This is a genomic window from Nocardioides sp. (assembly GCF_030019515.1).
In the GTDB taxonomy this organism is placed as follows: Bacteria; Actinomycetota; Actinomycetes; order Propionibacteriales; family Nocardioidaceae; genus Nocardioides.
In genome coordinates this window covers 1-113067 of record NZ_JASEEQ010000011.1, presented here as the reverse complement: position 1 = coordinate 113067, position 113067 = coordinate 1, and the positions used below count along the sequence as shown (strand labels likewise).

The window sequence follows — 113067 nt, the reverse complement described above, 5'->3', positions numbered from 1 at the left end:
GATCTCGGTGCCGTTCGGGCACACGTCCGACGGGCTGCCGGTGGGCCTGCAGCTGGTCGCCGCCCACGGCCGGGACCGGTTCCTCCTCGAGGTCGCCGCGGCTCTCGAGGCCCGCTGAGCCGACTCGCCCTCCGGCCGGGCCGGCCGCGACCGCGCGTGGACCCGCCCGGGAGATCCGGGACCGGTCGGCGGCGGGGCAGGTCGGCGGCCGGGCCGGTCTGGTCCACCTCGCCTCGCTGTCCACAGGCAGGTGGAGAACCTGTGGGTATCGGGTCCTCTGGCTGTGGAGGACCGGGACCTGATCTGTGGAGCAACCAGGGTCTTTCGGTAGAACCAGGAGAATGTTCCGCAACCCTCTTGCGCGGTGCCGGACCCGGGGCATAGAACTCTCTCACGCACTCCGGAGACGGGGAGCGGGACAGCTCGGAGACGAGGGTCCGAACGACGCGAGGCGGCTTGCCGGCTCGTGGCGCAGCGGCTGGGTGACGAGGTCGCTGGGACCGGAGTGGAAGAGCGTGTCGACCGGAAGCGTCACCGGTACCGGTCACCCGAAGGGCCCCTTGCGACTCATACTCGCGAGGGGCCCTTCACCATTTCCGGGATCGCTCCGGGCATGGCTCCGGCATGGCTCTGGCATCGTTCCGACGCGCCCGCGACGTCGACCCCTGCCGCCGGCCCGAGCAGCGACGCCGACGCCCCGGCCGCCAGCCGTCGACGTACCTGACGCTTCTGCTCGGTCGCCGGCGATCCCGCGACCGATGTGTCAGGTGCGCCGGAGGCCGCGACGGTGCCGCCTGTCACCGCCTGTCGCCGCCTGTCACCGCCTGTCACAGCGCCGCCGGGCCCGAGGAGAATCTCGCTCAACTGTGGGAATCTCGCGACGATCTGTGGATGACCAGGAGGTGATCTGTGGATGAACCGGGCAGTTTCGGTGGAACCAGAAGAATGTTCCGCGAACCTCTTGCGCGGCCGTGTCGGGAGGGCATAGAACTCTCTCACGCACTCCCGCAAGGGAGAGCGGGACAGCTCGGAGACGAGGGTCCGTACGGCGTGACCACCAGCTTGCTGGAGGTCGGGCCGCGGTGGCTGGGTGACGAAGCCGCCGGGACTCAGACCAGAAGAGCTGCCGACCGGGAGCGTCACCAGTACCGGTCGCCCGAAGGGCCCTTGGAACTCATACTTTCGAGGGCCCTTCACCTATTTCCGGCGCCTTGCGATCCGGCCGTCGGTGTCGGCGTCGGCGGCGGCGCCTGGCATCGGCGTCGGCGTCGGGCTCGGCATCGGTGTCGGCTGCCGGTCCGGGGATCGCGGTGGGTGGGCAACGAGCCGGGGGCGGATCGGTTGCCGGGCCACCGCCGGCCCGCCGAGACGGTAGGACCCGGAGTCGGCCGACCGGCCGGTAACCGCGACACTGGTCGGGTGGTCATGTACGCCGTCCTGCACACGGTCGTCACGCCGGTCGCGAAGGCCGTCTGGCGGCCCCGGGTCGTCGGCCTGGAGAACGTCCCCCGCACCGGCCCGGTGATCCTGGCCAGCAACCACCGCAGCTTCGCCGACTCCCTGGTGATCCCGATCGTGGCGCCGCGCAAGGTGGTCTTCCTCGCGAAGTCCGACTACTTCGCCGGCGGGGGAGTCAAGGGCACCCTGCAGAAGGCGTGGTTCGAGGGCATGGGCATGCTGCCGGTCGACCGCGACGACACCAAGGCGGCGCTGGCCAGCCTGGACACCGCGCTGGAGGTCCTCGGCCGCGGCGAGGCGTTCGGCATCTACCCCGAGGGCACCCGCTCGCGCGACGGCCGCCTGTACCGCGGCCGCACCGGTGTCGCCCACCTGGCCCTGACCGCCGGCGCGCCCGTCGTACCGGTCGGCCTGACCGGCACCGAGCGGCTCCAGCCCGTCGGCGCCCGGCTGCCGCGGATCGTCCCGGTCACGGTGCGCTTCGGACGTCCGATCGAGGTCGACGGCAGGTACGACGGCGTGCCGGCGGGCCGCGCCCGCCGCGAGGTCACCGACGAGATCATGGCCGCCATCCAGGAGCTGTCCGGCCAGGAGCAGGCCGGGATCTACAACGACCGGGCACCCGACGCCTGAGCCGACGCGCTGGCAGAGATTGCCGGAGAGCGGCGACCCCGTCGGCAATCTCTGCCGTGGCCGGTGCCGACGTGGACCGGTTGAATCGTCGCGTGCCCACCCACCAGCTCGTCGTCGCGGACGCGCGACTCCGCCATCCACCGGGCGGCCGTGACGGCCGCTGGCAGATCGGGGTCGACGGCGGCCGGATCACGGCGCTCACCCAGGACGCCCTGTCCGGCGCCGAGGAGATCGACGCGGCCGGCGCGCTCGTCACCGAGAGCTTCGTCAACGGCCACATGCACCTGGACAAGGTGCACACCCTCGACCGGATCGGCGACGCCGCGCTCACGGCGTACACCGCCGGTGACATGGGCTCCGCGATGCACTCCATCGAGCTCGCCTCGGCGGTCAAGGCGGGCTACGACCGCGGCTGGATCGAGCCCAACGCCCGGCGGGCGGTCCTCGAGGCCGTGCGGTACGGCGTGCGCCACGTGCTGGCGTTCGCGGACGTCGACCCGAAGGCCCGACTCGAGGGCGTCATCCCGCTGCTGGCGCTGCGCGAGGAGTTCCGCGGCGTGGTCGACCTCCAGGTCGTGGCCTTCCCCCAGGACGGGCTGCTGCGCGACCCGGGCGCCGAGGAGCTGGTGCGCGAGGCCGTCGAGCTCGGCGCCGACGTCGTCGGCGGCATCCCCTGGATCGAGCACACCGACGCGGAGGCCCGCGAGCACGTGCAGCGGATGTGCGCCCTCGCCGCCGCGCACGGCCGCCGGGTCGCGATGCTCGTCGACGACGCGGGTGACGCGAGTCTGCGCACCACCGAGATGCTCGCGACCGCGATGATCGAGCACGGCCTGGTCGGCCGCGGCGTCGCCAACCACGCGCGGGCCGTCGGGCTCTACGCCCGCCCGTCCCTCGAGCGCCTCGCCGGCCTCGCCCGGCGAGCCGGCCTCGGCTTCGTCAGCGACCCGCACACCGGCCCGCTGCACCTGCCGGTCCGGGAGCTGACCGCGATGGGCGTGCCCGTCGCACTCGGCCAGGACGACATCGAGGACGCCTACTACCCCTTCGGCCGGCACAACCTGGCCGAGATCGCCTTCCTCGCCGCGCACGCGCTCGAGGCGGTCGACACCGCCGGCATCGACCTGGTGTACGACGGCGTGACCACCACCGCGGCCCGGGTCCTCGGCGTGACCGGGCACCGGCTCGAGGTCGGCGGCAACGCGGACCTGGTCGTCCACCACCACCCGACCCTGCGCGAGGTCGTCGGCCACCACGCGGCCCCGGCGTACGTCGTCGCCTCGGGCCGGCTGGTTGCCAGCTCGACCGCCACCACCACGTTCCACCTGACCGACCACCTGGCCGACCTGGAAGGGGACCAGCCATGACCCGGAGCATCCGGATCGGCATCGACACGGGCGGCACGTTCACCGACGTCGTCGCGTTCGACGAGGACTCGGGGGAGCTGGTCACCACCAAGACCCCGTCCACGCCGAGCAACCCCGCCGACGGCTTCCTCGCCGGCGTCGACAAGGTGCTGGCCCTGCTCGGCGCGACCGGCGCCGACATCGGCGCCGTCAGCCACGGCACCACCGTGGCCACCAACCAGCTGCTCGAGGGCAAGGTCGACCGGCTCGGGTTCATCACCACCGCGGGCTACGAGGCGATGCTCGAGATCGCCCGCCAGTCGGTGCCCGACGGCTACGGCAACTCCTACTTCTGGGTCAAGCCCGAGCGGATCGTCCCGCGCAACCTGGTGAAGGGCGTCGGCGGCCGGCTCGACTTCACCGGCGCGGAGGTGCGCCCCTTCGACGAGGACGGCGCCCGCGCGGCGGCGCGGTGGTTCCGCGCCCAGGGCGTCAACACCCTCGGCGTCTGCTTCCTGCACGCCTACGCCAACCCCGAGCACGAGGAGCGGATGCGCGCGGTGCTCGCCGAGGAGCACCCCGACGCCGTGGTCTCCCTGTCCAGCCAGGTGCTGCGCGAGTACCGCGAGTACGAGCGCGCGATGACCACGCTCGTCGACGCGGCCGTCAAGCCGCGGCTCTCGGCGTACGTCTCCAACATCAAGGCGCGCCTGACCGAGATGGACGACCGGGCCATCCCGTTCTACGTGATGAAGTCCAACGGCGGCGTGCTCTCGGCCGACGAGGTCGTGCACCAGCCGATCACCACCGTGCTCAGCGGTCCCGCGGCCGGCGCGCTCGGCGCCGCGCTGATCGCGAAGGTCGCCGGGTTCGACCGGGTCCTCACCTCCGACGGCGGCGGTACGTCGACCGACGTCAGCGTGGTGATCGACGGCGAGCCGACACTGACCACCGAGGGCACCGTGGGGGCGTTCCCCTCCAAGATCCCGATGATCGACGTGGTCACCGTGGGCGCGGGCGGCGGCTCGATCGCCTGGCTCTCGCCCGAGGGCACGCTCAAGGTCGGCCCGCAGTCGGCGGGCGCCGACCCGGGCCCGCTGTGCTACGGCAAGGGCGGCACCGAGGTGACGATCACCGACGCGCACGTCGTCCTCGGCCGGATCCCCCCGCACCTGCTCGGCGGCGAGATCCCGCTGGACGTCGAGGCGGCGCGGGCGGGCGTCGAGCAGCTCGCCTCGAAGCTCGGCCTCAGCCCGGAGGCCTGCGCCACCGGGATCCTGGAGATCTCCGCGTGGAACCAGGCCAACGCGCTGCGCCAGGTGACCGTCAAGCGCGGCCTGGACGTCCGCGACTTCACCCTGACCACGTTCGGCGGCTCGGGCTCGCTGCTGCTGTGCCGGCTGATGGACGTCCTCGGGATCCCCACGGTGCTGGTCCCGCCCAACCCCGGCAACGTCTCGGCGTTCGGCCTGCTCACCGTCGACGTGAAGAACGACTACGTGCAGACCCACGTGACCCTCGACGACCACCTCGACCCGGCCGCCGTCACCGGGATCTACGACGAGCTCACCGCGCGCGCCGCCGAGGCGCTCGCCAAGGAGGGCTTCGACCCGGCCGAGCACCAGTTCGCGCGCACCGCCGACCTGCGCTACTTCGGGCAGGCCTTCGAGGTGCGGGTGCCGGTGCGGCCCGGCGCGCTGGACCCGCAGGCCGTCGCCGACGCGTTCCACGCCGAGCACCGCGCGCTCTACGGCTACGACTTCTCCGGCGACGCCTCACAGCAGGTCGAGTGGGTCAACCTCCGGGTCTCCGGGATCGGCCCGATCCAGCGGCCCGAGATCAAGCGGCACCCGGTGGGCGGTGGCTTCGAGGCTCGCTCCGACCGCACCTCGACCCCCGTGCGGCCGGTGTGCTTCGACGCCGCCGACGGGTACGTCGACACGCCGGTGCTCTGGCGCCCGGACCTCGTCCCCGGGACGGTGCTGGCCGGCCCGGCGATCATCGAGGAGTTCGGCTCCACGGTTCCGGTGCACCCCGGCTTCGACGTACGCGTCGACGAGTTCTTGAACCTGATCGTGACGAGGAGCTCCCAGGAAGTGAGCAAGGCATGAGCCGCCGCGCCCCCACCCAGTTCCCCTTCGGCCACCTGACGGCGGACGCCGGCGCGAGCGCCGACCCCGTGCTCGTCGAGATCGTCCAGGGCTCGCTCGCGAGCGTCGAGATGGAGGTCGAGACCGCCATCGGCCGCACCAGCCGGAGCCCGATGATCCGCGACGCCCACGACTTCCGTGCGGGCATCCACGACCGGCTGCTGCGCAAGCTGACCGGCCGGTCCTACTCCGCCCTGGTGCACCCGGTGGCGCGCGACTTCCCGATCGAGGAGATGCGCGAGGGGGACGTGTTCTTCCACAACGACGTGTACCGCTCCGAGGGCGGGATCGGGCACCTGCCCGACCTGTGCGTCACCGTGCCGGTCTTCTCGGCCGGACGCGTCGTGGCGTTCGTCCAGGCCTTCGGGCACCACGACGACATCGGCGGCGCCGTCCCCGGCTCGATGCCCTCCCACGCGACCAGCGTGTTCGAGGAGGGCCTGATGGTCCCGCCGATCCGGCTCTGGGACGCGGGCGTCCCGAACCGCTCGGCGCTGGCGATCATGACCCGCAACTCCCGGATGCCCGAGTCGCTCGCGGCCGACCTGGACGCCGAGTGCTCGGCCTGCCTGATGGGCGCCCGCCGGCTCGGCGAGCTCTTCGACCGGTACGGCGTCGACGCGGTCGAGTCCTGCTTCGACGCGATCATCAGCCGCACCACCGAGACCTACCGGCGCGAGATCCTCGGCAAGATCCCGGTCGGCACCTGGGTCTGGGAGGACTACGCCGAGCACGACGGCGTCGACGAGCCGCAGCTGCACACCCAGCGGATCACCCTGACCCGTACGCCCGCCGACGACCCCGACGGCGAGCGGCTGATCCTTGACTTCGACGGCACCTCGCCGCAGGCGAAGGGCCCGATCAACCACTGCGGCGACTACAGCGACGGCGTGTTCCTCAAGAAGTGGCTCGCGCCGATCCTGCGCAACCTCGCCGACACCCCGGAGCGGATGGCCGAGCTCGACGTCAACGAGGGCATCGTGCCGCTCATCGAGATGCGCTTCCCCGAGCCCGGGACCCTGCTGACGCCGGTGTTCCCGGCGCCGACCAACGCCCGGACGTTCGTGATCCTCCGGCTCCTCGGGGTGCTCGCCGGCGTGGTCGCGAAGGCCGTGGACGGCCGGATGCCGGCCGACCAGGAGACGATCCGCTACACCGGCGTGTACGGCGAGGACCTCGAGGGCCGCCCGTACCTGATGCGCGAGGTGCTCGGCGGCGGCTCCGGCGGCCGCTACTACGCGGACGGCGAGGACACGATCCACGTCGTGCCGGACTCCCGCAACCTGCCGACCGAGTTCACCGAGGCGCGCTTCCCGTTCCGGGTCGAGTCGCTCTCGTTGGCGATGGACAGCGGCGGGGCCGGGCAGTTCCGTGGCGGCCTGGGCTACGAGAAGCACCTGCGGATGCTCAAGGACGGCCACTTCATGTCGATCGCCGACCGGTCGATCCTCGCCTGCTGGGGCGTCAAGGGCGGCCAGGCCGGCCAGCCGTTCCAGGTCACCATCGACCCGGGCGGGCCGAACGAGCGCGCGGTCGACGCCCTCGCCGACTCCGAGCCGGTCGCCGCCGGCGAGGTGATCCGGATCCGCACCACCGGGGGCGGTGGCTGGGGCGACCCGCTGCGGCGCGACCCGGCCCTCGTGGTCCGCGACGTCGTGTGGCGCAAGGTGTCCCCGGAGGCCGCGCTCGCCGAGTACGGCGTGGTGCTGACCGGCTCGCTGGCCGACGACTCGCTGGGCCACGACGAGGCCGCGACCGCCGCCGAGCGCGCCGGCCGGCCCGCGGCGAGCGAGGCGTTCTTCGACCGCGGACCCGGCTACGCCACGCTGGCCGCGGGCGCGCCGTACGCCGAGGTCGACCTGGTCTGACGCCGGCCCGGCCGGCACGGTCGGACCTGCCGCCGGGCGGGCCCGGCCGGTTCTCATCCGCGCGCCCTTGCCCGCCGCACCACGCCGGCGCACCATGGAAGGACGGCACCCCGAAGAGGTGAGGCCGATGGGCACGACCGATGTCCTGAGCAGGTCACTCCAGCACACGCACTCCCGGCTGGCCGAGCGGCTCGAGGCCGCACGCGCCATGGCGGCTCCGCCGGGGGAGCCCCGCCGCGACCGGCAGCGCATCGACGCGTTCCTGGGCGAGGCCAGCAAGCACCTGCACGCGGTGGACGCCGTGCTGGTGCCGCAGGCGCGCCGCGTGCTCGCCGACGGCGGCCCGCGGGCCCACGACTACGTGCACGCGGTCAAGGAGCTCGAGGTGGTGCTCGCGCACGTCAAGGCGCACGAGTACGGCTCGGTGTACGAGTCCTCGTTCTCCTGGTCCGCCGTGTGGTCGGACGTCGACCAGGCGATGGCCGAGCAGCACCGGCGCGAGCAGGACCTCGGCGAGCGCCTCACCGACGCCCTCGACGACGGCGCCCTGGACCGGTTGGCCAACCGGCTCCGGAGCGCCGAGCGGGCGGCCCCGAGCAGACCGCATCCCTACACTCCCCACACCGGTCTGCTCGGGTTCGTCGCCCGCCGCGTGATGCACGTGGCCGACCGCTTCTGGGACGCCGTCGAGGGCCGGATGGTCCCCGAGCCGGAGCCGCCGCCGAAGCCGCCGCCCGGACGGATCGCCCAGTACTTCCTGGGCGACCCGCACTTCGACCCGCGCTTCGAGGAGGACCGTCTCCGCCGGCTCTAGCCGATCGGCCGTGAGCTGTGGCTAGGGTCGGCGCATGACCCGGATCGCGGTGCTCGGCGGGCACGGCAAGACCGGCCGCGCGGTGGCGGCGGCGCTGGTCGCGCGCGGCGCCGAGCCGGTGGGGCTGGGCCGCGCCGACTGGCCCGACCTGGCCGCGGCGGTCGCCGGGTGCGACGCGGCCTACCTGGTCGCGCCGAACCTGCACCCCGACGAGCCCGGGTACGTCGCCACCGCGCTGGACGCCCTGCGCGCCGCCGGCGTCCCGCGGATCGGCTACCACTCCGTGGCGTCGCCGTACTGCCCGGAGCTGCCGCACCACCTCGGCAAGGCCCGGGCCGAGGACCTGGTCCGCCGCTCCGGGTTCGCGTGGACGGTCCTGCAGCCCGGCGCCTACCTGCAGAACCTCGACCTCACCGGGCCGGTACGGGTGCCGTACGACGTGCACGCGGTCTTCGGGTTCGCCGACCTGGCCGACGTCGGCGCCGCGGCCGCCACCGTGCTGCTCGAGGACGGCCACGTCGGGGCGACCTACGAGCTGGCCTCGCGGACCGCGACGGTCGCCGAGCTCGCCGCGGAGGCGGGAGTCGTCGCCGAGCAGGTCGAGGACCCCGGCACGCACCCGTGGCTCAGCGCGATGTTCGGCTACTACGACCGGCACGGGCTGCCCGTCGGCACGCTGCCCCTGCGGGCGCTCCTCGGGACAGGCGCTGCCGGGTCGGGTGGCTGAGGACGCGCCATGGCGCGTGCTCGGGCACCCGACCCGTCCTGCCGTCAGGAGAACAGGCTGTCCCCGCCGCTCTTCTGGGTGGGCAGCTTCGGCACCAGCCAGCCGAGGAACGCGTCCTGGCTGCGGGTCTGGAGGTAGATCCGGCCGGGACCGGTGAGGTCGCAGACCAGCCCCTCGCCGGAGAAGAACGTCGACTTCCAGTTGCCGACCTTGCGCACGTTGTACTGGACGCCGTCGGTCCAGGCGACCATGTGACCCGTGTCGACCGTGTAGGTCTGGCCGGGCTGCAGGTCGATCGCGTGGATCGCGCCGTAGCTGGAGAGCACCAGCTCGCCCTGGCCCTCGATCCGCAGCATGAACAGGCCCTCGCTGGAGAAGAAGGTCTTGCCGCCGCCCCACTTGGTGTCGACCTGGATGTTCGCGGACGCCGCGAGGAACGACCCGGACTGCACGTACAGCACGCCGTTGAGCGGCCAGGCGACCACGTCGCCGGGCAGGGCGGGCGCGACGTACAGCTCGGCGCCGTCCGCCTGCGCCGTGAAGGTGTTCATGAAGAACGACTCGCCGCCCAGGACCGAGCGCTTGAGGCCCTTCAGCACGCCGCCCTGGGTGGAGGTCTCCATCGCGACGCCGGGGGACATCGCGAGCATCGCGCCGGACTCGGCGCGGACGGCCTCGCCGGCGGCGAGGGTGAGCTTGGCGGTCGCGTAGGCGGGGCTGTACATGACTTCGGATTGCATCGGACTACTTCCTCTACGGTCCCGAGCCGGGTCGACATCTCGGGCGAAGCGTAGTGGCCGCCGGCCCGGTCCGAGCAGGGTTCGGCGCGCGTGGGGAACTGTGCCGGGACGGACTGGACCGGCGGCTGACTGACCGACTGCGCCGGGACGGCGCCACGGACGCCCGCTGCCGACGTGGCGGCGACGCGGGGCAGGATGGGCCACATGCGCCCTCCGCTCGCCGAGACGCTCGACCTCCAGCCGCACCCCGAGGGCGGCTGGTACCGCCAGACCTGGTCCGCCCCGGAGACCGTGACGCTCCCGGACGGCCGGGTGCGACCGACGGCGACGCTGATCTACTTCCTGCTGCCGGCGGGGGAGTCCTCCGCCTGGCACCGGGTCGCGTCCGACGAGCTGTGGCTCGCGCACCGGGGCGGCGTCGCCCTCGAGCTCGGCGGCGTCGGCCCGGCGCCGGTGCTGGAGTCGACCGCGGTCGTGGACCCCGAGCGGCCGCAGGCGCTGGTGCCGGCCGGCACCTGGCAGCGCACCGTCCCGGCCGATGAGGACGCCCTCGTCAGCTGCCTGGTCTCCCCGGGCTTCGACTTCGACGACTTCGAGCTGGCGTGAGCGGCGCGCCGGCCCGACCCGTCACGCTCGTCACGGGCGGCACCCGCGGCATCGGCGCCGCCACCGCGCTCCGGCTGGCCCGCGACGGCCACGACCTCGTGCTCGGCTACGCCCACGACGTCCGGTCGGCCGAGGAGGCCCGGCTCGCGGCCGAGGACGCGGGGGCGCGGTGCCTCCTGGTGCGCGCCGACCTCACCGAGCCGGACGGCGTCGAGGAGCTGTTCGCCCGGGCCGCCGAGCACGGCCGGCTGACCGGCGTGGTCAACAACGCCGGCGCCACCCTGCACCTCGGGCCGCTGGCGCAGACCCCGGTCGACGTCGTGCGGGCGACCGTCGACCTCAACCTCACCGCCGCGCTCCTCGTCGCACGCGCCACGGTGCGCGTGCTGGGGACGTCGTACGGCGGCGCCGGAGGCGTGCTCGTCAACGTCAGCTCCGGGGCGGCGACGCTCGGCGCGCCGGGGGAGTACGTCCAGTACGCCGCGGCGAAGGCCGGGGTCGACGCGCTGACGGTCGGGCTGGCCCAGGAGGTCGCGGGCGAGGGGATCCGCGTCGTCGGAGTGGCGCCCGGCATCGTGCGGACCACGATCCACGCCGACGCCGGCGAGCCCGGGAGGGTCGACCGGGTCGGGCCGCTGGCGCCGCTCGGGCGGGCGGGCGAGCCGGGCGAGGTCGCCGACGCGATCGCCTGGCTGATGAGCGAGGAGGCGTCGTACGTCACGGGCACGACGCTGCGGGTGGCCGGCGGGCGCTGAGCCGGCCCCCGGCCGGGCGACGTGACCGTCGCCGTTTGGTCACCAACGACATGTTCTGCGGCGAGATCCTGGTGGTTTGGTCACCAACCGCGTGGCCTTCCGGCCGCCGGGGGGTGGCCCATGGGCCGGCCGACGCGCGCTGGACGGCTGGCAACAGTTGCCAGCGATCGGGGCCGCTCCTCGTCGCCGGCCACGGTGCCCGGCGCCCACCGGGTCACTAGGTTCGACGCCATGAGGGTCCTGCTCGCACTCGGTGGCAACGCGATGACGAACGCCGACGGTCGAGCCCGGCCCGAGGACCAGATCGCGGCCGCGGGGGTCGCCATGGCCGCGGTCGCCGACCTGCTCGGGGCCGACGTCGAGGTGGTCATCACCCACGGCAACGGGCCCCAGGTCGGCAACCTGCTGGTCAAGAACGAGGTCGCCGCGACCGTCGTACCACCGGTGCCGCTGGACTGGTGCGGCGCGCAGACCCAGGCGACCCTCGGGTTCGTCCTCATGAACGCGCTGGAGGCCGCGCTCGCCTCGCGCGGCGTCGAACGACGTACCGCGACGCTGGTGACCCGCGCGCTCGTCGACGCCGACGACGCCGGCTTCACCCGGCCGACCAAGCCGATCGGCCGGTTCCTCCCCGCCGACGAGGCCGCGGTGCTCATCGAGCACGGCGAGACCTGGGAGGACCGCGGGGAGAAGGGCTGGCGCCGCGTGGTCGCCTCGCCCGAGCCGATCGAGATCCTCGACGCGCCGGCGGTGCAGGCGCTGGTCGAGGCCGGGTTCGTCGTGGTCGCCAACGGCGGCGGCGGCATCCCCACCGTGCGCGATCCCGACGGCACGCTGCGCGGCGTCGAGGCCGTGATCGACAAGGACCTGGGTGCGGCCCTGCTCGCCCGCACCGTGGACGCGGACGTCCTGGTGATCGGCACCGACGTGTCCCATGCTGTGCTGCGGTACGGCGCGCCCGATGCCGAGCCGCTCGGCACCGTGACCGTGTCCGAGCTGCGGGCCTTCGCCGCCGAGGGGCACTTCGCCAGCGGCTCGATGGGCCCAAAGGTCGACGCCGCCTGCCGCTTCGTGGAGGCCGGCGGCTCCCGGGCCGTGATCACCGACCTGAGCCACATCGCCCCGGCCATCACCGGCGACGCGGGAACCGTCGTCGTGCCGGACTAGGACGCTGATGAACGATCCGCGCGGCTGCGCGACGACCGCTCGCTCTCGCCCGTCCTGTTCCACAGCGTTCTAGCCCAACCCGCCCGCAACCAGGAGGACACCACCCATGCCCGACGCCATCGAGGTACGCAAGGTCCCGATCCACTCCGTCGCCGATGCCAGCGAGCTCGCGAAGCTCATCGACGACGGCGTGATGAAGGCCGAGCGGGTGATCGCGATCATCGGCAAGACCGAGGGCAACGGCGGGGTGAACGACTACACCCGGATCATCGCCGACCGGGCCTTCCGCGAGGTGCTCGTCGAGAAGGGCGCCCCGGCCGAGCAGGTCAAGCAGGTCCCGATCGTGTGGTCCGGCGGCACCGACGGCGTGATCAGCCCGCACGCGACGATCTTCGCGACGGTCCCGCCCGAGGACCTGACCGGCGACCTGGCGCCCTCCGACGAGCCGCGGCTGACCGTCGGCTTCGCGATGAGCGAGCGGCTCGCCCCCGAGGACATCGGACGCACCCCGATGATCACCAAGGTCGCCGCCGCGGTGAAGGTCGCCATGGAGCGCGCCGGCATCACCGACCCGGCCGACGTCCACTACGTCCAGACCAAGACGCCGCTGCTGACGATCCACACGATCCGCGACGCCAAGTCTCGCGGGAAGACCGTGTGGACCGAGCACACCCACGAGTCGATGGACCTCTCCAACGGCTGCACGGCGCTGGGCATCGCGGTCGCCCTGGGCGAGATCGAGATGCCGCGCGACGAGGACGTCATGCACGACCGCTCCCTGTTCTCCTCGGTGGCCTCGTGCTCCTCGGGCGTCGAGCTCGACCAGGCGCAGGTGGTCGTGGTCGGCAACGCGCCCGGGGTCGGTGGTCGCTACCGGATCGGTCACTCGGTCATGAAGGACGCGCTGGACCAGGACGGCATCTGGGAGGCCATCGAGAACGCCGGCCTCGAGCTGCCCGAGCGGCCGCGCACCGCCGACCTCGACGGCCGGCTGGTCAACGTGTTCCTCAAGTGCGAGGCATCCCAGGACGGCCTGGTCCGCGGCCGCCGCAACGCGATGCTCGACGACTCCGACGTGCACTGGCACCGGCAGATCAAGTCCTGCGTCGGCGGCGTCACCGCGGCGGTCACCGGCGACCCCGCCGTGTTCGTCTCGGTCTCCGCGGCCCACCAGGGCCCCGACGGCGGCGGCCCGGTCGCCGCGATCGTCGACCTGGGGTAGGTCGAGGCGCCGCATTATTCCCCGGTTCACCGGGGACTCTTCCGCTTGTCGGCCGTTGCAACGGCCGACAAGCGCAAGAACTGGCGCAGAAGCACCCGGCCTGACCGTGGTGGGACCGAACCGGATCCGGCTCAGCCTCGATCCACCGATGGGGGCGCGCAGCAGGCGGAAGTCGGTGGATCGAGGCCGTGCCCGCGGACCGTGCCCGGGGCAGTTCGCCGGGACGTCTGCGGCCGGGAGTCGCGGCTGCGTCCCCGTCGCCCGAACTGCCCACCGTTCGGACCGGAGCTCCCGGAGCTGTCACACGAAGCTGAACAGGCGCACGCCGGGCTGGTACGGCGTGCCCGCGCCCGGCCAGCGGTGCACGCCGACCCGGAACCCGGCGTCGTCGGGTCGCACGAAGTCGACCTCCTCGAACCCCGCCTCGGCGAAGAGCCGACGGACCAGCTCGCTCGGGTCGCCGTCGAAGTCGGTGGGGTCCTGCGGCACCCGGCAGCCGCGCGTCCAGATGACATGCGCCCCCGTCGCCAGCAGTGCCGGCAGCTGCGCCACGGTGGTGGCGACGTCGGCGTCGGTGACGTTGCCGAACACCCCGCAGGTCATCAGCACGTCCGCAGGCACGGCTCCCGCGTACGCCGACGTCGTGCCGGCGTCGGCGGTCCGGACCTCGACCCGGTCGAGGGCCAGGTCGCGTGCTGTCGCCCTCGCCGCGTCCGCAAGGTCCGGGTCGAGCTCGACCAGCACTGCGTCGACGTCCCCACCCGTCGACGCGAGCACCGGCAGGGTGTCGCGGCCGTCACCCGAGCACATGCTGACCAGCCGGACCCGGCCGGGCGCGGCGCCGAGCAGGGCGCCCAGTCGGTCCCGTACGACCGACAGGCGCCGCGACAGGTCGGAGGCGGGGTCGGCGTACTCCTCGTGCCAGGCGTGCCAGTCGTGGGTCACGAGTCGAGCCACTCCCGGATCGAGGCGTCGTGCTGCCCCAGGGTCGGGGGAGCGAGGTGGGCCGACCGGCCGCCCGACCACGGGTCGTCGTCGAAGCGGATCGGTGACCCGGGCAGCCGCAGCTCGCCCTGGGTGGCGTGCTCGACCGTGAGCAGCAGCCCCTGCGACAGGGTCTGCTCCCACGAGTAGACGTCGTCCATCGAGCGCACCTTGCCCGACGGGACCCCCGCCGCCGCGAGCGCCGCGAGCCAGTGCTCCGCGGGCTCGGCCGCGAACAGCTCCTCGATCCGGGTGATCAGCGCGTCCCGGTTGGCGACCCGCTCGGCGTTCGTGGCGAACGACGGCTCCGCCGCGTCCCAGCCGAACGCCGCGCACAGGGCGCGCCACAGGCCCTCCGAGCCGCACGCGATCTGCACCGGCGCGGTCGCGGTCGCGAACATGCCGTACGGCGCGATCGACGGGTGGTGGTCACCCGCCAGGCCGGGCACCTCCCCGGCGACCGTCCACCGGGTCCCCTGGAACGCGTGCACGCCGATCATCCCCGCGAGCAGCGAGGTCCGCACCACCCGGCCGCGGCCCGTGCGGGCCCGCTCGTGCAGAGCGGCGAGCACCCCGAACGCGCCGTTCATGCCGGCGATCAGGTCCGCGATCGGCACCCCGACCTTGGTCGGCTGCGCGGTGCCGGTGATCGACATCAGCCCGCCCTCGCCCTGCGCGATCTGGTCGTAGCCGGCGCGCGTCGCCTCCGGCCCGTCGTGCCCGAAGCCGGTGATGCTCAGCACCACGAGCCCGGGGTTCAGCTCGTGCAGCCGCGAGACCGGGAAGCCCAGCCGGTCCAGCACTCCGACGCGGTAGTTCTCCATCAGCACGTCGGCCCGCGCGACCAGCCGCGCCAGCAGGTCCTTGCCCTCCTCGGACTTCAGGTCGAGGACCAGCGACTCCTTGTTGCGGTTCGCCGAGAGGAAGTACGTCGACTCCCGCTCGTCGTCGGCCCCGATGAACGGCGGCCCCCAGCCCCGGGTGTCGTCGCCCGCCGGCGGCTCGATCTTGATCACCCGGGCGCCCATGTCGCCGAGCATCATCGCGGCGTGCGGGCCGGCGAGGGCCCGGGTCAGGTCGAGGACGACGAGGTCGGAGAGGGGGCCTTCGCTTGTCATGCGAGGACGCTATCGACCGCCGGTGGGGCCGCCTACGGCCAGATCTGCCAAGGCCCGGGATCGGTCGTGGTCTCGCCTCGCCGGTCGCGGCCCCCGTTCCTCGCCCGCGCGACTACTCGACGTGGCGCCTGGGTCCGGCCCGTCCTCGCGAGCTCGGACCCGGACGCACGTCACGACTGCCACATCCACTCCATCTCGGCGACGACCAGGTCGCGCGTGGCCGGCCCGGCCAGCAGCTGCACGGCGTGCAGCGCCAGGTCGACGCCCGCGGAGACCCCGGCCGAGGTCAGGATCGTCTCCGCGCTGCGCACGAACCGCTGCCCGCGGACCACCGTGGTGGTCGGCGAGATCGCCGCCAGCTCGTCGTACGCGTCGTGGTGGGTGGTCGCCGGCCGCCGCTCCAGCAGTCCGGCCGCGCCGAGCACCAGTGCGCCGGTGCACACCGACAGCAGGAGCTCCACCTCGGCCGCGCGCTCCTTGACCCACGCCAGCAGCCGGTCGTCCGCGAGCAGCCGCCGGGTGCCGGCGCCGCCCGGCACCACCAGCAGGTCCGGCGGCGGGGCGTCCTGGAGCGAGTACGTCGGCACCACGGTGAACCCGCCCCGCCCGACGGCCGGCACGCCGGTCAGGCCGACCGAGAACACCGAGAACGGCGCACCCTCGCCCAGCTCGCCGGCGACGTTGAACACCTCGTACGGGCCGGCGTAGTCGAGCACCTCCATGTCGTCGAAGGCGAGGATGGCCACAGTCCGGGGACTCACGGGGCCATTGTCGTGCGCTGTCGGCGCGGGGTGATCGAATGGCCACATGACGGCCACCGCGACCTCCTACCGCCTCGTGCGCACGGACGTCGCCGCGGCCGTCCCCGAGCTCGACGAGCACCAGCGCCGCGTCGTCGACCATCCCGGCGGGCCGCTGCTCGTGCTCGCCGGCCCCGGCACCGGCAAGACCACGACGCTGGTCGAGGCGATCGTCGACCGGATCGAGCAGCGCGGGGCGAGGCCCGACGAGATCCTCGCGCTGACGTTCTCCCGCAAGGCCGCCGAGCAGCTCCGCGACCGGGTCACCGCCCGGTTGGGCCGCACCATGTCGACGACGCTGAGCTCGACGTTCCACTCCTTCGCCTACGGGCTGATCCGCCGCTACTCGCCGGCCGAGCTCTACGAGGCGCCGCTGCGCCTCCTGTCCGCTCCCGAGCAGGACGTCGTGCTGCGCGAGCTGCTCACCGACCACCCCGAGTCGGTCGCCTGGCCGGAGTCGCTCGCCCGGGCCCTCGGCACGCGCGGCTTCGCCCGCGAGGTGCACGCCGTGCTGTCCCGTGCGCGCGAGAAGGGCCTCGACGGCGTCGCGCTCCGGGTGCTCGGCGAGGACGAGGGCCTGCCCGAGTACGTCGCCGCGGGCCTCTTCCTCGACCAGTACCTCACCAACCTCGACTCCCAGGGCGCCACCGACTACGCCGACCTGATCCGCCGCGCCACGATCGAGGCCGAGGCCCACCGCGACGAGCTGCGGGCGCGGATCCGGGCCGTGTTCGTCGACGAGTACCAGGACACCGACCCCGGGCAGGTCGCCCTGCTGCGCGCCCTCGCCGGCGACGGCCGGGACCTGGTGGTCGTCGGCGATCCGCACCAGTCGATCTACGGCTTCCGGGGCGCGGAGGTGCGCGGCATCCTGGAGTTCCCGAGCGAGTTCCCGCGCGCCGACGGCGCGCCGGCCGACGTGATGGCGCTGCGCACCACGCGCCGGTTCGGCCCGCGGCTGCTGGTCGCCTCGCAGCGGGTGGCCGGCCGGCTGGCGCTGCCGGGGAGCATCCCGGCGGAGGCGCGCGCGGCGTTCCTGGCGCCCGAGGCGGAGCCGATCGCCCCCCAGGACAAGGGGAGCGAGGGGCGGGTGCTGGTCCGCACCTTCGACACCGAGCGCGCCGAGGCCGAGCACCTCGCCGACCTGCTGCGCCGTGCCCACCTCGAGGACGGCGTCCCGTGGGACCAGATGGCGGTGCTCGTCCGCTCCGGCCGTACGTCGATCCCGCCGTTGCGTCGGGCGCTCGGCGCCGCCGGGGTGCCGGTCGAGGTCGCCAGCGACGAGGTGCCGCTCGTGCGCGACCCGGCCGTGCTGCCGCTGCTCGACGCCCTGCGTGCGGTGGTCACCCTGGACACCCGACCGGCCGAGACGGACGTGGAGCACGTCGACCACCTCGACGCCGCCCGGGCCGAGGGGCTGCTGCTGGGTCCGCTCGGCGGGCTCGACGCCGGCGACCTGCGCCGCCTCGCCCGGCGGCTGCGCACCCGCGAGAAGGAGCAGAGCAAGGCCGAGGCCCGCACCCCGCGGACCTCGCGGGACCTGGTCCGCCGGGTGGTCGCCGAGCCCGGGTTCCTCGACGGGCTGGAGGGCCCCGAGGTCGTCCGCGCCCGGGCCCTCGCCCAGCTCCTGCTCGACGCCCGCGAGGAGCTGCGCGGCGGCGCCTCGGCCGAGGAGCTGCTCTGGACGCTGTGGTCCCGCACCGGCTGGCCGGCCCGGCTGCGCCGGTCCGTCGACCTCGGCGGCGGGGCCGCTCGCCGCGCCCACCGCGACCTCGACTCGGTCTGCGCGCTCTTCGACGTCGCCGCCCGCGCCGAGGAGCAGCGCGACCACGTCGGTGTCCGGGCCTTCCTCGCGACGCTCGTGCAGCAGCAGATCCCCGCCGACACCCTGGCCGAGCGGGGTGCCCGCGGCGCCGCCGTACGCCTCCTCACCGCCCACCGCGCCAAGGGCCTCGAGTGGCGGCTGGTCGTCGTCGCCCACGTCCAGCAGGACGGCTGGCCCGACCTGCGGAGGCGTTCGACGCTGCTCCAGGCCGACCGGATCGGCGAGCACGGCGTGGTGCCGCCGGTGACGACGCGCGAGCTGCTGATGGAGGAGCGGCGGCTCTTCTACGTCGCCTGCACCCGCGCCCGGCAGCGGCTGGTCATCACCGCGGTCGCCTCGCCCGACGACGAGGGCGAGCAGCCGTCCCGGTTCCTCGACGAGCTCGGGGTGAGCGTCGAGCGCGTCGTCGGCCGGCCACCGCGGCCGCTGTCGCTCGCGGGGCTGGTCGCCGAGCTGCGCCGCACCCTCGCCGACCCCGACACCTCCGAGCCCCTCCGCGAGGCCGCCGCGCGCCGGCTCGCCCGGCTGGCTCCCGAGGTCCGGATCGCCGACCCGTCGAGCTGGTGGGGCACCCGCGCCGCCACCCGCTCGGTCGAGCCGATCCGCGACCCCGACCAGCCGGTGCCCGTCTCGGCGAGCGTGCTCGACGCGGTCGCGGTCTGCCCGACCCAGTGGTTCCTCGAGCGCGAGGCCGGCGGCGTCGCCCGGGCCCACCAGTCCGCCAACCTCGGCGAGCTGATCCACGCGCTCGCCCAGCGGGTCGCGGCCGGCGAGCTGGAGCCCGCCGTCGAGGTGCTGATGGAGCACGTCGACGCGGTCTGGGACCGGCTCGACTTCCGCACGCCGTGGTCGAAGGCGCGCGAGCACGACCGGGTGCGCGCGGCGGTCGGCCGGTTCCTCCAGTGGCACCTCGACAACCCGCGCGAGCTGCTCGCGACCGAGTACCCGTTCACCACCGTCGTGACGCTCGACGACGGAGAGCAGGTCAAGATCAGCGGCTACGCCGACCGGATCGAGCTCGACGCCGACGGCAGCGTCGTCGTGGTCGACCTCAAGTCCGGCCGGGCCAAGCCGAGCAACAAGGCGGTCGAGAGCCACGTCCAGCTCGGCCTCTACCAGTACGCCGTCGACCACGACGCCGTCGCCGAGCTCGCGCCGGGCGCCCACGCCGGCGGGGCCGAGCTCGTCCAGCTCGGCCTGACCGACGGGGGCGAGACCGCCGCCGTCCAGGCGCAGGCCGCCCAGGCCGACGACGGACCGGCGCGCGACGACCTCCGCCTCCGGCTCGCGCACGCCGCGTCCCTGATGCGCGCGGAGACGTTCCCGGCGGTCGCCGGCCAGCACTGCCGCGACTGCAGCTTCGTGGCGATCTGCCCGATCAAGAGCGCGGGGTCGGTGACCGCCCGGTGAGCCGCCGGATCAGCACGCCCGACGAGCTCGCGGCCGTGATGCGCACGTCGTACGCCCCCAGCGAGCAGCAGTGGGCGGCGATCTCGGCGCCGCTCGCGCCCGCGGTCGTCATCGCCGGCGCCGGCTCGGGCAAGACCACCCTGATGGCGGCCCGCGTGGTCTACCTGGTCGTCACCGGCCAGGTGCGGCCCGACGAGGTGCTCGGCCTGACGTTCACCACCAAGGCCGCGAGCGAGCTGCGCCAGCGGATCCGTCAGGCCCTCAAGGCCGCGGGAGCGCTGGAGGAGCCCGAAGACGCCCCGGGTGATGGGCAGAGCGACGTCCTCGAGCCGACGGTCGCCACCTACAACGCGTACGCCGCCGGCCTGCTCACCGACCACGGCCTGCGGATCGGCCACGAGCCGGACACCCGGGTCATCACCGACGCCGCCCGCTACCAGTTGGGCGCCCGTGCCGTCGACCGCTACACCGGCGACGTGCGGTACCTCTCCGACCACCCGGAGACCGTGATCCAGAACCTCCTCGCCCTCGACAGCGCGATGAGCGAGCACCTCGTCGGGCCGGACGCCGTGCGCGAGGTCGACGCCGAGGCGTGCCGCGGGTTCCAGGCCGCGCTCGCGGAGGAGGCCGGCGGCAAGAACCGCGTTACCTACCGCGACGCGATGGAGAAGGCGATCTCCGCGATCGACCGGCGCGGCGAGCTGCTCGGCCTGGTCGAGGCCTACCGGCGGCTCAAGCACGATCTCGGCCTGATGGACTTCTCCGACCAGATCGAGCTCGGCGCCCGGCTCGCCAGCGAGCAGCCCGACGTGGGCGAGCTGGAGCGCTCGCGGTTCAAGGTGGTGCTGCTCGACGAGTACCAGGACACCTCGGTCGCCCAGGCGGTGATGCTGTCCCGGCTGTTCGGCGGCGGTCACCCGGTGACCGCGGTCGGCGACCCCAACCAGGCGATCTACGGCTGGCGCGGCGCGTCGGTGTCCAACATCCTCAACTTCGCCGACACCTTCCCGGCCGCGGGCGGCGGCCCGGTCCCGACGTACCCCCTCACCGTCAACCGCCGCTCCGACGCCCGCATCCTCGAGGTCGCGAACCGGCTCGCGGCGCCGCTGTACGAGAAGTACGGCCAGGTGGAGCCGCTGGTCGCCAAGCCCGAGGCCGAGACCGGCACCGTCACCACCCAGGTGTTCGCGACGCACGCCGACGAGCTGGCCTGGCTGGTCGACGCGGTGAAGCAGGCGCACGCGGGGCTTCCCGACGACGGGGGCTGGGCCCACATCGGCGTCCTCACCCGCGACAACGCGCACGCCGAGGACGTCTTCGACGCCCTCACCAGCGCCGGCATCCCCGTCGAGATCGTCGGCCTCTCCGGCCTGCTGCGGCTGCCGGAGGTCGCCGAGGTCGTCGCGACGCTGACGCTGCTGCACGACGTCACGGCGAACGCCGCGCTGCTCACCCTGCTCACCGGGCCGCGCTGGGCGATCGGCCCGCGCGACCTGCGGCTGCTCAGCCGCCGCGCGTTCGCGATCGCCGGACGCCACGGGCGCGGGGCCGATGCCGCGTCGATCACCGACCAGCTCCTCGAGATCGCCGACGGCATCGACCCGGCCGAGATCCCGTCGCTCGACGACGCGCTCGCCGACCCGGGGGAGCACGCGTACTCGCCCGAGGCGCTGGAGCGCTTCGGCCTGCTCTCCGCCGAGCTCCGCGTGCTGCGCACGTACGTCGGGGAGCCGCTGCTCGACATCGTCCGCCGGATCATCGACACCAGCGGCACCGACGTCGAGCTCGCGTCCGCGGTCAGCCCGGCGGCCGCGGCCCGGCGCGACAACCTCGACCTGTTCGTGAAGGCGGTCGCCGAGTTCCAGGCGGTCGACGGCGACGTGACCCTGCCGGCACTGCTCGCCTACCTCACCGCCGAGGACGACCAGGGCAACGGCCTCGACGTCGCGACCCCGACCGAGGCCGACTCGGTCAAGCTGCTCACCGTGCACCGCTCGAAGGGCCTGGAGTGGGACTCGGTCTTCCTCGTCGGCGTCTGCGAGACCCGGTTCCCGTCCAACCGGTCCCGGACGCTGTGGACCTCCTCGCCGGCGATCCTCCCGGCACCGCTGCGCGGTGACGCCGGCGACCTGCCGCAGCTGGCCGGTCACGACAAGGCCGCGCTCGACGCGTACCGCGCCGCCACCCGGGACCACGACGCCGAGGAGGAGCTGCGGCTCGGGTACGTCGCCTTCACCCGGGCGGCCCGCCGGCTGTCGGTCACGTCGTACCTGTGGAGCCCGCGGGCCACGCCGTTCGGCCCCTCGGCGTACCAGGAGGTGATCCGCGACCAGCTCCACGACTGGGCGGAGCCGCCGGCCTGGCTGGCCAGGCCGGAGAAGGGCGACCCGAACCCCTACGACGCCGTCGACCCCTCCCGCCCGTGGCCGATGACGGGCACCGGCCGGGAGGCGGCGCTGCGGATCGAGGCTGCCCGCCGGGTCCGTGCGGTCGACGTCGAGGCGGCCGACCTCGGTCTCGACATGATCGAGACCGCGCGGGTGGCCGAGTGGGACGCGGAGCTGGAGCGACTGCTCGCCGAGGCGCGCCGCGACCGCAGCACCGCGCTCGCGGTGCGGCTGCCGTCGAGCCTGTCCGCCACCGCGCTCGGCCGGCTCCGCGAGGACCCCGAGTCGTTCGCCCGCGAGCTGGCCCGGCCGATGCCGCGGCCGCCGTCGTCGGCCGCGCGGTTCGGCACCCGCTTCCACGCCTGGGTGGAGGCGCGGTTCGGCCAGCAGGACCTCTTCGACTACGACGACCTGCCCGGTCGCGCCGACGCCGGCATCGACGACGACTCCGACCTCAAGGACCTGATCGCGACGTTCGAGGCCGGCCCCTTCGCGACCCGGACGCCGCACCAGGTGGAGGCGCCGTTCGCGCTGGTTCTCGGTCATCCGGGCGGAGGCGGTCAGGTGGTGCGCGGGCGCATCGACGCGGTCTACGCCGAGTCCACCGCCGACGGCGACGGGTTCCTGGTCGTGGACTGGAAGACCAACCGGGCCGCCACCGCCGACCCGCTGCAGCTCGCGCTGTACCGGCTCGCCTGGGCCGAGCTGCACGGCCTCCCGCTCGAGCGGGTCCGTGCGGCGTTCTACTACGTCCGCACCGGCGAGGTGGTCGAGCCCGCGGACCTGCCGGACCGTCCCGCGCTCGAGGCGCTGCTCGACGGGGCGTCCTGACCGGCGGGTGGATCTCCACAGGCGCGCCGGCGGCGGTTTCGCGCGGCGCCCGGACGGGGAATGATCGTCGCCGTGACCCGGTCTCGGACGGTGATCGCCGCCCTGTGTGTCGTGTCGGTGCTGGCGCTCGGCGCCTGCTCCGGCGACGACCCCGAGCCCCGCTTCGCCCCGCCGTCGACCTCGGCGCCCACCTCGCCGTCCACCACGGCCGTCTCCGGGCCGGTCGAGCCGACGATGCCGGCCGCCGCGAAGGGGAGCGATGCGGCCGCGGCTGAGGCGTTCGTGAGGTTCTACTGGGAGATGGTCAACTACGCCCAGGCCACCGGGGACGTAGCCGGGTTGAAAGCGCTCGCGACGCGCTGCATCAACTGCGACAACGGCATCGACTTCATCACGAACGCCTACGACAAGGGTGGCCAGATTCGCGGGGGCGACGGAACGGTCAGTCGTTTGGAGACGCACTTTGTGAAGCGGACGGACGGCTGGTGGGCGATTACGGAGTGTCATGTCGCGCTCACCGAGCAGGTCGTCGATCTCCCCGGCGACGCCCACGACGAGCACTACGGGGGCGGATCCAGCGACATCCGCCTCTACCTCCAACCGATCGCCGATGGCTGGACAATCCGGTCGGTGGCGACGCAATGAAGGCGGTGGTGATCGCTGCTCTGGTGGCTGTGCTCGTGTTGGTCGGTGGACCCGCTTCGGCAACTCATGGACACGGCGGAGTCCAATCCGGGCCCAGCGGCTACATCGGGTCCTGGACCGCTGGCCAGGACGGCTCAGTTCAACCTGCGTCCTCGCATCACGCCACCCAGATCGCTCAGGTGGTCCACGAGACGTCATGCGCGATGCACGGTAGCCAGACCTGCTCAGGCGACCCCGACGTCTGCGATGACGGGACAGTGATGGTCTACACGTCGTACGTTCTCGAGAGCGGCGAGATCGTCGAGGGCGGCACGAACTGTCCAGAGGACGCGGTTGCCGCGCCGCCGGTCGTGACGCCGGGTCTGGTGCTGCGGGCGTTGCGGCGGATCCCGTTGCCGGCCTCGGAGCTGGTGGTGCAGCCGCCGGGTGGCCGGACGTTGGTGAACTTCGAGACGAACTTCTACACCGAGCGGGGGGAGCTGACCCGGGTGGTGCGGTTGTTGGGGCGGCGGGTGGAGCTGCGGATCTGGCCGGAGTCGTTCACCTGGCGCTACGGGGACGGGGCGAGTGAGCGGACCAGTAGTGCGGGGTCGCCGTATCCGGATCTGGAGATCACGCACCGGTACCTGGCGAAGGGCCGGGTGGCGGTGAGTGTGGATACGACGTATGCGGCCGACTTCCGGGTCGGGGCCGGTGCGTGGCGTGGGGTGGACGGGACGGTGACGATCCCCGGGGCGGCCGAGGGGCTGCGGGTGGTGACGGCTCGGCCGGTGCTGGTCGGCGGCTGAGCCAGGCGGACCCGCGACGGACCCGACCGACCCGGCCCGCCCGGTGCCGAGAGCAAAGTGCGGTTGCTGGGATGAGCCAGGTCGATCCGATCAACCGCGCTTTGCCCGCCGCCCCTGCCAGCTGCCCCCGCCGACTGCGGCCGCCCGCGCCCCGCCGAGCGCGGCCGCCGCCCGCGCCCCTGCCGACCGACTGCCGACCGCCCCCGACTGCTCGCAACCGGCCGCGGTGGCGCGGTCAGGCGGTCGAGACGTCCTCAGCGACCCGCGCCCGGTCGAGCCAGGTGGCGACGCCGCGGGCGGCCGCCCGGCCGGCCCGGTTGGCGCCGATCGTGCTCGCCGAGGGCCCGTAGCCGACCAGCTGGACCCGCGGATCGGCGAGCACCGTCGTACCGGCGTGGTCGAGCTGGATCCCGCCGTGGGTCGAGCGCAGGCGCAGCGGAGCGAGGTGGCCGATCGCCGGCCGGAAGCCGGTGGCCCAGACGATCGCGTCGGCCGGCCACCGGCTGCCGTCGGGCATCCGGACCCCGTCCGCCTCGATGCGGACGAACATCGGGTGACGCTCGTAGGCGCCGAGCCGCTCCGCCGCGAGCTCCTGCTCACGCAGCACCAGCCCGGTCACGCTGACCACACTGGTCGGCGGCAGCCCGCGGCGCACCCGGTCCTCCACCAGCGCGACGGCCTCGCGACCCCGGTCGGGCGTGAAGTCGTCGCTGCGCCAGACCGGCTCGCGCCGGGTCACCCAGAGGGTGCCGGCGGCAACCGGCGCGACCTCGCCGAGCAGCTGGACCGCCGACGCTCCGCCGCCGACGACGACCACCCGCCGGCCCCGGAAGTGCTCGGGCCCGGGGTAGTCGCGCGTGTGCAGCTGCTCGCCGCGGAAGTCGCCGATGCCCGGGTAGTAGGGCAGGTGCGGCTGGGTCCAGGTGCCGGTGGCGTTGACGATCGTGCGGGCCGTCCAGGTGCGGTCCCCGGCGTGCACCACGAGCAGGTCGCCGGTCGACTCGACCCGGTCGACCCGCACCGGGCGCAGCACCGGCAGCCGGTGCGCGCGCTCGTAGGCGTCGAAGTACGCCGGCACCACGGCGTTGGCCTGGCCGGCCCCGTCGGCGGGAGCGTCCGAGTCCGGCAGCGCCGCGATCCCGTGCACGTCGCGCATGGTCAGCGAGTCCCAGCGGTGCTGCCAGGCCCCGCCGGGCTCCGGGTCCGCGTCGAGGACGACGTGGTCGATCCCGCGCCGGGTGAGGTGGTACGACGCGGAGAGGCCGGCCTGGCCCGCACCGATCACCGCCGAGTCGAGGATGTCCATGTCCTCTGAACGCGCCGGCCCGGTCGGTTAGTCCTGGGCCAGCCCGGCGGCGAGGGCGATCTCCACCATGGTCCCGAACGTCTGCTCGCGCTCCTGCGCGGAGGTCTCCTCGCCGGTCACGATGTGGTCGCTGACCGTGCAGATCGTGAGTGCGCGTCGGCCGTGCTTGGCGGCGAGCGTGTAGAGGGCGCTCGCCTCCATCTCGACTGCGAGCACGCCGAACTCGACCATCCGGGCCGCGAGCTCGGGCCGGGCCGGGTAGAAGGAGTCGCTGCTGAAGATCAGCCCGACGTGCACCCCTTCGGCCAGCTGCTTCGCCGTGGCTGCGTCGTGGGCGCCGCGGAGCAGGCCGAAGTCGGCGACCGGGGCGTAGTCGAGCCCCTCGAACCGGATCCGGTTCATCGCGGAGTCCGTGCAGGCTCCGGACGCGATGACGATGTCGCGGACGGCGAGCCGCTCGCTCAACGCGCCGCACGAGCCGACCCGGATGATCGACCGCACGTCGTACTCCCGGAACAGCTCGTTGACGTAGATCGCCATCGACGGCTGGCCCATCCCGGAGCCCTGCACCGAGACGCGCTGTCCCTGCCAGGTGCCGGTGTAGCCGTACATCCCGCGCACCTCGGTGTAGCAGCGCGCGTCGTCCAGGAACGTGTCCGCGATCCACCGCGCCCGCAGCGGGTCTCCGGGCATCAGGACGAGAGGGGCGATGTCGCCCGGCCGGGCGCCGACGTGGGTGCTCACGTGGGACAAGGCTAGGGCTAACCTCGCCCGGGTGACATATCCGCACGAGCGGCTCTCGGCCAACCCCCACGACCGCACCGCGCTGCACCGCGGGGACGACGAGTGGCTCGAGCAGCGGTGGGCCGATCTGCGGTCACGGGTCCTGGTCGTCTCCGGCACCCGGGTCCGTCCTCGGGACGGGCGGATCGAGTGGGTCTCCCCGGCCGACGCGCCGGACGGGCTGCGGGTGCTGCTCGGGGAGCACGACGGCCGGGCGTGGTTCGCGGTGGTGACGGACGCGACGCTCTCGAGGGCCGGCGACCCGGCGGAGTGGACATCGCTGCGGGGGTTGCTCCCGTACCTGGCCGGGAGCGGGGCCGAGACCGATGCGGTGACCGGCGCACCGCTGGTCCTCCACGCGCTCGGCCTGGCCGAGTGGCTCTTCGTGAACCGCTTCTGCCCGCGCTGCGGCGAGCCGCTGCGGCCCCGGTCGTCCGGCCACGAGCTGGCCTGCGACAACGGGCACACCCAGTTCCCGCGCACCGACCCCGCCGTGATCATGGTCGTCACGTCCGGCGAGCCGGGGGCCGAGGACGAGCGCTGCCTGCTCGGCCGGCAGGCGGCCTGGCCGCAGGGGCGCTACTCCACGCTCGCGGGCTTCTGCGAGCCGGGGGAGACCCTCGAGGACGCCGTACGCCGGGAGGTCCTCGAGGAGGTCGGCGTCCGGGTCGGTCCGGTGGAGTACTTCGGCAACCAGCCCTGGCCGCTGCCCGCCAGCCTGATGCTCGGCTTCGTGGGCCGGGCGCTGACGACCGAGGTGCGCGTCGACGAGCACGAGATCGAGGACGCCCGCTGGTTCACCCGCGCCGAGATGAAGGCGCTCGCCGAGGCCGGCACCCTGGTGCTCCCCGGAGGCGTCTCGATCAGCCGGTCCCTGGTCGAGCACTGGTACGGCGGCCCGCTCCCGGGACATTGGTGACCGCGTCTCGCGCGTCGACTTCGTCGCCGCGCGGGCCGCGGGATCGGTCTCGTGGTCGGTCGTCCGACGCCGTGGTCACGGTGGGCGTGCGGCTACGGCGCGGTCGGACAGCTGACCGGCGAGACCCGCAGCGGGGCGTTAGACGGAGAGCGCGGCGAGCTTCTCCTTGACCTGGGCCACGGACGGGTTGGTCTGGGCGCTGCCGTCGGCGTAGACGAGGGTGGGGACCGTCTGGTTGCCGTTGTTGGCGGTCTCGACGATCTTGGCGGCCTCGGGGCTCTGCTCGATGTCGACGATCTCGTAGGTGATGCCCTCACGGTCGAGCTGGCTCTTGAGCCGGTGGCAGTAGCCGCACCACGGGGTGGTGTACATCGTGAAGGAGCTCATCTGGGACTGTCGCCTCCGGCGTCTAGGGTTTGACGTGCACCCGATCCAACGCCTCGCCCTCAGGAGATGTTCCCCCGCATGGCCACGCCCGCCGACCTGCTGACCGCGCTCGATCCCGAGCAGCGCCAGGTCGCCGAGGCGCTGCGCGGGCCGGTCCGGGTGCTCGCCGGCGCGGGCACCGGCAAGACCCGCGCGATCACCCACCGGATCGCGTACGGCGTGGCCTCCGGGGTCTATGCCCCCACCGAGGTGCTCGCCGTCACGTTCACCACCCGGGCGGCAGGCGAGATGCGCAGCCGGCTGCGGACCCTGGGCGCCGGCCCCGTCCAGGCCCGCACCTTCCACTCCGCCGCGCTGCGCCAGCTGCGCTACTTCTGGCCGACCGCGTACGGCACCGAGCTGCCGACCCTCATCGAGTCGAAGATCGGCCTGCTCGCGACCGCGGCCCGGCGCCAGCGGCTCAACGCGGACCAGGCGCTGCTGCGCGACCTGGCCTCGGAGATCGAGTGGGCCAAGGTCAGCAACGTGCACCCCGACGAGTACCCCGCCGTCGCGGCCCAGCGCGGGCGCAGCGTGTCGGGCCACGACCCCGACACCGTCGGCCGGGTCTTCGGCAACTACGAGGAGGTCAAGCGCGGCCAGGGCCGGATGGACATGGAGGACGTCCTGCTGCTGACCGCCGGCCTGCTCGCCGAGGACGAGCGGGTGGCCGCGCAGGTGCGCCGCCAGTACAAGTGGTTCGTCGTCGACGAGTTCCAGGACGTCTCGCCGATCCAGTCCGCGTTGCTCGACCTGTGGCTCGGCGGCCGCGACGAGCTGTGCGTCGTGGGCGACCCCGCGCAGACCATCTACTCCTTCGCCGGGGCGAACGCCGCCTACCTGCGCGACTTCCCGTCCCACCATCCCGGCACCACCTCCATCGAGCTGGTCCGCAACTACCGCTCCACCCCCGAGGTCGTCGCGGCCGCCAACGCGCTGCTCGGCGGCTCCGCGAGCGCCGGTGTCCAGCTCCGGGCGCAGCGGCCCTCGGGCCCGCCGGTCACCTACACCCCGCGCCCCGACGAGGTCGACGAGGCGGAGTCGGTCGCCGCGCAGGTGCTCCGGCTGCGCGACGCCGGTCGCTCGCTCGGGCAGGTGGCCGTGCTGTTCCGGATCAACGCCCAGTCCGAGGCGTTCGAGGAGGCCCTGGCCGCGCGCGGCCTGCCGTACGTCGTGCGCGGCGCCGCCCGGTTCTTCGACCGCGCCGAGGTCCGCGAGGCGGTCACCCGGCTGCGCGGAGCGGCCCGCTCCGGGGAGGCGGCGCGGGCCGCCGACAGCGGCGACGGCGACTGGGTCGACGTGGTGCGGGCGATCCTGGCCGGGATGGGCTGGAGTCCGGAGGCGCCCACGACCCGCGGCCAGACCCGCGACCGGTGGGAGTCCTGGCAGGCGCTGGTCGACCAGGCGGCCCAGTTCGCCGCCGAGACCGCACCCGGCGGCGAGCCCGCCGACCTCGGCGCGTTCGTCGACCACCTCGACCGGCGCGCCGCCGAGCAGCACGCCCCGGTCGCCGACGGGGTCACCCTCGCGACCTTCCACGCCGCCAAGGGCCTCGAGTGGGACTCGGTGTTCCTGTGCGGCCTCCAGGACGGCACCCTCCCCATCACCTACGCCGACACCCCGGCCGCGGTCGAGGAGGAGCGCCGGCTGCTCTACGTCGGGATGACCCGGGCCCGGGTGGACCTCACGCTCTCCTGGGCGCTCTCGCGCAACCCCGGCGGCCGGGGCTCCCGCAAGCCCTCGCGGTTCCTCGAGCCGCTGCTGCCCGACGAGGTGCGCGCCGCCCGCGAACGGCCGCGCGGCCGCAAGGTGGCCAACTGCCGCGAGTGCGGCCGCCCGCTGGCCACCGGCCAGGAGCTCAAGCGCGGCCGCTGCACGGACTGCCCGGCGTCGTACGACGAGGAGCTCTTCGAGCGACTGCGCGAGTGGCGCCGCGAGCGCGCCGGCGAGGAGAGCGTGCCCGCGTTCGTGGTGTTCACCGACGCGACCCTCCAGCTGATCGCCGAGCACAAGCCACGCACCCCCGAGGCGCTGCTGCGGATCAACGGGATCGGCCGGTCCAAGCTCGAGCGCTACGGCGACGAGGTGCTGACGGTCGTCGGCTGAGAGGCGGGCAGCCGAGCCGGTCGAGGGGCCGGTCGAGGGGCCGGCAGACGGGGTCGGCAGCGTCTCCGCGGCAACTCCTCCAGATATTTCGCGAAATGCCCACTAAATGGTTTGCCCATTACGGCGGGGAGGCGCTAGTTTTCTCAGCAGCACTGGAACGCGCACACGATCCCGGCAAGATCGGCGCCCGACTCACCGAAGGAGGTGGCCTCGTGAACAGCATCAAGTCCTGGAAGACGGCTCAGAGCCCGTCGCCCTTCGCCATGCCCATTTCCGGCCACACCTTCGGCGTGACCACGCGTGCCACCGATGTCTGCACCGCCGCAGCGACGCTCGTCGTGCGCGATCGGGCAGCCGTCATCGGCAGCACCACGGGCACCACTGAGGACGCGGCTCTCAACCAGTCCTACTTCCCGGGGACCCCTGCCTGGAGACCACCGACCTGTTGACACCCAACAGCATCGGCAGCCTCCAGGCCGCGGAACCCGAACCCCGGGATCCGCGGCCTTCTTGTTTCTCAAGACGGAACAAGAGTCCGGCCAGCACCGCACACCCAACGCGATCAGGTCAGAAGAAGGAGGTGAAACATGACCATCAGTGAACTCGTCCGCACCGATGGGGCTGCCGAGGTGACCCTGGGCCAGCTGCACGACCAGGCCCTCCAGGTCGACGACGAGCTGCTTCCGTGCCGGGCCAACAACCCCGAGCTCTGGTTCGCGGAGTCGCCCAGCGACGTCGAGCACGCCAAGACGCTGTGCCAGGACTGCCCGGTCCGGGCGATGTGCCTTGACGGCGCGCTCGAACGCCGCGAGCCCTGGGGAGTCTGGGGAGGCCAGCTCTTCCTCCAGGGCGTGGTGATCCCACGCAAGCGGCCCCGGGGCCGGCCCCGCAAGAACGAGGTGGCGGCCTGAACGGCTCGCCACCGCCGCTGCGCCCGCAGCAACCGTCCATCTTCGACAACGACGTCAAGGAACCCGACATGATCCACAGCCACGACATCCTGGTACGAGCGCACGTCGACGCTCGCTTGGGTGAGGCGCAGCAGTGCCGACAGGGCCGCCAGCTGGCCCGCGTGCTCCACTCCGGCCGCAGGGCCGAGCAGCTCGCTCAGCAGGCCCGTCTCGCCATCGCCCGCACGCTCTGAGCGTGTAGCCACCGAACACGAAAGTCCGACTTTCCCATGAAGAACACCCAGACCACTGACCCGAACGGAACCATCGAGATGAATCTTCTCCACGAAAACCTGGCCAGAGCACAAATGTCCGAGCGCCTGGGAGAGGCGCAGCAGCTCCGGCGCGGCCACCAGCTGGCTCGCGCACGTCGGCTCAGCCGCAAGGCCGAGCAGGCTGCGCAGCAGGCGCGGCTCGCCCTCGCTCGCGCACTCTAGGAGCCAGCGAGACCCACCCCTTCCCTGATCGCGGGTGATGAGAGCAGAGAGCCGGGTACGACGCACGTCGTACCCGGCTCTCGCCCTCTCCGGGACTACCCTGGGCGTCGTGATCACCTGCGACTTCTGCGGGCGCCAGGAGGCCGACGAGGCCACGACGCTGACCTGGAGCACCGCGGTCGAGAACGGCCGCAAGCGGGTGTACTGCGAGGAGTGCTCCCGGGCCAACCTGCGCGCCATGGAGGGCAAGCTCGACAGCGAGTACTGGTGACCTGACGGGCTCCCTCGGTCCAGGCTCAGCCCACCAGTCCCTGCGCCCACGAGCAGCCGCAGTGCGGGTGTCGGGCCCAGGCGCGCCGTACCGGGCTGAGGTCGGGGGCCACGGCGACCGTCGCCGACCAGGTCGACGGCGACCGCCCGGCGAGGTAGGAGAGCACGTCCCGCACCGCCCACGCGGCAGCGAGGGTCCGCAGCGTCGGGTCGTCCGGGCCGCCCGGCCGCCCGCCCAGCTGCTCCACGACCACGGCCCGCCGCGGGTCGTGCTCGCCACGGTGGGCGTCGACGCAGCGCAGGCAGGCCGTCGCGCCGGGCACCACGAACGGCCCCACGGTGTAGCCGAGCGGTGACCCGGCGACCAGGAGGTGCGGTCGGCCGTCGCGGACGTGGACGTCGACCTCGCTGCGGCGGACCTCCCCGTCGGCCAGCACCAGCGCCACGGCGCCGTCGCCGGAGGCCACCGGGCAGCCGGCCGCACGCAGCAGGCGAGCCGCCTCGGCGGCCGCCGGCCCATGGCCGTGCACGCCCACCGCCGCGGTCGGCTGCGCCACGGGCTCGTTCTCGGTGAGCATGCCCGCGCGTGCGAGGGCGAGCAGCACCCGGTGCGCCTCGGGGCCGTCAGGTGCCGGGGGCCGTCCGGCCTCCAGGTCGTCGAGGAGATGCTGCACCTCCGGCCGGTCGGGGACCACCAGGCGCCACGGCGGGTCGATGCCGATCTGCAGGTGGTGGTCGTCACGACGGACGGCGTGGAGGCCGGGGCGCAGGAGGGTCATGGACAGCGTCTACCCGGCCCGGGTCGATCCGCCGCGGTCCCTCCACAGGCCGGTCAGCGCGGCCCGGGACGCCGACGGCGGCGCCGCCCGGTCTCGAGGACCGGGGCGACGCCGCCGCCGTCAGAAGAGTCGGGGCGCTACGCGCGGAAGTGTCGCGTCACGCCTTGCCGAGGATGCGGTTGAGGTTGGTGCCGCACACCGGGCAGACGGCCTTCGCCATCCGGGTGCCCTTGTCGTTCACCTTGACCTCGCCCTCGGCCTCGCGCTTCTCCTTGCACTTCACGCAGTAGAACTCGCCGCTCCAGGTCTCCGCCATGACGGCCTCCTTGCCTATGAATAACTGGTCGTCGCGACGGGGCAGAGGGGAAGACCCGCCGGAAGTCCGACGGCGGATGCCGCCGAACCGACACAGACCCTACGGCACCGGCGGTGAGATGCGCGTCAGGCGCACCGTGAGCGGTGAATCCGGTCACGGCGCGGCGCGGCGCCGATCAGTACGTTGTGCCCCATGTCTGCCCCTACTCCCGCCCCCACGCCGGCCCCCACGTCGGCCTCCACATCGGCCTCCTCGTCGGCCCCCACGGCCGCGCCCCCGGAGCTCACGCACCTGCGCCTCGAGCGGCCCGCCGAGGGCGTCGCCGTCCTCACCCTCGACAACCCCGACCAGCGCAACGCGATGTCGGACGCGATGACCGCCTCGTGGGTCGCGGCGGTCGATGCGCTCGCGGCCGACCCGTCCGTGCGGGTCGTCGTCGTCACCGGGTCGGGGTCGGCGTTCTGCTCCGGCGGGAACACCTCGTGGATCGCCAGCGAGCCGGACGCGACCGTGGACCAGCTCCGCACCCGGATGGTCGCGTTCTACCGGGCCTGGCTCTCGATCCGGCGCCTCGAGGTGCCGACGATCGCGGCGGTCAACGGCCCCGCGATCGGTGCCGGCCTGTGCCTCGCGCTCGCCTGCGACCTGCGGTACGCCGCCGCCGGGGCGCGGCTCGGCGCACCGTTCGTCAAGCTCGGCATGCACGCCGGGATGGCCGGCACCTACCTGCTGCCGAACGTGGTGGGGGAGGCCCACGCGCGCGACCTGCTGCTCACCGGCCGCGTCGTCGACGCCGACGAGGGGCTACGCCTGGGCCTGGTGTCGCGGGTGATCGAGCCCGACTCGTTCCTCGACGAGGTGCTGTCGACCGCCGAGGGGATCGCCGCCACCGCTCCGATCGCCAGTCGGCTCACCAAGCTGGCGTTGGTCGACGGCGGTCACGCCGACTTCGAGAGCTGCCTGCAGTGGGAGGCGATGGCCCAGCCGATCACGCTGGCGACCGCAGACCTCCAGGAGGGGATCCGCGCCGCGCGGGAGAAGCGGGCGCCGGTCTTCACCGGCCGGTGACCCGCGCGGCACCTGGAGCGCACGACGCCCACGTCGACGTCCCGGGAGCCTTTCCCTGCGAGAAGACGTGAGGAGGCCCCCGACCACCTCAGGACACTTGCCTTCCCCTTGCGAGCGTCCGTCCGCGGCCGAGGGCCTCATCTGCCACCCACGCTAGGAGGCGCGACGCACGAGGGTCAACGCCGCGCCACCCCACCCTGTGGACAGCCCTGTGGACAAAGCTGTGGAGAAGCTGCTCGGCCGGTGGAGGACCCCGGTCCCGCCCGGGATCAACCTGTGGACAGCGCCGGCCGGCGACGTCCGCACGGACGACGTACCCCACCCTGACCAGGGACAATGGCTGTCCACCGGGTGTGGAGGAAAGAAACCCGGACCGAACCCAGGAGAGACGAGGGCCAGCGGCGTGCCGGACCAGACCGACGACGGCGGCTACCACGAGGGGCCGGTCGCGGCGCTGCGCCGGATCGCGTTCCTGCTCGAGCGCGGCCGGGAGGACACCTACAAGGTCAAGGCGTTCCGCGGCGCCGCCGCGGCGATCCTGCCGCTGTCGGCCGAGGAGGTCGCCGCGGCGGTGGCGGAGGACTCCCTGACGTCGCTGCCCGGGGTCGGGGCGAGCACCGCGCGGGTGATCGCCGACGCCGTGCAAGGGGTGCTGCCGGCGCGGCTGGCCGAGCTCGAGCGCGAGCACGGCGGCGACCTGACCACCGGCGGTCAGGGACTGCGCGGCGCCCTGCGCGGCGACCTGCACTCGCATTCCGACTGGTCCGACGGCGGCTCCCCGATCGAGGAGATGGCGTTCACCGCCATCGAGCTCGGGCACGACTACCTCGTGCTCACCGACCACTCGCCGCGGCTCACCGTCGCCCACGGCCTCAGCGCGGAGCGGCTGACCCGTCAGCTGGGCGTCGTCGAGGCGGTCAACCGCCACCTGTCCGCCGTGGACGACTCCTTCACGCTGCTCAAGGGGATCGAGGTCGACATCCTGGACGACGGGTCGCTCGACCAGGACGACGACCTGCTCGCGCAGCTCGACGTGCGGGTCGCCAGCGTGCACTCCAAGCTCAAGATGGATCCCGCCGACATGACCCGGCGGATGATCGGCGCGATCCGCAATCCGCGCACGAACGTGCTCGGTCACTGCACCGGCCGGCTGGTGACCGGCAACCGCGGCACCCGCCCCGGTTCCCGGTTCGACGCCGCCGCCGTCTTCGAGGCGTGCGCCGAGCACGACGTCGCGGTCGAGATCAACTCCCGGCCCGAGCGGCGCGATCCGCCGACCGCGCTGCTGGAGCTGGCCCGCGACACCGGCTGCGTGTTCTCCATCGACAGCGACGCCCATGCCCCGGGTCAGCTGGACTTCCTGGTCTACGGGTGCGAGCGGGCCGAGGCCGCCGGCATCGATCCCGACCGGATCGTCAACACCTGGCCGCGGGACCGGCTGCTGGCGTGGGCGAGGAAGTAGCGTTCGGCCATGGGACGGCCCGAGGTGGAGGTACGGCGCTCGAAGCGGCGCCGCCGTACCGTCTCGGCCTACCGCGACGGTGACCGGATCGTCGTGATGATCCCCGCGTCCCTCTCGCGGCGCGAGGAGGCGGAGTGGGTGGAGAAGATGCTCACCCGGCTGGAGCGGTCCGAGCGCCGGCGGCGGCCCAGCGACGACGACCTGATGCGCCGGGCGCAGGACCTCAGCGACCGCTACCTCGGTGGCCTCGCGTCCCCGGAGTCGGTGCGCTGGGTCGACAACCAGCAGACCCGTTGGGGATCGTGCACCCCCGGTGATCGCACCATCCGCCTCTCCGCGCGGCTGCAGGGGATGCCGTCGTGGGTCGTGGACTACGTGCTCGTCCACGAGCTCGCGCACCTGCTCGAGCCCGGGCACGACGCCGGCTTCTGGGCGTGGGTGGACCGCTACCCGCGCGCCGAGCGCGCCAAGGGCTACCTCGCCGGCTGGTCGACTGCCGCCCGGCTCGACCCGCCGCCCGACGAGGAAGTGGACTAGGGGGACCGCTCGCCGATCGAGCTGCGAGGTGCGCTAGCGACGGGCCTCGAAGCCACCGTCCGCGACGCGCGCCCGCGCGAGCTCCACCAGCTCGACCAGGTCGGCCTGCGGGTCGGGGAGCGCGTCGAGCGGCCACCAGCGCAGGTCCAGCGACTCCTCGCTGATGGCGTGCACGGCGCCGGGAGGAGCGACCGCGACGAAGCGGACGTCGAGGTGGTGCACCGGCCGCGCTGGCCCGTTCGTGCCGCAGAACGGTACGGCGTGCTCGCTGAGCTGCACCGGCGCCGGGTCGAGCCGCAGCCCGGCCAGGCCGGACTCCTCGGTGGCCTCGCGCAGCGCGGCACCGACCAGCGTGGCGTCGCCGGGCTCGCAGTGGCCCCCGAGCTGGAACCACGCGCGGGCCTTGGCGTGCAGGGTGAGGAGCGCCGTCCCGTGGTCGGCGTCCAGCACCAGCGTGCTCGCGGTGAGGTGGTCGGGGCGGCAGGTCCGGTCCAGGCCGTCGGGGTGGGCGGCCAGATGCTCGACGTACCGCTGCCGCAGCGCCTCCTGGGCGCGCCCGGGCGCCCGCCAGCCGGTCAAGGCCGCCAGCGCGTCGGCGTGCAGGTCCAGGTGGGGCGTCACTCCCCGAGCAGCTTCTTCAGCTCGGCGTCGAAGTCCTCGTCGCTGAGCTGGGGCGGAGCGGTGGCGTCCTCGCGGAAGCCGAGCGGGTCGTCGAGGTCGGCCGCGGTCGGCAGCAGGTCCGGGTGCATCCACACGCCGTCGCGGGCCTCGACGCCCTGCCGGGTGCGCAGCGAGCCCCACAGCGTCGACGCGTCCCGCAGCCTGCGTGGGCGCAGCTCCAGCCCGACCAGGCTCGCGAACGTCTCCTCGGCCGGCCCGCCCGCCGCACGGCGTCGGCGGAACGCCTCCTGCAGCCTGGCCGCCGGCGGCATCCGCTCGGCGGTCGCCTGGCCGACGACCTCGTCGACCCAGCCCTCCACCAGGGCCAGGGTCACCTCGAGGCGCTGGAGAGCGGACTCCTGGGCCGGCGAGCGCGGCAGGTCGAACATGCCGCTCTCGAGGAGCTGCTGCATCGACGCCGGGTCGGTCGGGTCGATGCCGCGCATCTGCTCCTCGATCCGCGACTGGATGCCCTCGGCGTTGATCTGGATGCCGCGGGCGTAGTCGGCCACGGCGCCGATCAGGTGGTCGCGCAGCCACGGCACGTGGACGAAGAGCCGCTGATGGGCGGCCTCGCGCAGCGCGAGGTAGAGGAGCACGTCGTCCTCGCTCACGTCCAGGCCGTCCGCGAACGCCGCGACGTTCGCGGGCACCAGCGCGGCCTTGCCGGGCGCTGCCAGCGGCAGCCCGATGTCGGAGACGCTGAGCACCTCGGCGGCCAGGGCCCCCAGCCCGGAGCCGACCTGGGAGGCGAGCATGCCGCCGACGGCCTGGCCCAGGATCCCGAGCAGCGGCCCGGACATGGCGCGAGCCTCCTCGGGCAGCGCACCGCCGAGTGCCTGCACCGACGACTCCGCGATCGGCTCGACGAGCACCTTCCACACGTCGGTGGTGCCGACCACCCACTCCGCGCGGCTCCAGGCCGCGGTGGAGGTGACGCCGGACGGGAAGGTGGTGGTGTCGTCGAGCCAGTGGTCGGCGAGCCGGACGGCGTCCGCGACCGCGTCGCGCTGCTTCTGGCTCGGCGTCGGGTCGGGGGACTGCGCGACGGCCTTGCGGGCGATGTCCAGCGCGAAGTCCCAGTTGACCGGGCCCTCGTGCGGCTGCATGAGGAACTGGATCTGGTTGAAGAGCTGGCCCAGGTCGGGCAAGCCGGCCGCGCCGGGTCCACCGGCGCCGGCCGCCCCGCCGAGGGCACCGAAGAGCTGCTCGAACGGCGTGCCCTTGAAGGGGTTCTGGCCGCGGTCCGGTCCCGGCTCGTTGCCGTCGTCGGGTGTCTCGCCCGGCTTGTCGTTCATGGCTCCACGGTACGCGGCCCCCGGTCAATGCGAACCGGTCGTGTTCTATGGTCACGTCGTGAGCTCTGCCGTTCGTCTCGTGGACCTCCGCGAGACCCCGCTCGACGTCGCCGAGGTGGTCGCCGCGCTCGACGACGACGCCTCCGGTGGCCTGACCCTGTTCGTCGGGCGGGTCCGCGACCATGACGCCGGCAAGGACGTGGACGGGCTCGAGTACTCCGCCCACCCGAGCGCCCTCGACCGGCTGCGCGAGGTCTGCGAACGGGTCGCGGAGGAGTACGACGTGCACGGCGTCGCGGCCGTGCACCGCACCGGCACCCTCGGGATCGGGGACATCGCGGTCGTGGTCGCCACCTCCGCCGCCCACCGCGGCGACGCGTTCGTGGCCTCGAAGGCGCTGATCGACACGCTCAAGGCCGAGGTGCCGATCTGGAAGCACCAGCGGTTCGGCGACGGCACCGACGAGTGGGTCGGCACGCCGTAGCCGCGTCTCGCGCGTCGACTTCGTCGGCGCGGGCCGCCGCTCTGGGGGCGGCCTGACACCGAACGGTTGCGGTCGGCGAGTCGGCTGCGGGGCCAGGCTGAGCACCCACACCGGCAGGGGGCCGAGTCAGACCCGCGAGTCTCAAGGGTTTGGTTGCCGTACTCGCCTAGGCTCGGGGCGTGGAGATCCTGCTCTGGCTGGTGCCCTCGGTCGTCGTCACGGTCGTGGCGATGCTCTGGGTCGCCTGGCTCGGTCGCGAGGGCCGCGGCGAGATCGACCGCGAGGTCGCCGTGCGCCGGCTGGCCGCGGCGCTGGAGCCCGATCCGCGCCGGCGCCGCCGGCCCATGCCCGGGTACGCCGTGCCGCCGCCGGCGGACGACCGCTCCACCGGCATCGCCGTACGCCCGTCGCGGCGCGTCTCCTAGGTCGCCCGCCCCGCCTAGGTCGCATCTGACAGGCTTGCGCCATGACGCAGCGCACCCTGGCCGGGCTCCTCGCCGTGCCGCTGCTGATCGGGCTGTGGGTGACGGCCGCGCTCAAGCCGCTGCCGTTCGTCACCTACGAGCCCGGACTCACCCTGGACGTGCTCGGCACCAACCAGGAGGGCAAGGAGATCATCGAGGTCTCCGGCCACCCGGCGTACCGCGACACGGGCGAGCTGCGGATGACCACCGTGTACGTGTCCCAGCCCGAGCCGAAGGGCAGCAACAGCCTCTTCGAGCTGATGCGCGACTGGCTCAGTGACGAGGACGCCGTCTATCCGTACGACGCCGTCTACCACGAGGGCGAGACCGTTGAGCAGAACCGCCAGGAGGGCGCCCAGGAGATGACCAGCTCGCAGGACGCCGCCACCGCGGTCGCCCTCGAGGAGCTGGGCTACCACGTGACCGAGGCGGTCGTCGCGGGTGTCGCGAAGGACACCCCCGCGGACGGCGCCCTCGAGACCGGCGACGTGCTGCTCCGCGTCGGCGACACGCCCGTCTCGACCGCCGACCAGGTCGTGGACCTCGTGGGCGCGTTGGACGAGGGCGACCCGGTGCACCTGCTGATCCGGCGCGACGGTGACCGGCGGGCGCTCTCGATCACCCCGGAGCTGAACGACGGCCGACCCCAGATCGGCATCCAGGTCGGGACCCAGGCCAAGCCCGACCTGCCGGTCGAGGTCGACATCGCCATCGACCCGAGCATCGGCGGGCCCAGCGCCGGGCTGATGTTCTCCCTGGGCATCTACGACACCCTGACCCCGGGCTCGCTGAGCGGCGGCGCCACGATCGCCGGCACCGGCACCATCGACGCCGCGGGCAACGTCGGCCCGATCGGCGGCATCCAGCAGAAGATCGTCGGCGCGCGCGACGCCGGCGCCGAGCTCTTCATGGTGCCGCCCGACAACTGCGCGGAGGCGCTCGGCGCCCCGAACGGCGACATGCGACTGGTGCGCGCCGACACGATGCACGACGCGCGGGTGGCGATCGCCGCCTGGGTCAAGGACCATGACGCGGACCTGCCGAGCTGCGAGGAGAGCGAGAAGTGACGGACTTCGACCCGGAGCTCAGCGGAGCCCTCGCCGACGACCTGGACGCGGACCCGGCCCTCGCGTCCGCGGTCCTCGAGATCGAGAGCCACATCGCGGCGGACGGTTGGGACCAGCCGGCGCGGCTGTACGCCCTGGTCGACACCGCCGCACTCGTCGAGCGGGAGCCGGCGCTGGCCGCAGCGATGGGCCTGGACTCCGCATCGGCGCAAGGCTCGCTGACCCCGATCGAGCAGGACCAGCTCCGGCCCGACCAGCCCCTCGAGGTCGCGCTGGAGTCGATCGTGTGGCCGCCCGAGGTCGCCGGCTGCGCCGCGGTCGTGGAGCGGCTGGTGCTGCCACCGGACGCGGATCCGCTGATCCCCGCGGACCCGGCCTCGGCGGAGGAGTTCGCGCGCGAGCACCCCGACCGCCAGGACGTGCGGATCGTCGCGGGTGTCACGCGCGCGGGGGCGACGTACTGTGCGTTGCGACTGCGCGCGCACGACGACGACCAGTCGGTCGTGGGCGGCGCCGACCTCGTGCCGGGGCTGCTGCAGCTGCTCGGGGTGACGTTGGACGAGCCCGGGGACACCTCCGGGGATGCTTCCGGAGATGCCTCCGGTGATGAAGGAGAGAAGCAGGGATGAGCGAGCTGTTCGACGAGGCCCCCCGGGACGCCGGACCTCCGGCGCGGTCCGGGTCGCGCCGGTCACGCGCACTGATCATCACCGCCGTGGTGCTGGTGATCGGGTTCCTGGGGCTGAGCACGTTCGCGGGCATCTACACCGACCGGCTCTGGTACGTCTCGGGCGGGTACGGCGAGGTCTTCACCACACTGTTCTGGACCAAGACCGTGCTGTTCTTCGCCTTCGGCATCGGGATGGCGCTGGTCGTGGGCGTGAACATCTACCTGGCCTACCGGTTCCGGCCGTTCTTCCGCCCCAACTCCCCGGAGCAGAACGGGCTGGACCGCTACCGCGAGGCGATCAACCCGATCCGCACCTGGCTCCTGGTCGGTGTCGCGCTGGTGCTCGGCGCCTTCGCCGGCAGCTCGGCGATCGGGGAGTGGCGCGACTACCTGTTGTGGCGCAACGGGACGTCGTTCGGCAGCGAGGACGCCTACTTCCACAAGGACATCGGCTTCTACGTCTTCAACCTGCCGTGGCTGCACTACCTGGTCGACTACGCGATGGCGGTGCTCGTCATCGCGCTGATCGCGGCCGCGGTGGTGCACTACCTGTACGGCGGGATCCGGCTGCAGACCCCCCGCGACCGGCTCTCCGGGGCCGCCCAGGCGCAGATCTCGGTGCTGCTCGGCTTCTTCGTGCTCGCCAAGGCCGCCGACTACTGGCTGGACCGCTTCGACCTGGTCAGCCAGGGCGGCGGCGTGATCACCGGCATGACCTACACCGACGACCACGCGGTGCTGCCGGCCAAGAACATCCTGCTCGGCATCTCCGTCATCTGCGCGGTGCTGTTCTTCGTCAACGTGTGGCGCCGTACCTGGCTGCTGCCGTCGGTCGGACTGGCCCTGCTGGCCGTCTCGGCGATCCTGCTCGGCCTGATCTGGCCGGGCATCGTGCAGCAGTTCCAGGTCAAGCCCTCCGAGGCGGACAAGGAGGCGCCGTACATCGAGAAGAACATCGAGGCGACCCGGACGGCGTACGACGTCGCCCACGTCGACGTGGAGAAGTACGACCCCGCCACCGCGCTGGGCGCCGGCTCCGCGAGCTCGGTCGAGGAGGAGACGTCCTCGGTGCCGCTGGTCGACCCCCAGCTGGTGCGTGACGCGTTCGAGCAGAACCAGCAGGTGCGCGCCTACTACTCGGTCGCGCAGGTCCTCGACGTGGACCGCTACGACGTCGACGGCAACGACCGCGCGCTCGTGCTCGGCGTCCGCGAGCTCGACCAGAGCGGCATGAACGCCGGCGACCGGAACTGGACCAACCTGCACACGGTCTACACGCACGGCAACGGGATCATCGCGGCGTTCGCCAACCAGCGCAGCGAGGACAACAAGACCCAGATCGACAACGCCGACAACACCGGTGACCAGGCGGGCATCGTGTGGGCACAGGGCACCAACGCCGGGCAGGATGCGCTCGCTCGCGCGACCGGAGGCTTCGAGGACCGGATCTACTACGGCGAGCAGAGCCCGGAGTACTCCGTGGTCGGCAAGCCGAAGCCGGACGCCACCGACGTCGAGCTGAACCTGCAGACGGCCGGGTCCGAGGAGGGCTCCACCACGACGTACGACGGGGCGGGCGACGCCAGCGTGGGCGGGTTCTTCAACCAGCTCATGTTCGCCACCAAGTTCGGCGAGCCGAACTTCCTGCTCTCCGGGCGCGTCAACGAGAACAGCAAGGTGCTGTTCAACCGCACCCCGGCCGACCGCGTCGAGAAGGTCGCGCCCTGGCTGACGGTCGACAGCGACCCCTACCCGGCGGTCGTCGACGGCCGGATCCTGTGGATCATCGACGGCTACACCACCACCGACCGCTACCCGCTGTCGGAGAAGGAGTCCTTCCAGACGATGATCGACGACTCCTTGCAGGAGGAGACCGGGCTGCGCACGCTGCCGACCGACGAGATCAACTACATGCGCAACGCCGTGAAGGCGACCGTCGACGCATACACCGGCGACGTCACGCTGTACGCCTGGGACGAGGACGACCCGATGCTGAACGCCTGGCGCAGCGCGTTCCCGGGCACGGTCGAGGACAAGTCGCAGATCTCCGAGGACCTGCTCGACCACCTGCGCTACCCCGAGGACCTGTTCCAGGTGCAGCGCTACCAGTTCGCTCGCTACCACGTGACCGACCCGATCGACTTCTACCAGGGCAACAACCGCTGGCAGGTGCCGGAGGACCCGTACTCCAAGGGCAAGTTCCAGCCGCCGTACCGGCTCTTCGTGGACAGCAACGGCGGCACCGACCAGGTGTTCTCGTTGACCTCGGTGTACGTGCCGTACAACAAGAACAACCTCGCCTCGTTCGTCTCGGTGAACGCGGACGCGACGAGCGACCAGTACGGCCAGATGCAGGTCCTCGAGCTGCCCAACGAGCAGACGCCGGGCCCGGGCCAGGTGGCCAACCAGTTCGCCACCGACCCCGAGGTCGCCAACGAGCTCGCCCAGTTCAACCGCAGCGGCGCGAGGCCGGTGTACGGCAACCTGCTGACGCTGCCGATCAACGACGGGCTGATGTACGTCCAGCCCGTCTACGCGACCCAGGCGCTCTCGGACTCGAGCTTCCCGATCCTGCGCTACGTGCTGGTGAAGTACGGCAATGACATCGGGTTCGGCTCGACCCTGCGCGACGCGCTGGAGAACCTGCTCGGCGTCAGCACCGGCCCCAGCACACAGCCGCCGGACAACACCGGCCAGCCGGACGGCAACGAGAACCCGCCGCCGGTCACCGGCAGCGTCGCCGCGCAGATCCGGGCCCTCCTGGACCAGGCGCAGAGGGCCTTCGACGCCGCCGACGCGGCGCTGGCCGACCAGGACCTCGCCGAGTACCAGCGCCAGATCGGCATCGCCCAGGCCAAGGTCGAGGCGGCCATGGAGCTCGGCCAGAAGCGCGGCTCCTCCGGCCAGCCTTCGGGCTCGCCCTCGGCGTCCTCGTCGTCCTCACCCTCGGAGTCGCCGTCGGCCTCGCCCTCGGACTGACCGACTCCCGGCGGGTCTTGCCCGGCGGCTTGCGAGTTTCATCGGCCGGCCGACGAAGCTCGTGCCCGGACGATGCAACTGCGTCGTCCAGGCACGAGTTTCGTGGCCGACGACTGCGACGCTCCGCGCCCGGCCGCCGGACGAGCCGCAGCGACACCCGATTTGGCCAGCCCGTCGCCGGTCTGTAAGGTTGTGCTCACCGACGCGGGGTGGAGCAGCTCGGTAGCTCGCTGGGCTCATAACCCAGAGGTCGCAGGTTCAAATCCTGCCCCCGCTACAAAGTAAAAGTGCAGGTCAGAGGCGGTTTTCGGAGAGATCCGGGAACCGCCTCTTGCTTTCCCAAGGGCCGCTTGTCCGCAACTTGTCCGCAAGCGCTGCCGTGTGAGTGCCCTTCGATTCGGGAGTGGATGAGGCTGGATAGCCGTGGATGGGCCTGGAATTTGCAGCCCGATGCGATGCGTCCACCGACGTCCGCCCACGACGCGCTGGGGCTAGCGATGCCGCCCAATGGGTCATGCAGAAGTCACGGCCCACTCATTGGCAGGCAGGCAACGAGACTCGGGGACCGGCTACCCCGGCGCCATGGAACCCGGCAACCTAGGCCGCGCGAGTGGAAGTCGCGCCGCCTCGAGGGTCGTCTGCTGGCGCCTGCCACCACGACCGGCCACGACGTGGGAAAGCCACCGAACGGGGGTGTCCGGAGAACCCGGCGCGACGAATCCCCTCATCGACCCCTGTGCCGCTCAGGAAGCACGTGCACGCGCGGCTGCCACTCCGCTGCCCTTTGCTCAAGGACCCCAGCATCGTGCTGCACGAGGCTTGCCTTTGGGGTGCTGCAGTAAGCAGCGGAGGCCGATGCTGCGCTGTGGCAGGCATCGACGGTCCTCAGGCTGGCCTGACGCAAACCGTCCACGACGGGCCTGGGTGCGGGAACGATTCGGCGAGCAAGTATGTCGTGGGGGGAGACCCAGACGACGTCCCCGTCGGGAGCCTGAGTGGCCAGGCCGGCCTCGATGTCGTTGTGCGCCCGAATGGACAGCGCTCGAGCCGGTCCGGTCAGGTTGGGTGCCTCGGCCTTCTCCGCGACGACATACGCCAACTCCGAGCTTGACTCGAGTGTGTGGAGGGTCGCGTCGATGCCGGGCAGAAGGCCGGGCCTGGCGGCAATGACATCGAGGCTGGCCATGGTGGTGGAGGCGTGGGTCAGCTCGCGGTAGGCGGCACGAACTTCGGCGGCCGTGCGCATCAAGTCGGGGTCAAGACGATCACCTGGGGCAGAGAGGTCGCCCCAGCGGCTGGCGAGGTTGCTCCAGGCACGGCCGGCCTCGGCGATCGCCGGTGAGAGCCGGTCAGTGGGCTCGAGATGGCCGGCGTGCTGGGCGGCGTCGACGAGCACGATGGCGGCGCCAGCGATGAGGCCCTGGGTGCGGGTGATGAGGACCATGTTGGTCGGCCATGCGTCGGAGGCGAGGGTGCGGTGGGCCTGGATGTCCCACCCGGCGAGGGCACGGGAGATCCGGGTGTCGTCCTCGATCGGTCGGTTGGCTTCGCCCCGGAGCGCCTGGGTGAACCGTCCGTCGAGGTACCTGCCCGCGGCCGCCTCGGAGACGGCCATGCGGCGGATCCACTCGGTGGTCGGCGGTACGGCGTAGGGGGAGTGACGCCGGTTGAGCTCGATGGGCCGGTTAGTGCCGAGCGCGGCACGGTACCGGCTGTGGCCGTGCTGGTGCAGGGAGACACCGACGGCGTGGGCGCTGACGTACAGGGCGTGCATGATCCGGGCGCGAGCGGCCTCGAGGTCGCGGAAGCTCTCGGCGCGCTGGACCGGGATGTCGGCGCCGTAGCGGTGCACCAGGTCGCTGACGTGACCGAGGGTCCCGGTCATCTGAGTCATGCGCCGATCGGGCCGGCTCGCCGGTGGCCAGCTGCTGCTGCCCAAACTCCTGCCGATCGCGTCCCCAACCGAGACCAGGCGGGTGATGGGTTCATCGCGGGTGTGCGCGCCTGCCCCGAATCCCTGCCCGGGCAGGCTGCTCCACAGCGACGACGCGGCCGTGACCAGGTCGGGCCAGCCGTGGAGGAGCCGGCCGGCGTCGTCGCCGGCGACGTCCATCAGCAGGTGGCGCGCCGTGTGGTCGACGTCGTGCAGCAGCTCGCCGACGGTGCGGATGTCCCGAGAGGTGAGCGGGATCTGCGTGGTGTCGAAGAGCGCGTCGTCGACGTCGGCGAAGCCGCGCCGGCGGTCAGCATCCAAGGTCGCGTGCCTCCCGGATCAGGTCGCACAGGTCGACCACCAGCTGGGAGCTGTTGACCAGGTCGGGGCGGTGGGCCGGGAGCGGCCGGGTGAGCTCCTCCGCGGCCGTGAGCAGCTGCAGCGCGCTCTGCCCCTCGAGGTCCTCCTGGTCGACGTCGGGCAGCTGATAGTCCTCGGGGAGGAGCGAGCTGGCCTGCGCCTGCACCAGGTAGACGCCGAGACCGAGGGACTGCAGCGGTGAGTCGGGCTCGGCCCCTTCCCAGACGCGGGTGGCGGCCTGGTGGAGCAGCTGGGCGATGGAGCCGAGGCGGTCCCAGGTGTCATCGGCGGTGAGGGTGTGCACGGGGTGGTTCCTTTCGGTCGGAGTGGTCCGGGATCGGGTCTGGTCCATGAACCCATGGCGGGGCCGGTCCCTGCTCTGGCGTGGATTGGGGCTGTGGATAACTCCGTTGGTGTCGGCAGCGGGGCACAGACTGGTCTCGTTCGCCTAGGTCGCGCGGAGATCGTCGGACGATCACCCCGCGGCAAAGTCGAGAAATTCGCAAGTGATGACCGATGGAGGTGGTCGAGATGAAGGTCCCGATGACGGTGCTGAGGGTCGTGACCCTCGGGCCTGCGCTGCTGGTGAGCTTCGTCCTCGCCGTGGTGGTGTTCGCGCTGCTCCCGCCGGCGCTGGGCCTGGTGCTGTTCCTGGCCTCGGCGGCCGTGCTGGGCGCGTTGGCGCTGGGCCAGCTCGAGGTGGTGGCGATCGGGTTGCTGACTCGGTCGCGGCCGGCGACGGAGGCCGAGTTCCGGGTGATGGCGCCGGTCCTGGCTGAGCTGGGTGGTCGTGGCGTCGACGTCGACGTCGTTTCCCTGTACGTGCGTCGTGTGCAGCGTCCGCAGACGCCGGTGGCGTTGGCGTTGGCGATCGGGCACCGGGCGGTGGTCATCACGCCGGGCCTGGTGGAGGGGACCTACCGTGGCGGCGTGACCGGCGCGGAGGCTGTGGCGGTGCTTGCGCATGCTGTCGGTCGGCGCCGGGCAATCCGGCCGCGGCTGGAGGCTGCGGTGTTGGCGGCCACGACGCCTTGGCGGATGGTGGTGGCCACGTTCCGCGGTGTGGGTCGGGCGTTTGCCTGGCTGCCGTTCATGCGGGTGGCCTGGACGCTGCGCGGCGTCGTGGGCGTGATCTGCGTGGTGCAGTCGGTCGCTGAGGGCCGGACTTGGCCGGGGCTGCTGGGTGGGGCGGTCATCGCACTGACCTACCTGGTGTCGGCGGCCGGCCGCGTGATCGAGGTCCGCGGGGAGGTTGCTGCGGACCAGCTGGTGGTCGAGCTCGGGCTGGGCGGGGTGCTGGCGGGGCTGCTGCGCCGCTACGGGCATCCGATGACGCTCGAGCGGCTGCAGCGCCTCGAGGCGGCCGCGGAGCCGCCTCAGCGGCCGCGGCTGCACCTGGTCCCCGGCTGAGTCGCGCGTGGGCAGTCCACGCGCCTAGTCGTCGTCCTGGAAGCCGGACGTGGAGTGGTGGACGCAGCCGTCTCCTACGTGCGGTTTGTGGTTCATGCACGGCAGCGGGCCGAGCTTGTGCGAGCAGTCGACCCATCGCGCGGTCGACTGGCTGGGGGCGGCCGGGGTGATCGGGGCAGCCATCGCTGACACCTCCTGGCCTATCGGCGCGGGCCGCGGCGGCGGCCGAGCTGGGGGCGCTGGTAGGCGGCGGTGTCGGTGTGGTCGTGCTGCCGGCCCGATCGTTGGACCTGCGCGATCTCGGCGTCGGGGGAGGGACCGGTGTCGGCGGCCGCGGCCTGCGCGGCGGCTTCCTCGGTGGCCCGGATCTCCTCGGCGCGCTGGCGGGCCTCTTCCTCAAGTGCTGCTTCCTCGCGAGCGGCGTAGTCGCTCATGGTGACTCCCAGTGGATCCCACGGACCGGCACCGGATGCGCCAGTCCTCCTGGTCTCCTAAGTCCGACCCAGGGGTGGGGGCGATCACCTGGTGGTCAGCAGTTGCCCCAGCGTCCGGCTCCCGCCCTACCGAGCTGGGGACCCGGCGGCCGGGGCGGCGGCGCTGGTAACCGGGTCCCGGCCGTGCTCGGACATCCGGCGGCGGGCGTTGTCGGAGATCTCGGCGGCGATGGCGGCCGACTGCCGGGCGCTGGTCGCAGCGTGGTCGACGACGTCCCCGAGGAAGCGAACGTCCTCATCCGCGCGGCCGAGCTCCTTGCCGGCAGTGCGGATGCTGCGGTCCAGGGTGACCGGTTCGAGCAGCGCCGGCGTAGTGACGTCCTGGCTGGCCCGGCGCGCGCGGTCGACGTGCTGGGCGGCGAGCTGCGCCACCGGCTTGGCGAGCGTGACCATCTCGCCGACGATTGCAATGCGTGGCTTGAGCTGCGCGACGTCGCCCGCGACGACGGGATCGGAGGTGTCCGCCAGGTCGAGGAAGCCGCGGGCCTCGATGAGCGACTCCGAAGCGCGGTTGAGGTGCCCGAGTAGCTCGCGGGTCAGCTCCGGTATGTCGTTGCAGCGGGTCTGGAGTCGACCCAGGTGCTCGCCAGCCGCCTCGAGGTAGAAGTCACCGCGGTCGGTGAGTCTCGCCTTGGCTGAGTCGAGCTCGGCGTCGTCGAGCACGCGGAGCGCGGAGGTGACCGTGGTCTGGAGCTCCTCGACCACCCGTCGGGCGCGGCCCACGGCCTGCTCGGCGACGAAGACGGCGTCGGCCGCGCGCAGCGTGGTGTCGGTGGCGGTCATGCCGATTCACCGCCTCCCGCGTCGGGCGGGGGCGTGCGACTCGTTGGTGGCAGGACCACGTGCAGCCGGTCGAGCGAGGCCAGGGCCTGCTCGAGGTGGGCACGGACCTCCTGGACAGGGTCACGGTCGGGCGCACCGCTGGGTGCATCGGTGGGCTTGCTCACGGACAGCTCCTTGGTGGACTGGGGACATGTCTCAGTCACCAAAGGAAGACCGCTCCGCCCGGGCGATCACCCGGTGGGAAGAAATCTGGATCCGGGCCGGGCTTACGACCGCTGTCGCAGGGTCAGGGCTTGTCCCACGTCATCGACTCCTGGCCGTCGGCGACGCCCTGGCTGATGATGTGGGCGGTGGCGTTGCGGGCGGCGTTGAGGTGCTTGTGGACGTCGACCGCGAGGCCGCGCGCCTCCTCCAGATGGAGTCGCGCGACGCCGATCGCCATGGACGGAACGGATTCGTCGGTCATCGAGTCCATGCTGAGCACCTGGTTGGCCAGTGCTTGCTCAAGCGTGTTGGACAGTTGCGAGAACGCCTGGGGGAGCGCGGCCGCGATGTCGGCGAACTCGGCGAGCTGGTCAGACGTCTCGGCCGGGATCTGGTCCCGCTCCCACATCGTGATCCGGTTGAAGCCGTAGACGTGTTCGCGGGCCGCATTCGCGTGCCCCGTTGCATCGCGCCTGTCAGTGTCGTCCACCAGCTGCTCCTTCGGTCCGATGGGGTCAATGCGTCGAGTCTCGCTGATCGCGCCGGCCTTCGCCTGGCGCGAGCGCTCGGCTGTGGATAAACCGGGAAGTGCTTCCCTCCAGGGTCGTCGGGCGGGATCAGCTCGGCGACCTCGCCGGAGTGGCGCGACCAACGGCGCTCGGCGAATGGCATCGCCGACCTCGAGGCGGTTCTGCGTCGCCAAGCTCGCCGTGAGCTCTACGGCCGCGGCGTGTCCTGACCGCCGTCGGAAGCGGGCGGGAGTTCGCGCCGCCGACGGCCGGCACCGAGCCGGCCCGGCGCCAGGTCCGTGGCGTCCGAGGGCGCTCCGGTGGCCAGCGTCTCCCGGATGTAGCGGTCGAAGCCGGGCATGGTGAATCGGAGCTCGCCGTGCCCGACCGGCTCGATGATGCCCTTGTCGATCAGGCGTTCACGGGGAACACCCAGCGCCTGGGTGGGTCGCTCGAGCGCCGCGGCGATCTCCGCGCGCGTCACCGTCGTACTGCCGGCACCCGCCATGACGGCCATGATCTTCTTCTCCAGATCGCTCGCGGCCGCCCAACGTGCGGAGTACATGGTGGTCAGCTGGTCGTCGGCGACCGGAAGCCCGGCGTTCACGTCGTCGATGTCCAGCACAACGCCCTCACGTGATGGACGCGCCGCCTCCCAGGTGGCGTGTGCGAGAACCTGCAGCAGGTAAGGGAAGCCCTGGGCCTCCGCCACGACCGCTTGCAGGGCCTGGGAGGTCCAGTGAACTCCCAGGTCGTCCGCGGGCTCGGCCACCGCCGTCTCCGCAGCCGCGGGTTGAAGTCGTGGAAGGGTGAGGAAGGTGCTTCGCTCCCCGAAGGTTGCCGCCTTGACCAGGGCAGCGGGCGCCGAGGGCAGCCCGGCGCCGATCACGGCGAAGGGGTTGTCCTCCCGCTTCCCGGCTAGGTTCTGCATCGCATTGAGCAGGACCGCGAGGTCGTCGCGCGCAGCGGCGTGCAGCTCGTCGACGAAGACGACGAGGCCCGCGCCGCCGCGGCCGCGCACCTGCCTACTCGTCTCGTGCAGGAGGTCCTCGAGGGCTGAGATCCGGGCGCCTCGCGGCGCGTCGCCTTCGGAGCGGTCCGCCGACGCCGAGGCGCTCACCTTCACGACGCTGGGCACGCCGATCTCCACGCCGATTCGCTCCAGGCGGAGACCCCACCGTCCCTTCTCGGCGCGGGACAGGATGTCGGCAGTCTCGATCGCTTTCCCGATCCGGCTGACCAGGTCCGGCAAGAACGGGGCGCTGCGTCGACAGGAGACCCAGGCGGTGATGAATCCGTGCCCCTCAGCGTCGCGCTGTGCCTCGCGCAGGAGCGAGGTCTTCCCAACACCACGCGGGCCCTGAAAGACCAGGAGCGGACCACCCATCTCGCCGTAGGTTCCGATCCGGCTCAGGTAGCCGCGAATGCGGTTCTGCTGCTCATCCCGGCCGGCCAGCACCCGAGGCAGCTCGCCCGGAGAGTAGGGGTTCGGCAACATCAGGATCTCCCATACATCTTGTTACACGTCAGCCATGTGTAACGACCTGTATGCCCGCGGCGCGCTGCTCAACGGGTGATGCCGTTGCCGGGCGCGTCGGCCGCGCCGCCGGCGAGCGGTGCACGGGCCGTGAGACGACGGCGGGCCGCGCCGTCCGGACTCTCGGCCGCGGGACCGACCTCTTCGACGTCGCGACTGGGACCGCTATCTCGCACCGGCGGACGGGCGGCCTCGCTGAGAGATTCGGCCAGGTCCTCGACGTCGGCCTCCAGAACATGCTCAAGGAGGTCGGCGATGCTCGTCGGGGAGCCGTCGCACTCGGCCGCCAGGGAGGCGGCCAGATGGTCGAGCGCGGCGTTGCCGAGCGCAGTGAAAATGACGACACCGGGACCCGGGTTCTCAGTTGGGGCTGTGCTCATGGTCCACCTCGCTTCCTGGTCACCTAAGTCAGGCACGAGGTTGGGAGCGATCAACAGCGGCCGAAGCTCCCTCGTGCAGGGTTGGCGTACAGCGTGAACAAGCAAACTTCGTAGCGTGGTGCCTTGGGTGGTAGGGGGTGCGTGCGAGCAACCGTCGTCAGCGGGTTCGAACTGGCCGTGCTCTGTGTGCGGACCTTGACGAGGATCGACGAGGGCCTGGGAGATAGTGTTCGGCGGCGATGGTTTCCGGAGTCGATCCCTCAGCATTGCGGGCTGCCCGAGAGAAGGCGGGTCTGACCCAGCACGAGCTGGCGCGACTCGTCGGCGCAGCTGGGGGAGAGCGCGTCTCACGCTGGGAACTCGCTACCTCGGTGCCGCGGCCCGACTTCCTGGTGAAGCTCGCTCGCGCCCTCGACATCCCGGCGCTCCGGCTGATCCACCTTGATGGCGAGGTCCCCGATCTGAGGGCGCTGCGCCTGCAGGCTGGCTTGACCGTGCCCGAGCTCGTCGCCCCGACGAATCTGTCGGCACCGACGTACTACTCCTGGGAGCAAGGTCGATGGACCCGGCTGCCCGGGCCCTCCACGCTCGAGGCACTCGGGCGCGTTCTCCATGAGCCGGCCGACGTCGTCGCGGTGGCGTTCAATGAAGCGCAGCGCCTACGCCGGCGGCGGCAGGGCCGGACCAAGCCTAGGTAGCTGAGTACCTGCACGGATGATGCCGCTGGACGGGCGGGGCAGAATCGGCGCGGGAGAAACCCGGACGAATGTGGTCTCATGGATCTGCACGTTCGGCCGCGCTGACGCTCAGTTCCATCGGGGGAGCTGGGCCGCGACCTCTCCTGCAGAGGACTCTGGCGATGACTTCTCGGATTCCGCCCCTGTGGAGAAACCGGGACTCGATAAGACTGCACTAGTGTGTTCCTATGGAATTGGGTCATGGTGATCGCCCCGGCCCGTCTTGACACATAGGTGATCGAGAGACGAGAGGACTCGGACTGATGTCGCTGGACACCACCTCACAGACCGCAGCTGGAGGCCCGCCGCCGCCGAGCGGCCCGGCGCCGGCTGCCCCGAAGGAAACGGTCGGTCGCGAGCAGGCCACGGCCCGGGCGAAGAAACGTCGTCGGCCGTTGGTGTTCGCGATCTGCGCGGTACTGGTCGCCGCCGGAGCGCTTGGCGCCGCGTTTGCCTACACCTCGGTCAGCGACACCCAGGAGGTCCTCGTCGTGAACCGGGACATCGCGCGAGGAGAGACCATCGAGCCGGGGGACCTCACGGTCGTTCGCGTGAGCATCGACCCCGCGCTCACGCCGATCAGCGGCATTCAGAAGTCGAGCATCGAGGGCAGCCGCGCGGCCGTCGACTTGTGGGCCGGCACGCTGCTCTCCGAGCAACAGGTCACCGACAACCTTGTGCCGGGAGAGGGGGAGTCCCTGGTCGGCATCAGCCTCACGCCGGCTCAGATGCCCTCAGAGCCCCTGTACTCCGGCGACACCGTCCGAATCGTCACCACCCCCGGCGACCAGGGCGAGGTCACCGAGCAGACGCCCGTCACGATCGAGGCCACCGTGGTTGGTGTCAGCCGCGTGGAGGAGACGGGGGAGACCGTCGTCAACGTCTCGGTCCCGAAGGAGAAGTCGGCCGACCTCGCAGCGCGCGCCGCCACCGGCCGCGTCGCGCTCGTCCTCGACACCCGGGAGCGCTGAGCCATGGCGCTGATCGTCTTGGCCTCCGCGAGTGGATCTCCAGGCGTCACCACCACGGCGCTCGCATTCACCCTGAACTGGCACCGGCCCGTACTCCTGGTCGACGCCTCGCCGGACGGAGCCTCGGGCGTCTTCGCTGGCTACTTCCGCGGCGCCCAGGAGCCCACCGGCGGCCTGATCAACCTCGCCCTCGCGCAGCGCGACGGCACTCTGGTCGAGGCCCTCCCGCGCGAGACCCTCATCCTCGACCCGGACGCCACGGCTGAGAAGTCGGCGTGGTTTCTGCCCGGCATCCGCTCCCACGAACAGGCCCCCAGCATGCTGCCGCTCTGGGAGCCCCTCGCCGAGCAGCTGCGGGCACTGCACCGCAACGGCCAAGACGTCATCGTCGACGCCGGCCGTCTCGGCCTGGTCGGCTGGCCTCAACCGCTGATCGCCGCCTCCGACCTGACACTGCTGGTCACCCGGAACTCGCTGCCGGCGCTGGCGGGCGTCAGGTCCTGGGCCAACGCGCTGCGCGACCAGTTCGCCACCGTGGGTGGTCTCTCCCGGCTGGGTGCCCTCCTCGTCGATGAGGACGGACGCTGGCCCACGGTGCCGACGGTCGTGCCCCGAGTCCGGCCCTACGCCGCCCGCCAGATCGCCAAGGCCCTCCAGATCCCCGTGGTCGCCTCGGTCGACTGGGACCCCGAGGTCGCGGAGGTCTACTCCCACGGCGCCCGCAAGCCCCGCAAGTTCGAGTCCTCCGGCTTGCTGCGCAGCTACCGGGCCGGCTCGGCATCCATTCACTCCATCCTCGCCACCAACCAGGCTGCACTCGCCCCCACGATTGGAGGCCGCGCGTGAGCACCAACGGACACCAGCCCGCCGGCGAGCCGCTCAGCGCCGAAGAGTGGCTCGCTGCACGGCACGCCGATCGCGACCAGCGCTCCCCCTTCGCGCGTACCAGCAACGGCGCCCACGCCGCGCCGCCGCCCGCCAACCCGATCGCAGAGGACGACGACCCGAGCTCCCTGCCGATGTTCAGCGGCGCCTGGGCCAGCGACGACGACCGGCCGGGGCGGACCCGATCCGAGTTCTCCCTGCGCCCGCTCGTGCCCAGCGACCCCGTCAACGAGTCGTACGTCGACCACACCAACCCCGACCAGACCCGCGACGCCGTCCTGGACTGGGACCTGATCGCGCAGTACCGCGCCGAGATTTCCACCCGCCTGACTGCCCGACTGGACAAGGAAGGCGGCCGGATCACCGAGGAGGACCGCCGGCAGAAGGGCATCGAGGTCATCGAGGAGCTAGTCAAGGCCGAGGCCGAGAGCCTCGTCTCCACCGGCCGCCGCCCGTGGACAACAGAGGAGGAGAAGGCTCTCAAGAGGGCCCTCGAGGCCGCCCTGTTCGGCCTGGGCCGGCTCCAGCCGCTGGTCGATAAGTCCGACGTCGAGAACATCATCATCATCGCCTCGGGGCCCGACTGCTCGGTGTGGCTGGAGAAGACCGACGGCACCGTGGTCACGGCACCTCCCGTCGCCGACTCCGAGGATGAGCTGCGCGAGTTCCTCACCGATCTCGGAGCCCGCCAGAACCGCCCCTTCACCGAGGCCAGGCCCAGCCTTCACCTGCGCCTGCCGGGCGGCGCCCGCCTGGCCGCCGCCTCGTGGGTCACCGCCAACACCTCGGTCGTCATCCGGCGCCACGGCCTGCGCACGGTCTCCTTGGACGAGATGGTCTACGACCGCAAGGCGTGCGGACCCGTGCTGGCCGACTTCCTTGCCGCCTGCGTCCGGGCCGGCAAGAGCATTGTCGTCTCCGGGGTCCAGGGCAGCGGCAAGACCACCTGGGTCCGAGCGCTGTGCTCGTGTATCCCGCCCTGGGAGATGATCGGCACCTTCGAGACCGAGTTCGAGCTGTACCTGCACGAGCTCCGCGACCGGCACCGCATCGTCCACGCCTGGGAGCACCGGCCCGGCTCCGGCGAGATTGGCGTCGACGGCCGCCGGGCCGGCGAATTCACACTCCAAGAGGCCCTCCACGACTCCTTCCGGTTCACCCTCGCCCGCCAGATCGTCGGCGAGGTCCGCGGCCCCGAGGTGTGGGACATGCTCAAGGCCATGGAGTCCGGCCCGGGCTCGATCTGCACCACCCACGCCCGCAGCGCCGACCACACCATCGAGAAGCTCGTCTCCTGCGCCATGGAGAAGGGCCCCCAGGTCACCCGCGAGCTCGCGATCAGCAAGCTCGCTGCCGCCGTCGACGTCGTGGTGTACCTGCGCGCCGACGTCACCGACAACGGTGACGGAACCTCCCGGAAGCGGCGCTGGGTCGAGGAGGTCCTGGTCGTCGATCCCAGCGCCGACGCCGTCAGAGGCTACGCGACCGCGCCAGTCTTCGCCCCCAACCGGCTCGGGCCGGCCACCGCCACCGGCAAGCTGGACAACCACCTCGCCCAAGAGCTGGCCCGCCACGGATTCGACCTCGAGGCCTACACCACTGAGGCCAAGGCCTACGAGGGGGTGGCCACGACATGACCCCGCTCGTGCCCGCGGTCTGCGGCGCTCTGGTCGTCGCCGGCCTGATCGGCATGGTCTACGCCCTGCGGCCGGCACCACCCAAGCCGCCCCGGCCCGCGCGCACCGTCACCCCGTTCGGGCGGCTGGGCAGCCGCATCAACCAGCTCAGCCCACGCACCCGCAAGCTCATCGTCGCCGGCGCCGTTACCGGCCTGCTGGTCGCACTGGTGACCGGCTGGGTGATCGCGATCGTGCTCGTCCCGGCCGCCATCATCGGCATCCCGCTGCTGCTCTCCCCGCCGCCGGCGGCCGCGAGCATCGAGAAGCTCGAAGCGCTCGAGGAGTGGACGCGGTCGCTGGCGGGCAAGCTCACGGCCGGCCAGTCGCTGCGCTCGGCGCTCATCAAGTCGCTGCAGTCGGTGCCCGCGCCGATCGAGGACGAGGTCGGGCTGATGGTGTCGCGGCTGTGGAACGGCACCGGCACCACCGAGGACGTGCTGCGCGCGTTCGCTGAGGACCTCAACGACTCCACCGGCGACGTCGTCGCCAGCCAGCTCATCCTGGCCGCCAGCGGTCGCGGACAGGCCGGCCTGGCCAAGGCCCTCGATGCGCTCGCCGAGACCGTGGCCTCCGACGTGCGGGCCCGCCGCCAGATCGAGGCTGACCAAGCCAAGCCGCGCACCACCGCGCGCACCGTCACAGTGATCACCCTCGGCGTCCTCGGCCTGCTCGCCTTCACCGGTGACTACATCGAGCCCTACGGCAGCCCGCTGGGGCAGGTCATCCTCGCGGTCCTCCTCAGCGCCTACGTGGCCACGCTGCTGATGATGCGGCGGATGGCGGTCGCCAAGCCGCTCCCGCGGTTCCTCGACCTCCAGGCGCGCAACGCACAGCGTCAGAACGAAGGAGCACCGGCATGACCGGCCTCCAGCTCGCGCTCGCCAGCGGCACGCTCATCGGCCTGGCCTTCGCCATCCTCGTCTGGAGACTGGCGCCCTCCGACCCGGATCTGGTCGACGCACTGGACCGTCTCTCACCCGACCACGTCGTCCCCCGCCGCGGCGCCGGCGCCCCGGACGCCGAGGACACTGAGGCAGGCTCCCTGGTCGATCGGATTGGGGTGTGGGCGCTGCAGAACCTGCCCGGCGGTGCCTGGGCACACACTCCGCGCAAGGACCTCGCCATCTTGCAGATCAGCGAGACCCGGTTCTACGGGGAGAAGGTGGTCTGGGCGCTGCTCGGCCTGGTCATGCCGCCGCTGCTTGCCTCGTTCTTCGGCCTGATCGGTCTGCCGCTCCCGTTCGTCATCCCCACCTTCGGGTCACTGGCCCTGGCGGCGCTGTTCTGGTTCATGCCGAACTACAACGCCACAGACGATGCGAAGAAGGCCCGCATCGAGTTCAACCGCGCGCTCGGCGCCTACATCGACATGGTCGCCACCGGCGTCCGAGACGGTGCCAGCGGCCAGCAGGCCCTGCGCGCCGCGGCCGATGTCGGCGACAAGTGGGTGTTCAAGCGGATCGAGAGCGAGCTGCGCCGCGCCCGCTACATGACCCGCGCGCCCTGGGACTCCCTCCACGATCTCGCCGACGAACTCGGGGTCACCGAGCTCGACGACCTCGCCGACATCATGCAGCAATCCGGGCAAGACGGATCCCAGATCTACACCAACCTCCGCGCCCGCGCCGCAGCACTCCGCTCGGCGATGCTCAGCGCAGAGGTCGGCAAGGCCAACGCCGCCTCCGAGCGCATGTACATCCCCGCCAGCCTGCTCGGCGTCGTCTTCATGGCGATCCTCATCGCCCCCTCGATGCTCCGATTGACGACCTAACACCGACCTCAAACAACCGGGTCACCCGAACCCAACCACCAAGAAAGGAACCAACCCGATGCTCAAGCTCTTCATCACCCTCCAGGTGGCGGCACTCACCGTGCTCACCGGCCTGGAAGACCGCATCGTCAAGCACCGCGACGAGCGCGGCTCGGTCACCATCGAGCAGGTCATCTGGGCCGGCGCCGTGATCGTCATCGTCGGCATCGTCGTGGCCGCCATCAAGTTCTTCGTGACCAGCGAGTCCGCGAAGATCAAGTAGGCCCCGATGATCGCCAGCTCTCGCCGCCGCAACGAGCGCGGCTCAGTGACCATCCAGATGGTCTTCCTGATGCCGGCGCTCTTCCTGGTGATGTTCCTTGGCCTCCAGGGCACCCTGTACTACCACGCGCGCGAAGTTGCGCTCGCGGCCGCACAGGAGGGCGCACGCGAGGCGGGCAGCGAGACCGGCACCCGCGACTCAGGGTTGGCGACAGCCAACACCTTCCTCCAGGACGCCGGCGGCACCGACGTGATGACCTCGACCAGCGTTTCGGCATCCCGGACAGCCAACACCGCGACCGTCACGGTCACCGGCAAGAGCCTCAGCGTGATCCCCGGCTGGCACGTCAAGGTCACCCAGAGCGCCAGCGTCCCCGTCGAGAGGCTGACGGAATGATCCGGCGGATTCACGATTCCCGACGACGGCGCCGCGACGAGCGCGGGTCGGCCGCCATCGAGGCCGCGATCGGCATCCCGGCGTTCGGGCTCTTCGTGGCGATGATCATCATGGGCGGCCGCGTCGAGATATCCAAGCAGTCGGTCGAAGCGGCGGCCTACGACGCAGCCCGCGCGGCCTCGATCGAGCGGACCCAGGGCGAGGCAATCTCCGCCGGGAAGACGGCGGCCACCAGCAGCCTGCACGACCAGAGCGTGCACTGCACGAGCACCGACATCACGGTCAACGCCGCGGCGTTCAACGCCCCACTGGGCACCACCGCCCAGGTCACCGCCACCGTGACCTGCCGCGTCGACCTGTCGGACCTAGCCCTGCCCGGCGTACCCGGACACCGGGTCATCACCGCTACGGCCTCCAGCCCCGTCGACGCCTACCGGGAGCGCCGATGAACCGCCATCTGCTTCGCCGTCGGCCGCGTGACGAGCGTGGCGCGATCAGCGTCTGGTTCGCCACCGCGTCACTGGTGATGATCATCCTCGTCGGCATGGTCGTCGACCTCGGCGGCAAGGTCCACACCCAGCAGCACGCCCGCAGTGTGGCCGCCCAGGCCGCCCGCACCGGCGCCCAGGAGGTCCAGGGCTCCACAGCGGTGCGCGGCGAGGACCTCCGGGTCGACATCTTCGCCGCGAAATCCGCCGCCCAGGACTACCTCCGAGCAGCCGGCGTGGAGGGCACCGTCTCCGTCACCGGCGGCGACACCCTGGTGGTCCGCACTACCGACACCTACGACAGCAAGTTCCTCGGGATCATCGGTCTGAACTCGATGCCCGTGACCGGCGAGGCATCCGCGCGGCTCATCCGCGCCGAAGGAGGCATCGAGCGATGAACACCCCCACGCTTCGCCAGCGCCTCACCGGGCTCCTCGCCACGGTGGCCGTGCTCGGCATCGTCATCGGCCTGCCCGCCGCGTTCCTCGCGATCGGCGCCAACCCGATCCCCGCCCAACCTCCCACCCTCGACGGGATCAAGGACGCGCTCCTGGCCCCCGACGACGGCACGCTCGTCCTGGGGCTGTTCAAGGTCGTCGGCTGGCTCGGCTGGGCCTTCATGGTGCTGAGCCTCGCCCTGGAGGCCGTCGCCCAGTTCCGCAGGGTCGAGGCACCCAAGCTCCCCGGCCTGCGCCTCCCGCAGGCCGGCGCCCGAGGCCTCATCGGGCTGGCGGCACTCCTCTTCGTTGCCGCACCCCTCACCGTGCACACCACCACAGCCGCAGCAGAAGCCGCGCCCGCGCATGCCGCCGTTGGGCACCACGCCGCCGGCGTCACCGACCACGCCGCCCCGACCACGCACACGGCAACGGACGTCACGAAGCACGACACCAAGCGGCAGAAGACGATCAGTCACACCGTCAAGCCGGGGGAGAGCCTGTGGGCCATCGCCGACCAGCACCTCGGCGACGGGTCACGCTACAAGGAGATCGTCGAGCTCAACCACGACCTGCTCGGCGCCCGCCCGAGCTTCCTCGAGCCCGGCTGGGTCCTCGAGCTCCCAGCGCCGGCCGGAGCCAACGCCCAGGCCCACCAGTACACCGTGAAGCCCACCGACACCCTCACCGACATCGCCCAAGAGCAGCTCGGCGACGCCGACCGCTACATGGAGATCTACGACGCCTCCACCGCCCTCACCCAGCCTGGCGACGCCCACCTCACCGACCCCGACGTCATCGACGTCGGCTGGACTCTCAACATCCCCGGCGCCCACGCAGAGCCCACCGGACAGCCCGACACGCAACTGCCGCGCGAGGACAAGCCCGACAGGCCCGCGAACCCGAAGGACGAGCAGCAGCCGGTCGACCCGCCGGCCGAGAACGAGACGCCGGTCATCCCGGAGACCGCAGCACCGGAGACCGCTGCGCCCGAGGTCCAGCAGCCGCGGGCCGAAGAACCCTCGTCTCCGGCGGCCGACGTCGACCAGGCCGACGAAGCCGACGACTCCATCCTCGACGCCCCGTGGATCCTCGCCGGTCTCACCGGCGGCGGAGTCCTCCTCTCCGGCGCACTGCTAATGGCCCTCAAGACGCGTCGACGTGGCGGCTTCCGCAACCGCCCGCCGGGCCGCGCGATCGCCGCCCCGCCACCCGAGCTCGCCCCGGTCGAGATGACCCTCAACGCCACCGGCGCCGCGGCCGCCGCCACCGTGGAGTTCACCCACGAGGCCCTCCGTCGCCTCGCCGCGGCCGTTGGAGCCGTCGGTGGGACGATGCCGCCCCTGGCGGCCGTGGAGCTCGGCCACGGCGAGCTGACCCTGCACCTCAGCGCACCAGCCGAACTCCCCGCACCCTGGGCCGGCAGCCCCGACCAGACCCACTGGCACGTCGGCACCGACGTCGACGCCGAGGACCTCGGCCCTGACCCCGGGTACGTCGAGCCGCCCTACCCGCTCCTGGTGACCATCGGCGCCAGCGACACCGGCGAGACCTGGCTCCTCAACTGCGAGGAGCTCTCCACCCTCACCATCAGCGGTGACCCCACCTACGGCCGCGACTTCGCCCGCCACCTCGCCGCCCAGCTGGCCGTCAACCCGTGGTCACGTCGAGTGCAGCTCGACTGCATCGGTGTCGCTGAGGAAACCGTCGCCATGGACGAGCGCATCACCTACTACCCCACGGGAGCGGACGGAACGCCCGCAACCGCGGAGATCCTCGCGGCCGCCGTCAGCACCGTCGACCGGGCCACACGACACGACACCGACGTCTCAACCGCCCGCACCGGCAGCGTCGACGACGACGTCTGGCCGGCACGGATGCTCGTGCTCGACGCCGCGGCCGGCGACCCGGCCGAGCTAGAGCAGTTGCTGCAGCTGGTCAACGACCACGTCGGTCAGTCCGCAACCTCCATCGTCGTCGCCGGCGAACGCCCCAACACCCCGGGCGCCGTCCTGCACATGACGAACACCGGCCGCGTCGTCCTCGAGCACGCCGGCCTCAACCTTATTGCGGTCGGCCTCACCAGTGATGAGGCCCGCGGCTGCGCCCTGGTCTACGCACAGAGCGACACGCTCGAGGACGTTCCGGTTCCCGTCGACGAGACCGCCACCGAAGGCTGGGAGGCCTACACGGACCGCTCAGGCGCACTGCGTCGCGAGCACACCCTGCCCCGCAACACCCCCGAGGACGCCGTCGACGAACCGCTCACGTCCCTCCTCGAGGGCAACGACGAGGACTACATCCGCGAGAGCGCGATCGTGCAGGAGGACCTCAATGCGCTGGCTCCGAAGGTGCCTGCGCACGTCCGCACAGAAGTTGAGAGCTCCGACCCGGCTCTCGACCAGGACATCGCCGATTGGTTCTCGCCCGACTGCGACCGCCCCCGTCTCAGCCTGCTGGGGCAGGTGGCCGTGCGTGCCCACGGCCAGGCGCTGGACAGGCGCAAGCCCTACTTCACCGAACTCCTGGCGTTCATCGCGCTGCGCCGCCAGCACGGCGCCACCAGGGAGGCGATCAGTGCTGCGTTCGGCATCTCGGCCGGCAAGGCACGCGACTACACCAACACCGTGCGCGACTGGCTCGGCACCAACCCACGTACAGGCGAGCCCCACCTGCCCCACGCCGACCAGGCCCCGGCCACCAAGGTCAACGGGGTCAACGTCTACCAGGTCGACGACGGCCTCCTCATCGACCTCGACCTCTTCCTGCGACTTCGTGCCCGTGGGCAGGCCCGCGGCGGCGCCGAGGGACGTGCCGACCTGAGCACAGCCCTCGAGCTCGTTACCGGCCCCCCGTTCAGCAACAAGCGCGACGACGGATGGTCCTGGCTCGCCGACGGTGAGCGGTTCGACCTCATGACACCCGGCTGGATCTCCGACGTCGCACTGATCGTCGTCACCGAGGCCCTCGCCACCGGGGACCTGATCAAGGCCCGCTCGGCTGCCTACGTTGCCAACAAGGCCGACCCCGACGGCGAGAGCACACGGTTGTGCCTGGCCCAAGTCACCAAGGCCGAGGGCGACCAGTTCGAGGCCGAGCGGATCCTGCGCGAAGAGGTCTGCAACCGCTCAGACGACGGCGAGGCGCCCATGGAACTGTCGGAGCGTACGAAGACCATCATCAGTACACACGCCTGGCTTGCGAGCTGATCTCGGGAAGGGAGCACCAGACCAATGACCACGCTCAACCAAGAGCTCACAGGCCGGTACGTCAGCGCCGGCGCAGACAGGCCATCCCTCGATGACCAACGCGCCGGCCTCGGCAGTCTCGCCGAGCTCGTTGACGCCGCCGAAGAGCACTCGAGCACATCAGCCACGACGTCAGCCAGAGATCAGTCGTAACGCCGCCCACCAGCAGAGGAGACACCGCATGAGGAAGCCCAACTCCGTACTCGGGGGAGTGGCCCTCGCCCTGGCCCTGACACTGACGGCCTGCTCGGACGACGGGACCGACCCCGACGCCCAGGACACCCCCACCGCGACGCCGTCGACGACCGCTCCCACGTCCGCTACTCCGACGCCGCAGACGCCGGAGGACCTCGCTGAGGTTGCGCTGATGAGCTACTTCACGATCACCGAGAAGGCCGAGAAGAGCGGCAAGCTCAAGGACCTGGTGAAGCTCTCGGAGGTCGCCACGGGTGATGCGTACTTCAACGAGCGCACCAAGGTCATGGACTACAACGCCAACGGGGTGAGGCTCCGCGGGACAGTCCAGCACGAGCTCGGCGACGTGGTCACCGTGGATAGCGGAACCTTCGTGATTTCGGACTGCGAAGACCGCGCGAAGTCCAAGGTCGTCGTCCTCGCCTCGGGCAACAAAGTGCCGTTCACGGACCCCGACGGCAACCCGATGCCCGACAGGGTGAAGGTCGACTACACCGTCGTGAAGCGAGCGAAGGGCGAGTGGGTGGTCGAGGAGGCCGACGTCCGTTGGAGGGAACAGTGCTGACCGGGACCGTTCGCCTGCTGGCCGCGGGGCTGATGTTCGCCCTGGCGGCCGTCGCCGCGCCCGCGGCCGCCGAAGGAGAGAACTGCCACTACGAGCTCGTCTGTGACGACCAAGGAAACTGCGAACAGAAGCTCGTCTGTGAGGACACCGACCCTGGTGACCCAGGCGACCCCGGCGACCCCGGCGACCCTGGGACACCTGTGTGCATGTTCAACGGAAAGGATGTCCCGTGCACAACGCAGTACAACGGGCTGACCTGGTGGTACAGCGGCGGCTGCTACTTCCACCGAGCTGACCCATGGCCGCCGGAGGTCTTCGAGGACAAGAAGCCCGAGGGTGCGGTCTATCACTACTACTGCCTGCCAGGTGCCCCCGGTGGCTGGGAGTACACGTGGCTGCCCGCCGACCCACCCGGGTACGGCGGCCCAGGGGTCAACCCGCGGGACCTGGCCGAGCAGGCGATCGCCAACATGAACCTCGAGCCGATCACCATCGGCATCGTGCCGAAGCCGGGCCCGAACTCGCTCGGCATCGTCGGGATGCCGACGTGGATGTGGGTCGACAACCCCGCTGGGAACACCTTCGGCCCGATCTCTGAGTCCGTGAGTGCCGGCGGCATCACCGTGACCGCGACAGGTCAGGTCCAGAAGATCGAGTGGAGCATGGGCGACGGCACCGCGCCGGTGGTCTGCACGACCGCGGGCACCGCGTACGCCGATCACTACGGCAAGCAGGACTCGCCCACGTGCGGCCACCGCTACGAGAAGACGAGCTGGGACCAGCCCGACCACACCTTCACGGTGACGGCCAGTTCCTACTGGGTCGTCACCTGGTCCGGCGGAGGCCAGTCCGGAACCATCAGTCTCGATCCTCTCGAGCAGTCCGTCGACCTCCGGGTAGGCGAGGCCCAGGTGCTCACGCAGTGAAGAGCGCACGCGCCGCGGCAACGCTGGGACGACTTCTCGGCCGTGAACAGTGGTACGAGCGGGTTGGCTCGATGCCGGCCAGCAACAGGCACGGCCTGGCGGTGATGGCTGCCGTCTCTGGCGTCGCCTCCGACGTAGGGGTGCGCTACGAGTCGCTGGGCGATGAAGAGGGATCCGTGGTCACGTTCGGCTGCGGTGACAAGCAGCTGCTCGAGGAGTTCTGCCAGGACCTCGACGCGGTCGCCATCGGCCTCGAATGGGTGGGGCCGATCCGCGTCAGCTCGCCGCTGGTCCGTGACACCCAGGGGGCCGAAGCCATCGCAGCGGCTGCCGCCCGGCTCGCCGAGGCCGAGGTGGCACAAGCTGCAGGCCGGGAGCCGTCAGGTGCCTCGCTCGTCGTCGTCACCGAACGCCTAGGGCACGCCGCGGCCAGCGTGACGCCACCAACGACGGCGTCGCAGCGGGCACGCGAAGCCCTCGCCGCGGCGTACGAACGCATGACCGCCGAGCCGGCGCCGTTCTAGCGCTCACTGAGTCCGCGATTGGCGTACCTCGCGCGAGGAACTTTGGCGAAACGAACTTCCCGGCTGCGCTCGTCAAAGTTCGTGATCTTCCGACTCCGGCCAGACTCGGTAGTGTATGGACAGCTCACCTGCGCGAAGCTGCGCCTCCTGGGCAGGTGGAAGCGGAGCGACCGCCGCGCGAGCAACGTCCCGTAGCCTGACATCGTGCAGATGGGGTCCCTGTTCACTCCTGAGCCCGAGCAGTGGGGCCTCCGCGGTGATCCCTACCTCTCGCGGGCACTTCGAGAGGCGCTCGACGAGACGTCGATCCCATCCACGGACGAAGGTGTCGACAACCTGCTCCTCGACCGCATCAAGGACATGACGGGTGTCGACCTCCGCCAGGAACTGCAGGAGGCCTTGTATCGCGAGGAGTTCGCGCACGGAGGAATGTCGAGCGGGCAGATTCATGTTCCGACCTGGAGGGATCGATTCGTCCCTCTACTGATCGCCAGAGCGGCGGGTAGCCGCCGTGACTGAGCCACGGGCTCAGCCGGTCAGCGTCGATCTGCCGGCAACGAGGAGGCGGATCACGAGACTGCACAGGTACGTGGAGAGCAATCTCCTGTCGGAAGGTCAGTTCATCTGTTCGCACTTCCAGCAGTGCCGCAAAACGCGGCGCCAGGGCGATGCTTTCCGGGAGGGCATCATGAGTCACGTCGGCCGGCGGTTCGATCTGACTCTTGGCGGGGAGCCGCTGCGCATTGTGGTGGTGGGCCAGGAGTCCGGGCTGGCCAAAGGTCCTTCGGCTGCCATCTTCGGCCGCAAGGTCACCATGGAAACGCGGTACCGGCAGACGTTGAACGGGTCGGGGTTGGAGCGCCGCTATTACGCGCAGGACGGATACCCGGGACGCAATCCCCATATGCGAGGCACGACGACGGCGCTGAGGCTGCTCCTGGGAACGGGTCTCGGTACTGACTACGAGGGTGAGTTCGTGCGCCCCATCAAGGGGCAACCCTTCCACCTCTTCGACGGCTTTGCCCTGGTGAACCGGCTGCTCTGCTCTGCTGGGCCACCCGGCGGTAGCCAGGGGCGCCCAACAAGCACCATGGCTCGGAACTGCGGCATCCACTTCGCCGCCACATTGTCGATCCTCGAACCAACGATCGTGATCTTGCAGGGCGCCAAGGTCGCCAAGTGGGCGGCCGGTGTTCTTGCTCCGGCGCGACTACAGACGGAATACCTGTATGAGGCCATCCACGATGGTCGCCGCGTCGTCGTCTGCAGCTTCTCCCACCCTTCCGCTCACGGCTCCGTCAGATGGGGAGATCGACCGGATGCTCCGTACGTCGCGAAGGTGGTCGCCCCAACGTTGCAGGCCGCGCTCCAGCTGAGTGGGAACTCCTGATAAGCAGCAACTGGGTCATAGGCCTACGGCGGCTCGGAGCCGGTCGCGCACCGCGGCGTACGCGGCAGCGCCGTCTCGATCGGGCGCAGGGACCCGGATGAGCGGCGGGTGCCCCATCAGTGGTGTCACGAGATCGCGGAGTGCGTCGTTGAAGGCACGCTGACGCTGGCGGCCGCCCGGGCCGAACCCGATGGCGGGCTTGCTAGCCCGATAGCGATCTGCCTTGTGGGCCCGCGTCTCGCACAAACGCTTGTACCCATCGAGGTCGAATCCGAGAGGCACGTCGTTTGGGTAGAGGCTGAGGGTCACCAGACGATGCGAGGTGAAGTGTTGCTCCTCATCTGTCTCGATGAAGACCCCGCTCTCGACGTGCAGAAAGTCGCCTGGAAGGACCGTCGCTTTCTTCGCGGCCTGTTCCGGCTCGATGCCACCGAGGGTCTTGAAGATCTCGTCGAGCACAGGCAGCACCGGAGCGGCTTGTTCAGGCAGGCCCAGGTGCCCGCGCTGGTTGATCCACGGAACTCGGGCTCGCACCAGGACGATCCCATCCGCCGCGGCCGCCGCCTGGAAGGCGTTCTCACAATCACCTCTAGCCATGGTCAGCAGTCTCCTTCGTCGAGTCAGATCAGCAGGCGATGATCAACAAGTACCGCCGCTGGCACCCGACGCAGTACCGATCATCGGAGCCGCTGGCGCAGCGTCGAACGCCAACGACAGACCGATCCAAGCGGCGATCACGGCCCGCGAATCACTACCGACCGAGTATTCTTTGAACAACGATCGATTGCCCGGCTGTCCGCGCTGAACACGCCGCAGGTGCGCCTTCGGGCGACCATCGTGCAATGTTCATTGTGCCGAGAGGGGTCTGTCGCGGCGCTTGAGGCAGCGTCGCCTGGCAACACCGCGACGGTTGGCGGTGGCACGCTGGAGTCATGGACGAGACCGATCTGGCCGAGCTCGCGGAACTGCTGCGCGAGCGCAACCTCGTCGACGAACGCATCGGCCGACTGATCAACCGGCCGATGACCGCTGGTCACGCTGGGGAGTGGATCGCGTCGCGGATCTTCGACATCGAGCTCGAGCCGAGCGCGGTCGCCAAGGCCATCGACGGACGGTTCCGTTCGGGACCGCTGACGGGGAAGAGCGTGAACGTCAAGTGGTACCTCAAGCGTGAGGACATCCTGGACATGACCGAGGCGGCGGAGCTCGACTACTACCTGGTCCTGACCGGCCCGAAGGCGACCGCGAAGGATGTGCGGACCAATAGGGCGTGGAGGATCGATGCCGTCTACCTGTTCGACTCCCAGCGGCTACTGGCCGAGCAGCACGCCCGTGGAGTAAAGGTCGGAGTCGCATCCGGTGTCCGCGTGCCGCAGTGGCTGGCGGCAGAGATCTACCCGGCCGCAACGAATCCTGCTCTACCCCCTGACCGGGGATCAGCGTCGTCAGTTGGCTCTGTTCGGCGGGTGATACCCGCGGCGGCACGCCCGCCCTAGCGGTGGTCGTCTGGTGACATGAACGTGGAGATGTCGGAGCTGGGCACGCACGGCTTCTCCAGTCGGGCGGCGAGTTCCTCCTCGGTCAGCTCCCGAGAGGCCGGCGCTACGTAGTCCGGGTCGTCCCATCCACAGCGGATGCAGGTACCGGCGACCATTCGGTAAGAGCCACAACTCTCGCACCGGCTCCTCGCGCCGGTCGCCGCCCGCAGGCATATGGCGGTGATCATCGATAGGAAGTGGCTCACCGCCGTGACTCCGATGTGTGCGTCGTAGGCGATCGCGTTCTTGGCGTGGGTCAGCCAGTTGACGTAGTCCCACGTCTCACGTGTCAGCTTGGTGCTGTACGAGCGCAGCTGCTTGCTGGAAGGACCCTCGGCTTGATCAGCGATCAGCAGGTTGGTCCAGCCCACGACGTCAGCTTGCTTGGGGGCGTCGCCGCCTTCGGGTACGAGCGCGTCGTCGGCCACTTCGTCGGCGTAGGTGACCATCGCCTCGCGCAGTCTCACCCCGACCGCCTGGAAGTCCTCGGCCTCCCGGGCGCCGTCGAGGGACTCGACCGCCTGCTCCCAGAGGCGCCACGCTCGCGGGAGTAGTCCCGCGGCGTCCTCGGTGATCGGGACTTCCTCCCGGCTGGCGATGCGCACCATGAGCCCGACGTGAAAGGTGAGCGCGACGTCGCGGCTGGTGAAGTCTTCCTGCGAGTAGTAGTTGAGCGAGTTGCTGATCGCCCACCAGCGGCTGCCCCTGCAGTGCACGTCCCAGATGTCGTGCAGCACCGAGCCGACCCGCTCGACGGCGACCTTCTCCAAGTGCACCACTGGGTCGTCGGCCATCTGAGCCGCGAAGTAATCGAGGACCTGTTCTCGCTCGAGGTCGGGGGCCTTCACCGTCGGCCCCCCTGATCATCGGCAATCACCTCGCCAGTCTGACAGGGCACTCCGTCACCCGACCGGTCCGCTGGCGTCAACGACCGCTGGCCTGAATGGCTACCGGGCCGGTGTTGAAAAGTAGGTCCGCGCCGGTTGGAAAAGTTCGCTGCGTCTGACAGCAGCAAATAGGACCCCGCAAGGGGTCCGCCAGAAACTTTCTCAACTTTCGGGGGGACGCGCTCTGACCTGCGCAAACGCGCGCCCCCCTCCGCGTCCCCCCCTTGAAATCGGGCCTTGGGGGGACGGATGCGGGGACACGCGCTCGCGACCTTTCTTGCCGTAGCTCAACCACGGACGAAGGGGGCGAGGGCGATGAGTGTGGGCGACCAGCTCGATCTCGACGACAACAGCGAAGTGCTTGACCAGGCCCGCAGCAAGTGGCCGGACTGGGTGGCGGCGGACTCCCGGCTCGACGTCGTCGCGGAGTTCGACGACCTCCGCGCATGGCTGCCCTCGGTGGACCGAGACGCATCGGACGAGGTCCTCCTGGCGCTGGCGATGCTGGCCGCCCCGGACGGCGGCGACGACATCGCGGCGGCCGCCGCGCTCGCCAAGTGCCTGCTCCCGGGAGCCTGCCGGCTCGCCGGCTGGTTGAGCACGTTGCCCCCGAAGGAGGTCTTTCGCGACAGCCAACCGCTCGTAGGCGGCACCTGGTCCGCGGTCGAGCGGATCGACGAGCTCGTGGCCTCCCAGCTGTGGATCGAGGTCCGCACCTTCCCCTGGCGGCGGCTGCGCAAGGTCGCCGCGAACATCTTGATGAACACCCGGGTCGGCGTGCTGCGCGAGGTCGGCGACTTCTTCTGCGTCTCCCGCGCCGACCGGACCTGGGCCAACACCACCCTCGTCGAGTCCCTCTCCTCCGGCGAGATGCTGACCGGGCGGGTTGCCGGCGCGCTGTTCCACCGCCCCGAGATCCTCGCCGACAAGTCCGGCCCCGACCACGACGAGCCGTCGGCCACCGAGGAGCTCCTGGAGCTGCTCGCCTGGGCGTGCGAGCGCAGGGTCATCAGCGACGCCGACCGCTACCTGCTGTTGTGCCTGGTCGAGGAGGCCGACCGGGTCGAGACCCGCAACCTGACCCGCGGTTACGGCGGCCTGATCGGCAACGAGCTCTCAAGCCGGGTCGCCCCCCGAGTCGGCGTCTCCGAGGCCACCGTCCGCCGCCACGCCTCGCGCAGCATGCGTGCGCTCGCCGAGGCCGCACCGAGGAAGTTCGGCCATGACAAGTGATCGCTCCCGGCGCCCCGCGACACATAGGCGACTGGAGGTGGTGAAGCCCATGACAAACACCCAGGACGGGCCCCGGACGCCGCAGGAGATCGCCGAGCTGTTCACGATCGCAGGCCGCGAGACCGAGGCGATCCAGCAGCTCACCGGCTGCGTCGAGCAGCTGCACGAGGTACAGGCCGCCAAGCGGGAGCTGGCCAGCCTCACCCCGGCCGAGGTCCGGGCCGCCCTGGAGTTCCGCCGCGCCGGTCTCGGGGAAGCCGGGTGAGCACCCAGGCCACTACCCGGCCGGTCGCCGTCGACGAGCTCAAGCGCGCCTGGCACGCCGTGAACGCCGGCGACTTCCGCACCGGCGCCGGTACCGGAGCGGGCTCGCGCGGCCGCGGGCCCACCGGTGAGACCGCATGGTCCCCGGCGACCGGCGAGCACACCATCGCGGTGCTCGGATGCGCCGGCTCGGTCGGCTCGAGCACCGTCGCCCTGGCCGCCGGCCTCGCCGCCGCTGCGCCGGTCCGCGTCGTGGAGTGCTGCTCGGTGACCGCGTCCGGGCTCGCCGCGGCGAGCACCGCCGAGCTCGGGCTGCACCCGGCCGACTGGCGCCAGGGCAAGCGCGACCACGTCCTGATCGAGCGCGCCAGCGGGGTGTTGGCCGGCGTCGACGAAGTGCCCCTGCCGACCGAGGCGGAGCACCAGAGCCAGGTGACGATCCTCGACGTCGGCTGGGAGGCCGGCCAGCTGCTGGCCACCGACTGCTGGCTCGCCACGGCGGTCCGTGCCGCGGACCAGATCGTCCTGGTCACCACAGCGACCATGCCCGGGATGCGTCGCCTCGGGGTCGCCATCGACCTGCTGTCCAACCACTGGCAGCCCGAGCAGATCTCCCTCGCCGTGTGCGGTCCCCGCCGCAAGAAGTGGCCCCGCGGCCTCGAGCACGCCGGTGGACCGGCCGTGCGCCGCGCCCTGGACGCGGACCGGTGCGTGGAGATCCCCGCGGACCGCGAGCTCGCGGTCAGCGGCCTGGACTCCCGCCGCGTTCCCGCCGCCCTGATCTCGGCAGCACGCCAGCTGCTCGAGCCCGCCCACCTCCTCGTCGACGACACAACCGCCTGATCCAGGCCAACCAGAAAGGAAGTCCACCCGTGGACCTCATGACCGCAACTACCGTGATGGCCGCCAAGGTCTGCCCGCAGGCTCCTCCCGGTGCTGTCGGCCCCACCAACGAGATCACCGGCTACGTGCTGTGGGGCGTCATCATCCTGTTCGGCCTCGGCCTGATCATCGGCCTTGGCGCGATCATCGCTGGCCGCGTCTTCTCGATGCAGCATGCCTCGAAGGTGGGCGTCATCTCGATCGTGGTCGTGTTCATGTGCGCGATCGCCTACCTGGCGCTGCCCGGCATGCTCAACGGCATCCTCGGCCAGGGCTGCATCTGATGCGGCGCGCAGTCACGACGAAGGCCGCACCGGATGCCGGGGGCTCCGAGTGGGGCCGGGGCCGTCTGCTCGGGATCCTGGTGGCCGCGGTCGTCGTGGCTGCGCTCCTGCTCGGCGGCGTCGGGTACGCGGTCTACCTGGGGCTCGCCGGCATCGGAGACGACGCCAACGCCACGCCGGGAGCGGCCACGGGAGAGGCCGACCGCTCGACCGTGGCCCAGGGCACCGCCCACCGCGACGAGATGGCGGCCGAGCCGATGCTGACCGTCCCGGAGAGCGCCGCCTTCCCGGCCGAGACGGCTAGCGAGACCGCGCCCACCATCCAGATCCCTGCCGGGACCGGCGTGAACGGCCCCGGGTTCGTCATGACCGGGTTCCCCCACACCCCCGAGGGCGCGATCGGGCAGCTCGCCCAGATCGACACCGCGGTCCTGCAGTCGATGAGCCTGCAGACCGCCCAGGAGGTCTACAGCACCTGGGCCCTGCCCGGCGGAGTCAGCGCCGAGGACTGGTGGATCACCGCCAGCGTCCGCGCCTTCCTCACCAGCACCGACATGGGCGAGGTCAAGGACCCCAGCGCCTCGGTCACCCTCGAGCCGGCGGCCGCCCTGGTCAAAGGGACCGACGGCCCCGACTGGTCAGTCGTCTGCGTGCTGATGAAGGTCACCGCGACCTACAAGCAGGAGGCCCAGATCGCATTCGCGCACTGCGAGCGCATGCAGTGGGTCGGCGGCCGCTGGATGGTCGCCCCCGGAGCACCGCCGGCACCCGCACCCGCGACCTGGCCCGGCACCGCCCTGGCCAACCAGGCCGGCTGGCGCACCTGGTCGACCGACAACACCACCGACCCCAGCTACTCGGGAGACGAGCACTGATGAGCAACCTGATGACCGACAGCAACTCGCGCAGCAACCTCCTGCGCATCGGCGCCCTGGTGGCCATCGCCTGCCTGGTCGCCACGGCCGTCTGGCTCGGCGCCCGCGGCCGCGCCGACGGCAGCGACAAGACCACCACGGGCGACCCGTCCTCGTTGTCGACGCAGTCCTCCGGCGTCGAGCAGACCGCCCCCGAGACCGCGCCCACGGACGGCGTCGTCATCCCCGGCGGCGCCGACCAGGCCAACGGCTACCCGACCGGATTCCCCCAGACCGACCTGGGCGCCGTCGCGCTGCAGATCGAGGTCGCCAAGGCACAGGTCGGGTTCGACTACGACCAGGCCGTCACCGTCGCCGGCCTCTACGCCGACCCCGCCGATAAGGCGGTCTTCGAGGAGCGCGCCCGCGACGCCGTCGCGCTGCGCCGCCAGCAGGCCGGCGTCCCCAGGGACGGCGACGTGCCCACGCCCGCGTCGTACGCCGTGACACCGATCGCCTACAGCCTCGAGGAGCTGGGCACCGACTACTACGCGGTGAACCTATTGAGCTACGTCACGCTCACCACCGCCGAAGGCGAGGTCAAGGACGGCCTGTACGCCGGCACCCAACTCATGCGGTGGCTCGAGGTCGATGGTGTCTGGGACTGGCGGCTGGTCCAGGGCAGCTCCGAGGACATCGAGCACCTGGTCCAGGAGGGTCAGCCGCAAGCGGTCGCCCCCACCACCCCGGAGTTCAAACAGGTCGGCTGGGTGCCGATCAACGGCGCTACGCAGTGACCGCCCCGACCAACCGCCCGTCCCGCACGAGTCGCGGAAGCCTGATCCGCATCGGGATCGGCGCCCTCGCGGTTCTGCTGCTGACCACCCTCCTCGGCGCAGCCTCGACCCTGCAGCCGCCGGCCGCAGCGGCCGCCGACACCGCGACGTCGACGACGCTGACCACCGCAGCGCCCGCCGTGTCCGCCCGCGTAGAGACCGCCGGCCACCTCCCAGCGCGCAACCTCAAGCAGGGCTGCCCGGGTCCCGACGCCCTGTGCGACCTCGGCGGCGACGCGCTCGACTGCGCCGAAGACCCGATCGACTGCGGCAAGGACGCAGCTGACGGGGTGACGGACGGCGTCGACGGTGCACTCGACGGCCTCGGCGGGCTCGCCGAGGACCTGCCCAGCCCCGGCGACCTGATCCCGGACGGGCTGCCCGGCTGCGGCCTGCTGGACGCGGTCTGCGACGGGCTGGGCGGTCTCCCCGGCGTCCCCGGTCTTCCCGGCGTTCCTGGGCTCCCGAACCTCGGCGATCTCTTCGGAGGCGGGATCCCCGGCCTCGGCGACATCCCGAACCCGTTCGAGGCCATCGGCGACGTCATCGCCAAGGCCGCTGCCGACGCCTGGACCGCGGCCATGCTGGCGATCTGGAATAGCGGCCTGTTCGTGCTGCGCATCGTGCTCACGTTCAGCGAGCTGTTCTTGACCCCCGACCTGCGCGCCGACGGGCCTGGCAAGGACGTCTACGCCTTCACGCTCTGGCTGGCGCTCGCCATGGTGGTCATCTTGGCGATGATCCAGCTCGGCGCCGCGGCCTTCAAGCGCGAGGGCAAGAGCCTCGCGCACGCCTTCATCGGCGCCGGCCAGTTCGTCATCGTCTGCGCCTGCTGGTTCGGCTACTGCGGGATGATCGTGGCGGCCTGCGGTGCCCTCACCCGGGCCCTGATGAAGTCGCTGCTCAAGGTGCAGACCTGGCCCGACTGGGACCCCCTGGGCGGCCTCGGCGCCGAAGACGTCTCCGACGCGGCGGTGGCCACTGTGCTCGCCTTCCTCGGGATCTTCCTGTGGCTGGCCGCCATCGGGCACATCCTGGTCTACCTCGCCCGCGCAGCCTCGCTGCTGGTCCTGACCGCCACCGGCCCGCTGTCCGCAGCCGGGTTGGTCTCGGACTTCACCCGCTCCTGGTTCTGGAAAAGCCTGCGCTGGTTCCACGCCGCGGCGTTCACCCCCGTGCTGATGGTGATGGTGCTCGGCATCGGTGTACAGATGTCCAGCGGTGTCGCGGCCCACCTCGCCGACGGCGCGGAGAAGTCGGTCGGCACCGCACTCCCCGCGGTCATGCTGATCCTGGTCAGCGTCGTCGCACCGCTGGCGTTGTTCAAGCTGCTGGCCTTCGTCGACCCCGGCACCCCCTCGGGTGCGTCGTTCCGGCAGGGCATGGCGATCCAGGGCGGCCTGCAGGGACTGGTCGGCGGCGGCGCGTCCGGTGGCGGCTCCTCGGCGGCCTCCGCGATGGACCCCAGCGGCCGGTCGGGCGGCGAGCAGAGCGCCGAGGCGTCCACGGGCGACCGGTTCAACAAGTCCACCCAGGGCTTCCTGGGCAGCTTGGGCCCCGTCGGCCAGGCGATGTCGACCGGCATGGGCTGGATCAACAGCGCCGGCGCCAAGGCCACCTCGCTGATGTCGGATGAGTCCAACCAGGCCGGTGTCGGGCAGAGCACCTACGGGCCCGACTTCAGCGGGCTGGGCGGCAGGCAGTCCGGTGGCCAGTCCGGGGATCAGTCCGGCGGCACCCACCCCGGGTCGCAGAACAGCGGCGACCCCAGTGACACGGACCCGCCGAGCCCGCCGATGCCGCCCGCACCTCCCACTCCACCGACCCTGCCCACGGGCGGTGGCCCCGGCGGCGGCTCCGGTGGCCAGGGCGGCTCCTCCGGTGGAGCAAGTGGCGCGGGAGCCGCACCCAAGACACCGGCTGCAGGCGGCGGGGGAGCGGCTGGCGGTGCCGGTGGCGCCGGAGCAGCTGGCGGAATCCCCCCGGTCGCGGTCTAACCCGATCCGCGCAACCCCCCATACGGACCCCGACGAGATGGAAGGAACCCATCGATGACCACCTACGCCGACTACCAGCGCGACCGGATCGGCTGGTTCTTCGGACTATCCGGAGGCCAACTGATGTTCCTGGCGCTGGCGAGCCTGCCGGCGTTCTGGGCGATCAGCCGCGGAGCCTGGTTCTCCGCCCTCCTGTTCGCCATGGTCTGGCTGTTCGCGCTGGCCATCACCATCATCCCGGTCCGGGGCCGCTCGGCCACCGGCTGGGTGTTCGCCTCGACGATGTACGCCGTCGGCGGCCTGCTCGGATGGACGTCGTTTCGGGCCAGGGCCTCCCAGGGTCGCGCCGAGGACCTCGACACCCCGGACCTGCCCGGTGTGCTGCAGGGCATCCAGATCCACGACGGGCCTCCGCACGGATCGCAGCTGCAGCGGGTCGCGATCATCCAGGACCACGCGACCAAGACCTGGGCGGTCACCGCCGCGATCGTCCACCCGGGCATCGGCATGAAGGACATCGAGGAGCGCACCCGCTACGGCGAGGGTCTCGCCGGGCTGATCGACGTCGCAGGCCGCACCGAGAAGGTCGACGAGATCCTCTTCATGGTGCGCACCGTCCCCGAAGACGGCGCCGAGCGGGAGCTGTGGGTCAACAAGCACCGGCGCCCCAACGCCCCGAAGCTGTCCGAGCTCGTCAACAGCGACCTCGCCCACGGACTGACCCGGGCCTCGGTCCGCACGGAGATGTTCGTGACCATCGTCGTTCCCGAGACCCGGATCACCCGGTCGGCCAAGGAGTCCGGCGGTGGCCTTGAGGGCCGGGGCCGGGAGATCTACCTCCTCATGGCCGAGATCGAGGCCCAGCTGCGCGGGCCCATGGGGATGACCTCGGTGCGGTGGCTGACCAGCCCAGAACTCGCACTGGCGAGCCGGACCGGGTTCGCTCCGGGCGACCGGGCCGGCATCGTCGAGGCGCTGGCGATGCGGGAGAAGGACGCAGGAGTCAACGCCGACGTCCCCTGGGCGATGGCCGGACCCTCTGGCGCCGATGCCACGGTGCGGCACTACAGCCACGACGCGTGGAACTCGATCAGCGCCACCATCAAGCTGCCCAGCCGTGGCGCGGTGATGGGTGCGCTGGCGCCGATCCTCACCCCGAGCGAGTCGGGGGAGCGGCGCTCGTTCCTGGTCGCCTACCCGGTCGTGTCGCAGTCGAAGGCGGACCGGCAGTCCGGCAACGCCGAGTGGGCAGCCGACCTGGCCGAAGGGATGAACGAGAAGCTCGGCCGAAAGACCCGTGCCAAGCAGCGCGACGAGGCCTACAAGGCCCGCGGTCTGGACGCCAAGCTGGCCCGCGGCAACGCACTGACCCGGCCCTACGCCGTGTGCACGGTCACCGTGCCCAAGACGCTGCGGATCACCGAGTTCGGCCGCCGGCTGGACGCCTCGGTGCGCCGCGCGGGGTTCGCGCCGCTGCGGCTCGACCTCGCCCAGGACACCGGGTTCGCCGCCTCCACCATCCCACTGGGCACCAGCCTCACCCGGTCCGGAGACGCCTGATGTCCACCACAGCACGGGGCAACCGCCGCGGCGGGCGCGACATGGCCGCCCTGCTCTCGGACTTCGGCCACGACCTGCCGACCACCCCGGCCCCGGCCCGCGAGGCCAAGGAGCCCCGATCCTTCAAGTACGCCCCTCGGCGGGGTGCGGCACGACCCGGTCGCGGCTGGGCGCCAGCCAAGGCGCCGGCCCAGGCGTGGCGGATGACCAGCGATCAGGCACCGGTGCTCTGGCCCTTCGTGTCAGCCCCCGCACTGCCCCCGACCGGGGCTCAGATGGGCGTCGACCAGCTCTCCGGCGGCTCCTTCTACTGCGACCCGTTCGGGTGGGTGCTGCGCGACGACGTCACGGCGACCAACCCGAACATCTTCCAGTTCGCCAAGCCCGGAACCGGCAAGTCAGGCACCACCAAAGCCTTCTGCAACCGGATGATGCCGTTCGGCTACCGCACCCTGGTCCTCGGCGACCCGAAGGACGAGTACGAGTCGCTGTGCCGAGCGCACGGCGTCGAGCCGTTCGTCATCGGCCCAGGCTTGCGCACCCGGATCAGCCCGCTGGCGATGGGCCCGCTCGGACACGGCTGGGAGAAGCTCTCGGCCGAGGAAGCGCAGCGGCGCACCACGATCATCTTCAAGCGCTGGCTCGTGCTGGTCCGCGGGCTCGTCGGCAGCATGAAGATCGACGACCAACGACGCGTGCCCTTCGGGCCCGACGAGAGCGACGTCGTCCGCAACGCGCTGCAGATCCTCACCGGCTACGCCGCCGGGAACTCCACGCTGCGCGAGACGACGATCCCGCAACTGTGGGAGCTGCTGCGCAATCCCTCCGAGGACCTCGTCAAGGCCTGCGAGTTCGGAACAAGACGGCAGTTCCTCGACGAGACCAGGCTGCTGCGCAACGCGCTCGGCGAGCTGGTCACCGGCACCCTGGCCGGCCTCTTCGATGACTTCACGAACATCGAGGTCGACTGGCGGGCACCGATCCAGTCGTTCAGCCTGTCGCGTCTCGACGGCCTGGGCGACGAGGCCGTGGGCATCGCGCTGCTGTGCATGAACTCGTGGGGCCGCGGGCTTCGCGAGATCGCCGAGCCCGGCGACCTGCGCATCGTCGTGCGTGACGAGGTCTGGAAGCAGATGCGGCTGGGCGTCGCCGCAGTCATGAGCTTCGACGCCGACCTGCGGCTCTCGCGAGGCATGGCCGGCAAGGGCGGCGACATCCAGTTCGCCAACCTCCACAAGCCCTCCGACCTGCTCTCGGTCGGTGACGCCGACTCCCAAGCCACCATGATCGCCAAGGACCTGCTTGAACTGGCCGACATCAAAATCCTCGGCGGCCAGAAGCCGAAAGTGGCGCGCGAACTCGACTCCATGCTCGGCCTCGGGCCGATCGCCCAGGACCTGGTCTCCGGGTGGGCGATGCAGGACAAGGGCCGGGCGCTGTGGTGCATCGGCGACGCCACCTACAAGGTCCAGACCGTGCTCCACCCCCTCGAGAAGGAGCTCTATTACACCAACGAGGCCATCGCTCTCGCACTATGACTTTTCGTCGAAATACTGACGGTTTCGCAGGGAATTGCCACCTGCTTGCGGGGTTCTCGCAGCACCGGGGTTCATTTTCGTGGGACTCGTGGACCTTCGATTCTCAGGTCGGGGTGCTCGATGGTGCCAAGGTAGCGCGTCGCTCCGCTGATGCTGAGTCCGAAGAGGTCGCACAGGCGTCGGACGTCGCCGCCGGTGGCGTGGATCTCGTGGAGGATCCGGTCCTCGCGCAGGGCCTGGGCCCGCAAGGCAGACCCGAGCCAGGGGTAGTTGGGTCCTGCCGGGACGAGTCGGGGTGCGGTTCGCCGGTTGATGAGCAGGTGCGGGTTGGCGCTGTTGGGCCAGGTTCGGTTGCGGTGGTCGAGCCAGGCCGCCAGCCGGGTCCGCACAGGCGCTGCGAGGGGTATGTCTCGCCTGCCGAGGTGCAGGCGTCCGTCGACGATGTCGGTCAGCAGCAGGTGGCGCAGCTGGCTGAGGCTCAGGGCGTGGAATGCCACCAGCGCCACGGCGAGCGCGGTGGCGGGGTTGGGCGAGCTCAGCTCGGCCCGAATCAGGGCAGGGTCGACGGCCAGCGGGATGTTGGTCGCGACCGGCGTGGGTTTGAGTCCGCGAGTTGGGTTGGCGAAGACGAGCTTGCGGCCCTTGAGGATCTTGAACAGCGACTTGAGTCCGAGTTCGGCGAAGTGCCTCTCGGTCTGCTTGGTTGGCAGCGCAGCCACGACGTCAGCGTGGGTGACCTCGGCGAAGGACTGGTAGCCGGCCTCGGCCCAGGCCTGGACGATCGGCGCGATCCCGCGGATGTGCACTTCCACGGTCGCCGGATCGCGCGGGAGCTGGCGTGGCGATTGGCGGGAGCCACCGAGCATGATCTGCAGCCACAGCTCGAGGTGCCGGCGCATCAAGGGCGGCAGCGCGCCGGAGTTGCCATCGGAGTTGCCATCGGAGTCGGTGAACTTGGCCGTGAAGTACTTCTCCACCCGGGTAGGGACGTCCTCGATGAGAAGGCCGGCTTCGGCCAGGACGTCGATGGTGGAGGAGATGGTGCCGTCGTAGCGGCGCAGGGCCACGACGTCGCTGGCTCGGATCTTCGCGGTGGGCGTGGGTCGCACGGTCTGCAGCATCCGAAGCGTCTGCATCACTGCATTGCGCTGTCGCACGCTCCATCCGTAGCGACGGGCGTGGTCGGCGAGGATCGCGGCGCAGTAGCGGGTCAGATCGCTGTCTTCGACCAGGATGCGCTGGCGCAGGACCGCCGGATCGGGTGCCATGTCGAACAGGGCGAGCTGCTCTGGGGCCTGGTCGTCGAAGCGGGTTCCTGGCTGGTGGGGCAGCTGGTTCTTGTTCTTCAGGGACCATCTTCGCGTCCAGGTGACGTACTCGGGCTGCGGGGTGGCACGCCGCTTGAAGAGCATGTTGGCGAGGAACAGCTGCTGGCTGTGCCTGTTCGCCTCGGCGATGTCGGGTGCGCGGCCGGGCGTTTGCTCGAGGCGGGCATTCTCCAGGCACAGCCGGCACGCTCGTTGCTCGCTGATATGGCTCTCGCGGCCGCAGAAGGCGCAGGTTCCCTTGCGGTAGTGGGTCTGCCACCACTTGCACGACCAGCAGGTCCAGTTGTAGCGGGGGTAGACGCCCCAGGCCAGGCATCCCTTGCAGGAGTCGATGTGCTCGGGGCTGCTGGGATGGCACCGGCTGCACAGTCCCTGGCTGAAGTAGTCGTCGTGGCTGCCGCAGCGTCGGCACGGTGGCGCAACGAACGGACCACCGGGCAAGCAGCCGTAGCAGTAGTCGACCCGAGGACTGGTCCACGCGACTCGGTTGCCCCCACATCGGGCGCACGGCTGCGGCAGCCGCAGCGGCGCGTTCGGGCCCGGCGCTGGCACCTGGTCCTCGCGTTCGACGGAGTGTTCGTCGGGGCCTACAGCGGCGGGGTGGAACGGGGGTTGCCGAACCGCGGACTCACGTTCGGTGAGCCACCCCCACCGCCGCCATTCTCGTCCGGGTCGCCGTTGCCGTTGGCGGCTTCGGTGTTCTGGGGCCGTTGCTCGGCCACCTTCTCGGGCTCGGGTGTCATCAGGTCGTTGGGCGTGCACTCAAGGACGGCGCAGAGCACGTCGAGCTCTGCGAGCCGCATCGTCGGTGGGCTCCCTGCCCACCAGGACGACATCTTCCCGGCGCTGATCTCAAGGCCGGCCTCGGCGAGCATCCGGCGCAGCTGTGCTGACTTCCAGATCCCACGTTCAGCGGCCCGCAGACGTAACTGCCACTTCATCTTGGTCTCCTCTCTCGGCTCGTCACTTCGCTGGATCGGTGCGGGTTCAGGTGTCCAAGCCGAGTCGGGCCTCGACTCGGTGGTTGGCGTTGTTCCAGGCGCGTTCGACGTGGTCGCTGCGCACGTGCACGTATCCCGACGTCGAGGACAAGAACGCGTGGCCCAACAACTCCTGGATGGCCTTAATGTCCATGCCTGCCTCATAGAGCGAGGAGGCGCAGTAGTGCCGCAGCACGTGCGGCGACATGCGTCCCGACCAGGCTGGCAGCCAACAGTCGACCTGGCTGCTCAAGGTCCGTCGCAGCACATCAGCGCGCACTCGTCGGCACCGCTCCAAGTCGCGGTCGATCCGCTCCGATGGCAGCAGCGGTGCGTCCGGGTCGGCCCAGTCCGCCCCGAACTGGGGGCGGATCTCGGCCAGCCACCAGTCGATCAGCTCGGCCGCACCGTTGATGCCCGGCACCAGCCGCGGCCTTGGCCCGCGACCATGGGCGCCCTTGCCGAACCGGACATGGAGCTTGCCGAACCCACCCAGGTCTGGCCGCCAGTCGCGGATGTCAAGCATGACCGTCTCGTTGATCCGCAGGCCGAGTCGACGCCACAGCGATGCCGCGAAGTAGTCCCGTGCCGCAGGCAGATAGCGGCGCGCCTGCGGAACCGACCGACGCCAGCCGTCGAACAGATCCTCGACCTCCTCATCGCGCGGCGGCACCCGCACCTTGCCCAGCGAGTGGCCGGGCTGTCGGTTGTACTCGTCGATCGGCTGCTCAACGGCGACGCCAGTGGCCTGACGGATCGCGCCCTCGTAGCGAGCGATGAGGAACTCGTAGAACAACGCCAGCGTTCCCGCCTTGCCGGCGCGGGTCGACACGCTGCGGCCCAGACGACGCTGCTCGGCCAAGAACACGTCGGCGTTCTCACAGGTCGCCTCCCACAACGGGACGGTCAAGGACCGCGCGAACTCGATCACGATCGCCCGGCTGTTGCGGATGTGTCCGTCGCTCAACCCCGAGGCCGCCATCGCCAGCGCGTACTGGTCGACCAGCTCCTGCTCGAAGTCCTCAGCATCTTGCGCCGTGGTCAAAGCCGGCTCGGTCGATCCACCCGGCAGCGCGACCAGCTTCACCGGAACCTCAGTTCATGCGGGCAGAGCATGCATCGACGCTACACCCAAACCGTCAGTGAGAGCGAGTATTCGTCAATGGATGAAGTCCATGCCCCTGAACCCACGCCACCTGCACAAACGCGGTTCACGGCGCCAGAAACCCGGCCAACGAACCGTCGTGCATAGAGATCGCTCTCTAGAAGTTCCGATGAATTCTGACGATTCCAGCCGGAACATAAGCACCCTCGGGACTGATCTGTCGTGAAGAAGCTGCTGCTCGCCGGGCTGCCCCTCCTGATCATCCTCGTCGGCATGCCGATCCTGGCCACCCTGATGGTGCTCATGAGCACCACCGCGGCCGCCGAGTGCCGCACCCAGGCCAGCCAAGGAACAGCACCCACCGAGCTCGGCGACCTCGGCAACATCGACGGGCCGATCGGCGGCCCGGTCCAGGGTCAGATCGGCGTCGCCTCGGCCAACATCCCCACCCGCTCCGGCCCGGACGGCTTCCGAGCCTCGATGCCCAAGGTCCTCTCGACCAACCCGGACTTCGTGACCCTCAGCGAGCAGAGCGCTCGCAGCCTGGCCTTCATCGAGTCAGCCGGCCCCGGCTACTCGGCCTACCGCGCGCCGGCGGAGAGCGGTGCCGACGCGATTGAGTCGATGGGCAACGTCGTGCTCTGGAAGAGCGACACATGGGCCCTGAGAAGCTCCGGGCGGGTCAAGCTTGCCGACGACGACAAGACCTTCTACAAGGGGCGCCCGGTCACCTGGGACCGGCATGCCACCTGGGCGCTGCTGGAACGCAAGAGCGACGGCGCCGTGGTGTCGATCATCGCGACCCACCACATGACCAACCCGCACAAGTACCCCCGCCAGCACGGCAACCCGCCGCTGACCCGGCCCCAGCAGTACGGCGCCGGCATGGACATCCTGCTGCAGCTGCGCAACTCACTCGCGACCCACGGCCCGGTGCTCATCGGCGGCGATATGAACACCCACGCCTCCTACACCAACCTCCCGTGGGCGGCCGCGGCGAAGATGAAGGCCGCCGGTTACGGCTGGCAGAACCACGCCGTCGACTTCATCTTCTTCCCCCAGCACCAAGGCGTGCGCCTCGAGCGCGGCTGGTCCGGGACCATGGTCTCCGACCACCACTGGATCGCCGCCCGGCTGGCCATGAACGGCGCCGGCCCCGAGGACGCGCCCACCACCGACACCGAAACCGGCGACGGAGCCGTGCCCGCCGTGCACACCGCCACCGAGGGGCCACCGACGGGCGAGGTGCTGTCCCAGCTGATGCGGCTGCGGTTCGCATCCAACTACCCGGCGCTGACCGCCGAGCAGGCCCGCAACGCGATCACGATCGCCCAGGTCGCCCGCGACCTCGAGATCCCGCGGTACGGCCTGCAGGTCGCGATCGCCACCGCGATCCAGGAGTCCAAGCTTGTCAACCTCACCGGCGGCGACCGCGACTCCGGCGGCCTGTTCCAGCAGCGCCCCTCGGCCGGCTGGGGGAGCCGCGCGGAGATCACCAACCCCGTCCTGGCCGCCCGCGCCTTCTTCGGCAAGGCCCAGCACACCGCGAACCCCGGCCTCCTCGACATCCCCGGCTGGTCGAAGATGCCGCTCACCCAAGCTGCACAGGCCGTCCAGATCTCGGGCTACCCCGACGCCTACGCCCAGTGGGAAGACGTCGCCGGCGACATCGCCGACCTGCTCGGCGGCGACCTGCCCGACCTGCCCGACGACGGGTCCACCACGAACGTCGCCGACTGCCAGGAAGACACCGTCAACCCGATCACAGTCGGCACCCTCAACCTGCTCGGTGCTGGCCACACCGACGGCAAGCCCGGCGGCGGCGGTGAGAAGGCCGGCTACGAGACCTGGGACAAGCGACTCCCGGGCGCGATGCGCACGATCGAGAACACCGGCGTCACCATCGCTGGCCTTCAGGAAGTGCACCGCCCCCAGGCCACGGCACTGGCCGAGCGGTACGCGGCGAAGTGGGGCATGTACCCGGCCACCGGCAAGGCGCAGAACAGGGTCATCTGGGACCGCAACGAGTGGGAGCAGACCGACGCCCGCCTCGTCGACATCCCCTACTTCGGTGGCAAGGACGTCGGGATGCCCCTGGTCCAACTGACCGGTGCCGCCGACAGCCCGAACGCCGGTCAGGTGATCTGGGTCTGGAGTGTCCACAACCCGGCCAACACCAACGGGGACGCCGCCGCGCACCGCAAGGAGGCGCTGCGTCGTCAGCTGGCCACGATGACCGACCTCGCCGGCACCGGAACCCCCGCGGTGATCCTGGGCGACTTCAACGACGGCAAGGACGGTCAGAACGCCTCCCACTGCGCCCTCACTCCCGAGCTGAGCAACGGCTTCGGCGGGTCGGCGGAGCCGTGCAAGGTGCCCAAGAAGGACGCGCCGATCGACCACGTCTACGGCACCAACCTCACCTGGGCCAACGCCAGCGTTGACAACAGCACCCAGACCAGCAAGATCGCCGACCACCCGCTGGTGGTCGCCACCACCGCCGGCAGCAGCGCCGGCTGCGCCGTCGCGACGGAGACCAACTACAACCTCGGCCCGGTCAAGCCGCAGTTGACCCAGCTGGTCAACGTCCTCGGCCCGATGTTCGACATCAAGACCGTCGGCGGCTACCGCGAGAGCGCCACCGACCCCAACGGACACCCCGCAGGGCTGGCCGCTGACTTCATGGTCCCGCTGAATTCCGCAGGCCGGGCCCAGGGCGACCGGCTCGCGGCCTACGCCAAGGCCCACGCCAGTGAGCTCAGGATCGACTACATCATCTGGTACCAGCGGATCTGGTCCGTCGCCCGCGCATCCGAGGGCTGGCGGCCCATGGAGGACCGCGGCAGCGACTCAGAAAATCACCGCAATCACGTCCACATCAACGTCAAGCCCGGCGCCTGGCTGCAGCCCGTGGGCCTCGACGGAGCGGCGTGCGACGAGGTCGTCTACCCGGTGCCGTCACAGTACGTCGGGACCGACAACCACAACTGGCACGAGACCGGCCCCTACTGGTCCAACTGGCACACCGGGACCGACTTCTCCGCCCCATGCGGGACCACCGTCTACGCCGCCCACGCCGGCACCATCGAGATCGACACCACCGAGGGCTGGGCCGGCCCGCAGCTGGTCAAGGTCACCACCGGTGCCGGGTCACTGACCACCTGGTACGCCCACATGCAGACCGTCACCGTCAGCCGCGGCCAGACCGTCGCCGCCGGCGAACCGATCGGCCAGGTCGGCAAGGAGGGCAACGTGTCCGGTTGCCACCTGCACTTCGAGGTCCACCTGAAGAACGGCTCCATCTACGGCTCCGACAACGTCGACCCGTCGACGTGGCTCGCCCAGAACGCCTCTCGGCCGACACAGGCCGCGTGATCGCACCCGACCTTCCCCGGGACATAGGAGACCAGCCAGACACACAGAAGGAGGCGGACAGCGCGTGCAGCGTGAGCGACGACGAGACCCATACCCCTGGACCTGGGAGATCCCGACAGCGGTGATGCTGGCCACGCTGTTCGTGATCGTCATCGGCATTCAACTCGGCCGCTCGGTCGCCAACCTCCTCGCTGGCGCCGGCTGGACCTGGCCCGACGCCAATGCCGGCACCTTCCCCTCCCCGATCGGGACCGCCTTCTGGACCAGCCTGCCCGGTGTCCTCACCGGCCACGCGGATGCAGGCCTGCCCAGCCCGACCCCCGACGGCCTCGCCGGCCGTGGCCTGGTGTGGACCGGCCTCGCCCTCACCGAGATCGCCCTGCTGACGGCCACCATCTGGGTCGGCGTCTACACCTACCAGCGCTGGGGTCCCGGACGGATGCGCGGCATGGCCACCTCCGCCGAAGCCAAGAAGCTCCTGGGCGTCACCCGGCTCCGCAAGGTCGCCGGCATCGTCCGACCCGACCTCTACGGCAAGCACGCGGCCACCGAGCCGGTGCACCGCGCCGCCGGCGACGCCACCGACCGCCCGGGGCCTGCGCTCGGCCAGGGGCTCAGCCCTTGGCTGCTCGACCGCCGGCTCACGAAGGAGGAGCGATGAAGCTGAGGTTCGACCCCTGGGACGTCGGCTGGCGCATCGGCAGCGCCCACGAGCCCCGCGGCGGTGACCTGTGGGTGCCGTGGGACCGCACCGCCGGCGTCATCGGCCCCCAGGGCTCCGGCAAGACCCTCGACCTGCTCACGCCGGCCCTTCTGAGCGCGCCGGGAGCCGCGTTGGTGACGCTGACGAAGGTGGAGGACCTCCTGCTCAGCCTGACCGAGCGGTCCCGCGACGACCGACCCTGTGTCGTACTCGACCCGTTCGGCCTGGCCGAGGGCGTCGTCGACGAGCTGATCTGGGACCCGATCGCCGGCTGCGTGGATCCGAAGGTCGCCGAACGGCGCGCCAAGGCCTTCACCGCCGGCACCGTCAAGGGTGCGATCAACGGCGGCACCGGAGACGAGGCGGCCCGGTTCTACGCCGCCGAATCCGCGAAGGTCCTGCAGGGCTACTTCCATGCCGCGGCGCTGACGGGGAAGACCCTCGAGGACGTCTTGCAGTGGGTGGCCAACCCTGGCGCCGCCACCCAGCCAATGGAGATCCTGCGCCGGCACCCGCACGCCGAGGCGTTCTGGCACGGACTCCTGCACGGGGCGCTCAACGGCGACGACCGCACCGCAGGCAACACCGTGACGACCGTCCAGCAGGCCGTGTCGCTGTTCTTCCAGGCTGACATCCGGCGCCGGTGCATCCCCAGCGCCGGACACCCGGCCACCGATCTGGCCGACGTCATCCGCCGCAGCGGCACGATCTACCTGCTGGGCCGCGAAGACCCCTACGCCTCGGCCAGCCCGCTGATGACCGCGGTGGCCGAGCACGTGCTGGACACAGGCCTCCTGCTGGCCAACAACTCCCCATGGGGCGGCCGCCTGTGCCCGCCGCTGCTCTCGGTGCTCGACGAGCTGCCCTCCACCGCGCCGCTTCCGACACTGCGCACCAGGATGGCCAACGAGCGAGCACAGGGCCTCTCCTTCATCTGGGCGGCCCAGACACGACCGCAGCTGACGAGCATCTTCGGCGAACACGAGGCCCGCGCCCTGCTCGGACTCACCAACGCCCTGGTCATGTTCGGTGGTTCGAAGGATGTCTCGTTCAACCAGGAGATCTCCGACCTGCTCGGTACCGTCCGCATCGGCCGCGTCTCCCACTCCAGCGGCGGGTTCAACGGCGGCGGGCGCAGCTTCTCCGGCGACGACATCCCCATCATGAGGCCTGAGGAGGTCCGCCAGCTGCCCGAGCGGCAGGCCCTGGTGATCGCCGAGAACGGCAAGCCGATCATCGCCAAGCTGACCCGGTGTGTGGAGGGCAGGACCGGCGAACGCCTGTTGGCCGATCAGCGCGCCCTGCGTGCGCGGCTGACCAACGACCGGCGCATGGCCATCGCCCCTGAGGCCCGAGCCACCGCCGCCCTGGTCGAGGCCCGCCGACTCGGGTTCGTCGACGATGGGAGCGAACTGTGACCATCGATCCGCAGACCCGCCGGTCAAACCCGACTCCGATGGTCTACCCGTTCCCAGTCCCCGGGGATCAGGTCCGCCTGGCCTACCGCGAGCTCCACATCGCCGTCAACGGCACCGAGGATGAGCAGAAGGCTCTAGGCAACCACACCCTGCTGCCCCGCCCCTGGGAACCGGCGACCTGCCTGGACCCCGCGCTGCGGCACGACCTGTGGCAGTGGCTCGAGGAGGTCGTGATCTGGCTCAACCACGACTACACGTGGGACGTGGCCGGCCTCATCCCGAACTGCTGGCCACTGCACCCGCACCTGGTCCACGAGATCGCGGCCCTGGCCGACCAGCGCCGGCGTGCCGGCCTGGCCAAGACCAGCGACGCGCTCGAGGAGTGGCATCGCTACTGCCTGCCCGCGTTCGCCGACCGGATGCGCAACCGGCTGCGCGCTCACTGCGACGACGAGCACACGCGCTGGCCGGGCAGGCCGCGCCACAACGAGCACATCGCCGAGACCAACGCACATCGCCGTGAGGACGCCTTCGCGCTCGACGTCGACGCGCTGCCCGCCAGTCGACACACGCGCGACCAGCAGGAGCCGCCCGGGCAGCCGCGCTTTGGCCTGGTCGACCTCGACACTGGTGAGATTCGCGACGACAAGTTCGACCCAGGCGCCGAGCCGCGGACCCGGACGCAGAAAGGTCCACGTGTCTGACTCACACAAGAGCAGCGGCTGGAGCGTCGCACCCGAATCGCGGCTAGATCCGGACGCACCGAGACGCTCTTGACCGGCTTGCGCCGAGCGCATAGCGGCGGTCGGGCTCGTGGCCGACGGTCAGGACGTTGGCGTGAAGCGGTCGCCTGCTGACGCAACTTGCCGCCGGCTGGCACGCGGAACTCGCTCGCGATGTCGGTCCCGACCACTAGCGTCTGCGGCAAGACAACCACGCTCAGGGGGACCGTTCGATGACGCCGCAGGAGCAGCTCGAGCTCGAGATCCTCGAGCACATCTATGACAACGACGAGGGCCGGCTGCGCGAGCCCGCCAATCTTGGCCCACTCTACGAACGCTTCGGCGAGGAACAGGCGCTCTCGGCCTGTCAAAGCCTGCGACTGCGGGCGCTCATCGAGATGGAGAGCCGCCTCTCCGGCGGCTACCACATACTCCCCGAAGGACGGACGGCCGTGGAGGCGATGCGCGAGCGCCGCAATAACCGCGGCTTCCGCCGAGCCGAATGCCGGGAGCAGCTCCTCAGCTGGCTCGACGCTAACTCCGATGCCGACGCAGGAATCCGGCCAGGGACGGCCACCTTTGAGGGTGCAAGCGACCTGCAGCCGTTCAGTCGTCCGGAAGTCGACGCGGCCATCAAGCACCTCAAGAGCCGCGGCCTAGTTGGGACGATCGAGGCGTGGGGCGGTCCGGCGGCGATGTGGATCACCGGGGCCGGCCGCGAGGCGATAGACGCGGGCGGGGTGGCTGCGGCCGAAAGCGCACAGCAGGTCCCGCAGGCCGTGACGACCACCTTCAATATGGCCGGTAGCGGCAACGTCTTCGCGACCGCCACCGCGCCCGGCGCAACGGCGACCGCAAATGTCTCGAACTTCAACCTGCAGCACGCCAAGACCTTCGCCGCCGCGATCCGCGCCATCGAGTCCGACCTCGATCTCACGGACGACGACCGGGCAGACTTGTTGCACATCGAGACCGCCGAGCAGGGCGCCGACCCCACGCTCGCTCAGCGGGCCACCGCGCGCCTGTACGAAAGCGCTGACAAAATCGCGACTGGCACGGCCAGCGGCATCCTGCTCGCCCTCGCGAAGCAGGCACTCGGCATCGACGGGTGACCGAGACGGGCGGAGCCGTCGACACCCGTGAAAACCTAGGTCAGCCAGTGGACCACTTATTGAGCAGATCCCATTGGGAGCGCTCGGTGAAGGCACGTCGGCTAATCGGCATGACTGTGCGCGCGGTACGCGCCAGATCCGGACGGCTTGAACGGAGCGTCTCACTAGCGGATCACGGCAGAACCGGAGGCCTTCGCACGGCCTGGCGATCAACGAGATGTGCATCCGAATGCGGGGCGCATCGATCGTCGCGGTACCTGATACCGCGACGGCGGAGGGGCTGATGTTACCGAAACGGACTAAGGATCGGAGCGACCGCTACCTGTCCTAGTCACCCCCAGGTCACGGTCCGGTCGCATCTGGTCCTCAGGCCTCGGTGAGAAAGGAACGTCGGAGCACTTCGGCGGGCGAGATCCCGTCACGCTCTGCGAGCCGACGCAGCTTCTCCAGTTCTTCGGGGAGTAGTCGAACACCGACCTGATGACGACGTTGGCGGACGTCAGTTCCTCGACGGCTTCGCTTGTTGCTCGTCTTTGGCATGCCGTGAGCATGCCGCTGCCGCCATGCGCGGGTAGCCGCGACACGCCGAATGGTCGCGGATACCCGCGCTTGCGCTGCGCTGGTGGGACCGTGAAGTAAGCGCGGATACCCGCGCTGGGGGTCACCGACAGTATGAGAGACGGGGCGACATGGCACAGGCAAAGGGAGTCCTTCCCAGCAAGGAAGATGATCGGGAGGTTCTCTACAAGAATCCCCAGACCTGTGGCTACTTCGTAGCGATACGGCTGCGGCCGGACATCACTGCCGAGCAGGTACAGGGCTGGCTGGCGTCACTCGATCAAGCCGTCGACGCGTTGGTGGTCCGCGAAGAACCAATAGGTGGCGAATCAAAGGGACGGAAGCTCGCCTCAGTCGCCGTGGGGTTTGCCCCCTCGTTCTTTGACCGCCTCTCGGCCCTCGGCATCCCGCTGGAGCGCCCCGCAGGCTTCACGCCTGAAGCGAGTCCGCCAACGGCGAGGTTTGGCGGCGCTCCCGAGATGCCGGCCGACGCGCTGCTCTACGTCGCGTCGGTGATGGAGTTCCGTGTCGAAGAACTGCTCCGGGCACTCATGGCCACTCCCGTCATCGAGAGCGTGGGCCTGGAGCGTGGGTACCAGCGTGTCGACGAGACGGAGCCCTTCGGATACCGCGACGGAGTGCGCAATGTGAAGTCATCGAAGCGGACTCAGGTGGTGTATGTACACCGGGATGGCGGGCAACCAGACGAGCCGGTCTGGGCCGAGGGCGGCACGTACATGGTGACGATGAAGATCCTGCAGAATCCGTCAGCCTTCGCGAGCCTCGGCGACGATGCCACCCGTGACGCAGTGATGGGGCGAAACAAGGAGGGCACGCGTCTGGACCTGCCGCCCGGGTCCGACCCGCATGAAGAGAGCCCCGACGTCCCGGACTCACTCCCGCCGAACGCGCACGTGCGGAAGGCCGGCCCACGTGGACACCATGATGATAACGAGATATTCCGCCGGGGCATGCCGTTTGTCGAAGCCGTCAACGGCTCGGTGCAGGTGGGACTTCACTTCTGTTCGTTCCAAGCGACGCCCAATCAATTTGACGCCGTATTCAACGATTGGATGATGAACCAGCAGTTCCCGCCACGCGCTGACGGCACCGTCGCGGGACCGGATGCTCTCATGGGCGGCGGCTCGGCATCCGGGCCTCTGGTTCAGATGCAACACAGTGGGATCTTCTTCGTCCCGCCGTATAACGCGGAGGGCATCGCCTCCACGCTGAAGCCCACCGAGCCGCACAAACACAAGACGGGCAGAGTGGCCGTCAACAAGATCGTCAGGGACCCGAACGATCCCAGCAAACGGTTCGAACGGGCAGGCTTCATCTTTGAGGTTCACGACGCAGCGGGCGCGGTCATCGAGGGTTCGCAATTCACCACCGCTTCCAACGGACGGGGTGTCTGCGAGGCAGAGCTAGAGCTGGGCCAGAACTACACCCTCGTCGAGACAGGGTCCCCACACGTCAACATCACACTCGCGCGGCTGTCATTCAGCATGGACAAACCGAACCTGCTGCTGAGGGTGGAGAACGTTTTCACCGTTCCGGCACCTGGGTACGGCACGATCTGAGGTAGCGGGCGAGGTTGGGTACGCGGGTCCAGATGCCACATGTCGGGTGCGCACCCGCGCCCAACCTGCGGACAAGCGAGCGAATGCGGAATGACGTGCCCATCCAGGTCCATGCGCGCCACCGCGGCAGCGCATGGCGCAGGCAGGCAAAACGCGGCGTAGCGTGGGCGCCCCGTAGCGAGACGCTGCATGATCTGAGTCGGAGTCCAGTATCCGGCTGTCTCCTGCGAAGGTTCGAGTGACCGCGGCTGCACCGCCGAACGGTAGGAGCGTCGACAGAGGAGGAACGGACTCATGTGGGTCGATGCGGAGACGAAGGTCGACTATCTGAACTTCGGTAGCGTTGCGGACTCGGTCGTTGAGTTGATCGAACAGGCGGGCGGCAAGCCGCTTTCGATCGGCGTCTCAGGGGCGTGGGGTGTCGGGAAGTCGTCGTTGGTCACGCAGACCCGCGATGCTCTGGAGCGTCGCGACCGTGACGACGCATCGGCCAACGGCGTCTCGGACGACGACTTCAAACCGAAGTACGTCTTCGTTGAGTTCAACGCGTGGCTGTACCAGGGCTACGACGATGCGCGAGCTGCCTTGCTCGATGCCATCGCGAGCGAGCTGGTCTGCGTTGCAGACGAGCGCCAGACGGGCGGTGACAAAGCACGCGAGTTCCTCGCGCGCGTGGACTGGTTCCGCGTCGCTAGCCTGACTGCCGGATCCGCGGCTGCGTTGGCGTTCGGGCTGCCGCCTGTGGGGTTGCTGGGCCAGGTCTTCACTTTGGCCAAGCGCTTGGGCAAGGGCGGTGTCGACGGGGACCTCATTGAGGATGGCGAAAATGCTGTCGGACAGGTAGTCGACCAAGCGAAGGGCGTGATTAAGGGGGAGGACGACCCGCTGAACCCTCGCCAGCAGATCGCTGCGCTGCGCACGTCCTTTGAGGAGACGCTTGCCGCGATGGGTGTGACGCTGGTGGTGCTCATTGACGACCTGGATCGCTGCCTCCCGGAGACTGCGGTGTCCACGCTTGAGGCGATCCGCCTCTTCCTGTTCCTAGAAGGAACCGCATTTGTGATCGCCGCTGACGACAAGATGATTAAGCACGCGGTGCGCAAGCACTTCGACAATCCCGACGACGATTTGGTCACGAACTACTTCGACAAGCTCATCCAGATCCCCATCCGGGTGCCGACGCTGGGAACCCAGGAGGTCCGGGCGTACATGTTCCTGCTCTACGTAGAGGGGAGCTCGCTGACCGCTCCACAGAAGGAGACGATCCGTGCTGCGATCTGCAAGCAGTTGCGGGAGTCCTGGAAGGGTAGCCGGGTAGACCGCCAGTTCGTCTCCGGCCTTGATGTGGAACTGCAGCCGGAATTGGTCGCACAGCTCGATACCGCCGAGCGGCTGACGAGGTTGATGACGTCTTCGTCGATCGCTGGCAACCCGAGGCTCATCAAGCGGTTTCTGAACACGATCTCCGTCCGGATGGGCGTCGCGACACGCCAAGGCATCACCGTCGACGAACATGTACTGGCGAAGCTCCTGCTGTTCGAGCGACTGGCGCCTGAGAAGTTGTACGACGAGCTCGCTGCCGCGATCAACAACAGCCCGGACGGCAGACCGACGTTCCTGGCCGCGATGGAGCCTCGGCAGGACAATCCTCAGGGCGACGACGGGTCGGCCGCGACGGCAGGGCCCGACAAGCCGGACGGTGCGAAGGCTCCAGACGTTGCTGCGCGGTCCAAGGGCAGCAAATCGAAGACTCCTCCCGCGGAGGTGGCTTCGGTCGAGCCGCAGTACCTCCCTGGTTGGGACGAGGAGTTCGCCAAGGACTGGCTTGCGCTCGCACCGCCCCTGAGCGACATCGACATGCGCGGCGCGATGTACGTCAGTCGTGAACACCTGCCAGTCATCACCGATGACGCCTCAATCTCGGCAGAGGCGGCCGAGATTCTTGAAGCCCTTCTGGGCCAGCCTGGTCAGGCGGCGAGCCTGCGAGAACAGATCTCCCGCCTATCGGCAGTGGACAAGCAGCGCATCTTCGACAAATTGCTCGAGGTTGCCCGTCGGATCGAGGAGTGGGGTGCCCCGCCCGTCCTGGTGGCCCTCATCGAGATTTCAACCGACACGTCGAACCTCGAGTCGCAGCTCGCGGCCTTCATCGGCGGGCGACCGCACGGCCACATCAAGGCGGCGATCGTGCCGCGGGTCGCTGCGACCCGTTGGGGCGCCGATGTAATGGCGGCGTGGGTTGAGAGCTCGGAGATCGCCGGCCCCGTGAAGGCGGCCATCGCCTCGGAAAAGGGGAAGTAGGGCGTGGGCACCTCTCAAAGCAGCACTGGCCCAGGCGCGAACGTATCGCTAGTCCCGCCGTGGGCAGAGGACTCGGTTCCCCCCGACGACGAGCAGAGCCAGGACGGGAACCAGCCTCCTGCGCAGCAGCCCAACGTTCCGCCGCCGAGTGACCTTTCGCCGCCGCGCCGGTTCGTCTCGACCAGACGACAACTCGGCAACTTCGCGAAGTCGGGTGACATGGGTGCAATGCGTGCCGGGGTCGGGCACTACATCACCAACGGGTACGGCGGCTCCACGACCTTCGCGCGACGGATGGCCGGGACCGCCAACACCGCCTGGGGCCTGAGCCGGGCCCTCAACCCGTCCGAACCCGGGTCCCCCCTTGACCGCGCGCAGTTCGTAGGCAAGTCGGCGAACGAGATCATGGACGCGGTCGTTGAGGCGGTCCGCCCACACGACGGCACGCAAGACGTCGAGTCGGCCCGCGAGGCCGTGAGTGAAGCTCTCACCGAGCTCCTCGACGAGTTCCCTGATGCCGATCTGCTCGACCTCACACCCGAGCAGCGCGAGTACGCCTTGGAGAAGTTCGTTGCCAACGACGTCTTCAAGCGCTTTGAACTCGATGTTGGCAAGCAGGTAATGGGCAAGGCTCCAAGCGCAGCGCTGGGCCTCAAGCGCATGCAGGAGATTAAGGAGTACATGGCCGAGGTCGTCGGGGCCGCCTTCCGGGCCCAGTTGGCCAGCGGTGCCGAGTTGACCCCGGCAACCGTTGCCCAAACTGTTCAGGCTGCTCTTAAGGACAGCTGCCGTGTTTTCGAGGAGTACACCGAATGAAGGTCACGGCAGAACTCGCCACCCTGGCCCAGCAGAGCGGCAACACGACGAAGACGGCGCCATCTCCAGGTGTGAATGTGACGCTGTACGCACGACCAAGCAACGTTGGAACGATGACCGCCGGCGCGGCCATGCTCACTGCCGTCCGACGAGCCGGTCTATCTCCTGCCACCCTCGCGTGGGACTTCGCGTCCATTGCGCTGGCCGCAGTCACAGCCGACTTCGCCGAGTGGCGTTCTTCAAGTCCGGATGGGTGGACCAGGGAGTTCGAGGTCCAGGTCCCGGTTTCGGACCCGGACCTGTGGAGCACGCAGGCAGACCGGATCAAGGATGCGTTGTCGTTCCTGACCACCGACCGATGGAGCTTCACCTTCACTTCCGGATCTGTCCCGTTTGTGAAACCGAAGGGAAAGCGGCTCCAGACGCCAGCCGCTGACTGTGTCGCCCTGCTGTCCGGAGGACTGGATAGCCTCATCGGCGGTATCGACCTAGTCGAGGCCGACAAGGTGCCGTACTTCGTCAGCCACACGGTTCCCGGAGATCGAGTCAACCAGAAGGCGTTTGCAGCCAAGTTGGGTGCGAAGGTCCTGAACCTGAACCACAATGTGAACATCGGCGGGCCAAAGGAACGATCGCAGCGCGCCCGGTCGCTGATCTTCATCGCTTATGGGGTCCTCGTCGCGACCTCGCTGAAGGCGTACAGCGAGGGCGAGACCGTCGACCTATTCGTCAATGAGAACGGGTACATCGCCATCAACCCACCGCTCACGCCGATGCGCGTCGGCAGCCTGAGTACTCGTACGGTCCACCCGCGGTTCGTAGACCTCGTTCAGAAGGTCCTAGACGGTGTCGGCCTCGAAGTGGACCTGACGAACCCATACAGGTTCAAAACTAAGGGCGAGATGCTCACGGAGTGCCAAGACCAGATCCTGCTGCTTGAACTAGCTCACCAGAGCACCAGCTGCGGAAGGTATCAAAGGTACGGGTTCACCCACTGCGGGCGGTGCCTGCCGTGTCAGATCCGGCGGGCGGCTTTCGTGCGGTGGGGGAAGCCTGATGCGACGGATTACGTGTTCGGGCCGCTGGGACAGCAGGATGAGTCACATGCTGCTTTCGATGACGTGCGTTCGGTTGCGACAGCACTGAACATGGTCCAGGACCAGGGCTTCGATCGGTGGCTCGGTGCAACGCTCGCGAGCGTGCCGGTAGGTGACCGCGACGCGACGAGACAAATGCTCAAGCGGGGCATTCAGGAACTTGGTTCGCTGCACAAGAGCCTCGGGGTCACGTGACGGTGGACCTGCACTGCCACCTCGACCTGTATCGGAACGCTGTCGAAGTCGTTGCCGAGGTGCAGCGGCGCGGTATCGCGGTGCTGTCTGTGACAACAACGCCGACAGCTTTTCGTGGAACGAGCCGGCTTGCCCAAGGTTGCCCCCAGGTGAAGACCGCGCTCGGCTTGCACCCGGAGCTGGCAGGTCAGCGTGAGCATGAGCTCGGCCTGTTCGACCAGCTCGTCGCAGAGACCCGGTTCGTCGGCGAGGTCGGCCTAGACGGCAGCCGGCGATTCGCGGCGTCCCGCGAGACTCAACGTCGGGTGTTCGACCACATCTTGCGCTCATGCGCGGATGCTGGCGGCCGAGTCCTTTCCATCCACAGTAGGTCTGCCGTCGCGGCCGTCCTAGATTCGCTAGAAGCGGCCCCTGAGGCGGGCATTCCCGTTCTGCACTGGTTCACCGGGACGGCGAGGCAAGCGGAGGCCGCGGTCGAAGCCGGTTGTTGGTTCAGCGTGGGGCCGGGGATGCTACAGACGCCCAAGAGTCGTGAGATTTTGCGTCTGCTTCCCCGGACGCGGATTCTCACCGAGACGGATGGGCCGTTCGCTTCTACAGATGGCGCTCCGGCGTATCCCTGGCACGTGGAGCATGCGATCGCGGCGCTGGCCGAACTCTGGGACGTCTCCGTGAGTGATACGGCCGCGCAGCTCGAGACGAACTTCGCGGACCTGATCGCTGCTTCTGGCCCATAGTGCGCTACGCGTCGCGGACGTCTCGGCTTCGATAGTTGGCGTCATTCTGGGCCGCAATGTCGCAGGTCTGCACGCGGTTGCCTCGCATGTCCGACAGCTCTTTTGTTGTAGATCTCACGCCTGTGCTCGGGGCCTACCGGCGACGGCCGCGGCGCACTGGGTTCGAAGAGCCGAGCTCTTGTCCAGTACCCACGTAGCGCCGGAGTCTCGGGGCGTCACGGTCGGTGGATTCGGCGTCGTGTTCGCCGAGTCCAACCTGCCGAACCAGACGGTAGCGCAGTTCGCGGGCGGGGGCGTCGCCCAGGGGTGCTGCTGCGACCAGGGCGCTGGTAGCGGCGCTGACGTCGTGGCCTTGCTCGTGGGCCTGTTGCAGCATCGCCGCGGTGGCGGGCCAGTCGCCCTGCTCCACCAGGCGCGGGTCGAGTTCGCACGCGAGCGGCGCCCACCGCTCCGCCGGCGACTTGGCGGAAGCGGCCTCGAGGCGGGCGCGGATCTCGTTGCTGTTGTGCAGCTCGGTCTGGGCTGCCTTGCGGGGGTCGGCATCCCACGTCTTGACCGCGTCGCGCAGGTCCCGGCGCGCCTGCAGTTGGGCGAGCTGAAGGCGGGCGCGTACCTGGTCAATGCCGGGTGCCCAGGCGCGGCTCGGCCGCGCTGCGAGGACTCGCATCGCGGCCACCCAGGCCTGCTCGGGGGCGAGGTTGTCGAGTCGCTCGGAGAGCAGCTGGTCACCCAGCCTCTGGCCGCTGCCCAACGCCGCAGTGAGTGCCGCGGGGCCGCGGTGGGCGAGCAGGTCGGCCGGGTCCAGGCCCTCGGGGAAGCGGGCGTAGCCGGGGTCGAGACCGTGCGGGGTGAGCATCCAGAAGTCGCGCTCGGCCGCGACCTGGCCGGCGAGGTCGGCGTCGGTGGCCACGATCGGGTCGCGGCCGATTCCGCCGAGCTGGGAGGCCTGGTCGTCGGTCAGAGATGTGCCGAGCGGGGCCACGCCGAGGTAGCGGCCGGCGCTGGCCAGCGTGACCGCGATCGCGTCCATGGGGCCCTCGACGATGACCGGGACGGCGCCCTCGGCGAGGTGCTCGTCGACGACGCCGTACAGCTGAGCGCCCTTGTGGAACAGCGGGGTGTCGGCGGTGTTCAGGTACTTCGGGCCGCCCTTGTCGGCGTCGGTGAGGTCAGGTCGGCGTCGGCCGACGAACCCGAGCACCGCACCGTTGTGGACCACCGGGAACATCACTCGGTCCCGGAACCGGTCGATCAGTCGGCCGGTGCTGGCGGTGGTGGCGACCCCGGTGGCCAACATCTCGGCGCCGCTGACGCCACGGTGGCACAGGTGGTCGACCAGGTTGGTCCACCCGGCCGGCGCCTGTCCGGGACGGAAGTGCTCGTGGCCGGCGAGGTCGATCCCGAACCGGCCGGTGAGGTAGTCGCGACCCCACGAGTCGGCGAAACGGGACTCGAAGAAGACCTGCGTGATCTCGTTGATCTCGATCATGCGTTCACGAGTGACGGGGAAGGAGTACCACTCATCGGCTCGCTGGTACATGAGCCGGATGTCGGCGTCGGTCGGCTCGAGCGGGGTGCCGCCGAGGTCGCGGATGTACGCGGCCAGCGTCAGGTCGCCCTCAACGAACTGCTCCTCGTCGACGTCGTCGGCCGCCGACGGGGCGACGTCGACATGGTCGATCGCCTCGTCCGGCTCGGGCTGGTCGACCAGGTGGTCGCCGTCGGCCTCGAGGTCGTGCGGGAGCGGCCATTCGATGTCGTCGGGGTGGTCGACCAACGTGGCCGGGTCGGGCTCGACGCCGTCCCACATGTCCACCGGCGGCTCGTCGAAGTGGTAGTCGTGCTCGTGCTGGTCGGGGATCGGTTCGAGGGCGATCGATGTTCGCCACACCAGCGCCTGGCACTCGTCGACGTCGTCGGAGGGCAGGGCGGACCCGGCCGACAGCAGGGCTTCGAGCTGCCAGCCGCGCTGCAGTCCGTGGTCGACATTGGAGACCAGCGCGGGCCACCAGGCGCTCGCCTGGATGTGGGCGGCCCGCTCCTCGCCGAGCAGTTTGGGTAACTGCGCTGCCCAGCTGGTGGTGACCCCCTCGCCGTGAGAGCCGTCCCCGACCTGGGCGGCCACGGCGGGCGAGAGGTGGCGTGCCATGCGCCACCAAAGCGCCGCCGCGGCGTGCTCATCAGGAAGAGGTCCGGCCGCAGTGCCGGTCGCCGTGGCGGTGCGGAGCAGTTGGTGGGCCTGAACGCGGGCGCGCGACATGGCCGCGAGCCGTTCGGCCAGGAGCGGGGTGAACTCGTCGCCGCGGACCTGCGGGGCCAGCGAGTAGAGCAGTTGGCGCCATTCCGTGAGCGCCGGGGTGTGGTCTCCGGTGATGCGCCGGTTGAGCCGTCGCTGGTAGGTGGAGGATGCCTTCTGTAGCTGCGGCGCGCCGGTCGGGCGACGGTCGTCGACGGGGACCTGCATGGCCGCTCGCCAGACCTCGACGTCGGCCACCGTGTCGGTGTAGGGTCGGATCCCGTTCTGCGCCCAGGTCGGCAGCGACGTCTGTGCCGCGGCCCGGTCGCGGACCTCGTCGGCGAGCTGGTCGACCAGGTGCGCGCGCTGGTCGAGGTAGGCACCCCAGTGCGGGTCGTCGGCCAGGCGCTCCGGTACGCCGGGCATCCAGGGCAGTGGGCCGGTGCCGGCGTTGCGCATGCCGGAGGCGTCCAGCCGCCAGTCGAGCACCGCGGCGCGGTCCTCGGCCGAGACCAGTTCTCGGTCGCTCGCGGCCGTCCGCAGCGCCTCCACGGGGTTCTCACCCGCTGCGCCAAGCAGCAGCAGATGGGCGCGCAGCGTGGGCCAGGCAGCCTCATCGGCCAGTCCGGGGAGCAGCTGGTCGACGGTGCTGTCCAGGGCCTCGACGACATCGGGACCGACGACGTTCTCGGCGGCGACGTAGAGGCTGTCGAGGTAGCGCTGGGCTGCCTCACCGAGCCGGGTGGCGGGGTCGGCCTGATCGCGCATGAGGCTGGTCGCGGACCGCTGGGCGTCGTCGCGGGCCAGCATCGACTCGAGGATGTCGGTCGGGGTGAGCGGGCGGACCAGGGTCGGGTGGATCACCGAGTGCGGGTCGCCGTCCCCGACGACCTCGAGGTAGACGTGGTTGCCGCTCTTGCCTCGGGTGAGCATCGTGTAGAGTTGCTGGCGCGACTCGTTGCCGGTGGCCAGCCCGTGCATGGTGTCGGCGGTGACGCCCTGGGCGGTGTGCACGGTGCAGGCGTAGCCGAGCTCGGTGGAGGTCTCGACGTACTCCTGGGGGAGGCGGACGGTGCGGCCGTGTTGGGTGTGCTGCACGGTCAGGTCGCCGCCCTCGTGGAGGTCGAGGACGGTCCACCGGTCGCCGTTCTTGACCCAGTCGGTGGCCGAGGTGCGCAGCTTGCGGTCGTTGGTGCGGGTGATGATCAGCTCGCCGATGCTGGCCTCGTTGCCGTCGGCCAGGCGCCGGGCCGGGCCGGGCCTCGCGGGGTCGGCCCCCTCGAGTCGGTGGGCGCGGGCCTGCTGGTTGAGCTCGCTGACCAGCTCGCGGGTCGGGGCGAGCATGATTGCATCCAGCCCCGCTGCACGGTCGGCCTGCCAGGCCGCGAACACGTCCTCGGTTATGGTGGCCAGGTCGCCCACGTGCACCCGGTCGCGGTCGAGGTAGAACCCGAGCGCCTCGCCCTTGCCCTCGCGCAGCGCCAGCGAGGCGGCGCCTTCGGCCGGGTCGGTGAACCGGACGAGCTCGGTCAGCTGCAGCGCGCCGTGGGTGGCGCGGATGTCGCGCAGCACGCCGCCGGCGCCGATCGCGGCGAGCTGTTGGTCGTCGCCGACCAGGCGGACGCTGCCGCCGCGCTCGAGGACGTGCTGCACGGCGATGTCCAGGGAGAGCGTGTCGGCCATGCCGGCCTCGTCGATCACCACGAGCGTCTGGGGGCCGATGCCGGCGACCCAGTCAGGCACCTCGCCGCCGGTGACCTGGGACTGCTCGAGTGAGTGGGTGAGTTTGGCGAGGGTGTCGGTCTGGGTGTCGATCTGGGAGCCCATGGACTGGCGTAGGGCGTCGGCGGCCGCGGCTGATGGGGCGAGGCCGATCACACTGCCGCCGCCGTCGGTCCAGGCCTGGGCGAGCGCCCGCATCGCGGTGGTCTTGCCCGAGCCGGCGGGCGCGATCGCCAGCTGCAGCCGGGCGCCGGAGGTGGCCATCTCCTTGACCAAGGTGGCCTGGCCGGCGTTGAGGGTGACCCCGTTGGCTTCGGACTCCAGGAGAGCCAGGGCGACGTTCTGCTCTTCGACCGCGTAGCCGTCGCGGCGGCCGGCGGCCTCCACGAGGCGCTCTTCGGCGGCCAGGACCTTGCTCGAGGTGAACAGGTGGACGCCGCCGACGGTGTAGACCGAGGCGCCGTCCAGCTTGCGCAGCTCGGGCGGCTCGGAGATCTCGTCGAAGGGGCGAGTGATGCTGACCGAGCGGCCGTCGAGAACCTCGCTGACCAGCAGGCCGACGACGGTGCTGACCTGGTCGGTGGGCACGTTGGCGGCCCGCACCTGGCGCTGGGCCTCGGCGTAGACGTGCCAGTACTGCCAGGTGGCGCGGCCGCCTTCCATCGTCGTCACGATCCGATCGCTGATCTTGGCGAACCACGCCGCGTCGGCGACCGGGGCGGTCGCGGCGGCGGTCGGGTTGAGTGCGCCGTGGAGCATCTGCTGGAGGCCTCGCGGTGAGCCGAGGACCTCGACCGCCTCGCGGTTCCAGGCCTCCCGCTGCTCGGCCAGCGAGCTCGGCTCGTGCTTGGCGTCGCGGGTCTCCAGCGTGGCCCGCTGGGCCAGCTGCAGCGTCTCGATCGGTGTCGGCGGGCGTCCGTGGGATGCCTGGAACTCGGCGGCCAGCACCTTGCGGCGGGCCTCGACGCTGACGCGGCGCTTGGAGAAGCGGTGGTTGAGGTCGGGGTCGACGCCGACGATCTCGCGCACCGGCCGCTTCCGGGCGTCGGGATTCGGGCGCTCCGCAAATCGCACCCCCAGCGCGTCGCCCAGGTGCCGCTCGAGCGCAGTGTTGTAGGTCTCCGAGGCAGAGACCTTGGCCTTGTAGAGCAGCCGGCCGTCGATCGCCAGCCACTTCCCGTCGAGGGTCTGGACCTTGTTCGCGACCGCGACGTGGGTGTGCAGATCCGGGTCGCCGGCGCGGGAGTCGCGGTGGGTGAACGCCGTGGCCAGCAGGCCGCGGACGTTGACCTGGCGGATCCCGTTGGTGCCCTGGCGGGTGAACAGCGCCTTGGTCTCGATGAAGTGCAGCGCGTCCTTGATCGCCGCCTGGTGGGCGCGCTCGATGACCGCGGCGGTCTTGGGGTCGGCCAGTGCCCACAGCACCGAGACACTCTTCACCGGCGAGAAGGTGAGGTCGTATCCGGCCACGGCGTTGGTCTTGGGCCGCGAGTGCTTGGCGATCGTGGCGGCGAGCTCGCGCGCGTCGGCAGGCTCGCGGCCGTGCTCGGCCCGGAAGAAGTCACGCCCGACCTCGGTGCGAATCCGTGCCCGCTCCTGCGCGGGGACCGGCCAGTCGCCCGGCAGCCCGGCGACCTCGTTGACGGCCGCGAGGCGCTTGGCGACCTCGACCCGGAAGGCGCTGACGTCGTTCTCGTAGACCTTGTACGGGGTACCGAGACGAGCGGCCGCCTTGTAGTCGGCCTCGGTCGGGCTCGCGACGTCGGCGCGACCGACCCGCAGATCCAGCTCCTTGATCCGCTGGTCTGCGAGGGGGTGGTGGCCGGCGCCGAACAGTGCCGACATGTGGTCGGCGGTCACGATGTCGCCGGCGTTCAGGCCCTCGATGCCCGCCATGCCGGACCCGACCCACACGCCGGGAGTCTCGCCCTTCTCGGTGTAGTAGCTCGCGAGCCCGACGTGACCCTTGTCGGTGGCGTCCATCGCTGCGACCTGGCGGGTCAGGTAGTCGTACCCCGACCCGGCCGTCAGCTTGTGGAGGCTCATCGTCACGGGCACCTACGTCCGACCGGGGCCTGGGAACGATCAATTTCGCAGCGAAATTACGTCTGTTCTTTCTATTCGGCGAACCGGGAATGCACTAGGTGTGTGGCACTTGGGAGTTCGCGGAAATCTGGGGGGACGCTGGGGTGCGTCGGTGACGGCTGGGGCGTCGGGTTCGGATCGGCTGGGCTGGACGGTGTTGGGCTGGGTCGCTGGGGGAGCGGTTTTGAAGGTTTCTGGGGTTCGGTGATCGCTCGGGGACCGGGAAATGTCGTAGGTGACTGTCAGAGTCCATGTCGACACGAGTGAGGACCGGATGAGTCAGCAGACGATCAAGCAGCAGGCGCGGCGTACGGCGCGGGAGATGGCCGAGAAGCGGCGCAAGGAGCGGGAGGAGCGGGAGCGCCGGGTGATCGGCCTGGCCGAGCGGGTGATGGTCGCGATCGGTGAGCGCGATGCGGCGGTGGCTGAGACCGAGAAGCGTGCCGGTGAGGCGCTGCGGGAGTTGACCGAGCGGGAGGGCCTGTCGCTGGGCGAGGCCGTCGAGTGGTGCGGCGAGACGGTGACGGTGCGCGAGGCGACGCGGCTGCGGCGGCTCGCCAGTGGGTCCCAGGGCGACGACGGCAGCGAGCAGGGCGGCGAGCGTGACGGCGCGCAGGCGGGCGACGCTGCGGCGGTCGCCGGTGCTGGGAGTGGGGGAGCGGGTGCCGGTTCGTCGGCTGGATGACGCCGGCCTCGCTGCGGTCGCTGCGGCGATTGCCGACCCGGGCGTGCTGGCGCGGTACCGGGCGAAGGTTGCCACGGTGCCGGGGAGCGAGTGCCTGTGGTGGACCGGTGCGGTGTCCGGTCGGTCTGATCGTGAGCGCACGGACGGCGGCGGGCATGGCCGGTTCTGGTACGCGCCGGGGCGGGTGATCATCGCGCACCGGTTCGCGTTCGCGGTGATGAACGGGGTGGACGCGCTCGCGGAGGCGCGGCTGCTCGGGCATCGGTGTCACAACCCGCTGTGCCAGCGGATCGCACCGAAACATGTCGTGGTGTCGAGCGCGGCGCAGAACCGCCGGGAGTGGTCCGTGCAGCGGCGGCTGCCCTATAGCCCGCTGGCCGACCCGCGCGGGCCACGTAAGCGGGCACGGGAACTGCGCGACCTCGCGCGTGAGAACCCGCAGCTGGTGGCCGACGACCTCGCGCGGCTCCAGGAGCTGCTAGGGGACCAGCTGACCCTGTGGTGAGGCGGCTGCGGGAGGTGCCGCGCTCACCACAGGGTCACGCCTCGTGAGCGGTGGTGTGGAAGGTGAGAGAGGAGACCTGCCCGTCCTTGGGGACGCGCGCGGTGTGGTCGGGGCACAGGTGCCCGCCGTCGTGGCTGATCCACCCCTCCGGGGGGTCGGCCCAATCGGCGGTGAGGAACAGGTCGCCTTGGTCCAGCCGCACCGTGGTGGCGGCGCGACAGGCTGAACGGTGCCCGGGCTTCCCTCCGATGAAGTCGCAGGTGAAGTACGCGGACTGGTAGGCGGGCAGGGCGTGGACGCTCACGCGGGTTCCCCGTCCAGGAGCCGCCCGAGTGTCTCCCACAGGTCGAGGTAGCCGTCAGCGTCCTCGGGCGACTGCTCGCCCCACTTGGCGTGAAGGTCGCGGATGCGGTCGAGTCGGTCGAGGCGGTCGGGGAGCGCGTCACGGGCGGCGGCGATGAACTCGACGTCGGCGGCGTGGCCGGTGGTCTTGAGGCCAAGCCTGTGGTCGTGGCCGGTGTAGTAGGGCACGAGGATGTTGTCGGGCAGCAGGGCGTCGGCGGCGGTGGCGCGGATCTTGTCACCGTCCGGAGTCCAGGGGCCGGGGGTGGCGCGTGCCTCCAGGGCGCGCATGGTGGCGTCGTCGCTCATGCGGGCTGGCCCTCCCGAGCGGCGAGGTCGAGGCGTCCCGATGCGGCGGTCGCCACGGCGGTGATCCGGGCGGCCAGCGCCCGCAACTCGGCGGGCGTGCCCTGAATCGCCACCACGTCGTCACCGGCCAGCGTCAGCACCGGCTGACGATGCTCACCGGCACCCACCCAGTCCTCGCCCGGGGTGAACACCTGGACGCTGGTCTCCCGAGCGGCCAGCCACTCGATGTGCGCGCTCACGGGGTCACCTCGGCGGGCGCGGTGCCGATGAGGCGGCGGAACGCCTCCACGTCGGCCTCGAGGGAGAACAGTCGGCGCCGGTGCTTGTCGCTCTCGGCGGCGACCTCGCCCAGGACTTCCGCGAGCCCGTGGAGGAAGGCCACCACGGCATCGGCGTCGACGGCATCGCCCATCGCGACCCACGGCTTGGGCACCCGCTCGGTGGCGGCGTAGGGCATCGCGGACATGGCGGCTCGGATGCGGCGCTGGTCGCGCTCGCTGATCACCGTCGTGGTTGAAGCGGCGTCGTTGGTCATGACTGCTCCTGTTCGGTGGTGCGGTGGGTGTGCTCGGCGTGCAGGGCGTCCAGCGCCGTGGCGACGCTGGCCAGGGCCGCGTCCAGGTGGGTGCGGGCGGTCTCGGGGGTCCAGCGGCGTACGTCGCGCAGCCGGTGCTCGATGACGATCAGGTCGCAGGCCGTCTCGCTGAGCGTGTGTCGGTCCTTGGCGGCGCTGGCCTCGACGTCGGCGGGCGTGGTGGTCGGCTGGCTCATCGCAGGACGTCCTCGACTGCGCGGCGCTTGGCCTCGTCGAGCGTGCGGGTGTTGATCGCCCAGTGCTGCCCGTAGCCGCCGTCGATGTCGGCGTAGAGCCCCGGGGCGAGGTAGGTCGCGTGGTCGCCGGGCGTGATCCGGATCAGGTACGTGCGCCCGTGCGCGTGGACGCTGGCGGTGTGCGCGGTCCAGCGGCCCGGCCAGCGGTCGTCGGCGTCTGCGGTGTGCCACTCCACCGGCGTGCTGTCGGGCGTCGTCGGGGCGGCGCTGGCGTGGGTGGTCGTGTCGGTCATGGCTCCTCCTTCGGTTGGGCCGGTGGCGGGCCGGACTCGGGGTCTCAGCCCGCCACCGGAGGAACTGGCGGAACGGTCAGGCCGGGGCGAGCGCGGTCCAGGCGCGGCGCTTGATCCGGTCGGGGTCGTCGCTGGTGAGCACGCGCGTGGCGCGGGCGGTGTGCTCGTCACCCTTGGTGCGGACCGGGGCGTAGTGGTCGACGTACTCAGCCACGGCCTGGTAGCCGGCCCACGCGGTGTCGCGGATGCCGGCCTGGGTGTCGGCGTCGGCGAACAGCCAGTGCAGTCGGGAGCGGCGACGGCGCTCGGTCTCGCGGACTCGCTTGGTGGCGTTCGCCTCGGCCTTGCCGAACGTGGCGTCGATCAGGGCGTCGAACGCGGCGTCGGTCATGGTCTGCTGGATCAGCCGCTCGGCCTCGACCTGGAACGCGTCGACGTAGGTGAAGGTCAGCCCGAGCGCGTCGCGGGCGGCCTGCACGGCGGCCTTGGCGTTGCGGGTGTGCCGGATCGAGAACGACGACTCGTGGTTGCGCAGGGCCGCGCTCTGAGTGTTCGCGCAGACGACGCGGACCGGGGTGACGAGGACGCGGAACGCGCTGGTGCCGTCGTGGCTGTTGAGCGCGGCGATGTTGAGGTCGACGCGGTCGGTACCGCCGACCGTGAGCGAGTCCGGCAGCTGCATCGTGATGAACACCTGCCGCCCGCCGCGCAGCGACCCGGCGGTGTCGAAGATCGCGCCCGACTCGTCGGCCAGCAGGTTCAGGAACTCGGCGTGGTCCTCGTTCTGCAGCGGGGTGTAGCCGCCGCCTACGACGCCGAGCGCCTCGGGTGCTCCGGTGAACGGGTTGGTGCGCACCGTAGCGAAGCCGGGGACCTCGATCGGGGTGACGCCGCCCTCGCTGACCTCGGCGGTGGTGAGCGGCAACTTGCGGACGTCCCAGCCGCCCAGGTGGCCGAGCCTCATGGCCTCCTCGGCGGTGAACGCGCGGTCGCGCACGGTGGTGCCCAGGCGGTGCCAGGCGTCCTTGCGGGCGAAGACGGCTGCGGCCTGCGTGCCGTGGGTCTCGATCTCGTGTGACATGTCGGGGTCCTCCCGGGTAGCGGATCAAACGAACTGAATTCCACTCAGGGCGGTTCTCCACAGGAAGAACCGCCCTCAGGGGGAGGGGAGCCGATCAGGCGGCGCTGTCGCTGGCCTCGTCGTCGGCGTCGGCGTCGGCGTCGGCGTCGTCCTCGGTGCTCGGCTGCGGCTCCTCGCCGAGCAGGATCCGCTCGACCTCGCTGGGCTGGTAGCCCCACTCCACGAGCGCGCCGAGCACACGGGCGTCCCACGCGCTCGGGTTGCGCCACGAGTGCTTGCCGGTCGTGGCCTCCCACGCGGCGACGATCGCGGCGAGGGTGGTCATGGTCGCGGCCTTCGGCGTGCTCGCCTTGGTCGCGATCTTGTGGCACTCCTCGTACCCCGCGCCGTAGTAGCCGGTCGGGACGTCGATCCCGAGCAGCGTGAAGAGCATCGGGTGCCGGTGGTCCATGGCCTTGCTCAGCGAGTGGTGGCCGGTCACGACGGCCTCGCAGATCAGGGCCTCGGCACCCTTCGGGGCGGTCTTGCGGGCCACGAACGTGGCCAGCCACTCGCGGCGCACCGTCTCCGCGCTCGCCCAGGCCTTGTTGTTGGCGATCACGCGGCGGCGCTCCTCGCGGCGGGCCTCGGCCTCCTCCTCGCTCTCGCCGCCGTCGTCGGCGCTGGCGGTGCTGCTGGACCCGCCGCCGCGACGACGCAGGCCGGACGCGTCGAGGTCGGTGACGACCCCCACACCGGCACGTACTGCTGGTAGGGCTCGGCGGGCGCGTCGTCCTCGTGCTCCTCGTCGTACTCGTCCTCGGGGTAGACCCGCTCCTTGACGACCTGGACGTGAGCGCCGGGAACGTTGGGCCACTCCTCCTCGGGCAGCGACTCGCCGCCCTCGGTGACCAGCCGCTCGATGCGCAGCACCTCGTCGGCCTCCGCGACCTCCTCGGCGCTCAGCACCGGCAGACCCTCGGCGCGCAGCCGCTCGACCTCGGCGGCGTCGGCCTCGCGCTCGGCGGCCTCGTCGCGCAGCCGCTGGGCCTCGTGCGCGAGCGAGCGACGCCTCCGCTTGGCATTCTCCAGGCGCTCGACGGCCTCGGGGTCGTGCTCGAACTCGGCGAAGGTCGCGGCCTCCTCCAACGTCAGGTCACCGGAGTCGAGCCGGTTGCGGCTCTGGTCGGCCTTGGTGACCACCAGAGCGGCGTTCACGGTCGGGCGGTCGATGCTGGTGCGCTTGGCGATCTGCGCGGCGCTGACGCCGAGCAGGGCCAGCTGCTCGACGCCTGCGACGATCTCGGGCTCGCGCATCCCGGCGCGGTGGATGTTCTCGACCATCTGGTCCCCGATCCGGTCGGCGTCGGCGGGCTGGGGGACGACGCGGGCAGGGATCAGGCCGGTGGGGGTGCCGACCTCGGCGGCGGTGACGGTCCGGCGCTGTCCGCGCAGCAGGACGTACTGGCCGTCCTCGTTGCGGTAGACCGTGACGGCCTCCAGCACGCCGCGCTCCTTGATCGACTTGCGGAACTCCTTGTGGTCGGGGCGCAGGTCGGTTCGGACGTTCGTGCCGATGATGATCTCGGCGGGGTCGAGGTGCAGGAACTCCTCAGCCTGTACGGCCTCGGAGGCCTCGTCGGTGGCGGTGTCGGCGGGGGTCTGGATGGTGTCGGTCATGCGGCTGTCCTCCATGAGTAGAATAGAAAGAACTGACAGGACTAAGTCTCCCAGCGGGGGCCGACGCCTACCGGGCCACAGGGCGGACCTGTGGAAAGGTGGGCACCCGGCGAGGGCGGGGAAAACCCGGCCTCACCGGGCGCGGACTCCGCTGCGGCGGCGCGGCGCAGCTGCACCTCGTAGCTGGCTGGAACGGAAGGAGTCGAGCGAGGGTGGGAACGGCTGCGCAGGGCCCCGACCGGGAATGCAGCGTCGTTGGTGTTAGCCGCTGCAGCGCGACGCCGGCGGAGGAGACCAGGGGAGTGATCAGGTGACGAGCCAGACCACGATCCCGGTCGGGATCTACTGGAAACCCGGCGTGTGGGACCTCGCACGATCGGCCTACCTCGCAGACCTGGACACCGACGCCGACTCACCCGGCTCGTTCGTTGGCTGGCTCGCCCAGGCGCTCGAGCTCCACGCCCGGCGCTCACCGCAGCAGCGGGCCGAGCTCGCGGCCGCGGGCGCGAAGCATCCCGCCCTGGTCAGCGTGACCCGCAAGAGTTTTAACAAGAAGCACGACCTGCCCGCCTCGACCATCGAGGCAGTCGAAGACGCGCTCGTGGCCGACCGTCAGGAGCTCGGCCGGATGCTCGCCCGCTCGGCGTTCGCCCAGGAGGCAGTGATCCTCGCGGCCGGGGAGGCCCGCCGGCGCCTGGGCCGCGAGCTGCCGCCGCCACCGCAGAAGCTCAGCAACCGACCGCCGCGCCGCCGGCCTGCCCGGTAGCCGGCGAGGAACGACGACGCCCGCAGTTGGGTCGGCACCTGGTCCTAGCCTGCTTCCCAGCGCCCCGATCCGGTACCCGAGAGCCGGTCGGGGCGCGTCTGCGTGCCCCGGGCCCGCTGCGCCGCCAGCCGGGCTCGAGCGATGGAAAACAACTTCGCCCGATGTGATCGCTGCCGGGCCTGGATGACACCTAGGTGACTGCGGGACCCATCAACGTCTCGCAGTCACCTAGGAGGAAGCCATGTCCACCACCGTCACCTTCGCCGGCAACCTGGCCGAGGCACCGGAGCTGCACCACACCCGGGAGGACAAGCCGTTCGTCACCTGCCGCGTCCTGGTCAACCGTCGAGTCCAGAACGACCAGGGGGAGTGGGTCAGCGACGAGCCCACCGCCCACAACGTCAAGATCTTCGGCTCGGCCGCCACCCACGTACACGACAGCTGCGGATCCGGCGACCCGATCTTCGTCCACGGCCTCGAGCGCACCGAGAGCTGGCCGGACAAGGAGACCGGCGAGAAGCGCACCAAGGACGTCGTGGTCGTCGACAACCGCTTCGGCGAGGTCGGCATCTCGCTCAAGTACGTGTCCGCGCGCATCGACCGCGCCCCGCACGCGGCCCAGGCCAGCTGAGGAGGTTCACTCCGATGGATCTCGTCGTTCAGTCCCCGGACGAGCTGCTCGCCGCGGTGCCGCACGTCCTCGGCTTCAAGCCCGAGGAGTCGATCGTCCTGGTGCCCTTCCGGCCCGGACTGCCGATCACCCGCGTTGACCTGCCCCGGACCGCCACCGATCGCGAGGAGGTCTGGGACGCACTCAGCGGCCCGTACGGCCGCCACGCCCGGCCCGGTGCCCGCCTGGCCATCATCTGCATCACCGAGGACCGCCGCAGCGCCGAGCTGGCCAGCCAGCACCTGTCCAACCGGCTCCAAGACCTCGGCATCACCACCCACATCAGGCTTTGGTCCGACGGCGAGCGCTGGCGCGAGTTCAACACCGGCCAGACCGGGCTGCAGACCCCGTCGACCGCTGAGCGGATCGCGGCCGCGACCGTGATCACCGGCGCCGCCCAGCCGGCCGCCAGCCGCGAGTCCCTGGCCGCCTCGATGGTCGGCGACCGTGAGCCGATCGCCCAGCTGCTCCCCGCGGCTCGAGCGGCGGCCGCGGCCAGCACGCCCGCTGCGGAGCGTGACTGGGCACTGGACCGGCTTGAGCAGTTCCACGCCGACGGCAACCGGCTCTCCGATGTCGACGGCGCGCGGATGCTGGTGGCCCTGGAGACGATCAGCACCCGGGACGCGCTCTGGGAGGACATGAGTCGGGAGAACTCCACCTCCCACATGGCCATCTGGACCGACCTCACCCGCCGCGGCCCGGACGAGGTCCGCGCGGCGCCGGCCTCCATGCTCGGCTTTGCCGGCTGGCTGCACGGCGACGGCGCCAAGGCCTGGTGCGCGCTCGACCAGGTGCCCGTCGACCGGCCCTACTCCATGGCCGCCATCGTCGCCTCGGCCTTGCAGAACGGCATCCACCCCCGCGAGTGGGAGCGATACCAGACCCAGATGCGCGACATCGCCGCCGACTTGGACGAGTCCTTCGTCCCCAAGCCACCCGGCCAGCAGCGCGACATCCCGGGCACGCAGCCCGTCACCGACCGCCCGGCCCCGGGCCGCTGAGGAGGACCGCGATGAACCACGACGACGCCACCCCGGTGCAGCACAGTGCGACCGAGCGACAGCTGCGACGCCTGGTCGTGCCCGAGCCCGCGGCCTACGCCCCCGACAAGCGCCTGGACGTCATCCACGAACCCGACCTCGACCTGCTGTGGGGAGGCCAGGAATGAGCACCCCTCGCACCGACGTCGATGAATGGGTGCTCGCGAGCGCGGCGGAGGTCGCCCGGAATGTTGCACGCCACGGCGTGCCCATCACGTGGTCGGAGGCAGCGGAACGGCTGCGACGCACCGTCGAACTGTTGTCCGGGCCGGTTTTCGTCGTCGACGACGGTGGCACGTTCACTCCGTTGCCCCAGCAGGAAATTCCCCGGTGGCAGGAGACCGGGTTCGCAGAGTCTGTCGCCTGCGCTGCCGTTCACTACGCAGGCCAGCCCTACTACCCGGAGAACCCCCAGAGTTCGCGAGTCGAGCTCGCGATTCCCTGGGACACCGCAACTTCGCTGGTGCATCTGCTCAGCGCACTCTTGGTTGCGCGGCTCACCGGCCCCACTCCCAGCTGCAACGAGGAGCAAGTTGAAGCGGCGCAGCTGCTGAACAGGCTCAGCGCCGACGTGGCCTTCGAGTTCTCGCGTGACGACGACGCACTCCTGGGCGACGAGGAGAAGGTGGGGGAGCGCGTCTACCTCCTGATGCAATCCTGCGATGTCTGGCAGGCACTGGACCTCCTGGGCAACGGGAGGGAAGCGCTCCGGCTCGCCGGCGTAACGGACATGGAGATCTTGGACCTCACCCATTGGGAGGCCAGCTGCTGGCTGTTCGGACCCTACGAGCAGGCGTCATGAGCACCCCGCACGCCGACGTCGACGACGCCGACAGGCTGGCCCGCGTCAAGCTGAGCAGCGCCATCGAGCCCGGCGACCTGCGCGTCACCGGCCTGGTCAGCGAGCTCGGCGCCGTCAAGGTCCTGGACTACCTCGAGGCCGCCGGCGAGGTGGAGAACCACTGGGGCGTCACCATCGGCCACGAGCTCGCTCACGTCGATCCCGCCAAGGTCCTTGAGCAGGCCGCCGGTCAGGGCATCCGGTTCGTCATCCCCGGCGATGCCGAATGGCCCGACCAGCTCGCGGGCCTGCGTGGCGCCGGCGCACTGCACGATCGCGGCGGCGAACCCGTCGGACTGTGGATCAGGGGAGCGGCTGACCTCCAGCAGCTCGCAGCCAACGCCGTGGCCGTGGTTGGGTCGCGCGCCGCGACAAGCTACGGCACACACCAGGCGACGGAGCTGAGCCGGGACCTCGCGACCATGGGCCACACCGTCGTCAGCGGACTCGCGTACGGCGTGGACCAGGCAGCGCATCGCGGCGCCCTCCTCGCCGGCGGCCCGACCATCGCCGTCATGCCCTGCGGGGTCGACCGGCCCTACCCGGTCGCGCACGCCCAGCTACTCGAGGCGATCGCCGACCGCGGCCTGGTCGTCGCCGAGGCGCCACCGGGAACCGCGCCCACCCGCGCCCGGTTCCTCGCCCGAAACAGGATCGTCGCCGGCCTGGCCGAAGGCACCGTGGTCGTCGAGGGCGCCATCCGCAGCGGCGCCCTCAGCACAGCCCGGTGGTCCGAGGCCCTGCACCGACCCGTCATGGGCGTCCCAGGGCCCGTCACTAGCGCCGCCTCAGTCGGTGTGAATCAGCTGATCCGTCTCGGCCAGGCCAGCATCGTCACCACCGCTCAGGAGGTCATCACCGACCTCACCACCCACGCCTACTCGGCCGCCGCGGCGAGGGATCAGCTCGACGAGTCCTTCGTCCCCGGACCGGTGCGCGCGCCGCAGGGCCAGATCCCGAACTCGATCGCGCCGGCCGCTGCGCCTCGGCGATGAGCCCAACCGGGCCCCTGTGGATAACCCGATGTTGCCGGTGTCCGCGCCTACGCTGCTGAACTGACAAGGAGGCAACACCGATGATCAACCTGACCGACCCCCCGGCCGCGCCGGCCGTCTGCGTCGACTGGATCTGGACCGTGAGCGTTGAGCGCGTCCTGGAGGGTCCGCCGGACCTGCTCAGCTGGGCGAACTGACCAGCTGCTCGTGACAAGCGAACTGCGGCTCCGCCGCGACGTCGACGCGCTCTGCCCGACGCCGCGGCACCGCGACGTGCCCGGCAGCCTCCAGGCCGCCCGGGCGCACTGCCGCGAACAGCTCGATGAGGCCGGCTGGACCGTGGAGGAGCGGATCTTCCGCCGGCGGCCGGCGCTGCGGCTCTCTGACGCCGGGCACCCGGTCTCGCCCCTTGCCATGCGCTGGATGTCCGACCTCGAGGGCGTCAACCTGCTCGGGACGCCACCCGGCCATCCTGGCCACCAGGCCGGCGACGTCCTGCTCGTGGCACACCTCGACACCGTCCGCTGCAGTACCGGAGCCGACGACAACGCCTCGGGCGTCGCCGTGACGCTCGAGGTCGCTCGTCAGCTGCGAGGGCGCGACCACCGCGTGGTGATCGCGCTCGTCGACCTCGAGGAGCTGTGGCACCTCGGATCCCGCGAACTGGCGCGGACGCTTCCGCGCCCGGGCTTGGTGGTGTGCCTCGACGCCGTCGGCTTCTTCGACGAGCGGCCGCGGACCCAACGCCTCCCTGCCGGCCTTGGCCTCCGGTTCCCGGCACTGGCGCGCCAGCTGCGCGGGAACGAGCACCGCGGCAACTTCCTGCTGGCCGTCCACCGCAGATCGTCGGCGGCCTTCGCGGCCTGCTGGGCGCGCGCAGCCACCACAGCGGGTCTGCCGGCAGCCCAGCTGCGCGACCCGCGTTGGAATGGCCGCGGCCAGCGGATCACGCATTGGGTCAACCCGCTCCTGATGGATCTCGACCGATCCGACCACGAGCCGTTCTGGCGCCGCGGGATCCCTGCCGTGCTGCTGACCGGCACCGCGACCCTCCGCAGCCCGCACTACCACCGCGACTCCGACACCCCGGACACACTCGACTACGCCCGGCTCGCCCAGGTCGCCGACTCCCTGGCCGCCACGCTTGCAGGCGCCCCGGCCGATCTCGGTCTCACCGAGCGGCGCTAGCCGACCTGGCCGGTCCAGTTCGGGTCGACCGGGACCGGGATCAGGTCCTCGACCCGCAGCCAGTCCATCTTCACGACCGGCTTGAGCGCGGCATCGTCATGCCAGACCACCAAGGCCTCCCAGCGACGCCCCTCACGTTTCCAGTCGAGGATGAGTCCCGGGACGGCTTGAGCCGACCCGGGGTCCGGATCAGCACGAACCGCACGTCGCCGTACGGCCGCCACGCGTCGTTCTTCGGCGGGTTGGCAGACACGACGCCACTCACTCGGTGCTGAGCAGCTCGGCCGGCACCCACTCCTCGACCGTGGCTCAGCGCCCCGGCCGCAGCTGCGCCACGTAGACGACCCTGCCCTCCCAGAGGTGTCCCGCACGACGCCACTCCAGGAGCAGACCGGGGCGAGGCTGAGAGCCATCGACGGGCACGCCGATCCAGCAGTGTCGACCTGGGTGCTCAGGTCCTCCGGCCGTGCTGCTGGTTGCCGGCGGCCCCGCTGGCTCTTGGTGCTGGTCGACGCGGACGCGGTCCTTCAAGGGGATGCCCGCCCCGCGCCCGTAACCGCCTGCTGTAACCGCCTGCCATGCCCCTTAGCCTCGATCCACCGATGAACTGGGCCTGGTGAGCGCGTCGTGAAGTGAG

General features: G+C 70.9%; 111 protein-coding genes and 1 tRNA gene (1 of these 112 only partly in view). 77 read left to right on the top strand and 35 right to left on the bottom strand.

Features of this window, described 5'->3' with window-relative positions; all coding sequences use genetic code 11:
- The 7 genes from QMC84_RS15965 to QMC84_RS15935 all read left to right on the top strand — a co-directional run.
- On the top strand, positions 1-118 hold the 3' portion of the coding sequence (locus tag QMC84_RS15965) for an amidase family protein (protein ID WP_300376337.1). Its footprint begins 1289 nt before the window's first position; only the last 118 of its 1407 coding nucleotides appear in the window; its start codon lies off the left edge, out of view; it ends in the stop codon at positions 116-118.
- Positions 119-1425: 1307 nt separating this feature from the next.
- Positions 1426-2091 (top strand): lysophospholipid acyltransferase family protein, encoded by a 666-nt coding sequence (locus QMC84_RS15960; protein WP_300376440.1) that lies wholly within the window; start codon positions 1426-1428, stop codon positions 2089-2091.
- 92 nt (positions 2092-2183) lie between these two features.
- On the top strand, positions 2184-3458 hold the full coding sequence (locus QMC84_RS15955) for an amidohydrolase family protein (protein ID WP_300376335.1): 1275 nt from the start codon (positions 2184-2186) through the stop codon (positions 3456-3458).
- Complete coding sequence (locus QMC84_RS15950) at positions 3455-5548, top strand: hydantoinase/oxoprolinase family protein (RefSeq protein ID WP_300376333.1); 2094 nt, start codon at positions 3455-3457, stop codon at positions 5546-5548. The genes QMC84_RS15955 and QMC84_RS15950 overlap by 4 nt, the downstream gene beginning before the upstream one ends.
- Positions 5545-7455, top strand: a complete 1911-nt coding sequence (locus QMC84_RS15945) for a hydantoinase B/oxoprolinase family protein (RefSeq protein ID WP_300376331.1) — start codon at positions 5545-5547, stop codon at positions 7453-7455. The genes QMC84_RS15950 and QMC84_RS15945 overlap by 4 nt, the downstream gene beginning before the upstream one ends.
- Before the next feature lie 127 nt (positions 7456-7582).
- Positions 7583-8269: a hypothetical protein gene (locus QMC84_RS15940; protein ID WP_300376329.1), complete on the top strand. Its 687-nt coding sequence runs from the start codon at positions 7583-7585 to the stop codon at positions 8267-8269.
- A gap of 34 nt (positions 8270-8303) precedes the next feature.
- Complete coding sequence (locus QMC84_RS15935) at positions 8304-8996, top strand: NAD(P)H-binding protein (protein ID WP_300376327.1); 693 nt, start codon at positions 8304-8306, stop codon at positions 8994-8996.
- Positions 8997-9040: 44 nt separating this feature from the next.
- On the opposite strand, the gene QMC84_RS15930 is transcribed toward QMC84_RS15935, so the two are convergent.
- Complete coding sequence (locus QMC84_RS15930; protein ID WP_300376325.1) at positions 9041-9736, bottom strand: TIGR00266 family protein; 696 nt, start codon at positions 9734-9736, stop codon at positions 9041-9043.
- Positions 9737-9940: 204 nt separating this feature from the next.
- On the opposite strand from QMC84_RS15930, the gene QMC84_RS15925 reads away from it, so the two are divergent.
- From QMC84_RS15925 to QMC84_RS15910, 4 genes are all read left to right on the top strand, one after another.
- Positions 9941-10342, top strand: a complete 402-nt coding sequence (locus tag QMC84_RS15925; RefSeq protein ID WP_300376323.1) for a cupin domain-containing protein — start codon at positions 9941-9943, stop codon at positions 10340-10342.
- Positions 10339-11097 (top strand): SDR family oxidoreductase, encoded by a 759-nt coding sequence (locus tag QMC84_RS15920; RefSeq protein ID WP_300376321.1) that lies wholly within the window; start codon positions 10339-10341, stop codon positions 11095-11097. The genes QMC84_RS15925 and QMC84_RS15920 overlap by 4 nt, the downstream gene beginning before the upstream one ends.
- Before the next feature lie 231 nt (positions 11098-11328).
- Positions 11329-12264: a carbamate kinase gene (arcC, locus tag QMC84_RS15915; protein WP_300376319.1), complete on the top strand. Its 936-nt coding sequence runs from the start codon at positions 11329-11331 to the stop codon at positions 12262-12264.
- Between the two features lie 106 nt (positions 12265-12370).
- Positions 12371-13486 (top strand): ring-opening amidohydrolase, encoded by a 1116-nt coding sequence (locus QMC84_RS15910; RefSeq protein WP_300376317.1) that lies wholly within the window; start codon positions 12371-12373, stop codon positions 13484-13486.
- A 300-nt stretch (positions 13487-13786) separates the two neighbouring features.
- Here QMC84_RS15910 and QMC84_RS15905 read toward each other — a convergent pair whose 3' ends face one another.
- From QMC84_RS15905 to QMC84_RS15895, 3 genes are all read right to left on the bottom strand, one after another.
- Positions 13787-14431 (bottom strand): class I SAM-dependent methyltransferase, encoded by a 645-nt coding sequence (locus QMC84_RS15905; protein WP_300376315.1) that lies wholly within the window; start codon positions 14429-14431, stop codon positions 13787-13789.
- On the bottom strand, positions 14428-15588 hold the full coding sequence (locus tag QMC84_RS15900; RefSeq protein ID WP_300376313.1) for a CoA transferase: 1161 nt from the start codon (positions 15586-15588) through the stop codon (positions 14428-14430). The genes QMC84_RS15905 and QMC84_RS15900 overlap by 4 nt, the downstream gene beginning before the upstream one ends.
- A gap of 170 nt (positions 15589-15758) precedes the next feature.
- Positions 15759-16349, bottom strand: a complete 591-nt coding sequence (locus tag QMC84_RS15895; RefSeq protein ID WP_300376311.1) for a DJ-1/PfpI family protein — start codon at positions 16347-16349, stop codon at positions 15759-15761.
- A gap of 46 nt (positions 16350-16395) precedes the next feature.
- Here QMC84_RS15895 and QMC84_RS15890 point away from each other — a divergent pair, with 46 nt between their 5' ends.
- From QMC84_RS15890 to QMC84_RS15875, 4 genes are all read left to right on the top strand, one after another.
- Positions 16396-19623 carry an ATP-dependent DNA helicase gene (locus QMC84_RS15890; protein WP_300376309.1) on the top strand — a complete coding sequence of 1076 codons (3228 nt, stop codon included), beginning with the start codon at positions 16396-16398 and terminating at the stop codon, positions 19621-19623.
- Entirely contained in the window at positions 19620-22841 is a 3222-nt protein-coding gene (locus QMC84_RS15885) for an ATP-dependent DNA helicase (protein ID WP_300376307.1), read from the top strand. The genes QMC84_RS15890 and QMC84_RS15885 overlap by 4 nt, the downstream gene beginning before the upstream one ends.
- Positions 22842-22901: 60 nt before the next feature.
- Positions 22902-23486 (top strand): DUF6318 family protein, encoded by a 585-nt coding sequence (locus tag QMC84_RS15880; protein ID WP_300376305.1) that lies wholly within the window; start codon positions 22902-22904, stop codon positions 23484-23486.
- Positions 23487-23746: 260 nt separating this feature from the next.
- A complete protein-coding gene (locus QMC84_RS15875; RefSeq protein ID WP_300376303.1) occupies positions 23747-24274 on the top strand; it encodes a hypothetical protein in 528 nt (175 codons plus the stop codon).
- 235 nt (positions 24275-24509) lie between these two features.
- Here the strand turns inward: QMC84_RS15875 and QMC84_RS15870 are convergent, their stop codons facing one another.
- Positions 24510-25580 carry an FAD-dependent oxidoreductase gene (locus QMC84_RS15870; RefSeq protein ID WP_300376301.1) on the bottom strand — a complete coding sequence of 357 codons (1071 nt, stop codon included), beginning with the start codon at positions 25578-25580 and terminating at the stop codon, positions 24510-24512.
- A 27-nt stretch (positions 25581-25607) separates the two neighbouring features.
- Positions 25608-26324: a purine-nucleoside phosphorylase gene (gene deoD, locus QMC84_RS15865; RefSeq protein WP_300376298.1), complete on the bottom strand. Its 717-nt coding sequence runs from the start codon at positions 26322-26324 to the stop codon at positions 25608-25610.
- Positions 26325-26355: 31 nt separating this feature from the next.
- Here deoD and nudC point away from each other — a divergent pair, with 31 nt between their 5' ends.
- Positions 26356-27282 carry an NAD(+) diphosphatase gene (gene nudC / locus QMC84_RS15860; protein WP_300376296.1) on the top strand — a complete coding sequence of 309 codons (927 nt, stop codon included), beginning with the start codon at positions 26356-26358 and terminating at the stop codon, positions 27280-27282.
- 138 nt (positions 27283-27420) lie between these two features.
- Here nudC and QMC84_RS15855 read toward each other — a convergent pair whose 3' ends face one another.
- On the bottom strand, positions 27421-27669 hold the full coding sequence (locus tag QMC84_RS15855; RefSeq protein WP_300376294.1) for a mycoredoxin: 249 nt from the start codon (positions 27667-27669) through the stop codon (positions 27421-27423).
- Positions 27670-27747: 78 nt separating this feature from the next.
- On the opposite strand from QMC84_RS15855, the gene QMC84_RS15850 reads away from it, so the two are divergent.
- From QMC84_RS15850 to QMC84_RS15825, 6 genes are all read left to right on the top strand, one after another.
- Positions 27748-29814, top strand: a complete 2067-nt coding sequence (locus QMC84_RS15850; RefSeq protein ID WP_300376292.1) for an ATP-dependent DNA helicase UvrD2 — start codon at positions 27748-27750, stop codon at positions 29812-29814.
- Positions 29815-30026: 212 nt separating this feature from the next.
- Positions 30027-30263 carry a hypothetical protein gene (locus QMC84_RS15845; RefSeq protein ID WP_300376290.1) on the top strand — a complete coding sequence of 79 codons (237 nt, stop codon included), beginning with the start codon at positions 30027-30029 and terminating at the stop codon, positions 30261-30263.
- 138 nt (positions 30264-30401) lie between these two features.
- Positions 30402-30725 carry a WhiB family transcriptional regulator gene (locus tag QMC84_RS15840; protein WP_011754979.1) on the top strand — a complete coding sequence of 108 codons (324 nt, stop codon included), beginning with the start codon at positions 30402-30404 and terminating at the stop codon, positions 30723-30725.
- A 68-nt stretch (positions 30726-30793) separates the two neighbouring features.
- A complete protein-coding gene (locus QMC84_RS15835; protein ID WP_300376287.1) occupies positions 30794-30958 on the top strand; it encodes a hypothetical protein in 165 nt (54 codons plus the stop codon).
- A 36-nt stretch (positions 30959-30994) separates the two neighbouring features.
- Positions 30995-31201: a hypothetical protein gene (locus QMC84_RS15830; protein WP_300376285.1), complete on the top strand. Its 207-nt coding sequence runs from the start codon at positions 30995-30997 to the stop codon at positions 31199-31201.
- A 37-nt stretch (positions 31202-31238) separates the two neighbouring features.
- Positions 31239-31472, top strand: a complete 234-nt coding sequence (locus tag QMC84_RS15825; RefSeq protein ID WP_300376438.1) for a hypothetical protein — start codon at positions 31239-31241, stop codon at positions 31470-31472.
- 25 nt (positions 31473-31497) lie between these two features.
- On the opposite strand, the gene QMC84_RS15820 is transcribed toward QMC84_RS15825, so the two are convergent.
- The gene (locus QMC84_RS15820) at positions 31498-32250 is read right to left on the bottom strand and encodes a hypothetical protein (protein ID WP_300376283.1); all 753 of its coding nucleotides are present in this window, start codon (positions 32248-32250) and stop codon (positions 31498-31500) included.
- Between the two features lie 157 nt (positions 32251-32407).
- Complete coding sequence (locus QMC84_RS15815; protein ID WP_011754982.1) at positions 32408-32566, bottom strand: DUF5679 domain-containing protein; 159 nt, start codon at positions 32564-32566, stop codon at positions 32408-32410.
- Positions 32567-32758: 192 nt separating this feature from the next.
- On the opposite strand from QMC84_RS15815, the gene QMC84_RS15810 reads away from it, so the two are divergent.
- From QMC84_RS15810 to QMC84_RS15800, 3 genes are all read left to right on the top strand, one after another.
- Entirely contained in the window at positions 32759-33634 is an 876-nt protein-coding gene (locus QMC84_RS15810) for an enoyl-CoA hydratase-related protein (protein ID WP_300376279.1), read from the top strand.
- Positions 33635-34037: 403 nt separating this feature from the next.
- A complete protein-coding gene (locus tag QMC84_RS15805; protein WP_300376277.1) occupies positions 34038-35096 on the top strand; it encodes a PHP domain-containing protein in 1059 nt (352 codons plus the stop codon).
- Between the two features lie 9 nt (positions 35097-35105).
- On the top strand, positions 35106-35633 hold the full coding sequence (locus tag QMC84_RS15800) for a M48 family metallopeptidase (RefSeq protein ID WP_300376275.1): 528 nt from the start codon (positions 35106-35108) through the stop codon (positions 35631-35633).
- Between the two features lie 33 nt (positions 35634-35666).
- On the opposite strand, the gene QMC84_RS15795 is transcribed toward QMC84_RS15800, so the two are convergent.
- Positions 35667-36254 carry an NUDIX hydrolase gene (locus tag QMC84_RS15795; protein WP_300376273.1) on the bottom strand — a complete coding sequence of 196 codons (588 nt, stop codon included), beginning with the start codon at positions 36252-36254 and terminating at the stop codon, positions 35667-35669.
- The gene (locus QMC84_RS15790; RefSeq protein WP_300376270.1) at positions 36251-37591 is read right to left on the bottom strand and encodes a zinc-dependent metalloprotease; all 1341 of its coding nucleotides are present in this window, start codon (positions 37589-37591) and stop codon (positions 36251-36253) included. Before QMC84_RS15790 ends, QMC84_RS15795 begins: the two co-directional genes overlap by 4 nt.
- Positions 37592-37649: 58 nt before the next feature.
- Between QMC84_RS15790 and QMC84_RS15785 the strand changes: the two genes are divergently transcribed.
- From QMC84_RS15785 to QMC84_RS15760, 6 genes are all read left to right on the top strand, one after another.
- Positions 37650-38075, top strand: a complete 426-nt coding sequence (locus QMC84_RS15785) for a molybdenum cofactor biosynthesis protein MoaE (RefSeq protein WP_300376268.1) — start codon at positions 37650-37652, stop codon at positions 38073-38075.
- Between the two features lie 179 nt (positions 38076-38254).
- A complete protein-coding gene (locus tag QMC84_RS15780; RefSeq protein WP_300376266.1) occupies positions 38255-38500 on the top strand; it encodes a hypothetical protein in 246 nt (81 codons plus the stop codon).
- 41 nt (positions 38501-38541) lie between these two features.
- Positions 38542-39606, top strand: a complete 1065-nt coding sequence (locus QMC84_RS15775; RefSeq protein WP_300376264.1) for a PDZ domain-containing protein — start codon at positions 38542-38544, stop codon at positions 39604-39606.
- A complete protein-coding gene (locus tag QMC84_RS15770) occupies positions 39603-40235 on the top strand; it encodes a PPA1309 family protein (protein ID WP_300376262.1) in 633 nt (210 codons plus the stop codon). The genes QMC84_RS15775 and QMC84_RS15770 overlap by 4 nt, the downstream gene beginning before the upstream one ends.
- Positions 40232-43255 carry a UPF0182 family protein gene (locus QMC84_RS15765; protein ID WP_300376260.1) on the top strand — a complete coding sequence of 1008 codons (3024 nt, stop codon included), beginning with the start codon at positions 40232-40234 and terminating at the stop codon, positions 43253-43255. The genes QMC84_RS15770 and QMC84_RS15765 overlap by 4 nt, the downstream gene beginning before the upstream one ends.
- A 203-nt stretch (positions 43256-43458) precedes the next feature.
- Positions 43459-43532: transfer RNA gene (locus tag QMC84_RS15760), tRNA-Met, on the top strand.
- Positions 43533-43979: 447 nt separating this feature from the next.
- On the opposite strand, the gene QMC84_RS15755 is transcribed toward QMC84_RS15760, so the two are convergent.
- Positions 43980-45509, bottom strand: a complete 1530-nt coding sequence (locus tag QMC84_RS15755; RefSeq protein WP_300376258.1) for a hypothetical protein — start codon at positions 45507-45509, stop codon at positions 43980-43982.
- Complete coding sequence (locus QMC84_RS15750) at positions 45499-45852, bottom strand: hypothetical protein (protein ID WP_300376256.1); 354 nt, start codon at positions 45850-45852, stop codon at positions 45499-45501. Before QMC84_RS15750 ends, QMC84_RS15755 begins: the two co-directional genes overlap by 11 nt.
- A gap of 227 nt (positions 45853-46079) precedes the next feature.
- Here QMC84_RS15750 and QMC84_RS15745 point away from each other — a divergent pair, with 227 nt between their 5' ends.
- Positions 46080-46958, top strand: coding sequence for a hypothetical protein (locus QMC84_RS15745; RefSeq protein ID WP_300376254.1), 879 nt, complete (start codon positions 46080-46082; stop codon positions 46956-46958).
- A 24-nt stretch (positions 46959-46982) separates the two neighbouring features.
- Here QMC84_RS15745 and QMC84_RS15740 read toward each other — a convergent pair whose 3' ends face one another.
- The 7 genes from QMC84_RS15740 to QMC84_RS15710 all read right to left on the bottom strand — a co-directional run bounded on the left by QMC84_RS15740 (position 46983) and on the right by QMC84_RS15710 (position 50865).
- Positions 46983-47141, bottom strand: a complete 159-nt coding sequence (locus QMC84_RS15740) for a hypothetical protein (RefSeq protein WP_300376252.1) — start codon at positions 47139-47141, stop codon at positions 46983-46985.
- 17 nt (positions 47142-47158) lie between these two features.
- Entirely contained in the window at positions 47159-47392 is a 234-nt protein-coding gene (locus QMC84_RS15735) for a hypothetical protein (protein WP_300376250.1), read from the bottom strand.
- A 126-nt stretch (positions 47393-47518) separates the two neighbouring features.
- Entirely contained in the window at positions 47519-48235 is a 717-nt protein-coding gene (locus QMC84_RS15730; RefSeq protein WP_300376248.1) for a hypothetical protein, read from the bottom strand.
- Positions 48232-48399 carry a hypothetical protein gene (locus tag QMC84_RS15725; protein WP_300376246.1) on the bottom strand — a complete coding sequence of 56 codons (168 nt, stop codon included), beginning with the start codon at positions 48397-48399 and terminating at the stop codon, positions 48232-48234. The genes QMC84_RS15730 and QMC84_RS15725 overlap by 4 nt, the downstream gene beginning before the upstream one ends.
- A gap of 122 nt (positions 48400-48521) precedes the next feature.
- Positions 48522-48929, bottom strand: coding sequence for a hypothetical protein (locus QMC84_RS15720; RefSeq protein ID WP_300376244.1), 408 nt, complete (start codon positions 48927-48929; stop codon positions 48522-48524).
- Positions 48930-49156: 227 nt separating this feature from the next.
- Positions 49157-50446, bottom strand: coding sequence for an ATP-binding protein (locus tag QMC84_RS15715; RefSeq protein ID WP_300376242.1), 1290 nt, complete (start codon positions 50444-50446; stop codon positions 49157-49159).
- Positions 50447-50514: 68 nt separating this feature from the next.
- A complete protein-coding gene (locus QMC84_RS15710) occupies positions 50515-50865 on the bottom strand; it encodes a hypothetical protein (RefSeq protein WP_300376240.1) in 351 nt (116 codons plus the stop codon).
- A 239-nt stretch (positions 50866-51104) separates the two neighbouring features.
- Here QMC84_RS15710 and QMC84_RS15705 point away from each other — a divergent pair, with 239 nt between their 5' ends.
- The 16 genes from QMC84_RS15705 to QMC84_RS15630 all read left to right on the top strand — a co-directional run bounded on the left by QMC84_RS15705 (position 51105) and on the right by QMC84_RS15630 (position 65339).
- Positions 51105-51563, top strand: a complete 459-nt coding sequence (locus tag QMC84_RS15705) for a helix-turn-helix transcriptional regulator (protein ID WP_300376238.1) — start codon at positions 51105-51107, stop codon at positions 51561-51563.
- 302 nt (positions 51564-51865) lie between these two features.
- Positions 51866-52573 (top strand): SAF domain-containing protein, encoded by a 708-nt coding sequence (locus QMC84_RS15700; RefSeq protein WP_300376236.1) that lies wholly within the window; start codon positions 51866-51868, stop codon positions 52571-52573.
- 3 nt (positions 52574-52576) lie between these two features.
- On the top strand, positions 52577-53419 hold the full coding sequence (locus QMC84_RS15695) for a hypothetical protein (protein WP_300376234.1): 843 nt from the start codon (positions 52577-52579) through the stop codon (positions 53417-53419).
- Positions 53416-55095, top strand: coding sequence for a CpaF/VirB11 family protein (locus QMC84_RS15690; protein ID WP_300376232.1), 1680 nt, complete (start codon positions 53416-53418; stop codon positions 55093-55095). The genes QMC84_RS15695 and QMC84_RS15690 overlap by 4 nt, the downstream gene beginning before the upstream one ends.
- Complete coding sequence (locus QMC84_RS15685) at positions 55092-55997, top strand: type II secretion system F family protein (RefSeq protein WP_300376230.1); 906 nt, start codon at positions 55092-55094, stop codon at positions 55995-55997. Before QMC84_RS15690 ends, QMC84_RS15685 begins: the two co-directional genes overlap by 4 nt.
- Positions 55994-56908, top strand: coding sequence for a type II secretion system F family protein (locus QMC84_RS15680; RefSeq protein ID WP_300376228.1), 915 nt, complete (start codon positions 55994-55996; stop codon positions 56906-56908). Before QMC84_RS15685 ends, QMC84_RS15680 begins: the two co-directional genes overlap by 4 nt.
- Before the next feature lie 58 nt (positions 56909-56966).
- The gene (locus QMC84_RS15675; RefSeq protein ID WP_300376226.1) at positions 56967-57170 is read left to right on the top strand and encodes a hypothetical protein; all 204 of its coding nucleotides are present in this window, start codon (positions 56967-56969) and stop codon (positions 57168-57170) included.
- 6 nt (positions 57171-57176) lie between these two features.
- Positions 57177-57566 carry a TadE family protein gene (locus QMC84_RS15670; RefSeq protein WP_300376224.1) on the top strand — a complete coding sequence of 130 codons (390 nt, stop codon included), beginning with the start codon at positions 57177-57179 and terminating at the stop codon, positions 57564-57566.
- Entirely contained in the window at positions 57563-58015 is a 453-nt protein-coding gene (locus tag QMC84_RS15665) for a TadE/TadG family type IV pilus assembly protein (RefSeq protein WP_300376222.1), read from the top strand. The genes QMC84_RS15670 and QMC84_RS15665 overlap by 4 nt, the downstream gene beginning before the upstream one ends.
- Positions 58012-58452 (top strand): TadE/TadG family type IV pilus assembly protein, encoded by a 441-nt coding sequence (locus QMC84_RS15660; protein ID WP_300376220.1) that lies wholly within the window; start codon positions 58012-58014, stop codon positions 58450-58452. The genes QMC84_RS15665 and QMC84_RS15660 overlap by 4 nt, the downstream gene beginning before the upstream one ends.
- Positions 58449-61700, top strand: coding sequence for a LysM peptidoglycan-binding domain-containing protein (locus tag QMC84_RS15655; RefSeq protein WP_300376218.1), 3252 nt, complete (start codon positions 58449-58451; stop codon positions 61698-61700). The genes QMC84_RS15660 and QMC84_RS15655 overlap by 4 nt, the downstream gene beginning before the upstream one ends.
- Before the next feature lie 220 nt (positions 61701-61920).
- The gene (locus tag QMC84_RS15650) at positions 61921-62499 is read left to right on the top strand and encodes a hypothetical protein (protein WP_300376216.1); all 579 of its coding nucleotides are present in this window, start codon (positions 61921-61923) and stop codon (positions 62497-62499) included.
- Positions 62493-63425, top strand: a complete 933-nt coding sequence (locus QMC84_RS15645; RefSeq protein ID WP_300376214.1) for a hypothetical protein — start codon at positions 62493-62495, stop codon at positions 63423-63425. The genes QMC84_RS15650 and QMC84_RS15645 overlap by 7 nt, the downstream gene beginning before the upstream one ends.
- Complete coding sequence (locus QMC84_RS15640; protein WP_300376212.1) at positions 63422-63949, top strand: hypothetical protein; 528 nt, start codon at positions 63422-63424, stop codon at positions 63947-63949. The genes QMC84_RS15645 and QMC84_RS15640 overlap by 4 nt, the downstream gene beginning before the upstream one ends.
- Before the next feature lie 204 nt (positions 63950-64153).
- Positions 64154-64468, top strand: a complete 315-nt coding sequence (locus QMC84_RS15635) for a hypothetical protein (protein WP_300376210.1) — start codon at positions 64154-64156, stop codon at positions 64466-64468.
- A 70-nt stretch (positions 64469-64538) separates the two neighbouring features.
- Positions 64539-65339 (top strand): hypothetical protein, encoded by an 801-nt coding sequence (locus QMC84_RS15630; RefSeq protein WP_300376208.1) that lies wholly within the window; start codon positions 64539-64541, stop codon positions 65337-65339.
- Between the two features lie 15 nt (positions 65340-65354).
- Here the strand turns inward: QMC84_RS15630 and QMC84_RS15625 are convergent, their stop codons facing one another.
- On the bottom strand, positions 65355-65936 hold the full coding sequence (locus tag QMC84_RS15625) for a hypothetical protein (protein WP_300376206.1): 582 nt from the start codon (positions 65934-65936) through the stop codon (positions 65355-65357).
- Between the two features lie 335 nt (positions 65937-66271).
- Here QMC84_RS15625 and QMC84_RS15620 point away from each other — a divergent pair, with 335 nt between their 5' ends.
- The gene (locus tag QMC84_RS15620) at positions 66272-66835 is read left to right on the top strand and encodes a hypothetical protein (RefSeq protein ID WP_300376204.1); all 564 of its coding nucleotides are present in this window, start codon (positions 66272-66274) and stop codon (positions 66833-66835) included.
- Here the strand turns inward: QMC84_RS15620 and QMC84_RS15615 are convergent.
- Entirely contained in the window at positions 66832-67725 is an 894-nt protein-coding gene (locus tag QMC84_RS15615; RefSeq protein WP_300376202.1) for a hypothetical protein, read from the bottom strand. The genes QMC84_RS15620 and QMC84_RS15615 overlap by 4 nt on opposite strands.
- A 354-nt stretch (positions 67726-68079) precedes the next feature.
- On the opposite strand from QMC84_RS15615, the gene QMC84_RS15610 reads away from it, so the two are divergent.
- The 9 genes from QMC84_RS15610 to QMC84_RS15570 are packed head-to-tail and all read left to right on the top strand — an operon-like array spanning position 68080 to position 77212.
- Complete coding sequence (locus QMC84_RS15610; protein WP_300376200.1) at positions 68080-68997, top strand: hypothetical protein; 918 nt, start codon at positions 68080-68082, stop codon at positions 68995-68997.
- A gap of 49 nt (positions 68998-69046) precedes the next feature.
- The gene (locus tag QMC84_RS15605) at positions 69047-69262 is read left to right on the top strand and encodes a hypothetical protein (protein WP_300376198.1); all 216 of its coding nucleotides are present in this window, start codon (positions 69047-69049) and stop codon (positions 69260-69262) included.
- On the top strand, positions 69259-70104 hold the full coding sequence (locus tag QMC84_RS15600; RefSeq protein ID WP_300376195.1) for a hypothetical protein: 846 nt from the start codon (positions 69259-69261) through the stop codon (positions 70102-70104). Before QMC84_RS15605 ends, QMC84_RS15600 begins: the two co-directional genes overlap by 4 nt.
- 38 nt (positions 70105-70142) lie before the next feature.
- Complete coding sequence (locus QMC84_RS15595) at positions 70143-70427, top strand: hypothetical protein (protein WP_036492604.1); 285 nt, start codon at positions 70143-70145, stop codon at positions 70425-70427.
- Positions 70427-71302, top strand: coding sequence for a hypothetical protein (locus tag QMC84_RS15590; protein WP_300376193.1), 876 nt, complete (start codon positions 70427-70429; stop codon positions 71300-71302). The genes QMC84_RS15595 and QMC84_RS15590 overlap by 1 nt, the downstream gene beginning before the upstream one ends.
- A complete protein-coding gene (locus QMC84_RS15585) occupies positions 71302-72078 on the top strand; it encodes a hypothetical protein (protein ID WP_300376191.1) in 777 nt (258 codons plus the stop codon). The genes QMC84_RS15590 and QMC84_RS15585 overlap by 1 nt, the downstream gene beginning before the upstream one ends.
- Positions 72075-74114, top strand: coding sequence for a type IV secretion system protein (locus QMC84_RS15580; protein WP_300376189.1), 2040 nt, complete (start codon positions 72075-72077; stop codon positions 74112-74114). The genes QMC84_RS15585 and QMC84_RS15580 overlap by 4 nt, the downstream gene beginning before the upstream one ends.
- A 54-nt stretch (positions 74115-74168) precedes the next feature.
- The gene (locus tag QMC84_RS15575) at positions 74169-75674 is read left to right on the top strand and encodes an SCO6880 family protein (RefSeq protein WP_300376187.1); all 1506 of its coding nucleotides are present in this window, start codon (positions 74169-74171) and stop codon (positions 75672-75674) included.
- Entirely contained in the window at positions 75674-77212 is a 1539-nt protein-coding gene (locus tag QMC84_RS15570; RefSeq protein ID WP_300376185.1) for an ATP-binding protein, read from the top strand. The genes QMC84_RS15575 and QMC84_RS15570 overlap by 1 nt, the downstream gene beginning before the upstream one ends.
- A 71-nt stretch (positions 77213-77283) precedes the next feature.
- Here QMC84_RS15570 and QMC84_RS15565 read toward each other — a convergent pair whose 3' ends face one another.
- From QMC84_RS15565 to QMC84_RS15555, 3 genes are all read right to left on the bottom strand, one after another.
- A complete protein-coding gene (locus QMC84_RS15565) occupies positions 77284-78981 on the bottom strand; it encodes a hypothetical protein (RefSeq protein WP_300376183.1) in 1698 nt (565 codons plus the stop codon).
- Between the two features lie 146 nt (positions 78982-79127).
- Complete coding sequence (locus tag QMC84_RS15560; RefSeq protein WP_300376181.1) at positions 79128-79481, bottom strand: helix-turn-helix transcriptional regulator; 354 nt, start codon at positions 79479-79481, stop codon at positions 79128-79130.
- Positions 79482-79527: 46 nt separating this feature from the next.
- Positions 79528-80607 (bottom strand): tyrosine-type recombinase/integrase, encoded by a 1080-nt coding sequence (locus QMC84_RS15555; protein WP_300376179.1) that lies wholly within the window; start codon positions 80605-80607, stop codon positions 79528-79530.
- 240 nt (positions 80608-80847) lie between these two features.
- Here QMC84_RS15555 and QMC84_RS15550 point away from each other — a divergent pair, with 240 nt between their 5' ends.
- The 10 genes from QMC84_RS15550 to qatD all read left to right on the top strand — a co-directional run bounded on the left by QMC84_RS15550 (position 80848) and on the right by qatD (position 95239).
- On the top strand, positions 80848-84000 hold the full coding sequence (locus QMC84_RS15550; RefSeq protein ID WP_300376177.1) for a peptidoglycan DD-metalloendopeptidase family protein: 3153 nt from the start codon (positions 80848-80850) through the stop codon (positions 83998-84000).
- A 64-nt stretch (positions 84001-84064) separates the two neighbouring features.
- The gene (locus QMC84_RS15545; RefSeq protein ID WP_300376175.1) at positions 84065-84661 is read left to right on the top strand and encodes a hypothetical protein; all 597 of its coding nucleotides are present in this window, start codon (positions 84065-84067) and stop codon (positions 84659-84661) included.
- Positions 84658-86121, top strand: a complete 1464-nt coding sequence (locus tag QMC84_RS15540) for a TraM recognition domain-containing protein (protein ID WP_300376173.1) — start codon at positions 84658-84660, stop codon at positions 86119-86121. The genes QMC84_RS15545 and QMC84_RS15540 overlap by 4 nt, the downstream gene beginning before the upstream one ends.
- Positions 86122-86159: 38 nt before the next feature.
- The gene (locus QMC84_RS15535) at positions 86160-86825 is read left to right on the top strand and encodes a hypothetical protein (protein WP_300376171.1); all 666 of its coding nucleotides are present in this window, start codon (positions 86160-86162) and stop codon (positions 86823-86825) included.
- A 251-nt stretch (positions 86826-87076) separates the two neighbouring features.
- Positions 87077-87955, top strand: a complete 879-nt coding sequence (locus tag QMC84_RS15530; protein WP_300376169.1) for a hypothetical protein — start codon at positions 87077-87079, stop codon at positions 87953-87955.
- A gap of 689 nt (positions 87956-88644) precedes the next feature.
- Positions 88645-90093 carry a Dyp-type peroxidase gene (locus tag QMC84_RS15525; protein ID WP_300376167.1) on the top strand — a complete coding sequence of 483 codons (1449 nt, stop codon included), beginning with the start codon at positions 88645-88647 and terminating at the stop codon, positions 90091-90093.
- A gap of 294 nt (positions 90094-90387) precedes the next feature.
- Complete coding sequence (locus QMC84_RS15520; protein WP_300376165.1) at positions 90388-92394, top strand: P-loop NTPase fold protein; 2007 nt, start codon at positions 90388-90390, stop codon at positions 92392-92394.
- Positions 92395-92613: 219 nt separating this feature from the next.
- Positions 92614-93210, top strand: coding sequence for a Qat anti-phage system associated protein QatB (gene qatB, locus QMC84_RS15515; protein ID WP_300376163.1), 597 nt, complete (start codon positions 92614-92616; stop codon positions 93208-93210).
- Positions 93207-94502: a Qat anti-phage system QueC-like protein QatC gene (qatC, locus tag QMC84_RS15510; protein WP_300376161.1), complete on the top strand. Its 1296-nt coding sequence runs from the start codon at positions 93207-93209 to the stop codon at positions 94500-94502. Before qatB ends, qatC begins: the two co-directional genes overlap by 4 nt.
- Positions 94499-95239, top strand: coding sequence for a Qat anti-phage system TatD family nuclease QatD (gene qatD, locus QMC84_RS15505; RefSeq protein WP_300376159.1), 741 nt, complete (start codon positions 94499-94501; stop codon positions 95237-95239). Before qatC ends, qatD begins: the two co-directional genes overlap by 4 nt.
- A 133-nt stretch (positions 95240-95372) precedes the next feature.
- Here the strand turns inward: qatD and mobF are convergent, their stop codons facing one another.
- A complete protein-coding gene (gene mobF, locus QMC84_RS15500; protein ID WP_300376157.1) occupies positions 95373-101243 on the bottom strand; it encodes a MobF family relaxase in 5871 nt (1956 codons plus the stop codon).
- Positions 101244-101556: 313 nt separating this feature from the next.
- Between mobF and QMC84_RS15495 the strand changes: the two genes are divergently transcribed.
- Together QMC84_RS15495 and QMC84_RS15490 are read left to right on the top strand one after the other, a co-directional pair.
- Positions 101557-101967 carry a hypothetical protein gene (locus QMC84_RS15495; protein WP_300376155.1) on the top strand — a complete coding sequence of 137 codons (411 nt, stop codon included), beginning with the start codon at positions 101557-101559 and terminating at the stop codon, positions 101965-101967.
- Positions 101945-102472 (top strand): hypothetical protein, encoded by a 528-nt coding sequence (locus tag QMC84_RS15490; RefSeq protein ID WP_300376153.1) that lies wholly within the window; start codon positions 101945-101947, stop codon positions 102470-102472. Before QMC84_RS15495 ends, QMC84_RS15490 begins: the two co-directional genes overlap by 23 nt.
- 34 nt (positions 102473-102506) lie before the next feature.
- Here QMC84_RS15490 and QMC84_RS15485 read toward each other — a convergent pair whose 3' ends face one another.
- The 9 genes from QMC84_RS15485 to QMC84_RS15445 all read right to left on the bottom strand — a co-directional run bounded on the left by QMC84_RS15485 (position 102507) and on the right by QMC84_RS15445 (position 106927).
- Positions 102507-102776, bottom strand: a complete 270-nt coding sequence (locus QMC84_RS15485) for a hypothetical protein (RefSeq protein ID WP_300376151.1) — start codon at positions 102774-102776, stop codon at positions 102507-102509.
- On the bottom strand, positions 102773-103123 hold the full coding sequence (locus QMC84_RS15480; protein WP_300376149.1) for a hypothetical protein: 351 nt from the start codon (positions 103121-103123) through the stop codon (positions 102773-102775). Before QMC84_RS15480 ends, QMC84_RS15485 begins: the two co-directional genes overlap by 4 nt.
- Entirely contained in the window at positions 103120-103362 is a 243-nt protein-coding gene (locus QMC84_RS15475; protein ID WP_300376147.1) for a hypothetical protein, read from the bottom strand. Before QMC84_RS15475 ends, QMC84_RS15480 begins: the two co-directional genes overlap by 4 nt.
- Positions 103359-103658 (bottom strand): hypothetical protein, encoded by a 300-nt coding sequence (locus QMC84_RS15470; protein WP_215525920.1) that lies wholly within the window; start codon positions 103656-103658, stop codon positions 103359-103361. The genes QMC84_RS15475 and QMC84_RS15470 overlap by 4 nt, the downstream gene beginning before the upstream one ends.
- On the bottom strand, positions 103655-103894 hold the full coding sequence (locus tag QMC84_RS15465) for a hypothetical protein (RefSeq protein WP_300376142.1): 240 nt from the start codon (positions 103892-103894) through the stop codon (positions 103655-103657). Before QMC84_RS15465 ends, QMC84_RS15470 begins: the two co-directional genes overlap by 4 nt.
- Positions 103891-104187 (bottom strand): hypothetical protein, encoded by a 297-nt coding sequence (locus QMC84_RS15460; protein ID WP_300376140.1) that lies wholly within the window; start codon positions 104185-104187, stop codon positions 103891-103893. The genes QMC84_RS15465 and QMC84_RS15460 overlap by 4 nt, the downstream gene beginning before the upstream one ends.
- Before the next feature lie 76 nt (positions 104188-104263).
- The gene (locus QMC84_RS15455; protein ID WP_300376138.1) at positions 104264-105268 is read right to left on the bottom strand and encodes a DUF932 domain-containing protein; all 1005 of its coding nucleotides are present in this window, start codon (positions 105266-105268) and stop codon (positions 104264-104266) included.
- A gap of 94 nt (positions 105269-105362) precedes the next feature.
- Positions 105363-105869, bottom strand: a complete 507-nt coding sequence (locus tag QMC84_RS15450; RefSeq protein ID WP_300376136.1) for a hypothetical protein — start codon at positions 105867-105869, stop codon at positions 105363-105365.
- Positions 105866-106927, bottom strand: coding sequence for a ParB N-terminal domain-containing protein (locus QMC84_RS15445; RefSeq protein ID WP_300376134.1), 1062 nt, complete (start codon positions 106925-106927; stop codon positions 105866-105868). Before QMC84_RS15445 ends, QMC84_RS15450 begins: the two co-directional genes overlap by 4 nt.
- 310 nt (positions 106928-107237) lie before the next feature.
- Here QMC84_RS15445 and QMC84_RS15440 point away from each other — a divergent pair, with 310 nt between their 5' ends.
- From QMC84_RS15440 to QMC84_RS15410, 7 genes are all read left to right on the top strand, one after another.
- On the top strand, positions 107238-107693 hold the full coding sequence (locus QMC84_RS15440; protein WP_300376132.1) for a hypothetical protein: 456 nt from the start codon (positions 107238-107240) through the stop codon (positions 107691-107693).
- Positions 107694-107934: 241 nt separating this feature from the next.
- A complete protein-coding gene (locus QMC84_RS15435) occupies positions 107935-108324 on the top strand; it encodes a single-stranded DNA-binding protein (protein ID WP_300376130.1) in 390 nt (129 codons plus the stop codon).
- 14 nt (positions 108325-108338) lie between these two features.
- Positions 108339-109367, top strand: a complete 1029-nt coding sequence (locus tag QMC84_RS15430) for a DUF4192 domain-containing protein (protein ID WP_300376128.1) — start codon at positions 108339-108341, stop codon at positions 109365-109367.
- A gap of 11 nt (positions 109368-109378) precedes the next feature.
- The gene (locus QMC84_RS15425) at positions 109379-109534 is read left to right on the top strand and encodes a hypothetical protein (protein ID WP_300376126.1); all 156 of its coding nucleotides are present in this window, start codon (positions 109379-109381) and stop codon (positions 109532-109534) included.
- Entirely contained in the window at positions 109531-110208 is a 678-nt protein-coding gene (locus QMC84_RS15420; RefSeq protein ID WP_300376124.1) for a hypothetical protein, read from the top strand. The genes QMC84_RS15425 and QMC84_RS15420 overlap by 4 nt, the downstream gene beginning before the upstream one ends.
- On the top strand, positions 110205-111242 hold the full coding sequence (gene dprA / locus QMC84_RS15415) for a DNA-processing protein DprA (RefSeq protein ID WP_300376122.1): 1038 nt from the start codon (positions 110205-110207) through the stop codon (positions 111240-111242). The genes QMC84_RS15420 and dprA overlap by 4 nt, the downstream gene beginning before the upstream one ends.
- Positions 111243-111449: 207 nt before the next feature.
- Entirely contained in the window at positions 111450-112430 is a 981-nt protein-coding gene (locus QMC84_RS15410) for a M28 family peptidase (protein WP_300376120.1), read from the top strand.
- Positions 112431-113067 lie beyond the last annotated feature (637 nt).

Bases quoted from the DNA above. Each gene is read 5' to 3' on its own strand.
- QMC84_RS15960 (WP_300376440.1), top strand. From the start codon at position 1,426: ATGTACGCCGTCCTGCACACGGTCGTCACGCCGGTCGCGAAGGCCGTC.
- QMC84_RS15950 (WP_300376333.1), top strand. From the start codon at position 3,455: ATGACCCGGAGCATCCGGATCGGCATCGACACGGGCGGCACGTTCACC.
- QMC84_RS15945 (WP_300376331.1), top strand. From the start codon at position 5,545: ATGAGCCGCCGCGCCCCCACCCAGTTCCCCTTCGGCCACCTGACGGCG.
- QMC84_RS15940 (WP_300376329.1), top strand. From the start codon at position 7,583: ATGGGCACGACCGATGTCCTGAGCAGGTCACTCCAGCACACGCACTCC.
- QMC84_RS15935 (WP_300376327.1), top strand. From the start codon at position 8,304: ATGACCCGGATCGCGGTGCTCGGCGGGCACGGCAAGACCGGCCGCGCG.
- QMC84_RS15930 (WP_300376325.1), bottom strand. From the start codon at position 9,736: ATGCAATCCGAAGTCATGTACAGCCCCGCCTACGCGACCGCCAAGCTC.
- QMC84_RS15925 (WP_300376323.1), top strand. From the start codon at position 9,941: ATGCGCCCTCCGCTCGCCGAGACGCTCGACCTCCAGCCGCACCCCGAG.
- arcC (WP_300376319.1), top strand. From the start codon at position 11,329: ATGAGGGTCCTGCTCGCACTCGGTGGCAACGCGATGACGAACGCCGAC.
- QMC84_RS15910 (WP_300376317.1), top strand. From the start codon at position 12,371: ATGCCCGACGCCATCGAGGTACGCAAGGTCCCGATCCACTCCGTCGCC.
- QMC84_RS15900 (WP_300376313.1), bottom strand. From the start codon at position 15,588: ATGACAAGCGAAGGCCCCCTCTCCGACCTCGTCGTCCTCGACCTGACC.
- QMC84_RS15890 (WP_300376309.1), top strand. From the start codon at position 16,396: ATGACGGCCACCGCGACCTCCTACCGCCTCGTGCGCACGGACGTCGCC.
- QMC84_RS15880 (WP_300376305.1), top strand. From the start codon at position 22,902: ATGATCGTCGCCGTGACCCGGTCTCGGACGGTGATCGCCGCCCTGTGT.
- QMC84_RS15875 (WP_300376303.1), top strand. From the start codon at position 23,747: ATGGTCTACACGTCGTACGTTCTCGAGAGCGGCGAGATCGTCGAGGGC.
- QMC84_RS15870 (WP_300376301.1), bottom strand. From the start codon at position 25,580: ATGGACATCCTCGACTCGGCGGTGATCGGTGCGGGCCAGGCCGGCCTC.
- QMC84_RS15855 (WP_300376294.1), bottom strand. From the start codon at position 27,669: ATGAGCTCCTTCACGATGTACACCACCCCGTGGTGCGGCTACTGCCAC.
- QMC84_RS15850 (WP_300376292.1), top strand. From the start codon at position 27,748: ATGGCCACGCCCGCCGACCTGCTGACCGCGCTCGATCCCGAGCAGCGC.
- QMC84_RS15840 (WP_011754979.1), top strand. From the start codon at position 30,402: ATGACCATCAGTGAACTCGTCCGCACCGATGGGGCTGCCGAGGTGACC.
- QMC84_RS15835 (WP_300376287.1), top strand. From the start codon at position 30,794: ATGATCCACAGCCACGACATCCTGGTACGAGCGCACGTCGACGCTCGC.
- QMC84_RS15830 (WP_300376285.1), top strand. From the start codon at position 30,995: ATGAAGAACACCCAGACCACTGACCCGAACGGAACCATCGAGATGAAT.
- QMC84_RS15825 (WP_300376438.1), top strand. From the start codon at position 31,239: ATGAGAGCAGAGAGCCGGGTACGACGCACGTCGTACCCGGCTCTCGCC.
- QMC84_RS15820 (WP_300376283.1), bottom strand. From the start codon at position 32,250: ATGACCCTCCTGCGCCCCGGCCTCCACGCCGTCCGTCGTGACGACCAC.
- QMC84_RS15815 (WP_011754982.1), bottom strand. From the start codon at position 32,566: ATGGCGGAGACCTGGAGCGGCGAGTTCTACTGCGTGAAGTGCAAGGAG.
- QMC84_RS15810 (WP_300376279.1), top strand. From the start codon at position 32,759: ATGTCTGCCCCTACTCCCGCCCCCACGCCGGCCCCCACGTCGGCCTCC.
- QMC84_RS15800 (WP_300376275.1), top strand. From the start codon at position 35,106: ATGGGACGGCCCGAGGTGGAGGTACGGCGCTCGAAGCGGCGCCGCCGT.
- QMC84_RS15790 (WP_300376270.1), bottom strand. From the start codon at position 37,591: ATGAACGACAAGCCGGGCGAGACACCCGACGACGGCAACGAGCCGGGA.
- QMC84_RS15775 (WP_300376264.1), top strand. From the start codon at position 38,542: ATGACGCAGCGCACCCTGGCCGGGCTCCTCGCCGTGCCGCTGCTGATC.
- QMC84_RS15765 (WP_300376260.1), top strand. From the start codon at position 40,232: ATGAGCGAGCTGTTCGACGAGGCCCCCCGGGACGCCGGACCTCCGGCG.
- QMC84_RS15745 (WP_300376254.1), top strand. From the start codon at position 46,080: ATGAAGGTCCCGATGACGGTGCTGAGGGTCGTGACCCTCGGGCCTGCG.
- QMC84_RS15740 (WP_300376252.1), bottom strand. From the start codon at position 47,141: ATGGCTGCCCCGATCACCCCGGCCGCCCCCAGCCAGTCGACCGCGCGA.
- QMC84_RS15735 (WP_300376250.1), bottom strand. From the start codon at position 47,392: ATGAGCGACTACGCCGCTCGCGAGGAAGCAGCACTTGAGGAAGAGGCC.
- QMC84_RS15730 (WP_300376248.1), bottom strand. From the start codon at position 48,235: ATGACCGCCACCGACACCACGCTGCGCGCGGCCGACGCCGTCTTCGTC.
- QMC84_RS15715 (WP_300376242.1), bottom strand. From the start codon at position 50,446: ATGTTGCCGAACCCCTACTCTCCGGGCGAGCTGCCTCGGGTGCTGGCC.
- QMC84_RS15710 (WP_300376240.1), bottom strand. From the start codon at position 50,865: ATGAGCACAGCCCCAACTGAGAACCCGGGTCCCGGTGTCGTCATTTTC.
- QMC84_RS15705 (WP_300376238.1), top strand. From the start codon at position 51,105: ATGGTTTCCGGAGTCGATCCCTCAGCATTGCGGGCTGCCCGAGAGAAG.
- QMC84_RS15700 (WP_300376236.1), top strand. From the start codon at position 51,866: ATGTCGCTGGACACCACCTCACAGACCGCAGCTGGAGGCCCGCCGCCG.
- QMC84_RS15695 (WP_300376234.1), top strand. From the start codon at position 52,577: ATGGCGCTGATCGTCTTGGCCTCCGCGAGTGGATCTCCAGGCGTCACC.
- QMC84_RS15685 (WP_300376230.1), top strand. From the start codon at position 55,092: ATGACCCCGCTCGTGCCCGCGGTCTGCGGCGCTCTGGTCGTCGCCGGC.
- QMC84_RS15680 (WP_300376228.1), top strand. From the start codon at position 55,994: ATGACCGGCCTCCAGCTCGCGCTCGCCAGCGGCACGCTCATCGGCCTG.
- QMC84_RS15675 (WP_300376226.1), top strand. From the start codon at position 56,967: ATGCTCAAGCTCTTCATCACCCTCCAGGTGGCGGCACTCACCGTGCTC.
- QMC84_RS15670 (WP_300376224.1), top strand. From the start codon at position 57,177: ATGATCGCCAGCTCTCGCCGCCGCAACGAGCGCGGCTCAGTGACCATC.
- QMC84_RS15665 (WP_300376222.1), top strand. From the start codon at position 57,563: ATGATCCGGCGGATTCACGATTCCCGACGACGGCGCCGCGACGAGCGC.
- QMC84_RS15660 (WP_300376220.1), top strand. From the start codon at position 58,012: ATGAACCGCCATCTGCTTCGCCGTCGGCCGCGTGACGAGCGTGGCGCG.
- QMC84_RS15655 (WP_300376218.1), top strand. From the start codon at position 58,449: ATGAACACCCCCACGCTTCGCCAGCGCCTCACCGGGCTCCTCGCCACG.
- QMC84_RS15650 (WP_300376216.1), top strand. From the start codon at position 61,921: ATGAGGAAGCCCAACTCCGTACTCGGGGGAGTGGCCCTCGCCCTGGCC.
- QMC84_RS15625 (WP_300376206.1), bottom strand. From the start codon at position 65,936: ATGGCTAGAGGTGATTGTGAGAACGCCTTCCAGGCGGCGGCCGCGGCG.
- QMC84_RS15620 (WP_300376204.1), top strand. From the start codon at position 66,272: ATGGACGAGACCGATCTGGCCGAGCTCGCGGAACTGCTGCGCGAGCGC.
- QMC84_RS15610 (WP_300376200.1), top strand. From the start codon at position 68,080: ATGAGTGTGGGCGACCAGCTCGATCTCGACGACAACAGCGAAGTGCTT.
- QMC84_RS15605 (WP_300376198.1), top strand. From the start codon at position 69,047: ATGACAAACACCCAGGACGGGCCCCGGACGCCGCAGGAGATCGCCGAG.
- QMC84_RS15595 (WP_036492604.1), top strand. From the start codon at position 70,143: ATGACCGCAACTACCGTGATGGCCGCCAAGGTCTGCCCGCAGGCTCCT.
- QMC84_RS15590 (WP_300376193.1), top strand. From the start codon at position 70,427: ATGCGGCGCGCAGTCACGACGAAGGCCGCACCGGATGCCGGGGGCTCC.
- QMC84_RS15585 (WP_300376191.1), top strand. From the start codon at position 71,302: ATGAGCAACCTGATGACCGACAGCAACTCGCGCAGCAACCTCCTGCGC.
- QMC84_RS15575 (WP_300376187.1), top strand. From the start codon at position 74,169: ATGACCACCTACGCCGACTACCAGCGCGACCGGATCGGCTGGTTCTTC.
- QMC84_RS15570 (WP_300376185.1), top strand. From the start codon at position 75,674: ATGTCCACCACAGCACGGGGCAACCGCCGCGGCGGGCGCGACATGGCC.
- QMC84_RS15560 (WP_300376181.1), bottom strand. From the start codon at position 79,481: ATGAAGTGGCAGTTACGTCTGCGGGCCGCTGAACGTGGGATCTGGAAG.
- QMC84_RS15540 (WP_300376173.1), top strand. From the start codon at position 84,658: ATGAAGCTGAGGTTCGACCCCTGGGACGTCGGCTGGCGCATCGGCAGC.
- QMC84_RS15535 (WP_300376171.1), top strand. From the start codon at position 86,160: ATGGTCTACCCGTTCCCAGTCCCCGGGGATCAGGTCCGCCTGGCCTAC.
- QMC84_RS15530 (WP_300376169.1), top strand. From the start codon at position 87,077: ATGACGCCGCAGGAGCAGCTCGAGCTCGAGATCCTCGAGCACATCTAT.
- QMC84_RS15525 (WP_300376167.1), top strand. From the start codon at position 88,645: ATGGCACAGGCAAAGGGAGTCCTTCCCAGCAAGGAAGATGATCGGGAG.
- QMC84_RS15520 (WP_300376165.1), top strand. From the start codon at position 90,388: ATGTGGGTCGATGCGGAGACGAAGGTCGACTATCTGAACTTCGGTAGC.
- qatB (WP_300376163.1), top strand. From the start codon at position 92,614: ATGGGTGCAATGCGTGCCGGGGTCGGGCACTACATCACCAACGGGTAC.
- qatC (WP_300376161.1), top strand. From the start codon at position 93,207: ATGAAGGTCACGGCAGAACTCGCCACCCTGGCCCAGCAGAGCGGCAAC.
- mobF (WP_300376157.1), bottom strand. From the start codon at position 101,243: ATGAGCCTCCACAAGCTGACGGCCGGGTCGGGGTACGACTACCTGACC.
- QMC84_RS15495 (WP_300376155.1), top strand. From the start codon at position 101,557: ATGAGTCAGCAGACGATCAAGCAGCAGGCGCGGCGTACGGCGCGGGAG.
- QMC84_RS15480 (WP_300376149.1), bottom strand. From the start codon at position 103,123: ATGAGCGACGACGCCACCATGCGCGCCCTGGAGGCACGCGCCACCCCC.
- QMC84_RS15470 (WP_215525920.1), bottom strand. From the start codon at position 103,658: ATGACCAACGACGCCGCTTCAACCACGACGGTGATCAGCGAGCGCGAC.
- QMC84_RS15465 (WP_300376142.1), bottom strand. From the start codon at position 103,894: ATGAGCCAGCCGACCACCACGCCCGCCGACGTCGAGGCCAGCGCCGCC.
- QMC84_RS15460 (WP_300376140.1), bottom strand. From the start codon at position 104,187: ATGACCGACACGACCACCCACGCCAGCGCCGCCCCGACGACGCCCGAC.
- QMC84_RS15455 (WP_300376138.1), bottom strand. From the start codon at position 105,268: ATGTCACACGAGATCGAGACCCACGGCACGCAGGCCGCAGCCGTCTTC.
- QMC84_RS15445 (WP_300376134.1), bottom strand. From the start codon at position 106,927: ATGACCGACACCATCCAGACCCCCGCCGACACCGCCACCGACGAGGCC.
- QMC84_RS15435 (WP_300376130.1), top strand. From the start codon at position 107,935: ATGTCCACCACCGTCACCTTCGCCGGCAACCTGGCCGAGGCACCGGAG.
- QMC84_RS15430 (WP_300376128.1), top strand. From the start codon at position 108,339: ATGGATCTCGTCGTTCAGTCCCCGGACGAGCTGCTCGCCGCGGTGCCG.
- QMC84_RS15425 (WP_300376126.1), top strand. From the start codon at position 109,379: ATGAACCACGACGACGCCACCCCGGTGCAGCACAGTGCGACCGAGCGA.
- QMC84_RS15420 (WP_300376124.1), top strand. From the start codon at position 109,531: ATGAGCACCCCTCGCACCGACGTCGATGAATGGGTGCTCGCGAGCGCG.
- dprA (WP_300376122.1), top strand. From the start codon at position 110,205: ATGAGCACCCCGCACGCCGACGTCGACGACGCCGACAGGCTGGCCCGC.